Genomic DNA, 110,241 nt, shown 5'->3' with positions numbered 1-110,241 from the left:
AGACGGTCGCCTGCCAGAGCGTCTTTTGCGACACTGGCAGCCCGTGACCTTTCCAGACTCCTCCGCATCGTCGTTGCCTGTCCATTGGGCGGGCGAACTGCTGTATCTGCTGCCCGAGCGGGCGCTCTGGTGGCCCGATGCGCGCGTGCTGTTCGTGGCCGACCTGCATCTGGGCAAGGCCGCGACCTACCGCGCGCTCGGCCAGCCGGTGCCGGGCGGCACCACGCAGGAGAACCTGGCGCGGCTCGATGTGCTGATCGAACGGCATGCACCGCAGCGCATCGTGTTTCTCGGCGACTTCCTGCACGCGGCGCAGGCGCGCACCGTGCTCGCCACGGTGGAAGCATGGCGCACGCGCCATGCGGGCGTCGCGATGACGCTGGTGCGCGGCAACCACGACAGCCGCGCGGGCGATCCACCGGACACGCTCGGCATCGAGGTGGTCGACGAGCCTTTTCTGCTCGGGCCGTTCGCCTGCTGCCACCATCCGCAGTCGCATGCGACGCACTTCGTGCTGGCGGGGCACCTGCATCCCGTTTGCAGGCTCCACGGACCGGGGCGCGACAGCGTGCGGCTGCCTTGCTTCGTGAGCGATGCGCAGCAAGCCGTGCTGCCGGCTTTTGGCGAGTTCACGGGCGGGTGGTTGATGGAATCGGCGCCGGGGCGGCGCTTTCATGCGGTGGGTGGCGATGCCGTGTGGGCCTTGCCGCCGCAGGAAGGCTAGAGCACGACGGGCTCGTCCGGCAGCTCGTTCACGTCCACATCGCCCTCGCCCAGCGGAAAGTGTTCCACCAGCAGGGCCGAGATTTCTTCCAGCGCCTGTGTGAGTCCATCCTCGAAACGGCCTTCGCGAAAGGCCGCGCCCATGCGCTGCGCCATTGCGGCCCATTCGGCATCGTCTACGCGCGCATTGATGCCGCGGTCCGCCACGATCTCGATGGCGTGTTCGGCCAGCAGCAGGTAGATGAGCACGCCGTTGTTGTGCGCGGTGTCCCACACGCGCAGCTTGCCGAACAGCGTGACGGCACGCTCGCGCGGCGGCGCATGGCGCCACAGGTACGACATCGGCAGGCCGGCCTCGACGCAGATGCGGATCTCGCCGCTGTGGCGTCGCTCGCTCGCGGCCACGCGGCCTGCAAGGCGCTCCAGCGCGGCCGGTGGCAGTGCACGGCGAACCTCGGACTCGTCGATCCAGCGATGGCGCCAGATGCGGCTGAGCTTCGAGAAGAAGCTGGCGTCGGTTGGATTGGTCGTCGTCATCGTGTTCACCAGTCCCCCGACGCGCCGCCGCCGCCGAAATTGCCGCCGCCGCCGGAGCTGAAACCACCGCCGCCGCCGCCCCCACCACCGCCGCCGCCGCTCCAGCCTCCGCCTCCACCGGAGCTCCAGCCGCCACCCCCGCCCGGACGCCCGGCGCCCGCGACCAGCGAGACGATGAGCGCGACAAGCGCCGCGATCACCGCGATGGCGATGCTGGTGGTGATGAAGAAAACGACCACGCCCACACCGCCGCCCACGACCATCGTGCCCAGCTTCTTGCCGAGGACGGCGCGCGCGACCGGCGCACCGATGAAGACGCCGACGAACAGGAAGATCGCGAGGTTCTCCCAGTCGAAGCCACCACCGCCGCCGCCTCCGCTGCCCGTGTCGCGCGAAGGCTCCGGCAGCGGCTCGCCGTCGACCAGCCCGATGAGCCGGTCCACCGCCGCGTTCAGCCCGCCCGCGAAGTCGTTGTTGCGAAAGCGCGGCTTCATCTCCTCGTCGATGATGCGCACGGCCGCGAGGTCGGGCACCGCGCCTTCGAGCGCCTTGGCGGTGGCGATGCGCATCTTGCGATCGTCCTTGGCCACGACCACCAGCAGGCCGTCGCCGACATCCTTGCGGCCGATCTTCCAGGCGTCGCCCACGCGCTGCGTGTAGCTGGCGATGTCCTCGGGCGCGGTGGTCGGCACCATCAGCACCACGATCTGCGAGCCCTTGCGCTGCTCGAAGGCTGCGAGCTTGGTGTCCAGGCCGTTGCGCTGCGCGCTGTCCAGCGTGCCGGTCTGGTCGATCACCCGCGCGGTGAGCGCGGGCACCGGCAGCAGGCCCTGGGCCAGCGCGACCCCGGCCAGGGTCGCGAGAACGAGCGCGGCCAGTGCGCGACGGAGCAGTGCGGCAATGGCCATTGGTGCTGGCTTACTTCTTCGGAGCGCTGAAGTCGACAGTAGGCGGCGTGGAAATCTGCGCCTCGTTCTGCACCGAGAAGTTGGGCTTCGGCGCGTAGCTGAAGATCTTGGCCGTGATGTTGGTCGGGAAGCTGCGCGCGAGCACGTTGTACTCCTGCACGCTTTCGATGTAGCGGTTGCGCGCCACGGTGATGCGGTTCTCGGTGCCTTCCAGCGTCACGCGCAGGTCGCGGAAGGCCTGGTTGGCCTTGAGCTCGGGGTAGCGTTCCGACACCACCATCAGCCGCGACAGTGCCGACGAGAGCTCGCCTTGCGCCTGCTGGAACTTGTTGAAGGCTTCGGGGTTGTTCAGCGTCTCGGGCGTCACCTGGATCGAGGTGGCCTTGGCGCGCGCCTCGATCACCTTGGTGAGCGTGTCCTGCTCGAAGCTGGCCTCGCCCTTCACGGTGGCCACGATGTTGGGCACGAGGTCGGCGCGCCGCTGGTACTGGTTGAGCACCTCGCTCCAGGCCGATTTGCTGGCCTCGTCGAGGGACTGGAACTGGTTGTAGCCGCATCCGCTCAGGGACAAGACCGCCGCGAGAATCAAGAGCCAGCGCTTCATCATCATTTGCATTACCTCCGCAGAATTGCCGGAAGGTAGCATAGATGGCTCCATGTCCCTCGACCCTCTACAAGCCCTGCAGGCCGCCAACCGTGCGGTACTGCCCGTTGCTTCCGACGCTTTCGGCACGCTGCTGATCGCGGGCGCGACCGGTGCGCTGGGAGCGGAGCTGCTGCGGCGGCTGGCCGGCAGCCACCGGCATGCCCATACCCGCGTGCTGGCGCGCGAGCCCATTCGCGATGGGTTGCGCGGCGTGGAAACCTACCTGAGCCCGGCCCCGCCGATCGCGCAATGGCCGCTGACTTCGGCCCACACGGCCATCGTCGCCTTCGACCCGCCGCGGCTGTACCACGACCGCGAACGCGCGCTGTGGGTGCCCGAGCCTTCAGATTTGCCCGAACTGGCCCGATGGCTGCGCGCTTGCGGCGTGCAGACGCTGGCCATCGTGCAGCCGCACGACCAGGGCCGGCTGCCCGAGGCGCTCAAGCGGGGGCTCGCCAGTCTCGACGAGCAGGCGGTGGTGGCCTGCGGCTTCGAACGCGTGATCCTCGTGCGCTCGGCGCGCAAGCCGGTGAACGCGAAGTTCGCCAACCCGCTCGAGCGGCTGGCCGCGTGGATGCTGTCGGTCGTGCGCTTCATGGTGCCTAGCAGCGAGCAGCCGGTGCGCGCATCGAAGGTGGCGGAGCTGGTCGACGTGGCGCTGCGCATCGCGCCGCCGGGCGTGCACGTGGCCGCACCCGAAATGGTGTGGCAGGCCGCCCAGGGCGACATGCCCGGCGTGGCCGCACGCTGGCTTGGCGTATCGGGTTAATTCATCCGCGCCACTGGCGCAGCAGCTCCGCCGAATCGACCACCAGCCCGAGGTGCAGCGACACCATCGCCAGCGCCGCGCCCTCCAGGTGCGGGTCGGTGCCGCGCACGAGGTCGCGCAGCACGATCACTCGGTAGTTGCGGTTGTTGGCGTCGAAAGCCGTGTTGAGCACGCAGCAGTCGGTGAACCCGCCGTTGAGCACCACCGTCTCGATGCGCTGGTTGCGCAGCAGAAAGTCGAGGTCGGTCGGGTAGAAGGCCGACAGCCGGCGCTTGTTGTCCACGCGCATGTCGCCGGGCTCGACGCGCGTGACCCACTCGGTCCACTTCGAGCCTTCGATGGCGTGCGCGTCGGCATTCGGAATTTCGCCGACGTGCAGCGGAAAGGTGCGCCGCCATGCAGAAGGAATGCCGCGGATGTCGTCCACGCCATCGGGCCGCAGCACCGACTTGATGTGCACGATGCGCACACCCAGCGCGCGCACTTCGTCGTGGAAGCTGTCGATGGGCGTCACCACGTCGCGTGCGCGCGGTGCGGGGCAGGGGCAGTCGGGGCTGTCGTCGAGATGGCCCCGGTGCATGTCGATGGAGACGACCGCGGTGGTGGCGGGGTTCAGGTAGTCGGCGAATTGCGCCGCGTCGAGCTCGCGCTCTTCGTTGTAGACCCAGGCCTTCATCGGCGTTCTTCTCTCACGTAGGGTTGGCCCAGCGCGCCGGGCTCTTCATCGGCGCCGCGCCGCGAGAGCGCGACCCACACCATCACGCCGAGCGTCACCGCATACGGCGTCATCATCACGAAGTACTGCGGCAGCTGCACGCCGGCGGCAGCCAGCTGCGGAATCAGCGCCTCGATGCAGCCGAACAGCAGCGCGCCGACCAGCGCCTTCCACGGCGACCAGCGCGCGAAGATTACCAGGCCCACCGCGATCCAGCCGCGTCCGCCGGTCATGCCCGCGATCCACAGCTTGGTGCTGACCACCGAGATGTAGGCGCCCGCCAGCCCGACCAGCGCCGAGCCCGCGAGCACCGCCGCGAAGCGCCATGCCGTCACGCGGATGCCGGCCGCGTCGGCCGCCTGCGGGTTCTCGCCCACCGCGCGCAGCCGCAGGCCGGTGGAGGTGCGTGCAAAGAACCACGCCACCGCGCCGAAGATCGGCAGCGTGAGCCACACCATCGCGTTCTGCTCGAAGAGCCTGCCCACGACCGGCAGCAGCGACAACGGCCACAGCGCCATCGCGCCGATGCCTTCGGTGGCATGGTTGGTCCAGTCGGCCATCGAGCCGACCAGCGCCGTGAGCCCCTGGCAGAAGAACACCAGCGCGAGCCCGGCAATCACCTGGTTCACGCGCAGCCAGATCACCATTACCGCGAACAGCACCGACACCACGCTGGCCGCGAGCATCGCGAGCACCAGCGACACGGCCGGCTGCCCGATGACGATCTGCGCGCCGATGCCGGCGAGTGCGCCGACCAGCATCAGCCCTTCGGCGCCGAGCGCGAGCACGCCCGCGCGCTCGCAGATGATGAGGCCGAGTGCCGCGAGCGCATAAGGCACCGCGAAGTCCGGCGTGCTCGCGAGCCAGTTGAGCATGATGCTGCCGCTCATTGCGCAGCCTCCCCGCCCACGCGGCGCAGCCGGTGGCGAATGAAGAAGTCGCTCGACGCCACGCACACCACGATCACCGCCTGGATGAGCTGCACCATCGAGAACGGCACCTGGTAGAACACCTGCAGGCTGCGTCCGGTGACGAACAGCGCCGCCACCAGCAGCGCCACCACCGTGGCCGCGAGCGGGTTGTTGCGCGCGAGAAAGGCAATGAGGATGCCCGAGAAGCCATAGCCCTGATAGAAGGCCTGAGTGAGCCGGCCCTCCTGCCCCGCGACCACCGCGAAGCCCGCGAGCCCGGCCATCGCGCCCGACAGCAGCACCGCGCCGTAGATCGTGCGTCGCACCGGCACGCCGTTGGCATGCGCGACACGCGGGTTCGCATCGACGAAGCGCAGGTAGAGTCCCACGCGGCTCACGCTCACCAGCCACCACGCCAGCAGCGCGACCACGCCTGCCAGCAGGATCGAACTGCCGATGCCCGCACCCAGCTCGGGCAACCGCTCGAACACGCGAAACTGCGGCGAGTAGGGGAAGTTGTCCTTCGGGTCCTTCCAACTGCCGTAGACCAGGTGCAGCAGGAAGTTGGCCGCCATGTAGTTGAGCATCAGCGTCGAGATGATCTCGTTCACGCCCAGCTTCAGCTTGAGCCACGCGGGGCCCAGCACCCACAGCAGGCCGCAGCCGATGGCGGCCGCAAACATCAGCGGCAGGCGCAGGTTCTCGGGGCCGATCTGCCACATCGAGATGGTGGTCGCGCCGATGGCGCCCCAGATCATCTGGCCCTCGAGGCCGAGATTCCAGAAGCGCGCGCGGAATGCGATGGAGCCCGCCAGGCCGACGAGGATCATCGGCGCGGCCTGGAACAGCACGGCGCGGAAGTTCTGGCCGTCGAAGAAGGTCTGCATCACGAACTCGTTGGCGAGTTCATCGGCGGGCACGCCCGCGGCCACGAGGATCGCGGCGGAGATGGCGAAGCCCACGAGCAATGCGGCCGCGAGGATCAGCGCCTGCCAGCGCCAGGCCATGTGCTGGCGGATTTCGAGCGCGTAGCGGCGGCGCGCGAGCGGTTGTGTGTGCTGCTGCGAGTTCACCTGGGTCCTGGGCGCTTGTGCCGTGTCGACGGAGAGCGAGGCATCAGCCATGGTCCACCATCGCCTGTCCGATGGCCTGCCGGTCGGCGGGCTGCGCGAACTCGCCGGCGATGCGCCCGCGCGTCATCACGCCCACGCGGTCGGCCAGTTGCAGCACTTCGTCGAGGTCCTCGCTGATCAGCAGCACCGCCGCGCCGCTGTCGCGCGCGGCGCGCAGCCGCGCATGCACCTCGGCACTGGCGCGCACATCGAGCCCGCGGCTCGGGCTGTGGGCAAGCACCAGCGTGGGCGACTTGCCGAATTCGCGCGCGAGCACCAGCTTCTGCGCATTGCCGCCCGAGAGCAGCGCGGCCTTCTGCGCGACCGAGCGCACGCCCTGCACGTCGAAGGCGCGCACCGCTTCCTGCGTGTCGCTCTGGATGCGGCCGCGGCGCAGGCGCCACACGGGGCCGTAGCGGCCGGTGTGCACGCGGCCGATAGCGTAGTTCTCGGCCACCGAGAGGCCACCCGCGAGCGCGAGCCCGTATCGGTCGGCCGGAATGGCTGCAATGCCGATGCCGCGGCGTGCCGACGCGGCCATGGTCTTCAGGTCGCCGTGGCCTTCGAGCCGGATCTCGCCTTCGGTGGCTTCGCCCGGCAGGCCCATGATCGCGCCCGCCAGCTCGCCCTGGCCGTTGCCGCCGACACCGGCCAGGCCGTAGATTTCGCCCGCGTGAAGTTCGAGATCCACGCCGTCGAGCACGCGCCGGCCTTCGGGCGAGGCGGGTGTGCGCAACCCGCGCACCGAAAGGCGCACGGGGCCGCGCGATGCGGTCGAAGCCTGGAATCCTTGCGTGGCAATCGATTCACCCACCGTGAGCCTCACCAGCTCGGCGACCGATGCTTCGCCCGGCTTCAGCGTGGCCACTGTGCGCCCGCCGCGCATCACCGTCACGCGGTCGGCATACGTCTTCACGTCGGCCATCTTGTGCGTGACCAGCACCACGGCGGAACCGGCGCGCGCCAGGCCCTGCACCGTCTGCAGCAGGCGCGCGGCCTCCTGGTCGGTCAGCACGGCCGTGGGCTCGTCGAGGATCAGGATGCGCGCGCCCGCGAGCAGCACCTTGAGGATCTCCACGCGTTGCTGTTCGGCAATCGACAGCGCATCGATGCGCTTCGACGGATCGATGTCAAAGCCCAGCTCCGAGGCCTTGTTGCGAATGTCGCGCTCGATCTCGCGCAGCCGCTCGCCATGGCTTTGAAATTCGGCCGGCGGCGGCGCGGTGAGCAAGATGTTCTGCGCCACCGTGAAAGGCCGCACCAGCTTGAAATGCTGATGGACCATGCCGATGCGGTGCTTCGCCGCGTCACGCGGACCGGCGAAGCGCACCGCGTTGTCGTCCACCAGCAGCTGCCCGGCCTCGGGTGCATAGAGCCCGGCCGCGATGTTCATCAGCGAAGACTTGCCCGCGCCGTTCTCGCCCAGCAGTGCATGCACCTCGCCCCAGCGCGCAGCGAAGTGTGCGTCGGTCAGCGCCGCGAAGCCGTCGAAGGACTTGCGGATGCCGGTGAGTTCGAGCGCGTTGTTGGGCATGAAATTACTTCTGCGTGACCACGCCCTTGACGAACCAGTCCATCTTCCACAGATCCGCATCGGACAGCACCGCGCCCTTGGCCACGCGCTCCTTGCCGTCGCGGTCGGCGAGCGGGCCGGCGTAGATCTGCTTGCCCTTCATGATCGCGTCGCGCTCGGCGGTGATGACCGCGGCCTTGTCCTTGGGCACGGCGGGGCCGAAGCCGGCGATGTCGGTGCCGCCGTCCTTCATCTCGATGAAGGCGCCGTACTGCGCGGGCTTCCAGTTGCCGGCCATCACCTTCTTCAGCTCAGGCGTCAGGAAACGGTCCCACACCCACACCGAAGAGCACAGCGTGGCCTTGGGCGCGAACTGGCGCAGGTCGCGGTGGTGACCGGTGCCGTACACGCCGCGCTCCTGCGCGACGATCTGCGGCGTGGGGCTGTCGACGTGCTGGCCGATCACGTCGGCGCCCTGGTCGATGAGCGCGGCGGCTGCGGCGCGTTCCTTCACCGGGTCGTTCCAGGCGCCGGTGTAGATCACGTTGACCGTGGCGTTCGGGTTCATCTTCTGCGCGCCGAGCGCGAAGGCGTTGATGGTCCAGTTCACCACGCCGAAGGGGTTGGCTGCGACGAAGCCGAGCTTGCCGGTCTTCGATGCAGCGCCGGCGGCCATGCCGCAGAGGTACTGGCTTTCGTAGGTGCGGCCGTAGAACGATTCGAGGTTGCTGCCGTTGGTGGTGCCCGAGCCGTTGAGGAAGGCAACATCGGGGTACTTGGCGGCCAGGTCCTTGAAGCTGTCGGAATAACCGAAGGCCGTGCCAATCACGATGTTGGCGCCGCGCTGGATGAACTTCTCTGCAGCGGGCTTGATGGCCGATGCGTCTTCGGGCACGTTCTCGACGAACTGGATCTTCTGGCCGATTTCCTTTTCGATCTTCACGCGGGCCTCGTCAAAGGCCTGCGTCCAGCCGCCATCATTTTTCGGGCCGAAGTAGAGCATCGCGATCTTCGGCTTGTCCTTCAGCGTGAAGCCGTCGGCGGCCGCAGCGGGCAGCGTGGTGAAGAAGGCGCCGCTGGCCGCGACGGTCATCGCGAGGCCCAGGCCGGGAGTGAGGGTGCGCAACTGCATGGGACTACCTTTGGTGAGAGGCTTTGAAGAAAGGGAGGACGGAAAAAAGAGAACGAGCGCAGCGCACGTCACATCATGAAGTTGATGCGGAACACATTGCCCTCGGGATCGAGCAGCACCGACTGGTACCAGTTGTAGTAAGTGACGTATGGCGGCTTGATGAGCGTGGCGCCGGCTTCGAGCGCGACCGGCACCATGCGGTGGACGTCGGCCTGGCTGTCGACGTCGATGTTCAGCAGGAACTTGACGCCGCGTGTGTCTGAAAACTCGCTCAGGTGCAGCAGTTCGTAGGCATCGAGTGCGTTGAAGCCAAGGCTCGACTTGCCGGTGTCCAGGCCTCGGAAGATGGGTGAGCGGATCGCTTCGATCTCTTTGAAACCGAATACTCGCTGGTAGAAGCCGCTGAGTGCGACCACGTCTTTTGCGAAGACGTTGACGTAGGAGAGGTGGGCCATGTCAGTTGCTCATTGGGCGTTTGCTGTTGTTCTTGTTCGGGGGACATTCGCGGAGCAAGGTACCCCGTCAGCGTGATCGCACCCCGAAGAACAGCAGGCAGTCATTTCAAGCCATCGCCTTCGTGCCACCAAAGGTCGTCTGCTTGACGAACTTCGAGGTCAGGTGGTCCCCAGAAGAAATCGGCGCGTACTTCGCCGACTCCCCTGGCGCGAGACAGCTAGGCAGGCACTCGACCATCGCGTCGTAGTTCGGCTGATGGAAGAACACCAGCGATTGCCGGCGATTGGTGCTCGCGACCTCGAAGGGTGGGTTGATCACGCGGTGCAGCGTGGACACCCACTGGTCGTTGGTCCACTGCATCATGAGGTCGGCGATGTTGACCACCAGGCCACCCTCGACCTGCGGCACGTCCACCCACTGGCCGGCCTTGTTGAACACCTGCAGGCCCTTGTCGTCGGGCAGCACGATGGTGAGGCTGCCGTAGTCGCTGTGCGCGCCCGCACGCAACTGGCCGGGCAGTGGCTGTTCGCGCTGTGGCGGATAGCTCAGCACGCGGAACATGCTGATGTGCTTGTCGATTTTGTCGTCGAAGAAGGTCTCGGGCAGCGACAGGCCGAGCGCAAAGACACGCATCAGCGAGCGCGAGAGATCGCTCATCGCCTCGAAGTAGCCTTCGTAGGCTTCGCGGAAACCCTCGATGGGCGGCCAGCTGTTGGGCTCGAAGTGCGGGCCGGCGGCGGGGCCGCGGTGGTAGTCGTCTTGCGGCACGTTCGACGGGCCGATAGAGAAAGATTCCTTCAGGTCGCCGGGGGCCGCTTCTTCGAGGCTGTACGAGAGCCCTTCCTCGCCCACCGCGCTGTAGCCGCGCACCGCGTCTTCGCGCGGGCGATCGACCTTGCGCTTTTCACCCAACGGCATGTCGAAGAACTTGCGCGAGAGCGACGACACGCGCGAGATCAGCTCGGGCGCAATGCCGTGGTTCGTGATGACGAGAAAGCCGATGCTGCGGCAGGCCTCGTCGACCTTCTTCGCGACCTCGGCCTTGCCTTCGGCGGTGCCCGCGAAGTAGGGCGCTAGATCGATGATGGGGACGGACAGCAGGGTCATGGCAGGTTCCTCATGCTTGGCATGCCTTTCGCCATGCAACGTCTGTGCCAGTTGGACCAAATGGACAAAACGCATTCGTCGCGTCAGCATGGTGCGCAACGACGCGCTGCGAAGGCTGCTGCGGCGCAAGGCGATGCACCACGGCCTTACAGTGGTGCGCTGTGCTGTCTGCCGATTCACCAACGAACGAACAAGAGCGAGGGAAGATGCCGAAGACCAAAGCGCTGGCTGCCAGTGCCAGCAAAGAGAAGAGCCCGGCGCGCAAGCGCGCAAAACCCGCGGTGCGCAGTGCGTCCGCGGTGAGCCGCCGGCTGCGCCAGATCGAGGACAAGCGCAGCGCGATCCTCGGTGCGGCGCTGGGGTTGTTCTCCCGCTTCGGCCTGCACGGCACGTCGATCGACCAGGTGGCGGCACGCGCCGATGTATCGAAGAGCAACCTGCTCTACTACTTCGCGAACAAGGAAGAGCTCTACGTCAACGTGCTGCGCGATCTGCTCGCGCTGTGGCTCGAGCCACTGCGCGGCTTCAGTGCCGAGCAGGACCCGGGCGAGGCCATCGGCGACTACATCCGCCGCAAGCTGGTGGTTTCGCGAGACAGGCCCGATGCATCACGGCTCTTCTGTCTGGAAATGATCCAGGGCGCGCCGCTGCTGCGCGACGAACTCGACCGCGAACTGCGTACGCTGGTGGAGAAAAAGTCGGAGGTGATTCGCGTGTGGGTCGAAGCGGGCAAGCTGGCGCCCGTCGATCCGCATCACCTGATCTTCGCGCTGTGGGCGGTGACGCAGCACTACGCGGACTTCGGCGTGCAGGTGCAGGCGCTGTCGGGGCATACGCTGGACGATGAGGCGTTCTTCGAGAAGACCGTCGAGAACGTGCAGCGCATCTTTCTTCAAGGCATCACGCCGCGCTGATTCTGGTGGATTTCAGTGCGGTGGCGCCGCGATCTCGTGATAGCGCCGGTCGAAGTAGATCAAGCCCTGCGTCGCACCACCGATGGCAATGGCCACCGCTTCGCAGAACAGCACGTCGTGCGTGCCCGCGCTCGTCGCATGCACGACGCGGCAGTCGAAGGACACGGCCGCGTCGTCGAGCATCGGCGAACCGGTGGTCTTGCGGCTCCACTGGCCGGCGGCGAAGCGCTCGTCCATCGGCGTCTTGCCGCCGAACAATGCGGACAGCGACTGGTGCCCCGCGGCCAGCACGTTCACGCACAGCACGCCGTTGGTCTTGAATGCCGGGTACACCGAGGCCGAACGGTTCAGGCACACCAGCAGCGTCGGCGGCTCGTCGGTCACGCTGCACACGGCCGATGCCGTGAAGCCGGCGCGACCCGCGGGGCCGTCGGTGGTGATGATGTTCACCGCCGCGCCCAGCCGCGCCATCGCGTTGCGGTAGTCGGCCTTCGCCAGGCTCGGCAGCAGGCCGGCGGGGTTCGATGACGATGAAGCAGCGTGGGAGGCCATGGCATTCAGCAGCATGTGGTGAGTCCTTCAGGCCAGCACGCAGGCCTCGTCGAAGGGCAGCCGCGGCAGGCGGCCGAACACCTTCGACGCATCGCCGTGGCCCAGGTTGATGAGGAAGTTGACGGTCCAGTCGGTGCCTTCGAAGAAGGCCGCGTCGACCTTCGCCTTGTCGAAGCCCGACATCGGGCCTGCATCGAGGCCGACCGCGCGCGCTGCGAGCAGCAGGTAGCCCGCCTGCAGGCTGGCATTGCGAAAGGCGGTTTCGTGCGCGGCCTCGGGGCTGCCGGTGAACCAGCTGCGCGCATCGGCATGCGGGAACAGCGTGGGCAGCTTGTCGTAGAACTTGCGGTCCCACGCCGCGATGACCGTGACTGGCGCGGCCATGGTCTTGTCGAGGTTGCCCTTGGAGAGCGCCGGTGCGAGGCGTTGCTTGCCTTCGGGCGTGCGCACGAACACGAAGCGCGCGGGCGAGCAGTTGGCCGAGGTGGGGCCGAGACTCGCCAGCGCATAGATCTGCTGCAGCTGTGCGTCGGTGACGGGTTCGTCGGTCCAGCCGTTGTGGGTGCGCGCGCCGGTGAAGAGCAGCGACAGCGCGGCGGCGTCGAGTGTGGATGCAAGAGTTGTGGTCATGCTGGTACGGCGGATGCGCTGACCCGCGAGAGAAAGTCGAGCAGGCTGCGGTTGAAGGCTTCGGCCTCGGTCACGCTGTGGGCATGGCCACCGTGCGGCATGAAGTCGAGCGTGACGTCGCTCAGGCCATCGGCCAGGCGCTGCGAGCAGGTCCAGGGCACGAGCGTGTCGTCTTTCGCCGCGGCGATGAGTGTGGGCGCGGTGATGTCGGCGAGGCGAGCGTCGATGTCGAAGGCGCGCAGGGCAGCGATGCGCGCACGCATGTTGGCCTCGCCCGGAAAGTGCGCGAAGGCGTGATCGACTTCGTCGGTCACGCGCTGTGCGTGTTCGGCGGCCCAGGCTGCGGGGTACAGGAAGATCGGCTGCGCTTCCACGTACGCGCGCGGGCCGCAGGCGCCGAGCAACGCAAGTCGCGCATCGAAGCAGCGCGCCGAATGCGGGTTGGGCTTCGACCACGCGTTGATGAGCACGAGGCTCGCAATGCGCGAAGGCGCGTCGAGCGCTAGCTGCAGACCCACGAGGCCGCCGAGTGCATGGCCCGCGAAGTGGCACTGCGAAGTGTTCGTGGCGTCGAGGATTTCGAGCACGTCCTTCGCCATGTCTTCGATGGCATACGCCGCTGGCAATGCAGTAGGGCTGCGGCCGGTGCCGCGCTGGTCGTACGCAATGACGCGGTGCCCGGCGGCAACCAGCGCGCCGAGCTGCGGCTGCCAGAACCCGGCCGAGCCACCGAGGCCCGACGACAGCAGCACGGTGGCTGCGGCATCGGACGGCCCGTGCACTTCGTAGTGCAGCGACGGCATGTGCTTCAGCCCTTCTTGCCGACGTGCGCGATCGAGGCGATCTCGACCAGGGCATCGGGCTTCACCAGGCCGCACTGGATGCAGTAGCGCGCGGGCTTGGTGCCGGGAAAGAACTCGGCATACACCGTGTTGATCTTCCCGTAGTCGGCCCAGTCCTTGATCATGATCTGGTTGAAGGTCACGTCGTCCATGGTGCCGCCCGCTGCCTCGACCACGCCCTGGATGATGGTGAGCACGTGACGAGCCTGCGCGGCCGCGTCGCCCACGTGCACCACGTTGTTGTCCTTGTCGAAGGGCAGCGTGCCCGATACGTAGAGCACGCCGTCGGCGAGCGTGCCGGGAACATAGGGGGCGAGTGGCACGCCGGTGCCGGGCGGGATGATGGCTTGCTTGGGCATGAAGAGAGCTCCTTGAAAAGAATCAGACAGTGGCCGCTTCGGCCGGTGCGGGTTGGGTGATGGATGCGGGTGCGAAGGTGCTGCAGAAGTGCTCCACCGTGGAGACCCATCCGAAGAAGGTCTCGACGTTGTAGACAGATGCCTTCTGGATCGCGGGCCCGCCGAGTTCGTGCGTCGCGTCTTCGAGCATCACGGCGAAGTATTCGAGGTGGAAGGCGTCGCGCAGCGTCGATTCGACGCACACGTTGGTGGCGATGCCGGTGAACACCAGGTGGCGGATGCCGCGCGCGCGCAGCGTGCTGTCGAGCGTGCTGTTGAAGAAGCCGCTGTAGCGCGTCTTCGGCACGACGATGTCGCCGGGCTGCGGCTTCATCTCTTCGATGAGTTCGTAGTCCCAGCCGCCCTTGGCGAGGAAATTGCCCTGCAGCTCGGGCTTTGCACGCATGGTCTTGAGCGCGTTCGACTTGTGCCAGTTCGGCGAGCCGGGGCCGCCGGCCTCCACGTATGCCGCGTCCCAGCCGTTCTGCAGGAACACGACCAGCATGCCGGCCGCGCGCGCGGCCGCTATGGTGCGCGCGATGTTGGCGATGGTGCCTTGCGCGCCGGAGATGTCGAAGCCGGCCGAGTCGACGTATCCGCCGATGGATGCATAGGCGTTCTGCATGTCGACGACGATCAGCGCCGAGTCGCTCGCGTGCAGTGCCAGCGGCTCGGGGCGCGCGGGCAGCACCAGCGGCGCCGGGGCGCCCGGCAAGCGCGGTGCGCCAACGGGGGTGTTCGATGTGAGGGTGGTGTTGCGTGCGGGAGTGCTCACGTGACGCTCCTGCTCAGGCCGCGAGGCGTTCGGGTTCGACCCGCGACGGCACGGGGCTCTGCACGTGCGCGCGGCTCTTCATGTGCGGCTGGATGCGTTCGCCGAAGGCCTCGACGCCCTGCAGGAAATCGTCGAAGGTCAGCAGCACGCCTTCGGTGCCGGGCACCTCGGCCATTTCGTCGAGCATGCGCGCGACGTTTTCATACGAGCCCACGAGCGTGCCCATGTTGATGTTCACGGCCGAGGTTGGGTCGGCCATCTGGCGCACGTTGGTGTCGGCGCCCGACTTGGTGTCGGCCGCGCCCTGCTGGCCCAGCCATGCGATCGCTTCGTGATCGGCGCCGGCCTTGTAGTGCACCCACTTGGCGCGCGCGGCCTCGTCGGTCTCGTCTGCGATCACCATCATCAGCACGTAGGTGGTGACGTGGCGGCCGGTCTTCGTGGTGGCTTCGATGAGCTTCTCGGCCGCGGGCGCGAAGGCCTTGGGCGTGTTCACGCCCTTGCCGAAGCAGAAGTTGTAGTCGGCGTATTTGGCCGAGAACTCCATGCCCGCGTCGCTCTGGCCGGCGCAGATCACCTTCATGTCGGCCTGCGGCTGCGGGCTCAGGCGGCAGTCGTCCATCTTGAAATGGTCGCCCTTGAAGTCTGACTGGCCGGTGCCCCAGAGGTCGCGCAGCACCTGGATGTATTCGCTCAGGTACTGGTAGCGCGTGCCGAAGAACTGGTCGCCGGGCCACATGCCCATCTGCGAATACTCGGGCCGCTGCCAGCCGGTGACGAGGTTCAGGCCGAAGCGGCCGTTGGAGATCGAATCGATGGTGGACGTCATGCGCGCCACGATGGCCGGCGGCATGACCAGCGAGGCAGCGGTGGCAAAGAGCTTGATCTTGCTGGTGACGGCAGCGAGCCCGGCCATGAGCGTGAAGGACTCGAGGTTGTGGTCCCAGAACTCCGTCTTGCCGCCGAAGCCGCGCAGCTTGATCATGGACAGCGCGAAGTCGACGCCGTAGCGCTCGGCCTTCAGCGTGATCTGCTTGTTGAGTTCGAAGCTGGGCTTGTACTGCGGTGCGTTTTCGGAAAGCAGCCAGCCGTTGTTGCCGATGGGAATGAAGATGCCGACGTTCATGGAAGGGCTCCTGTTGCGAGGTCGCGAAGCTCCTTGCATGCGCCGTGCCAGTTGGATAAGTCATTTGAAATCAATGACTTATGGAAAATTGACATCTGCGTTTTGACCATTTGGTCCAAAGTGGAGCAGGCGTTCCAGCCGGATTGCGGCAGCACGGTGCAGCCAGGACCAAAGCGGTGCAGTGCCGCCGTCACGGACAGCGCGGCAAAATCGCGCAATGCCCAAGACCCCACTCCGCGCCGCCGCGGCCATCGGCGGTACTGCCGACGACGTCGAAGCGGCCTTCTATGAAGCGCTGCAACGCGGCGACATCGATGCGCTGATGGCCTGCTGGGCCGACGAGGACGAAGTGTTCTGCGTGCACCCCGGCGGCCCCCGGCTGGTGGGGACCGTGGCGATCCGCGCGGCCTTCGAGCAGATGTTCGGCAACGGCGCGATCCACGCCATGCCGGCGCGGGTGCGCAAGATCGAGTCGCTCGGCAGCGCCGTGCACAACGTGCTCGAGCGCATCGAGGTGCTCACGGCCGAAGGCCCGCGCCATGCCTTCGTGCTTGCCACCAACGTCTATCACAAGACTGCCCAGGGCTGGCGCATGGTGGCGCACCATGCGAGCCCGGGCAGCGCGCGCGAGCCGGACGACGCGAACGATCCGCCCCAGGCCCTGCATTGATGCCATCCTTCGCTGCTTCTTCTTCCGCTGCTTCTCCCACTGTTCTCCAGTCGATGGACTACGCGGCGCCGCGCTGGCTGCCCGGCGGCAACCTGCAGACCATCTGGGCTGCGCTCTACGCCCGGCGCTTCGACGGGCCGGCCCCGGTCTACCGGCGCGAACGCTGGCCTACGCCAGATGGCGACTTCATCGACGTCGACTTCGTCGATGCGCCAGCGCCAGGCCCGAAGCCGCTGCTGGTGCTGTTCCATGGGCTCGAAGGCTCGTCGCGCAGTCATTACGCCGAAGCCTTTGCTGCCTTTGCAGCGTCTCGCGGCATGGCTTTTGCGGTGCCGCATTTCCGCGGCTGCAGCGGCGAGCTGAACCTGGCGCCGCGCGCATACCACTCGGGCGACTTCGAGGAGATCGGCTGGATCCTGGCGCGCATGCGCGACCAGCATGCGCAAAAGGGCGGCGGGCCGGTGCTGGCTGCGGGTGTGTCGCTCGGCGGCAATGCGCTGATGCGATGGGCCTCGGAAGCGGGCGAGACCGCTTCGGGCGTGGTGGGCGCGGTGGCCTCGGTCTGCGCCCCGCTCGACCTCGCGGCGGGCGGCGAAGCCATTGGCCAGGGCTTCAACAAGCTGGTCTACACGCGCATGTTCCTCGCGACCATGAAGCCCAAGGCGCTGGCCAAGCTGGCGCAGTTTCCGGGCCTGTTCGACCGCGAGCGGCTGATGTCGTCGCGCAACCTCTACGACTTCGACAACGTCTTCACCGCGCCGCTGCACGGCTTTCGCGATGTCGACGACTACTGGTCGCGGGGCTCGGCCAAGCCGCACCTGGCTTCGATCCGCGTGCCTGCGCTGGTGGTGAATGCGCGCAACGATCCGTTCATTCCGGCGCGCAGCCTGCCGAAGCCCGGCGAGGTGGGGGCGCACGTCACGCTGTGGCAGCCCGCGCACGGTGGGCATGTCGGCTTTCCGATGGGGCTGCCGCCGGGGCATGTGCGCGGCATGCCGGAGCAGGTGGGCGGCTGGCTGCAGCTGCATGGCGGCGCTTCGGCTGACGGTAGGGGCTTGTCGCCAGGACGAGAATGACGCGATGGACGACATCGTCAAACAAGCATTGGCCAAGTGGCCCAACGTGCCGCACTGCTACGGCTGGCTCGGCCTCGACGCGCGCGGCAACTGGTACATGCGCGACGACCGCACACAGGCCATGGGCCCGTTCCGCGCGGCCAAGGGCTCGATGCTGCGGCACGACAAGCTGATCGACTTCATCCATCGCAACTACGAGCACGACGACGAAGGTCAATGGTTCTTCCAGAACGGGCCGCAGCGCGTGTATGTGGAGCTGGAGGCTTCGCCGCTGGTATGGCGGGTCGCCGAAGATGAGGGCGGCGGCTTCACCGTCACGGCCCATACGGGCAAGGCGACCGAGGTATCGGACTGCCTGCTCGACGAGGACGGCCGGCTCTATCTGGTTTCGCCTTTCGGGCTCGGGCTGGTGCACACGCAGGACGTGGGCATCGCTGCCGAGGCCGTCGAACGCGGGCTGTGGATACCGGAGGCGGTGCAGGCCAGCGAGCTGCCCGGCCGCTTCGGACACGTGCTGAGCCCGGCTGAGCGCCACGCCGACTCGGCCACACCAGCCCCTGTCGCACAGCCATGAAAAAAGCCGGCGCTGAGGCCGGCTTTCTTTCGTGACTAGGGAAAACGCTTACTTGGCAGCAGCGCTGGCCGCAGGGGCCGCACCCGAGGCACCTTCAGCAGGTGCAGCAGCAGCCGGACGATCCGGCACCGGGAACTTGGCGCCACCGGCGTTGGCCATGTAGACCACTGCACGACCCACTTCGAGGTCTTCGAAGTCGCCGCCGCCCTGCGGGGGCATGGCGCCCTTGCCCTTCAGGGCATGCTCGAGGAGCGTTGCATAGCCTTGGCCGATGCGGGGACCCCAAGCGGCCGCGTCCTGGAAGTGCGGGGCGCCGGGAATGCCGGGCGCTCCGTGGCAGGCGACGCACTGGGCCTTGAACACGACCTCGCCTGCAGCGAGCGGGCGGTTGGCGTCGCGGATCTCGATGGCGCCGACCTTCTTGAGGCGTTCGGCCACTTCGCGGTCGCGCGCTTCCTTGGTCACGCCGTAGAGCGACATGCTGTCGCCCTCCGCGATGCCTGCGGGCTTGGTGCCCGAGACCACGTAGGAGACAAGACCCACGATGATCAGGATCGGGGCTATGAAGGAGAAAAATACCGCGAGCAGCAGTTGCTTCGGGTTCTTGATCGGCCCGGTGTGGGCTTCTTCTGTGGCCTGGTAATGCGGGTCTGCGCTCATTGGCGTCCTCAATTATCGGGGGCTCGTCGGGGGGCTTGTCCTAACCAACCGGCGATTATAGAGAGGCCCCTTGCCCGAACGGACAAGGGACCACCCTTATCGGACGCCTTGGCGTCTCAGCCCTTGTCGCGTGTGGCCCAGCCGCCACCCAGCGTCCGGTACAGCGTGACCTGGTTCTGCAGCTGCAGCAGGCGCGTGGTCACGGCCGATTGCTGCGCCGTGAACAGCGAGCGTTGTGCGTCGAGCAGGTCGAGCGCGCTGGCGATGCCGTTGCGATAGCGCAGGTCGGAGAGCTTGAAGCGCACCGCCTCCGCATCGGCCTGCGCACGCTGTGCGCGCACCTGCTCGCCCAGCGTGGCGCGGCCCGCGAGGGCATCGGCCACTTCGCGGAACGCGGTCTGGATCGACTTCTCGTACTGCGCCACCGCGATTTCGCGCCCGGCCTTGGCCGAGTCGAGCGTGGCGATGTTGCTGCCGGCGTCGAAGATCGGCAGCGTCACCGTCGGCGCGAAGGACCAGGCCTTCGAACCGCGATCGAACAGGCCCGAGAACTCGCTGCTCGCGGTGCCGATGGAACTCGTCAGCGACACACGCGGGAAGAAGTTCGCGCGCGCCGCGCCGATGTTGGCGTTGGCCGCAATCAGCTGCTGCTCGGCCGAGCGGATGTCGGGCCGTTCGGCCAGCAGGTCGGAAGGCAGGCCGGCCGGCACGTCGGGCATCGGCTTGATGCCGTCCAGGCCCTTGATGCCGCCCGCCGTGGCGTCGGGCGGTACCGGCGCGCCCAGCAACAGGGCGAGGGCGTTCTCGTCCTGCATGCGCGCGCGCTGCTGCTCCGCATAGGATGCGCGCGCCGTTTCCAGCAGCGAGTTGGCGGCCTGGAAGTCGAGCTCCGACGACACGCCGTTGTCGAAGCGCATCTTCGTGAGGCGTACCGACTCTTCGCGCGTGACCATCGTCTGGCGCGTGATCTCGAGCAGCTCATCGTCCGCCAGCAGCGTGAGCCAGCCGTTGGCGACCGACGCGATCAGGCTGATCTGCACTGCCTTGCGCGTCTCGTCCGTGGCGAGGTACTGCGCCAGCGCCTGGTCCTTCAGCGCGCGGATGCGGCCGAAGAAGTCCAGCTCCCAGGCGTTGAAGCCCAGGTTGACGCTGTACGACGACGACACGCTGCCCACGCTGGAGTCGAAGGCCTGGTAGGGGTTCGGGCTCGAGCGCGAGCCCGAACCAGTGAGGCCCACAGCCGGGAACAGCGCCGAGCGCTGGATCTGGAACTGCGCGCGCGCCTGCTCGATGTTGAGCACCGATACCCGCAGGTCGCGGTTGTTCACGAGCGCGGTCTGGATCAGGCCCGCGAGCCGCGCGTCGGTGAAGAAGTCCTGCCAGGGCAGGTTGGCTGCGGCCTGGCCGGGCGGCTGCGCCGGGTCGCCCGGGTAGGTGGTGGGCACCGGCGCCGCCGGGCGCTCGTAGGTCGGAATCAGCGAGCAGCCGGCCAGCAGCATCGCGGCGGCCAGGGCTGTGGGAATCAGTTTCTTAGTCATGTTTTTCCTCCGCGATGCCGGCGGCTTCGGCGTGTCGCTTGTCGGCTTCATGCTGGCGCGCGCTGCCCTTGAACAGGGTGCGCACCACCACGAAGAACACCGGCACGAAGATCACGGCCAGTGCAGTGCCCGTCACCATGCCGCCGAGCACGCCGGTGCCGATGGCGCGCTGGCTGGCAGAGCCGGCGCCCGAGGCGATTGCGAGCGGCACCACCCCGAGGCCGAAGGCCAGCGAGGTCATGATGATCGGGCGGAACCGCAGGTGGGCGGCGGCCAGCGCCGATTCGATGACGCCCTTGCCCTGCGCCTGCAGGTCCTTGGCGAACTCGATGATCAGAATCGCGTTCTTCGCGGACAGGCCGATGATGGTGATCAGCCCCACCTGGAAGTACACGTCGTTCGAATAGGCGCGCAGCATCGTCGCCACCAGCACGCCCAGCACGCCCAGCGGCACCACCAGAATCACCGACAGCGGGATCGACCAGCTTTCGTACAGCGCGGCCAGGCAGAGGAACACCGCCAGGATCGCGAAGCCGTACAGCACGATGGCCTGCGAGCCCGCGAGCTTTTCTTCACGCGACTGGCCGGTCCACTCGAAGCCGAAGCCTTGCGGCAGCTGCGCGGCGAGCTTTTCCATCTCGGCCATCGCGGCGCCCGTGCTGTAGCCGGCGGCGGCGTCGCCGCTGATGCGGATCGCCGGGTAGCCGTTGTAGCGCACCGTCTGCGTGGCGCCCGTGACCCACTTGGTGGTCGCGAAGGCCGACAGCGGCACCGGCTGGCCCTGCGTGTTGCTGGCGTTGAGCTTGAGCAGGTCGTCGGGCTGCATCCGCGCTGGAGCGTCGGCTTGCACCACCACGCGCTGCAGGCGGCCGCGGTTCGGGAAGTCGTTGATGTAGCTCGAACCCAGGCCGGTCGACAGCGTCGCGTTGATCGCGTCGAAGCTCACGCCAAGCGCATTCGCCTTGTCGCGGTCGATGTCGATCTGCAGCTGCGGCGCGTCTTCCAGGCCGTCGGGGCGAACCTGCGCCAGGACCTTGCTCTGCGAGGCCATGCCCAGCAGCTGGTTGCGTGCGTTGATCAGCGCCTCGTGGCCTGCGCCCGAGCGGTCCTGCAGACGGAAGCTGAAGCCGCTGGCATTGCCCAGTTCAGGAATGGGCGGCGGGCTCAGCGGGTAGATGAAGGCGTCGCGGATGCCCGACAGCGCACCGAAGGCACGGCCGGCCAGCGCGCTGGCCGAGTGGGCCGGGTCCTTGCGCTCGTCCCAGTCCTTCAGCGTCACGAAGGCGAGGCCCGCGTTCTGGCCCTGGCCCGAGAAGCTGAAGCCCATCACGCCCACCATGCTCTGCACTTCGGGCTGCTTCAGAATGAAGCCCTCGACCTGCTGCATGACCGACAGCGCGCGCTCCTGTGTCGCACCAGGCGGCAACTGCACGTTCACGATGATGTTGCCCTGGTCTTCCTGCGGCAGGAACGAGCTCGGCAGGCGGGTGTAGGTGAACACCACCGCGCCGATGATGGCCAGGTAGATCACGAGGTAGCGGGCAGCGCGGCGCAGGATGCGAGCGACCACGCTCTCATAGCCCTTGGCCGTGCGCGCGAAGCCGCGATTGAACCAGCCGAAGAAGCCGGTCTTCTCGTGATGGTGGCCGGCCTCCACCGGCTTGAGCAGCGTGGCGCACAGCGCCGGCGTGAGCGACAGAGCCATGAATGCCGAGAAGGCGATCGAAGCCACCATCACCGCCGAGAACTGGCGGTAGATGTTGCCGGTCGAACCCGCGAAGAACGCGAGCGGAACGAACACCGAGATCAGCACCACCGTCACGCCGATGATGGCGCCGGAGATCTGCTTCATGGCCTTGCGCGTGGCTTCAAGAGGCGGCAGCCCCTCCTCGCTCATGATGCGCTCGACGTTCTCCACCACCACGATGGCGTCGTCCACCACGATACCGATCACCAGCACCATGCCGAACATGGTCAGCACGTTGATCGAGAAGCCGAGCGCCAGCAGCGAGGCAAAGGTGCCCAGCAGCGCGATCGGCACCACGATGGTCGGGATGATCGTGTAGCGCCAGTTCTGCAGGAACAGGAACATCACCACGAACACCAGCGCCACGGCTTCCAGCAGCGTCTTGACCACTTCGGTGATCGAGATCTGCACGAAGCGCGAGCTGTCGTACGGAATGTTCCACTTCACGCCCTGCGGGAAGTAGCGCTCGAGTTCGGCCATCTTGGCGCGGACCGCCTTGGCCGATTGCAGCGCGTTGCCGTTGGGCGTGGGCTGGACGCCGATACCGACCGCGGGCACGCCGTTCAGGCGGGCCGAGGTGGCATACGACTGGCCGCCGAGTTCGACGCGCGCCACGTCCTTCAGCCGCACGGTCGAGCCATCGGTGTTGGCGCGCAGCACGATGTTCTTGAACTGCTCAACGTTGACGAGCTGGCCATTCACGGTCACCGTGGCCGCGATGGCCTGGCCGGGGATGTTGGGCAGGTCGCCGAGCGTGCCCGAAGACACCTGGGCGTTCTGTGCACGGATGGCGTTGTTGACGTCGGTCGCCGACAGGTTGAAGCCCTGCAGCTTGGCCGGATCGATCCACACGCGCATCGCGTTTTCGGAGCCGAACAGCTGGGCCTGGCCCACGCCGACCACGCGCTGCAACTCGGGCACGACGTTGCGCGCGGTGTAGTCGCCGAGCGCCACCGGGTCGATGTTCGGGTTATCCGAGGACAGCATCACGAACATCAGGAAGTTGTTGCGCGACTTGTCCACGCGCACGCCCTGCTGCGTCACGGCAGCCGGCAGGCGCGGCGTCGCGCGCGACAGCCGGTTCTGCACGTCCACCTGTGCGAGGTCGTCGTTGGTGCCGGCCTCGAAGCTGATCGTGATGGAGCCGGTGCCGTCGGCCTGGGCCACCGATTCCATGTAGATCAGGCCTGGCGAGCCGTTCATTTCACGCTCGATGACGGACAGCACGCTGTCCTCGAGCGTCTGGGCCGAGGCGCCGGGGTAGGCGACGTTGATGACGATGGCGGGGGGCGCCACCGGCGGGTACTGCGAGATCGGCAGCTGGGTGATTGACACGCCGCCCACCACCAGGATGAACAGTGCGATCACCCAGGCGAAGATTGGTCGGTCGATAAAAAATTTGGCCATTTGCGGGCGCGCTCCTGATTACTTCTTCTCGGCCGCGGCCTTGTCGGCCGGGGCGGCAGGCGCCGCCGGTGCGGACCCCGCTGCGGCCGGCGTGGCCGCGGCGTTCGGGTTCGGCTTGGTCCAGGGGACCGCCTTCACCGGCGTGCCGGGCGGCATCATCTGCAGCTTCTGGAAGCCGTCGACCATCACCTGCTCGCCGGCCTTCAGGCCATCGAGCACCACCCACTGGTTGTCCTTGGCGGCGCTGATCTTCACGGTGCGCTTGCTGATCTTGCCGTCCTTGTCGACCACCGACACGGTGTCGCCCTGCTGGGTGCGCGTGACGGCCTGCTGCGGCAGCGTGATCGCGTTGGTGGCCTGTGCCTGTTCGAGCTTCACGCGAACGTACAGGCCGGGCAGCAGCTCGCCCTTGGGGTTGGGCACTTCGGCGCGCAGCGTGACCTGGCCGGTGGTGGAGTCGACCGTGAGGTCGGAGAACAGCAGCTTGCCTTCCAGCGGGTAGTCGGTGCCGTCCTCCAGCACCACGCGGATGGTTGCGGCTTCCTCGCCGCTCGCGCGCTTGTACTGGCCGGCGGCCACGGCGCGGCGCAGCTTCATCGCGTCGGAGGCCGACTGCGTGAAGTTCACGTACAGCGGGTTGATCTGCTGCACCACGGCGAGCTCGGTGGCGTCGCCCTGGCCCACCAGTGCGCCTTCGGTGACGAGGGCGCGGCCGATGCGGCCCGCGATGGGCGAGGTCACGTCGGCGTAGCCCTGGTTGATCTTGGCGGTCTGCAGCGCCGCGCGGCCCGAGGCCACGTCGGCTTCGGCCTGCTTGGCAGAGGCCACGGCGGTCGCGTATTCCTGCTTGCTGACCGCATTGGCTTCGACCAGCGGCTTGTAGCGGTCGGCGAGGGCCTTGGCCTGCACGGCATTGGCTTCGGCGCGGGCCAGCGTGGCCTGGGCGTTCTGCGTGGCGGCCACCAGCGGGGCGGGGTCGATGCGGAACAGCAGCTGGCCGGCCTTCACGTCGCTGCCTTCGCGGAATTCGCGCTTCAACAGGATGCCCGAGGCACGGGCGCGGACCTGGGCGACGCGGGAGGCCTCGAGGCGGCCGGGCAGTTCGGTGACGAGGCCGACATCGGTCGGCGCAGCCACCACCACGCCCACCTCGGGTGCAGGGGGATGGCCACCACCGCCAGCGCCGCCCGGACCGGCGGGCGCATCGCTCTTGCCGCAGCCCGCAAGGACCAGCAGGACGACGGCGGCCACGGTCGCGAGACGCGGCGAAAAGGACGAATGACGCGAAACATGCAGGAGAGGCATGCGATTCCTTTGAAGCGAAGACGGGAGATGGCGCGTTCGCGGAACAAACCGGAAACCTGTGTAGCCAGGTGGGCCATCGAGGAAACCGGCGAGTTTACATACATTCATGGATGTATAGTGACAACCACGAATGGCCCCACGATACATAGAGGGCGTTGTCTTTACAAATCAGGAGACTTGGTGGCACGTCGGACGAAAGAAGAAGCATTGGCCACGCGGCATCGGTTGCTCGATGCCGCGGAGCTGCTGTTTCAGGCGCAGGGCGTTTCGCAGACCACGCTGCAGCAGATCGCGCAGCAGGCCGGCGCGACGCGCGGCGCCATCTATTGGCATTTCAAGGACAAGGCCGACCTCTTCAACGCGATGATGGAGCGGGTCATCCTGCCGCTGGAAGCCGCGCCGAAGCCCGCCACCGCAGGCGTCACCGACGACCCCCTGGCCGAGATCGAGGAAGGCATGATCCACGCGCTCACCCTCATGGCCACCGACCCCCAGGTGCGCCGCGTATTCGATGTGGCGACCCACAAGGTCGAATACACCCACGACATGGCCTCGGTGCAGCAGCGCCACCTCGACGCCCGCAACGCCTGCGTGGGCGACTTCGAGAAGGCCCTGCGCCTGGCCGCGCGCCGCGGCCATATCAAGCTGCCGCTGCCGGGCAACGCGGCGGCGCAGGGGTTGCACGCACTCATCAGCGGGCTCATCCAGAACTGGCTGCTCGACCCCGAGGCCTTTGACCTGGTGCAGACTGGAAGGCGCACTTTCCGGGTCTATCTGGCGGGGCTCGGGTTCGCCCGGCCGCTGCCGGGCACCGCTGTTGCGGCTGAAGCCGAAACGGTCGCCGCCTGATAGGCGATAATGCGTGGCTCCGGTGCATGCCGGACCCCAATTCCTCGCTGTATTTCAACGGATAGAATTCGGCCCTCCGAAGGCTGAGATCCAGGTTCGATTCCTGGCGGCGGGACCAGATACAAGGCCGGAAGCTTTCAGAAGCTTCCGGCCTTTTCATTTTTCCTCGGAGAAATGCCTCTGCATGAAAACATTCACTCGCCATGACGCGGTGATCGTGGGGAAGATCCTGGCCGAAGTCGCGCGCGCCGAGATCATGCCGCGCTTCAATGGCTCGCTGGCCAGCAGCACGAGAGAAAAATCCTCTACCTTCGACGTGGTCACGGATGCAGACGAGGCTGCGGAACGCGAGATCGCGCAGCGGCTGCTTCAGCTCTATCCGGGCGCCCTCGTCATTGGCGAGGAGGCGGCTGGTCGCGACCCCGGCGTGCTGTCGCGGATCGCAACGGCCGACCTCGCGTTCATCATCGACCCCATCGACGGAACGAAGAACTTCTCTTGCGGCGTTCCTCTCTTTGGCGTCATGCTCGCGGCCACGGTGCGAGGCGAGGTTGTCATGGGCGTCATCCATGACCCTGTCTGCGACGACACGTCATTCGCAGTGCGCGGGGGCGGTGCCTGGCGGCAAGGGGTCGACATGATCGACAAGGAGATAAAGGTCGCTCTCCCTGTGCCGGTCAACCAGATGCACGTGGTGGCCGGCACGAACTTCCTTCCGCAGCCTATGCGCTCGACGGTGATCCGGAATTTGCCGAAGGTCGCCATGAACTTCTGGATGCGCTGTGCTGCGCATGAATACCGGATGGCGGCCGCGGGCCATTGCCACGCGCTGCTCTATTACAAGCTGATGCCCTGGGACCACGCTGCGGGCTGGCTCATTCATAAAGAGGCAGGCGGCTACAGCGCACATTTCGACGGGTCGCCGTACAAGCCGGACCATCTCACCGGCGGGTTGATCTGCGCGCCCGATCAGAGCTCTTGGGGTTTGTTGAGAGCCGCTCTTTTTTCGGATGCGCCCGAGGGCGATCCGACTACCGATTAGTAAACACTCGAAACCAACGTTCTTGCCGAAGCACGCAAGCCACTTTTGGCGCGTGTCTTCGTTCACGGATTCGCAGGCACTTCTCATTGCTGCCTGCCGGAAAGCTCCAGGCACTTACATACTCTGACAAAGCTTACCGCCGTTAGAGCGGAGCGATTTCAGGGAGGATCCATGTCCATCTTCGATGGCACGCGCTGGCGTATTCGCCCGGCGTGCGTCTTTGCGTCTTCGGCGGTGCAATGACCCGCCGCGTTACCATTCAAACGCCGTTGGAGCGGCGCTGCAATTCCATCGGCTCGCCGGTCGTGAGGCGCTGAGCCAGCTCTACGGATTCGAAATCGACCTGCTGGGCAGCAGCAATGGCATCGATCCGAAACTGCTGCTCGGAAAGCCCGCCACCGTGGCGGTGCAAACGGAAAGCGGCAGCACGCGCGACCTGGGCGGCGCCGCCGCAGGCTTCGGGCTTCAGCAGGAAGACGCCCGGCATTCTTTCTATCGCCTTCAGTTGCGGCCTTGGCTGTGGCTCGCGACGAGGCGCAGTGATTTCCGCGTATTCCAATCAAGGAGCGTTCCCGAAATCGTGATGGAAGTGCTGGAGCGCTACGGCTTTCCCTCCGAACAGAAGCTCAGCCGCAGCTACCGCACGTGGGATTACTGCACTCAATACGACGAGACCGATTTCGCCTTCATCTCGCGCCTGTGCGAACACGAAGGTATCTATTACTACTTCAGGCACGAGGCCTCGCAACAGGTGCTCGTGTTCGCGGACGACATTGCCACATCGCACGATCCGCTGCCCGGCGGCGAGACGGTGCGCTTCCATCCCCTGGAGAAGGCGGGCATGACCGGCGGAGGCCCGAGGCCGAACGAGCGCATCTACGAATGGAAGAGCGGCGAAGAAGTCCGCCCCGGCTTTCACTTCACCAATGAATACGACCCCCTCAAACCCAGGGCGGACCTCTCGAGTCAATTGCAAACGCACTCGGGTCATGCATTCGACGACTTCGAGTTGTACGCATGGCCCGGCGGCTACAAGCAGCACGACGACGGAGAGACCTACACGCGCATTCGAACCGAAGAGCAGTCGAGCGCGCGCTGTGTTGCGGGTGGGCGCTCCAACCGGCGCGAGCTCGCGCCAGGCGACACATTCGAGCTCGCCAGCCACCCAAGGGACGACCAGAACCAGAAGTACCTTCTGACCAGCGTCGAATACGAGCTGCAAGAAAACCTCCAGGCCAGCGAAGGTGCCAATGCCGGCGAGGGCTCCGTCCAGCGCTTTGCCTTCGAAGCGCAGCCAGTCAGCTACGCATGGCGACCGATGCGCACCACGCCAAAGCCTCGCACGCGCGGCTTGCAGACGGCCATCGTGGTCGGCTCGAAGAATGAAGAAATTTGGGCCGACCAATATGGTCGCGTCAAAGTCCAGTTCTACTGGGATCGCCTCGGCCAGCGCAACGAGAACTCCAACTGCTGGGTGCGCGTGTCCACGTCCTGGGCCGGCGACACCTTCGGCACAGCGGCCTTGCCACGCATCGGCCATGAAGTCATCGTCGATTTTCTGAGTGGCGATCCGGACTACCCCATCATCACCGGACGCGTGTTCAACGCAGAGAACATGCCGGCGTGGCGTTTGCCCGAACAGACGAGTCTCTCGGGCATTCGCAGCCGCGAGCTGAGCGCAAACGATGGTTCGGGCAGTACGGGCGGAGCACGCGGCAATCATCTGGCGCTGGACGACCACCCCGGAAAGATCCAGCCGCAACTCAAGAGCGACCACCTCAGCAGCAAGTGCAATGGACGGCCTGCCAGTTTACCGACTGTGTCTTTGACGGCTGCGGTTTCGGGGGCATCTCGACCACAGACTGCATCTTCGTAATTTGCGTCTTTCAGCACGCCGAATTCGGGCGAGGCACTCTCAGCGGTAGTTGCTTGATGCAGTGCCGGTTGAACGGAGTCAACTTCGATCAGGGCCGGAGGTCCGAAGTCAAGCTGCTCGAATGCACCGGCACGCAGGTCAAGGCCCTTGGATTGCGAGGCGAGGGCATCGACTTCACGGGCAGCAACTTCGAGCACTTGCAGTTCGAGGACACGATCCTCAACAGCGCGGCGTGACGGGGCGTTCTTCGCATGATGCTGCACAGCGCACGCACGGTTGCCATGGTCCCTGCACTCGTGACACCATGGCCGCATGCCCTACCAACTCCATTACTGGCCCACCATCCAGGGCCGCGGCGAATTCGTGCGACTCGCGCTCGAGGCGGCTGGCGCCGACTATGTCGACGTGGCGCGGCTACCTGAAGCCAAGGGCGGAGGCGAGTCTGCCCTCGGCGAGCGGCTGGACGACCCCAACAGTGCGCGCCCCGCGTTCGCGCCGCCCTTTCTCGTCGATGGCGACATCGTGGTCGGGCAGACCGCCGCGATCCTGCTGTACCTGGGGCCTCGGCTTGGCCTGTCTGGCGTGGGCGAGTCCGACGGGCTGTGGACACACCAGCTGCAGCTCACCATCGCCGACGTGGTAGCCGAGGCGCACGACACGCACCATCCGATCTCGGTTGACGCCTACTACGAAGACCAGCGCGACGCGGCGGTGCAGCGCGCTCAGGCCTTTCGTGACGAGCGCATCCCGAAGTTCCTGAACTGGTTCGAGCGGGTGCTCCAGCGCAACCCCGCGGGCAGCCTGCACCTGGTGAGTGATGTGCTGACCTATGCGGACTTGTCGCTGTTCCAGCTGGTGGACGGCCTGCACTACGCATTTCCGAAGGCCACGGCGAGGGCGCTGGCCGCAACGCCCGCGGTCGAGAAGCTGCATGCCAACGTCAGGCGCCGCCAGCGCGTGCATGACTACCTGCAGAGCCCGCGCCGCATTGCGTTCAACGAAGACGGCATCTTCAGGCGCTACGCCGAGCTGGACGGCTAGCCTCGGGGCATCAGTTGATGAGCGTTACCGCATCTTTCCACGACGGCAGCAGCACCAACCCCGCTACCGTCACTGGCTTGCGCTGCGGGCCGAACAGGTACCGGTTCGGCACGATGCCTTCCAGGTGACGCAGCACATCGGTGCGGTCGTCGATGAAGTGCGTGATGCACAACTCGCGGCAGTGATCGGCCTTCTGTGGCCTTTCGAGGCAGAAGCGCAGGTTCGTCGGCGCAATGCCGGTGCGCTCGAAGAAGCGGTGGTGCCGCAGCCACGCGCGGCTTTTGGCCTGCACGCTCGGCCCGCATTTCGACACCAGCCACACGCGGCCTCCGAATTTGTCGACCAGCGGCGCGACGGCGTTGAACATGCCTTCGTAGGGCGGCGTGCTCAGTGCATCTTCCAGTGAACCCCCAATGAAGGAGGTGTCTGCGCCATTGGCGCCTTCGGCCGCGATCAGCACGCGACCGATGTCGATGCCGAGCCGGGGGAGATGAGATGTGTTTTTCATTTCTTGTTCCTTTTGTTTTCGAAGCAATCGGATCGTAGAAATGAAGCCAATCATCAGGAACTACTGATATTTGATGTGCTATCCATAAAATGGATAGATGGAAATTCCACGCACCAACCTCGATGCGTTGCAGTCGTTTGCCGTGTTCGCCGATACGCTGAACTTCAGCGAGTCGGCGCGTCTGTTGCACATCAGCCAGCCGGCACTGCACGCCAAGGTGCGCAAGCTGTCCGAGCAGCTAGACGCAAAGCTCTATGTGCGGGTGGGCAGCGCGCTTGAGCTCACGGGTGCGGGCGAGCAGGTCGCGCGGCATGCGCGGGAGCTGCTCGCGTTCAACCAGCGCTTCGTGAAGGGGCTGGCCGCTGGGCAAGACACGCCGGTCGTTACGCTGGCGGCCGGCGAAGGCGCGTACCTCTACCTGCTGGGCAGGGCGCTGTCGCAGTTCTCGGGGCCGGGTGCGTCGCCGCATCTGCAACTGCTGACGCGCAACCGCGACGAGTCGATCCAGGCGGTGCGGGCGGGCCAGGCACAACTGGGCATCGCGCCGCTCGGCACGACGCCCTCGGACCTGGCTGCAGTGCGGCTGACCGCCGTAGGACAGGTGCTGGTCGTGCCGCGCGCGCATGCACTGGCCTCGCGCAGGTCGGTGCGCTTGCGGGACTTGAAGAACGCGCAATTGATCGTGCCACCGGCGGGGCGACCGCACCGCGAGTTGCTCGGGCGGCTGCTGCAGGCCGAGTCGGTGCTGTGGCAACCTTCGCTCGAAGCCAATGGCTGGGAGCTGATGCTGCGCTTCGCCCAGTTGGGTTTCGGGCTGACGGTGGTGAACGCATGCTGCCGCATCCCGAAGGGACTGGTGGCAATCCCGCTGCATGGCTATCCACCGCTCGAATACCACGTGTTCCACGCGGCCGACCGGCCACCGACGTCACATGAGCGGCGGCTGATGGACGCGCTGCTTGCGCACGGCGACCATTGGAAAACGCCATGACACCCGAAGACGCCAGCAAGTTCATCGCCTATGTGCTGCGGCATGCGCCGGAGTCCATCGGCCTGCGGCTCGATATGCAGGGCTGGGCCGGAATCGACGCGCTGGTGATGGGGGCCGTGGCCGGGGGGCGCGACCTGACGGCGGCTGATGTGCTGCGTGTGGTCGATTCAGGCTCGAAGAAACGTTACGAACTGTCGCCCGACGGGCAGCGCATCCGCGCGCTGCAAGGCCACTCCACGGCGCAGGTCAGCCGCAGCTTCGAGACGGTGGTGCCGCCAGCGCTGCTTTTTCACGGGACGGCCACGCGCTTTCTCAATGCCATTCGCGAGCAGGGTTTGCTGCCAGGCTCGCGGCAGCATGTGCACCTGTCCGCCGATGAAGCCACGGCGGTGCAAGTGGGACAGCGCCACGGCAGGGCGCATGTGCTCAAGGTCGATGCGGGCCGCATGCATGCGCTGGGCCATGCTTTTCATCGCGCCGAGAACGGGGTCTGGCTGACGGGAGCCGTGCCGCCGGAGTTCCTGTCGGGCTAGGCTTCTTCCGCGCCATTGCGAATGCGCAGCGCGGTTTCATACAGCGTATTGCGCGGCGCGCCGCTGATCTCGGCAGCCAGCTTCACCGCGGTCTTCACGGGCAGCTCGGCCAGCAGCAGGCGCAGCACGCGTTCACCTTCCGCGCCGCCGTCGCCGCTCACCGCCACGGGGTGCAGCACCAGCGCAAACTCGCCGCGCGTGCGGTCGCGGTCGGCGCTGAACCACTCGGGCAGGGCGCTGGCCGCGACGGTGGCGATTTCCTCGAACTGCTTGGTGAGCTCGCGGCCGACGGTGATGCGGCGCTCGCCCAGCGTGGCCAGTGCACGCGCCAGGCTCTCGATGCGGTGGGGCGCTTCGAGCAGCACCACGGCGCGCGGCTCTTGCGACAGCGCCTGCACGGCGGTGTCGCGCTCACCAGCCTTGCTCGGCAGAAAGCCGGCGAAGACGAAGGCGCTGCTGCTGGCATTGCCGTCGCTGCCGCCATCGGCCACGAGGCCCGCCGCGCCGATCAGCGTGGTCACGCTGCTGGCGCCCGGCAGCGGCAGCACGCGCTGCCCGGCCGCGCGCACGGCTGCGGCCAGTCGCGCGCCGGGGTCGCTTACGCCGGGTGTGCCGGCGTCGCTGACATAGGCGATGCGCTCGCCCTGCGCGAGCCGCGCGACCACGGTCTGCGCGGCCTCGGCTTCGTTGTGCTGGTGCACCGCCAGCAGCCGCGCGCCGGGGCGGTCGATGCCGTAGGCGCGCAGCATGCTCTGCGTGTGGCGCGTGTCTTCGCAGGCGATGGCGTCCACCAGCTGGAGCACATGAAGCGCGCGCAGCGTGATGTCGGCCAGGTTGCCGATGGGAGTGGCGACCACGTAGAGCGTGCCCTGCGGATAATGCTGCGCACCCGCGGCGTCGTGCGCGGCCGCGAGGGCGGCGCCGAAAGAAGCAGGGGCGAGTGAAGCCAAGAGGTTTCTCCGTCGGAACGAACAAAAAAGATTGCAGGCAGGGAGCCATGAAGACCACCACAACGAAGCATCGGGGCGATGCGGCGGAAGACGCCGCGCTCGACTACCTGCGGGACGCCGGCCTGTTGCTGCTCGCGCGCAATTATCGGACGCCCGGGCGCGGCGGCGGCGAGATCGACCTGATCATGCGCGATCCGCGCGGCTCCTCAGGCGGCACGCTGGTGTTCGTCGAGGTCCGCCAGCGCAGCGCCGGCACGCACGGCGGCGCGGGCGGCAGCATCACAGTGCTGAAGCAGCAGCGCATCGTGTTCGCCGCGCAGCACTACCTGAGCCGGCTGCGCGTGGTGCCGCCATGCCGTTTCGACGTGGTGCTGGTCGAGGAGAAAATCACCTGGCTTCAAGGCGCCTTCGATGCCGGCTGAAGCGCCCCGCATGGGGAACTGAAGCCCTGCCGAGGGCTCCACAACTCACACGTCTTGTTTCACAACCCCCAGTTATCATCCCGCCTCATGCTTGAGCAACGTATTCAGCAGCACTTCATCGATAGTGCCGACCTCAAATACCAGACCGGTCCGGTCCTCAGCAAACCCATCTCTCAAGCGATGCAGGCCATCCTGGCCTGCGTGACCAGCGGCGGCAAGGTGCTGGCTTGCGGTGCCGGCGTGTCTGGCCTGCTGGCGGCCCAGTTCGCCGCGCAGTTCGTGGGCCGCTTCGAACGCGAGCGGCCCGAGCTCGGTGCCATCGCGCTGCCCGGCGACACCACGGACCCCGAGGCCGACAGCGCCAGTGCTGCGGACTCCGATCGCTTTGCCCGACAGGTGCGTGCGCTCGGCCAGGCCGGCGACGTGCTGCTCGCACTGAGCGCCAGCGGGCAGTCTGCGTCGGTGCTGGCTGCGGTGGCGGCCGCGCACGAGCGCGACATGACCGTGGTCGCATTGCTGGGCAACGCCGTTTCGGGCGTGCCTTCGGCTCCGGGCGCGGGCAGCAGCGGCTCGGGCGGCGCCATTGGCCGCGCGCTGCGCGAAACCGACGTCCAGATCAGCGTGCCGCACGAGCGTGCGGCGCGCATCCACGAAATCCACCAGATCGCGCTGCATTGCCTGTGCGACGGCGTGGATGCCCAGTTACTCGGAGAACAGGAAGCTTCCTCATGACCATGACGACCATGAAGACGACATCGACCCAGCGTTTCGCCCTTGCCCTCACCCTGGGCGCCGCACTGGTTGCAGGCCTGTCCGCCTGCGTGCCGCTCGTCGTGGGCGGCGCGGCCGTGGTGGGCGTGGGCATGGTGGCCACCGACCGCCGCAGCTCGGGCGCGCAACTGGACGACCAGGGCATCGAACTGCGCGCCGCGGCCCGCGTGCGCGACATTGCCAACGACCAGATGTACGTGAGCGTCACCAGCTTCAACCGCCAGGTGCTGCTGACCGGCGCCGTGGGCAGCGATGCCGACCGCCGCCGCGTCGAGGACGAGGTGAGCCGCATCGTGAACGTGCGCTCGGTGGTGAACGAACTGACCATCGGCGCCTCGAGCACCTTCCAGGACCGCTCGAACGACCTCTACATCACCGGCAAGGTGAAGGCCTCGCTGCTCGATGCCAAGGACATCTTCGCCAATTCCTTCAAGGTGGTGACCGAGCGCGGCACGGTCTACCTGATGGGCATCGCCACGCGGCGCGAAACCGACCGTGCCACCGAAATCACGCGCGGCATCTCGGGCGTGGTGAAGGTGGTGCGGGTGGTCGAGATCGTGAGCGAGGCAGACCTGGCAGCCAGCCAGGCGGCGAACCAGGCTGCGGCGCAGCGCGGCGGTACGGGCCCGGCGCCGGTGACGTCGGCCTCGCCGTCCACGCCTTCGTCGTCTTCTTCCACCTCGCGCGTGCCGCTGCCGCCGATGGAGCCGCTGCCTGCGTCGGGCTCCACGTCCACGCAGCCTTCGGGCAACGCGACGACCTCGCCGGTGCGCTGACAAACAGGCAGCAGCGTCGCAATGAAAAAGCCCGCATCAGCGGGCTTTTTCATTTGAGTCGAATGATGAGGCTCGACGTGTCCCAGCGTCGCCCGCCGGCCTGCTGAACGTCGGCATAGAACTGGTCGACCAGCGCCGTCACCGGCACGCGCGCGCCGTTGCGCTTGGCCTCGTCGAGCACCAGGCCCAGGTCCTTGCGCATCCAGTCGACCGCGAAGCCGTAGTCGAACTTGCCTTCAATCATGGTCTTGCCGCGGTTCTCCATCTGCCAGCTCTGGGCCGCGCCCTTGCTGATGACGCCCAGCACAGCCTCCATGTCGAGCCCGGCGCGCTGGCCGAAGGCGATGGCTTCAGACAGGCCCTGCACCAGGCCCGCGATGGCGATCTGGTTCACCATCTTCGCGAGCTGGCCGGCACCGCTTTCGCCCAGCAGTGTGACCGCGCGCGAGAACGCCATGGCCACGGGCTTGATGCGCTCGAACGCCGCCGCGTCGCCGCCGCACATCACCGTGAGCGCGCCGTTCTGCGCGCCGGCCTGGCCGCCCGAGACCGGCGCGTCAATGAAGTACAGGCCCAGCGCCTGCGCGGCCTTGGAGAGTTCGCGCGCCACGTCGGCCGAGGCGGTCGTGTGGTCAACCAGCACCGCGCCTTTCTTCATGCCGGCGAAAGCGCCGTCGTCGCCCAGTACCACCGAGCGCAGGTCGTCGTCGTTGCCGACGCAGCAGAACACGATGTCGGCGTCGGCGGCTGCTTCGCGCGGGGTGGCGGCATGGCGCCCGGGCGGGCCGAACTCGGCGGCCCAGGCCTGTGCTTTGGCGGGTGTGCGGTTGTAGACCGTGACGCTGTGGCCGGCCTTGGCCAGGTGGCCTGCCATGGGGCCGCCCATGACGCCGAGGCCGAGGAAAGCCACTGTCTGCGCGGGGACGGATTCGTAGGTGCGGGTGTTGATGCTGCTCATGGGGCGACAGCTTAAAGCCATTCCGCGACAGGTGCGATGTCCTTAACCTGTACGTGAACGTACAGGTTCGAGTAAAATGCTCCGACCATGACCGACCCGAGCCCCGCCAAGACCATCACCGTGCGCGATGCCGCGGCCCGGCTCGACGTGACGCCGCGCACACTCAAGTACTACGAGGAGCTGGGCATCGTGGTGCCGGTGCGCAGCGAGGGCGGCTACCGCTTGTACGAGCAGGCTGACCTCGACAAGCTGGCGCGCGTGCTGCGCATGCGCTCGCTGGGTTTTTCGCTGACAGCCATCACCACGATGCTGCAGCAGCCGATGGAGGCGCCGGCCGAAGGCGGGCGCCCGCGGCTGTCGAATGCGTCACTCAAGACGCTGCGCGAAACGCTCACCGAGCAGTTGGGCACGCTCGATGCGCGCGTGGCGCAGGTCCGCAGGGAGCTCAAGGAGGCGGCTTCGCTACAGGTTCAATTGCGGCGCGACCTCGACTATGTGGAGCGTCGCCTGGCCGGCGAGCCGGTGGAAGAGGCGCTCGAACAGCGCCGCAAGGAACGGCCGGCGTCATGAACACTTCGGCTCTGGCGCGGCCTTCGCGCGGCAATGCCGCGGCCGCGCTGCTGCCCTGGGCCATCGGCCTCGTCACGGCCATCGACTATTTCGACAACGCGCTGTTCGCCTTCTTCGCCAGCTACATCGCCGGCGGCGTCAACGCCTCGCCCGACGAACTCGTGTGGGCTTCGAGCGCCTATGCGCTGGGCGCGGTGCTCGGCATCCTGCATCAGCATGCGTGGATCGAGCGGCTGGGTTACAGGCGCTACCTGGCCGTCTGCATGTTCGCCTTTGCCCTGGGCGGCGTGGGCGCGGCGCTGTGCGACAGCTCGATGCAGCTCACGCTCGCGCGCGCCGTGCAGGGCTACTTCGTCGGCCCGATGCTCGGCGCCTGCCGCATCCTGATCCAGATCGGCATTCCGCCCGCACGCCGCGCCAAGGCGCTGAAGGCGTTCATGGTGCTGATCGTCTTCGGCGGCGCTCTGGCGCCCATCGCGGGCGCCTTTCTCGTGACCAACTTCGATTGGCGCTGGCTGTTCGCGAGCACCGCGCCGGTTGCGGCGCTGATCGGGCTGCTCGTGCTCTGGACGCTGCCCGACATCGGCGACGTCGAGCCGCACGAGCGCACCGAGCCGCACTACGTCGCCTACGTGGTGTTCGCACTCGCGCAGGCTGCGCTGCAGGTGGTGCTGACGCGCTCGCACTTCGAGCTGTTCACCGGCTCGCCCGCGCTGATCGGCCTCACCATCGCCGGCGTGGCGGGGCTTGCATGGTTCGGCTGGCAGCAATGGCAACACCCCGCGCCGCTGGTGCGGCTGCATGCGCTGCGCAACGCGTCGTTTCGCGTGGGGCTGGCGCTCTACGTCGTCTACTACTACCTCTCGACGGGCTTCAGCTACCTGCTGCCACGGATGATGGAAGGCGGGCTCGGCTTCACCGTGGGCAACACCGGCTATTTCACGGGCGCGGCCTCGCTCGCGACCGGGTTGCTGGTGTTCGTCTACCTGAAATACTCGGCACGGCTGGCTCGCAAGAAGTGGCTCATCGTCACGGGCTTCGGTATTGCGGCGCTGGCGGCGTGGTGGCTGTCGCGGGTCACGCCGCAGGCGGGGCGCGAGGCCTTGCTGGTGCCGCTGCTGTTGCGCGGGCTGCTGATGCTGTTCGTCGTGCTGCCGGTGGCGAACCTCACCTTCAAGCCATTCGCGGCGGAAGAGTTCGCGCACGGCTATCGGCTGAAGAATCTTGTGCGCCAGCTGGCGATTTCATTCGCGACCTCGAGCGTGATCGCGCTGCAGCAGCACCGGCTGGCGCTGCATGAGGTGCGGCTCGGCGAATCGGCCAATCCCGCGAACGCGAGCTTCATGCAGGCGCTGGATTCGTTGACCCGTGGGTTCGCGGCGGCGGGCCACGCTGCCGGCGAGGCGCATGCCATGGCGCTGGGCACGCTGTACCGCACGCTGGAACAGCAGGCCACGTTCATGGCCTCGCTGGACGGGTTCACCGCGATGGCGGTGGTTGCGCTGGCGGCGGGAATCTTCGCTGCGTGGCAGCGAACGATCGACTGAGCGATTGCCGCTTAAACGATCGCGAAGTGCTCCGTGCCTGCAGCCAGGTCGGTGCTGCGCGCACGCTGGCTGTTCAGCTTGATCTGCAGCCGCAGGTCGTTTGCCGAGTCCGCGTTGCGGATGGCATCTTCGAAGGTGATCGAGTGGCTTTCGAACAGGTCGAACAGCGCCTGGTCGAAGGTCTGCATGCCCAGGTTGCGGCTCTTGCGCATGATCTCCTTGATTTCGCCGACCTCACCTTTGAAGATCAGGTCGGAAATCAGCGGCGTGTTCAGCAGCACTTCAACCGCGGCCACGCGGCCCTGGCCGTCTTCGGTTGGCACCAGCCGCTGCGAGACCAGCGAACGCAGGTTCAGCGACAGGTCCATCAGCAGTTGCGCGCGGCGCTCTTCGGGGAAGAAGTTGATGATCCGGTCCAGCGCCTGGTTGGCGCTGTTGGCGTGCAGCGTGGCCATGCAAAGGTGGCCGGTTTCGGCGAAGGCCACGGCATGCTCCATGGTCTCGCGGTCGCGGATTTCGCCCATAAGGATCACGTCCGGGGCCTGGCGCAGCGTGTTCTTGAGCGCGGCTTCCCAGCTGTCGGTGTCGATGCCCACTTCGCGCTGCGTCACCACGCAGTTCTTGTGCGGGTGCACGAACTCGACCGGGTCTTCCACCGTCACGATGTGGCCGTACGAATTTTCGTTGCGCCAGTCGATCATCGCGGCCAGCGTGGTCGACTTGCCCGAGCCCGTGGCGCCCACCATGATGGTGAGGCCGCGCTTGGTCATCGACACGTCTTTCAGAATCTGCGGCATGCCCAGGCCGTCGATGGTCGGCAGCTTGGCGGGAATGGTCCGCAGCACCATGCCGACCTTGCCCTGCTGCACGAAGGCGTTCACGCGAAAGCGGCCGATACCGGTCGGCGAGATCGCGAAGTTGCATTCCTTGGTGCGCTCGAACTCCGCCGTCTGGCGGTCGTTCATGATCGAGCGCGTGAGCGCCAGCGTGTGCGGCGCGCCCAGCGCCTGCTGCGACACCTTGGTGACCTTGCCGTCGACTTTGATGGCCGGCGGAAAGTCGGCGGTGATGAACAAGTCGCTGCCATTGCGGCTCACCATGAGCTTGAGCAGGTCGTTGATGAACTGGCTGGCTTGATCGCGTTCCATGATGTCAGTGCTCCTGGGGGCTGTGGATCAGCCGGGGAAATTCTCGGGAATCTTCGCCTTGCCGCGGGCTTCTGCAGCCGAGATGGTATTGCGGCGCACCAGCTCTGTCAGGTTCTGGTCGAGCGTCTGCATGCCCGAGCCCTGGCCGGTCTGGATGGTGGAGTACATCTGCGCCACCTTTGCCTCGCGGATCAGGTTGCGGATGGCGGGCGTGCCCAGCATGATCTCGTGCGCCGCCACGCGGCCCTGGCCGTCCTTGGTCTTGCACAGCGTCTGCGAGATCACGGCCTGCAATGACTCCGACAGCATCGCGCGGATCATTTCCTTTTCCTCGCCGGGGAACACGTCGATGATCCGGTCGATGGTCTTGGCAGCCGACGACGTGTGCAGCGTGCCGAACACCAAGTGGCCCGTTTCGGCCGCGGTCATTGCGAGGCGGATGGTTTCGAGGTCGCGCAGCTCGCCCACCAGGATGGCGTCCGGGTCTTCGCGCAGTGCGGAGCGCAGCGCGTTCGAGAACGACAGCGTCATCGGGCCCACTTCGCGCTGGTTGATCAGGCACTTCTTCGACTCGTGCACGAACTCGATCGGGTCTTCCACCGTGAGGATGTGGCCGTACTCGTTTTCGTTGAGGTAGTTGACCATCGCAGCCAGCGTGGTCGACTTGCCCGAGCCCGTGGGGCCCGTCACCAGCACCAGTCCGCGCGGCTTGAGCGCGAGTTCGCCGAAAATCTTTGGCGCGTTCAGCTGCTCCAGCGTCAGGATCTTCGAGGGAATGGTCCGGAACACCGCGGCCGCGCCGCGCGCCTGGTTGAAGGCATTCACACGGAAGCGCGCAAGGCCGTCGATCTCGAACGAGAAGTCGACCTCCAGGAACTCTTCGTAGTGCTTGCGGTGCGTGTCGCTCATGATGTCGTACACCATGGCGTGCACGCCCTTGTGATCGAGCGCGTCGACGTTGATGCGGCGCACGTCGCCGTTCACGCGGATCATGGGCGGCAGGCCTGCGGAAAGGTGCAGGTCGGAGGCTTTGTTCTTGACGCTGAACGCCAGCAATTGGGTGATGTCCACGGGGCTCCTCGGCTCGAGTTCGGTGACGTTTTGATACGATTTTGGACGATTATGACGATGATTGGCGACGACCTCCAGCAAGTAAACAGCCGGATCGCAAAGGCATGTGTAACGGCCGGCCGCGACCCGGGTGAGGTGCGGCTGCTGGCGGTGTCAAAGACCTTCGGGCCGGAGGCGGTGCGCGAGGCGCATGCGGCGGGCCAGTCGGCCTTCGGCGAGAACTACGTGCAGGAGGGTCTGGACAAGATCCAAGCCCTCGCCGATCTGCGCGCCACCCTCGAATGGCACTGCATCGGCCCTCTGCAAAGCAACAAGACGCGGCCCGTGGCCGAGCACTTCGACTGGGTCCACAGCATCGACCGGCTGAAGATTGCCGAGCGCCTGTCGGCCCAGCGGCCGACTCACCTGCCGCCGCTCAATGTATGCCTTCAGGTTAATGTGGACGGCGGCGCCAACAAGTCCGGCGTGCCGCCTGAAGAGGCACTGGCGCTGGCACGCGCTGTGGCGGCTTTGCCACAGCTGCGGCTGCGCGGGCTCATGGCGATCCCCGAACCGGCGGCGGACTTCGAGGCGCAGCGCGCGTTGTGCCTGCGCGCGCATGCGGTGTACCAGTCGATTCGCGACGCGGGCATCGAACTCGACACGCTGTCGCTCGGCATGAGCGCTGATCTTGAAGCGGCGATCAGCGCAGGCAGCACGATGGTGCGTGTCGGCACGGCGATCTTCGGTGGGCGGGCACGCAAGCCCGCCTGAGGTCAGCTGGCGCGCTCACACCCCCAGCGGGAGGCGCGCGCTGCTCTTCACTTCTTCCATCACCGCATAAGTCCGCGTTTCGCGCACGCCGGGCAATTGCCACAGCACGGTGCCCGCGAACTCACGATAGGCGGCCATGTCGGCCATGCGGGTCTTGAGCAAATAGTCGAAGCCGCCCGCGACCATGTGGCATTCCATGATCTCGTCGCGCACCTGCACGGCGGCCTTGAACTGGTCGAACACATTGGGCGTGGTGCGGTCGAGCAGCACCTCGACGAAGACGGTGAAGCCGCGGCCCAGCTTGTGCGGATCGAGGCGAGCCTCGTAGCCCAGGATGAAGCCGTCGCGCGTGAGCCGCTGCACCCGCGCCAGCACCGCGGTGGGTGAGAGCGCCACCGCCTCGGCCAGCTTGAGGTTGGTGATGCGGCCGTCCTCCTGAAGGATCTTCAGCAGCCGGAGATCGATGCGGTCCAGGTCGAGCATCAGAAGATTATCCGGCCCGAACGCTGATTGCTGGCGGAAGATGCGGCCTATGACCGCTGACCATAGGAGATAGAACCAAGGCGCTGGCGGTGGTCTACCCTGGCCTACCCAGGGCGCCGCCGTGCGCCGTCAGCTCTTTCGCGCGCTCTCAGCGAACCTGGGTCTGCGACTGCGCCGCCGCTTGCTGATTCTTGAGCTGGTCGACCAGTGCGCCGTAGGCGGGGCTCGCGCGCAGCTTGGTGTATTCGGCTGCCGCCTGGCGGTAGCCGGGCTTCGTCATATCGGCACCGGCTTCGCCGCTCTGCTGAGCCGCCAGGCCCGACTGGATCCACAGCCGCGTGTCGGCCGCCACCGCGGCGCGGGTGTTGGCCGAGACGGCGACTGCTCCCTGCTGATAGCCGCTGGTGTAGCCCTGCGTGGGCGCGGTCTTCAGCCACTGCACTGCGTCGGCGGTCACCGCGGAGCGCGTCGTCGACGAGGTCAGCGGCACGGGACGCGGATCGCCCTCGGCGTAGTTGCCGGCGAAGCTCGGCGCTGCGATCACGCCCAGCAGGGCGGCGAGGGTGGCGGTGCCGAGCAGTCGGGTGGTGGAAGCTTGCTTGTTCATTCGGGACTCCTTGAGGGTGGTTGGGTTGCCTTGGTTGGTGAAGCCAACTCTACGAAGCGCATCTGCAGGGTCGATAACCCGTAGATGACGTTTCTGTCAGGTACATCGATGCGATGTGCCGCCCGGGGCTGCGAAACCAAACCTCTCTTGCATAACCGCCAGCGCGGCGCGCATAAGCCATGGCGCGACGCGCGGGAGAGGTCTATCGTTGCGGCCACCCGTTTAAACCAAGGGATCTCTCATGAGCGAAAAACTCTCCTTCGTCAATCCGACCGCGAACAGCCCGTGGGGCACCTATCTCTCGCAGGTCGACCGCGTCGTGCCGTACCTCGGCCCGCTGGCCCGCTGGGTCGAAACCTTGAAGCGCCCCAAGCGCGCGCTGATCGTCGACGTGCCGATCGAGATGGACGACGGCACCATCGCCCACTTCGAGGGCTACCGCGTGCAGCACAACATGAGCCGCGGCCCGGGCAAGGGCGGCGTGCGCTTCCACCCCGACGTCACGCTCGAAGAAGTGATGGCCCTGTCGGCCTGGATGACCATCAAGACCGCGGCCGTCAACCTGCCGTACGGCGGCGCCAAGGGCGGCATCCGCGTCGACCCCAAGAAGCTGTCGCTGCAGGAGCTGGAAAAGATCACCCGCCGCTACACCAGCGAGATCGGCATCATCATCGGCCCGCACACCGACATCCCCGCGCCCGACGTCAACACCAACGGCCAGATCATGGCGTGGATGATGGACACCTACTCGATGAACGTCGGCGGCACCGCCACCGGCGTCGTTACCGGCAAGCCGCTGCACCTGGGCGGCTCGCTGGGCCGCGTCAAGGCCACGGGCCGCGGCGTGTTCGTCACCGGCCGTGAAGCCGCTCGCCGCCTGGGCATGGACCTGCGCGGTGCGCGCATCGCCGTGCAGGGCTTCGGCAACGTGGGCTCGGTCGCGGCTGAACTGTTTGCCGAAGCCGGTGCCAAGATCGTCGCGGTGCAGGACCACACCGGCACCATCGTCAACACCAACGGCCTCGACCTGGCCAAGTTGATCCCGGTGGCCAACAAGGACGGCGTGGTCGCCTTCAAGGCCGGCGGCGACATCGTGCCGAACGAAGACTTCTGGAACGTCGCCTGCGACATCCTGATCCCGGCTGCACTCGAAGGCCAGATCACCGCCGAGCGCGCACAGAAGACCACCGCCAAGCTGGTGCTCGAAGGCGCCAACGGCCCCACGGTGCCGACCGCCGACGACATCCTCGCCGAGCGCGGCGTGCTGGTCGTGCCCGACGTGATCTGCAACGCCGGCGGCGTGACGGTGAGCTACTTCGAATGGGTGCAGGATTTCTCGTCCTTCTTCTGGGACGAAGACGAGATCAACGTGCGCCTCGACCGCATCATGATGAACGCGCTCAACCAGATCTGGGACACGGCGGACAAGCACAAGATCACGCTGCGCACGGCGACGTATGCGGTGGCTTGCGAGCGCATCCTGATGGCTCGTCAAGAGCGCGGCCTGTACCCCTGATCGCACAGCGCCGCTCCTTGTATCCTGCGGACCCATGAGCGGTCCGCCTCTTCACCTCGATCCCGCGTTCGTCGCGGCGCCCGATGCCCTTTTCGAATGGCTCTGCGCCGCGGTGGCGTGGGATGAGCGCATGCGGGCGCGCAAGACGGCCAGCTTCGGCGTGCCCTACAACTATTCGCAGATTGCTTATGAGGCGGTGCCGATGCCTGTCGAGCTGGAAGCCCTGTGCGGCCAGATTGAAGCTCAACTCGGATTTCGCCCCAACAACTGCCTGCTGAACTTCTACGCCGACGGTGCGTCGTCGATGGGCTTCCACTCGGACTCCAGCGAGGCGTTGGCACCCGGCACGGGCGTTGCCATCGTGTCCGTCGGCAGCCCCCGATCCATTGCATACCGGAGCAAGGCCGATAGCACTGTCCGGTTCGACTACCTCTTGCCCCATGGATCGCTGCTCTACATGTCGGATGCCGTCCAGCAGGGCTGGCTGCATGCAATTCCCAAGGCTGAAGGCGCTGGTGTGCGCATCAGCCTGACGTTTCGCGCGATTCTGAAATGACGCCGTCGGCACGGCTGCGGCCGTTGGAGAGTTTCCCGGATGCCCTGTGGCTGGCGGTCAGAGCAGGGGCGACCGAGACACTCTGTGCGCTATCGTCGGCGGATGGCGGCGTCTTTCGTCGGGGCCGAAGGCATCCTTTCGGACTGGCTCAGCCGCCGCGAAGTCCTGCCTGAATGGCATCTCTCCTGAGGTCGTATCGATGAACACTGTTGGCGAAGCAGAAAACGCCCGCATTCACAGCTTGCTCGCCGATGGGCGACGCAAGCTGCTCGGCCTGGTGGGCGCACCGGGTGCCGGCAAATCCACCGTGGCCGAGGCGCTGCGGCAGTCGCTGGGCGACCGCGCCCAGGTCGTCCCCATGGACGGCTTTCACCTCGCCAACGTCGAGCTGCAACGGCTCGGCCGCTCCGGCCGCAAGGGCGCGCCCGACACCTTCGACAGCGCCGGCTATGTCGCGCTGCTGCAGCGCCTGCGCGAGCAGCGGCCCGATGGCGACATCGTTTACGCCCCCGAATTCCGCCGCGAGATCGAGGAGCCGATTGCCGGCGCCATTGCGGTGCTGCCGACGACTCAACTCGTCATCAGCGAAGGCAACTACCTGCTGCACGACGTCGGCCCATGGGCTGGCGCGGCGGCGATGTTCGACGAGGTCTGGTACGTGGACATCGACGATGCGGTGCGTGAGGAGCGCCTGGTGCGGCGCCACCAGCAGTTCGGCCGCAGCGCCGAGGAGGCGCGCGCCTGGGTGGCGAGCACCGACGCGCCCAATGCGCGGCTGATCGCGGCGACGCGGGCGCGCGCGCATCACGTGCTGCCCTGGTCCTGAAAATCTCGCGCGGCAGGGAACGCCGGCGCGCGGGCACGCTCGAAGCCTTGCCGGCAAGGCGCCGGTTAGCATTCGCCGCTCCATGCCGTCCATGCACCTCACTTCTTTCCCAGTTGTTCGCGCCCGGGTTCTCGTACTCGGCCTGTTGTCCGCCCTTGTACTTGCCGGCTGCGGCAGCACATCGCGCCGTGTGAACTACGAGCCCGAAGCCTTCGGCTCGACCACCACCCATACCCGCGACTACGAGGCCACCGAGGCCCAGACCTGCGAGGCCGCGCGCCGCGCGCTGCTGAGCCAGGGCTACATGATCACGGCCGCCAACGCCGACCTCGTGACCGGGCGCAAGAGCTTCCAGCCGGCGGCCGAGGTGCATGTCGAGGTCGAGTTTCGGGTGGTCTGCGCGCGCGAGAGCACAAGAAGCGGCAAGGCCAGCAAGAGCACCGTGGCTTTTGCGACGGCGCTGCAGGACCGCTACGGCATCAAGAAGGTGAACAACTCGGCCAGCCTGGGCGTGGGCGCGATCGGTTCGCTCTCGCTGCCGTTCTCGGGCAGCGACGACGCGATGGTGAAGGTCGCGAGCGAGACGCTGACCGACGAGCGCTTCTACGACCGCTTCTTCGCGCTGCTCGACCGTTTCCTCGAAGGCCCTGAAGGGGAGGACGAAGCCGGGACGCCCACGGAAACAACGCCGGTCGCCTCGCCACCCGCTCCCGCCGCTGCCCAGCCCGCCGTCACCTATCCGGTGAACTCGTCGCCGAACCGGGGCTGACGCCGGGGCTTCAAAGTACCAAGATTCGTCTTACAATCTGGGCATGGTTTCCACCATCCCGGATCCGGCGCAATGCGCCTGGCGCCTTCGCACCTCGGTGTCGCAGCTGACGCGCCAGTTGCGCAGCGGCAGCGCCGCACCCGACGGCCCCAGCGTGGCCAAGCTCAGCGTGCTCGGCCAGTTGCATCGGCATGGGCCGTGCACGCCCACCACGCTGGCAGGGCTCGAACGCGTCAAGCTCCAGTCGCTGACCCGGCTGCTGGCCGAGCTGGAAGCCGAAGGCTGGATCGGCCGCACGCCGCACCCGACCGATGGGCGCCAATGGCTGCTGTCTCTCACGGCCGAGGGCATACGCCGTCTGAAGGCGCTCATGCGTTCGCGCGAGGCGGCATTGGCCGAGGTGATCGGCGCCACGCTCGATGCCGATCAGCGCGCCTTGCTGCTGCAGGCCTGCGGGTTGATCGACGGCATCGCCGCTGCGCTGGAAGGCGGCGATCCACCGGGGCCAGGAGCATGAACGGTGCTCCAGCCCTGCAACGCCTGACTGGCCCCTGGCGCCACGGCCGCTGGCGTCCCGGCGTGCAACTGGCAGCGGCGGTGGCCATCGCCTGGGGCGTCGCCACCGCGTTGCACCTGCCCGAAAGTTTCTGGGCGGTGATGAGCGTGCTGATCGTCATGCGCCCGAGCGCCGGCTCCACGCTCGATGCCGGATGGAACCGCGTGAGCGGCACGGCCGCCGGCGCGCTGTGCGGCCTGGCCGGCGTCTATCTGCAGCACCACGGCGCGCCGATGCTGGCGACCACGCTTGCCGTCGTCATGTTGCTGGCGTTTGCCAGCGCGGCCGCGCCGGGCTTGCGCAGCGCACCGGTGGCCGCGTTGATCATCCTGTCGGCCGGCGGTATTCCCGGCCATTCGGCGCTGCAGGTTGCGCTGCTGCGCATGGCGCAGATCGGCATCGGCGTGGGAGTGGCGCTGGCGGTTTCGACGCTCGTGTCCGAGTACCACGCGGGCGCGCGTTTCGACGAGGGCTGCGCCGCGTTGCTGCACGGCATCGCGAAACGCATGGCCGCTGCGCGAAGGCCTGCCGGTGCCGAGGCGGAGCGCATTCACGCGGGCACGCGCGCGTCGCTGGGCCGGCTGGCCGTGCTGGCCGGTGGCGCTGACCTGGAGGCGCGGTGGTGGCGCCGCGGCACCGCCGGGGGGCACAGTGCCTATCGCGACAAGGCCCGGCTGGCGGCGCGCATCTTCCAGGACGCCGTGGTGCTGGATCGCGTGTTCCGGCAGATGCAGGGCGCGCAGGCCGACGCCGCATGGCGCGAAGCGGCGCAGGCTGCCGGTGCCGCAGTCGCCGGCATGGCCGATGCGCTCGCGGGCAAGGGCGCGCCACCGGACCTCGACGGGCTCGACCGCTGCGCGCAGGCGTCGCAAGGCTCCCTGTCGAATGCACTCCTGGCCGCACCCCTGAGCCTGCTCTTGGACGACCTGCGTACCCTGCAGAGTGCCCTTGTTCGCCCACTGCCGGAGCAGCCCACCCACTAGAATCTTCCGAAAATCAATCGTTTCGGAGAGGGACGGGCATGGAAGATCAGTCGCAGGACGCGCGCTACGCGCCTCCGCAATCCCATGTGGAGGACGTGCTGCAGCCGGGCCAGACGCAGCCCGGCGAACTCGCAACGCGCGGCACGCGGTTTCTGGCCGCGATGCTCGATGCCGGCATCTCCATCGCCGTGATATGGCTCCTGGCGAAGTTCACGCCCATCAACCTCTGGGAGGACGACGGCCTCGGACTCTGGGAGCCACGCATCTCCAGCGCGGCCTCCGGCATCGTTCTCTACCTCGTTCTGCACGGCTATCTGCTGGCCACTCGCGGCCAGACCATCGGCAAGGCGCTGTTCAAGATCCGCATTGCCCGCCCCGACGGTTCGCGGGCGCAGATCGGACGCATCCTGGCCCTGCGCGACGGCCCGGCGTTCTTCACGACCATCTGGCCGCTGCTCGGGCCGATCTACGTGCTGATCGACAGCCTCTTCATCTTCCGTGCGTCGCGCCGCTGCCTGCACGACCAGATCGCCGACACCGTCGTGTTGCAGGCCTGAGCGAGCGCTTCGCCAGTGCGCCTCGACACGCTCTACACCGCCGAGACCCCGGAAGGCATCGCGCTCTCGCTGCGCCCGGCCGGCCTGGTCGCGCGCGGGCTGGCGTATCTCATCGACTTCGCGATCCGGCTCGGCATCTTCACCGTGATCTCCATCGCCGTCGGCATGATGGGCAAGATGGGCTTCGGCATCCTGCTCATCAGCTACTTCTGCCTCGAGTGGCTCTACCCCGTGATCTTCGAGCTCACGCGCGCGGCGGCCACGCCCGGCAAGCGCGTGATGGGGCTGCGCGTGGTGATGGACTCGGGCCTGCCCGTGACGCCTGCCGCCGCGCTCACCCGCAACCTGCTGCGCGCGGCCGACTTCGTGCCGGCCTTCTACGGCGCGGGCATCGTGTCGATGCTGTGGCGGCGCGACAGCAAGCGGCTTGGTGACCTGGCCGCCGGCACGCTGGTGGTGTTCAGCGACCACGTGAGCCTGCACGGCGAGGTGCCCGCGGCCGAACCGCAGGCCCCCGCACGGCCGCTGTCGGCGCGCGAGCAGATGGCCATCGTCTCTTGGGCCGGACGCGCGACGCGCCTGACCCCTGAGCGCTTCGACGAACTCGCCCGCGTCGCCGAGCCGGTGCTGGGCCCCGACACTTCCGGCGCCTCCGCGTCGCAACGCCTGCTGGGCGTGGCGCAATGGGTGCTGGGCCGCCGCGCCGGCGCCGATGCGCGAGGAGGCGGGCGATGACGCCACTTGATTTCGAAGCCGCCTATGCGCCGCTGTGGACCGAACTCGAAGCCGTCATCCGCGTGGCCGAGACCAAGCGCAAGTTCGACGGCGCGCGGCTCGCCACGCTGTACCGCCGCGTGTGCGAGCACCTGGCGCTGGCGCAGGCGCGCGCCTACCCCATTCACCTCACCCAGCGGCTCGAAAGCCTGACCCAGAGCGCGCACCGGCTGATCTACCGGCAGCACGACTACGGCCTGGCACGCTTCGCCCGGCTCGCGCTGGTCGATTTTCCCGAGGCGGTGCGGGCGCACCGCGTCTACCTGCTGGTGTCCGCGCTGATGTTCGTGCTGCCCTTGCTGGCGGCGGGCTGGGCGGCCTACCGCGACCCGGGCTTCATCCTGCACCTGCTCGACGCCAGCGCCGTGCAGCAGTTCGATTCCATGTACAGCGACAGTGCCGAGTCGCTGGGCCGCACGCGCAGCGCAGGCGATGACTGGCAGATGTTCGGCTTCTACATCATGCACAACATCGGCATCGGCTTTCGCTGCTTCGCGGCCGGCATATTCGCCGGCGTGGGCAGTGCCGCGGTGGTGGTGTTCAACGGCGTGCAGATCGGCGCGGTCGGCGGCTACCTGATCGCGGCGGGGCATGCCGAGAACTTCTGTTCCTTCGTCATCACGCACTCGGCCTTCGAGCTCACGGCCATCGTGCTGGCGGGCGCGGCCGGCCTGCGGCTCGGCTATGCGTGGGTTGCGCCCGGCCGCTACACGCGGCTCGAATCGCTGCGGCTGGCCGCACGGCATGCCGTGGTGATCGTCTACGGCGTCATCGGGCTGCTGCTGGTCGCCGCCGCGATCGAGGCCTTCTGGTCGTCGGCGCGCTGGATCGCGCCGGCCGTGAAGTACGGCGTGGGCGGCGCCTGCTGGGTGCTGGTGCTGGCGTACCTGGGCTGGCAGGGCCGGCCGCGCGCCGCTGCTGCTACTGCAAAGGCTGAAGACCGTGCAGGTTGACGGCCTCGCCATCGCGCTGCGACCACGGCCCATGGCCGAGGCCGCGGATCTGGGCGCCCAGCTGGTGCGCAGCCATGCGCGCTCGGTGTGGCGCACCTTCCTGCCGGTGTACGTCGTGACCGTGCTGCTCGCCCTCTGCACGGTCGAGATCGCCGGCTGGCTGCCCAGCCTGCTGATCTTCTGGCTCAAGCCCTGGTTCGACCGCAGCCTGCTGTTCGTTCACTCGCGCGCGGTGTTCGGGCAGGAGACGCGCTGGTCCGACCTCTGGCAAAACCGCCGCGCGGTGTGGGGCGGGCAACTGCTGCGCACGCTGCTGTGGCGGCGGTTTTCGCCCTGGCGTTCATTCACCCAGGCAATCGACCAGCTCGAAGGCCAGCGCGGCAGCGCCCGGCGCAAGCGGCGCACCCAGTTGCTGCGCGGACGGCGCGGCGCGGCCACGGGCATGCAGATGGTGTTCGCCAACGTGGAGATGGCGCTTGATATCTGCCTGCTGTCGCTGCTGTTCTGGTTCGCGCCGGAGGGCAGCGCGAAGGATCTGTTCGGCTGGCTCACGCAGTCGGACGTTCCGCTGCAGAGCCTGCTGACGGCGGGGGCCTATGCGCTCGTCGTCGGCGTGCTGGAGCCGTTCTACGTGGCGGCCGGTTTTGCGATGTACCTCAACCGCCGGGTAGAGCTCGAAGCGTGGGACATCGAGCAGGAGTTCCGCCGTGGGTTCCGCTGACACCTCCAGGCTTCGCGCACTTCGTATCGCGGCGGCTGTGTTGGCTGTGTGCGCCATCGTCGCGATGACGCCGCCGGCAGTCGCCGCCGAGGCCCCGACCCGCGAACAGGTGAAGACCGCAGTCGACAAGGTGCGCGCCGATCCGAACATGCCCGGCACCAAGACCGAAAGAAAGCTGCGCTTCAAGGAACGCGACGACGAAGAGGAAGACGAACCCGAGAAGAAGACCGACAGCCTCGACTGGCTGCGCGATTTCATCAGGTCGGTGGCCGAGGGCGCGCGCTGGCTCATCTGGGGGCTGGGCGCGCTGGCGCTGGCCTGGCTGGTGGTTCGCCTGCGCCGCTGGATGCAGGTGCGTGCCGGCGGTGCGCGGCCCGGCAAGGAACTGCTGCCCAGCCATGTCGGCAGCCTCGACATCCGGCCCGAAAGCCTGCCCGACGACATCGGCAACGCCGCGGCCGCACTCTGGCAGCGCGGCCAGCACCGGCCCGCACTGTCGCTGCTGTACCGCGGCGCGCTGTCCCGCCTCGTGCACGCGCATGAAGTGCCGGTGCGAGCCGCGAGCACCGAGGGCGAATGCATGCTGCTCTCCGCGACCCGGCTGACGCCCGATGCGCAGGCCTTCTTCGTGCGACTGGTCGGGGTCTGGCAACTGGGGGCGTACGGCGGTCGGCTGCCTTCCACCGCGCAGGTGCTGGCGGTCTGCGGCGAGTTCGATCGGCATCTTTCCGCCGCCGCGCCAGCCGTCGCCGATCTGAAGGGCGCCGTCGCATGAACGCCTGGCTGGTTCGCATCGGCTCGGTGCTCGTGCTGGCGGCAATCGGCTTCTGGCTGGTCTCCGCCACCGAATGGGCCGACACCGAAATACCGACGCCCGCGAGCGGCGAGGCCAAGAAGAATTCGTTCTACGGCGCGCAGGTGATGCTGCGCGAGCTCGGCGTCCAGGTGGTCAAGCACGACAGCCTCGACACCATGCCCCCCGCGCAGGCACGGCTGGTGCTCGCCTCCAGCCACTGGGACATGTTCCCCGAGCGCGAACAGCGCCTGCGCCAGTGGGTCGAGCAGGGCGGGCACCTTGTGATGCCCAGCCACCTCGTCAACAGCGACCTGCTGGAAGGCTGGATCCCGCTGGTCCGCGAAAAGCCGCCCGCCGGGGACGAGAAGAAAGAGTCGAAAGAGCCATCCGGACCCAGGAAGCGACTGCCCAAGTCGCAGTTTGCCGAACCCGCCAAGGACGCGGATTGCCATGCGGTGACCGAGCCCGAAACCGTGCCCGCGAGCTTCGCCGGTGGCCGCAGCTTCCGCATCTGCACCTGGTGGTCGCCAGCGCGTTACCGGCCCGCCGACAAGCAGCCGCCGCCCCTGTGGACCGTGCTCGGCGCGAAAGGCACCGAAGCGATCCGCGTGCAGGTCGGCCGCGGCACCGTCACCGTGATGCCCTGGGGCCTGTGGCACAACGCGAGCCTGACGCGCGGCGACAACGCGCTGTTCGCCGTTGCCGCGGTACAGGCGCGCAGCGGCGCCGAAGTCTGGTTCGTTGCCGAGGAAACGCGCGAACCCTTCCTGCGCTGGATCTGGAACAAGGGCTGGGCGGCCCTGCTCGTGGGCCTGCTGGCGCTGGCTGTTGCGCTTTGGCGAGCGGCCGTGCGCTTCGGGCCGCTGGCGCCCTCGGCCGGCACGCATCGGCGTTCCATGGCCGAGCAGGTGCGCGGCACCGCCGGCTTTCTGCACATGCACGGCGCCGACGCGCTGCACGCCGCGCAGCTGCGCGCGCTGAACGAATCCGCCGGCCGCCAGCTGCGCGGCTATGCGCGCCGCGATGCCGCCGCGCGCGCCGCCGCAATCGCGCAGGCCACCGGGCTGGAGGCGGCCATGCTCGTTCGGGCGATGGGCGAGCGGGCTCGCCATGCCGGCGCCATGTCGGTCGACCTGGAGGTGCTGGAAACCGCGCGCCGGCGGCTCGACGCCCACGGGCCGTTCATGCCTTCACCTTCTTCTTCATCCACATCCTGAACCGAGAGACGCTCATGCAAGCCATCCAACCCGAAGAACTGACGCGTGCGGCCCAGTGGCTGCAGACGCTGCGCGCCGAGGTCGGCCAGGCCGTGGTCGGCCAGCTCGAGGCGGTCGACCAGACGCTGATTGCGCTGGTCGCTTCGGGCCACGTGCTGATCGAAGGCGTGCCGGGGCTCGGCAAGACCCTGCTTGCCCGGGCGCTGGCGCAGGCCATGACGCTGCGCTATGCGCGCGTGCAGTTCACCCCCGACCTGATGCCCTCGGACATCACGGGCCACGCGGTGCTCGACCTCGCCGCGCGCGGCGAGAGCAGCCTCGGCACGCTACGCGTGCACCAGGGCCCGGTGTTCACCAACCTGCTGCTGGCCGACGAAATCAACCGCGCGCCGGCCAAGACCCAGAGCGCGCTGCTCGAAGTCATGCAGGAGTACCAGGTCACGCTCGAAGGCACGGCCATGCCGCTGCCGCGCCCGTTCATGGTGATGGCCACGCAGAACCCGATCGACACCGAAGGCACCTACCCGCTTCCGGAGGCACAGCTCGACCGCTTCCTGCTGAAGATCGACATCGGCTTTCCGAGCCACAGCGAAGAGAACGCCATCGTGCAGCTGACCACGCGCCAGCGTGCCGGCAACCAGTTTCCGCTCGAGGCCGTGCGCCCCTGCCTCGACGAGGCGCAGGTGCTCGAACTGCAGCGGCTGGCCTGCCTGGTGCAGGCCGACGAGCGCGTGATCGACTACGCGGTGCGCATCGCGCGCGCCACGCGCGACTGGCCGGGGCTCTCGTCCGGCGCCGGGCCGCGCGGCACCATGGCCCTGGTGCGCGCCGCCCGCGCCGCCGCGCTGATGGCCGGGCGCGACTTCATCACGCCCGACGACGTGGCGCGCCAGGCGCTGCCCGCACTGCGGCACCGCGTGATGATCTCGCCCGACGCGCAGCTCGAAGGCCTGGGCGTCGACACCCTGCTGCGCGCCGCCCGCGACAGCGTAGAGGCACCAAGGCTCTAGGCCCGCGGATGCGCGCTGCTGTTCCGATCCCCGCGCGTGCGGCCGTGCTGGCGCTGGCCGGCCTGACCGTGGCCGCGTCCGTGGCGCTGTTGCTGGGCGTGCCGGTGGGCTACGTCGCCATCGCGGCGGGCGTGCTGCTTGCGCTGGGGCTCGTGCTGGCGGGCGTCGATCTCTGGCAGAGCCTGCGCCTGTGGCGCGCCGCGCCGCTGCGCATCGAGCGCAGCCTGCCCGGCGCGTTTTCGCTCGGCGTGCCCACGGTGCTCACGCTCACGCTGGTGAACGAAGGCGCGCAGGCCTGGCAGGTGTCGGTGTTCGACGAGCTCGACGCCCACTTCACCTTCGAGGGCCTGCCGCAGACCGTCGCCGTGCCGGCGCTCTCGCAGGTCGCGCTGCGCTACACCGCTACCGCAACGCAGCGCGGCGTCGCGCAATTCGGCGCCACCCAGCTGCGCTGGCGCACCCGCTTCGGCTGCTTCGACATGCGGCAGACGCTGGGCGAACCGCGTCGGCTGCGCGTGTATCCCAACTTCGCCGCGCTGGCGCGCTACGCGTGGCTGTCGGGCGACCGGCGGCTGGCGCAGATCGGCATCAAGACCTATGCGCAGCGTGGGCTCGGCACCGACTTTCGTCAACTTTCTGACTACAAGACCGGCGACTCGCTGCGCCACATCGACTGGAAAGCCACGCAGCGCCAGCGCCGACCGATCGTGCGCGAGTTCCAGGACGACCGCGACCAGTGCGTGCTGTTTCTGCTCGACTGCGGCCGCCGCATGCGCGCCGACGAGGGCGCGCTGGCGCTGAAGGCCAACAGCCACTTCGATGAGGCGCTCAATGCGCTGATGCTGCTGAGCTACGTGGCGCTGAAGGAAGGCGACGAGGTCGGCGCCATGACTTTCGGCTGCCCTGCCGAAGAGCGGCGCGACTTCGCCCCGCGCAAGGGCACGGCCACCCTCAACGCGCTGATGAACCGGCTGCACGACATCCAGCCCGGCGCCACCCATTCGGACTACCTCCTGGCCGCACAGGAAATGCTGCGCGTGCAGAAACGGCGCGCACTGGTCATCGTGCTGACCAACTTCCGCGACGAAGACGCGGCCGAGCTGCGCCCTGCAATCAAGCTGCTGCGCCGCAAGCACCTCGTGCTGGTCGCGAGCCTGCGCGAGCGCGTGCTCGGCCGCATCGCCAGCCAGCCGCTGGTGCATGCGCGCGACGCCGTCGATGTTGCGGCGGCGCATCTGTTCGAGCAGTCGCGCCGCGATGCTTTTGCGCGGGTGGTCGGCAACGATCCGCTCTCGGTAGACGTGGAGCCGGCCGACCTCGCGGTGGCGTTGGTGAACCGCTATCACGCCGTCAAAAGGGCTGGTCTTTTGTAAAGGTCTTTGCCCAAAATGTGAACTTCACAACAGAGGAGAGAGAAAAGCACATGACCGAGATGACCAATCCCTATGCCGCGCCCCGCGCCACGGTAGCCGATGTGTACGAGGGCGATGCGGGCGTCCAGCCCGTGAAGCTGTGGTCCGCCAAGGGCCGCATCGGGCGGGCGCGCTTCCTGGCGTACACGATGTTTTCGTACATCATCTTCATCGTCGCGGCCACCTTGCTGGGTTTCATTCTCGGCATCGCCGGCCTCGGGCGTTCCGAGGGGCTGATCGTGGCGCTGACCTTCCTGCTCGCGATTCCGTACTTCGTCTTCTACGTGCTCACGGGCATCCAGCGCTCGCACGACATGGACTGGTCGGGCTGGATGCTGTTCCTGGCGCTGATCCCGCTGGTCGCGCTGATCTGGATCTTCAAGTCGGGCACCAAGGGCAGCAACCGCTTCGGCGCGCCGCCGCCGCCCAACACCACTGGCGTGCTGATCGGCGCATGGCTGCTGCCCGTCATCGTGGGGCTCGGCATCGTCGCGGCCATCGCGCTGCCGGCCTACCAGGGCTACACGATGCGCGCCAAGGCCGCGCAGGTCGAGCGTCCCTGACCTGAAGAACTCCTAGCGCACCAGCGTCGACTTGCCGAAGAGGCTCTCGATGAGCTCGACAGCCACTTCCGCCGTCTGGTTGCGCACATCGAGCGCCGGGTTCAGCTCCACCACGTCGAGCGAGCCCAGCCGCCCGGTGTCCGCGATCATTTCCATGCACAGCTGCATCTCGCGGTAGGTCGGCCCGCCGCGCACTCCAGTGCCCACGCCGGGCGCGTCCGCCGGGTCGAGGCAGTCGAGGTCGAAGCTCACGTGCAGGTGCGTGTCTTCGTCCACGTCCTGCAGTGCCTCTGTCATGGTCGTGCGCATGCCGTGCTCGTCGATGTGGCGCATGTCGAACACGCTCAGGCCCAGCGTGCGAATGGCTTCCTTCTCGTCGCCGTCCACGCTGCGGATGCCGATGAAGCGGATGGCGTCGTGCTGCAGCGCCGCGCGCTCGCCGCTCCAGCCCGTGAGCACGGCCGGCCCGTGGCCCAGCAGGCATGACACCGGCATGCCGTGCAGGTTGCCGCTGGGGCTCGTGGTTTCGGTGTTGACGTCGGAGTGCGCGTCGAGCCACAGCACGCGCAGCTTCTTGCCGCGCTTGCGCGCATGCCACGCGACCGCGCTGATCGAGCCGATGGCCAGGCAATGGTCGCCGCCCAGCATCACCGGCACGTTGCTGGCACCCAGCGCGGTGTCGACGGCCGCGTAGACCGAGCGGTTCCAGGCGATCACTTCGTCGAGGTGGCGCAACCCGTTGGTCGGCGGCGCCCAGGGGGTGGCCGGGCCCGCGAGGTTGCCGCGGTCGATGACTGTGTAGCCCTGCCGCGCCAGTGCCTCGGGCAGGCCCGCAACGCGCAGCGCGTCGGGCCCCATGCCTGCGCCGCGCACGCTGGCGCCGATGTCGGTCGGCGCGCCGATCAGTTCGAGGGTGACGGGGGTGCTGCTGACGTTGCTCATCACGGCTTCTCCAGGTGTTGCCACAGGTACGCGTAGCCCAGTGCGTCCATGAAAGCGGATTCCTTGTTGTCCGTTGCAGCGCTGTGGCCGCCTTCCAGGTTCTCGTAGAAGCTGCTGTCGTACCCCAGCGCCACCATCTTTGCGTGCATCTTGCGCGCATGCACCGGGCCCACGCGGTCGTCGCGCGTGGAGGTGGTGAAGAGGGCGGGCGGGTATGCCTGGCCCGGCTTCGCGTTCTCGTAGGGCGAGAAGGTCTGGATGAATTCCCACTCGTCGGGCTGGTCGGGGTCGCCGTATTCCGCGATCCACGAGGCGCCCGCCGACAGGTGCGTGTAGCGCCGCATGTCGAGCAGCGCCACCTCGCTCACGACGGCGCCGTAGAGCTTCGGGTACAGCGTGAGCATGTTGCCCATCAGCAGGCCGCCGTTGCTGCCGCCCATCGCGCCCAGGTGCCCGGGCGAAGTGATCTTTCGGGCGAACAGGTCTTCGGACACGGCCGCGAAGTCTTCGCAGGTACGCAGCCGGTTCTCTTGCAGTGCGGCCTGGTGCCAGCGCGGGCCGTACTCGCCGCCGCCGCGGATGTTGGCGATGACGTACACGCCGCCCTTGTCGAGCCAGGCGCGGCCGATGCTGCCGCTGTAGCTCGGCTGCAATGAAATCTCGAAGCCGCCATACGCGTACTGCAGCGTGGGGTTCTTGCCGTTGGCCAGCAGGTCTTTGGCGGCGATCTCGAAGTAGGGCACGCGCGTGCCGTCTTTCGAGGTGGTGAAGTGCTGGCTCACGCGATAGCGCGAGGCGTCGAAGAAGGCGGGGCTGTCCTTCAGCACCTCGGGTTCGCCCTGGCCGATGGTGCCGATGTAGAGCGTGGTCGGCTGCAGGAAGCCGCTCACGGTGAGGAAGTAGTCGTCGTTCTCGTCCTCGTCGATGCCGCCCGCCGCGATGGTGGAGAGCGCGGGCGCGCCGCCGAGGCTTTCACGCGTCCACGCACCTTTGCCGTTCGATGGCGGCGTGAGCACTTCGAGGCGGTTCACCACGTCGTGCATCACGTTGACGATCAGGTGGTTGCGCGTCCACGAGTGGCTGTCGAGTGCGGTCGTGTCGTCGGGCTCGAACAGCACGGTGAGCTCGCGCCGGCCCGCCATGTAGTCGTCGAACTTCGCGGCCAGCAGCGAGCCCGACTTGAAGGTGGTGCCGCCCACGGTCCAGTCGGTGCGCGGCTCGATCAGCATCCACTCGCGCGTGATCTCGGCCAGCGAATCGTCGGGCACGTCGATCTTGGCGAGCTTGCCGTCGGCGCCGCGCAGCCAGGTTTCGCTTTCGTAGAAGTCGATCTGGCGCGAGACGAAGTCGCGTTCGAAGCCGGGCGTGTTGTCGCGGTAGGCGCTGACGGACATGTCCTCGTGCGCGCCTTCGTACACCGTCACCGCGCTGGCCAGCGGCATGCCGCGCTTCCATTCCTTCACGATGCGTGGATAGCTGGAGCTGGTCATCGAGCCGGGGCCGAAGTCGGTGGCCACATAGAGGTGATCGATGTCTTTCCAGCCCACGTGGTTCTTGGCCTCGGGCAGCGAGAAGCCGCCTGCGACGAACTGCTTGGTTTCGAGGTCGAACTCGCGCACCACGTCGGCATCGGCGCCGCCGCGCGACAGCGAGATCAGGCAGCGCCTGTAGTCGGGCTCCAGGCAGTCGGCGCCGTGCCAGACCCAGTTCTCCTTGTCGGCCGCGGCCAGCGCGTCGAGGTCGATCACCGTCTCCCACACGGGCTGCGGCTTGCGGTATTCATCCAGCGTGGTGCGGCGCCACAGGCCCTTGGTGTGATCCTTGTCGCGCCAGAAGTTGTAATAGAAGCGCGGGCCGATCTTGCGGACCATCGGAATGCGGTCGTCCGAGTCGAGCACCTCGAGGATGCCCTGCTGGAGCGCCTCGAACGCGGGCGACTGCGCATAGGCCTGCACGGTGAGCGCGTTCTGCGCGCGCGCCCAGTCGAGCTGCTTCTCGCCGTCGATGTCTTCGAGCCAGAGGTTGTCGTCCTGATGCTGCTGCGGGGAGGGGCTGGATGTCATGGCCGCAGTGTACGGAGCCTGTGTGAAACGGGCGATGTCAGCAGTTGTTGCCCTGCCCGCCGGGCACCTGGCACTTTTTCGCTACTTCGGGCAAACCCCTGTCGCGCTGGTGCCTTCCCCCGGTGGAAACACTGAAGAACCAGAGGCCCACGAACGCGATGCCCGCGCTATCCTGCCTAGCGGCGCATGCCCCACCAAGGAGACACAACACATGAAACACCTGAGCGGTCTTGATGCCACCTTCCTGCACCTGGAAACGCCGGAAATGCCGATGCACGTGGGCTCCCTGAACGTGCTCGACCTGCCCAAGGGCTACAAGGGCGACTTCTACGAAGACGCCAAGAACTTCATGGCCAGCCGCATCCACCTGGCCGACGTGTTCACGCGCAAGCTCGCGCTGATGCCCTTCGACATGACCAACCCGGTATGGGTCGAGGACGACGACATCGACCTCGACTATCACGTGCGCCACATCACGCTGCCCAAGCCCGGAACCAACCGGCAGTTGCAGCAATACGTGGCCCGGCTGCATTCCTCGCTGATCGACCGCAGCCGGCCGATGTGGGAGTTCTACATCATCGACGGCCTCAAGAGCGGCCAGGCGGCGCTCTACACCAAGGTGCACCATGCGGGCATCGACGGACAGGCCGGCGTGGAAGTGGGCAAGGCCATCTTCGACCTCGAGGCCACCGGCCGCGTGGTGAAGCCGCCGCGTTCGCGTCCGCGCAGCAGCGGCTACCAGCTGGGCATGGCCGAACTCGCCACCGCTGCGCTGCGCAACACCGCGCAGCAGTACGTGAAGCTCTTCAAGATGGCGCCCGCCATCGCGCGCGCCATCGGCGGCCTCGCCAAGCCCGACGAGAAGGCGGCCGAGAAGGACACGGCCGCCGCACCGAAGAAGTTCAACCTCTTCGCGCCGCGCACCTCGCTCAACGTGTCGATCACCAACCAGCGCACCTTTGCCGGCCGCACCATCTCGCTGGCCGAGACCAAGTACATCGCCAAGCACTTCGGCGTGTCGCTCAACGACGTGGTCATGGCCACGGTGGCCGGCGCGCTGCGCCACTACCTGGCCGACAACAACGAGCTGCCGGCCAAGCCGCTGGTGGCCGGCGTGCCGGTGAGCCTGCGCGAAGCGGGCGACCAGACAGCCAACAACCAGGCCAGCATGATCCTCGTGAGCCTGGCCACCGACATCACCGACCCGGTGCAGCGGCTGAAGGCGATCAACGCGTCGTCGACCTCGTCGAAGTCGACCATGAACCGCTTCAAGGCCGTGATCCTCGACGACTTCCCGACCTTCGCCGCGCCCTGGCTGGTGTCGGGCATCGCGTCGATGGTGGGGCGCTCTGGCATCGTCAACCTGCTGCCGCCGGCGGCCAACGTGGCTATCTCGAACGTGGCCGGCGCGCCGTTCCCGATGTACTTCGCGGGCGCGCTCGTCACCTGCTACTACCCGGTGTCGATCGCCAGCCACGGCACGGCGCTCAACGTCACGGTGCAGAGCTACAACGGCCGCATGGACTACGGCCTGATCGCCTGCCGCCGCGCCGTGCCCGACATCACCGAGATCGGCGACTACCTGCTGGCCGAGCACAAGCTGCTGATGGAGCTGACGCAGAAGCACCCGGCCGCAGCCGGTGCGGCGCCTGCGCCGGTGCCTGCGAAGACGATCGAGGAGCCGTCGGACGAGGCCGGGCACGCGCCCGTCGCCGCTGCAAAGAAGAAACCTGCCGCGCGCAAGAAGGCTCCAGTCAAGGTCGCAGCGAAGAAGGCACCCGTGAAAGCAGCTGCAAAGGCACCGGTCAGGACCGCGGCAAAGAAGGCCGCTCCCAAGCCGCCGGCCCGCAAGGCCGCGCCGGCCAAGCGCTCCGGCAGCCCCAGGGCCGCTGCGGCATGATCGGCGCACGGGCCCCGGCCTGCTGAAAGAAAATTGGGGCAGTTGGACTAGTTTTCCGACCGTTCTAGTTTTTCAGGCCTAGGCCCTGCAGAAGAAGATAGGCCCATCGCGAAAGACATACCGTTTCCTTCGCGAACCTTTCAACTTCAAGGAAATCACCATGTCCACGCAAACCACCATCGCTTCCGCAGCTGTTCACGTCGTCGGTCAATACAACGACGCTGGCAAGACCCTGGTCGGCGCTTACCGCACCGGTGTGCATCGCCTCCTGGGCGGCGCCGCTTCGCGCTACAGCAACTTCCTCGGCAGCCGCCAGATTCCGCTGGTGAGCGAGCAGGTCAAGGCCAACCTGATCGGCGCGCAAGAAAAGATCAACGGCTTCCTGGCCAACCGCCTGGACATCGACACCAGCCGCATCGTGAACGTGATGGACCGCGTTGCCGCCGGCACCACCAGCGGCATCGAATCGGTCGCCAGCCGCGTGGCTCGCGTCGAGTCGCCGGTCGCCACCTCGGTGATCAACGCCCTGGGCGCGCTGAACCAGCCGATCGCCACCGTCTCGGTGCAGATCGCCGACAAGATCGTCGCCGGCACCAAGCAGATCGAAGCCCGCGTGAGCGGCGCCGAAGAAGCCAAGCCGGTTCGCACGGTGAAGGCCAAGGCTGCCGCCGCCAAGAAGCCGGTTCGCCGCGCTGCTGCCCGCAAGGCGGCCTGACCCCCCGGGGCGCTTTGCGCCCCTTTTCTTTTTTCCGGTATCTGGAGCACTGCATGGCGACCCGTCCTGACGAAACTGCAAAGTTGAAGAAGAGGGCGGCGCCTGCGAAGAAGAAGACGCCGGCCGCGAAGAAGGCGCCCGCGGCAACCAGGAAGCCCGCGGAGCCCGGCAAGGCCGAAGTCCTGCTGCGCGCCGGCCTCAAGGCGCTGGACAACGTGCGCAACGACGTCGCCAAGCGCCAGGCCAACGTGATCGAAGGCCTGCTCGGCATCGGGCAGGGCAAGGTCCCCAGCCTCGACAGCTTCGGCATCCGCAAGTTCGAGGACGTGTTCGACCAGCGCGTCGCCACTGCCATGCAACGCCTGGGCATGCCCGGCCCCGCCGAAGTGCAGGCCCTGCGCGACGAGGTCGCGCAACTGCGAGAACGCGTGGCGCAACTCGAAGGCGAAGGCACCGGCGCCGCCACCTCCCGTGGCCGCAGCGCCAAACGCTGAGCGACAACCCGACAAGCCGGTTGTGGCCAGTTCCAACACCACACGCGACCGCATCCTGCAGGCCAGCCTCGCGCTGTTCAACGCGCAAGGCCTCGCGGCCGTGTCGACCCACAAGATCGCAGCCGAGCTCGGCATCAGCCCGGGCAACCTGCATTACCACTTCAAGGCCAAGCAGCTGATCGTCGAATGGCTGTTCCGGCGCTTCGAGCAACGGCTCGAGGCCCTGAACGGCTCGTCGGCATCGATCGCGGCCATCGACGACCTCTGGCTCGCGCTGCACCTGCGCTTCGAGGCCATCGACGAATACCGCTTCATCTACCGCGACATGGCCTTCCTGGCCAGCGAATACCCGGCGCTGGGCCAGCGTGCGCAGGCCCTCACCGCGCAGAACCTGCTGGCCGCGCAAACGCTGTGCGAAGGCCTGGTGGCCTCGGGCGTGATCGAGACCAGCGCGGAGCAGGCGCGCATCCTGGCGCTGCAGATGGTCTTCACCACCACCTGCTGGCTGTCGTTCGAGCGGCTCGTGCCGGGGCGCGACGCGCTGGCGCAGGCCGACCCCGGTCTGGCGGCTTTCTACACGCTCACGCTGGTTTCCCCGTATGTTTCCAGCGAATCGAGGGCTTACCTTGATTACCTGAGGGGCAAATACCTCGGATAAATGACGTTGTTGTCCGACGGGGCATTGATTCTTTCGGCCTCATGTTCGTCTTGAAGAAGATAAAAACCAAAAAGGATCCATCCATCATCATGACCACCGCCACCCACGCCAAGGAACCTGTCGCGCCGCCGTCGCGCCTGCTGCTGCTGGCCGAAGCCCGCGCACTCTGGGAAACCGGTGCCGGCATCGCCATGTGGCCGCTGCTGCAGCTCACGCCGCGCGGCGACGGACACCCGGTGCTCGTGCTGCCGGGCCTGGTGGCTGGCGACGGCTCCACGCTGCTGCTGCGCCGCTACCTGTGCAGCCGCGGCTACGACGCGCACGGCTGGGGCCTGGGCCGCAACTTCGGTCCGCGCGAAGGCGTGGAAGACGGCATGGTCGAGCTGCTGAAGACCCTGCACGACAACAGCGGCCAGAAGGTCAGCGTGATCGGCTGGAGCCTGGGCGGCGTGTATGCGCGGCTGCTGGCATCTTCCTATGCGCCCATGATCCGCAACGTCATCACGCTGGGCAGCCCGTTCTCCGGCAGCCCGCGCGCCACCAACGCATGGCGCGTGTACGAAGGCGTGAGCGGCCAGAGTTCGCACGACCCGCGCCGCATGAAGTTCGTGCAGCCCACGCCACCCGTGCCGACCACCTCGATCTTCAGCCGCACCGACGGTGTCGTCGCATGGCGCTGCAGCATCGAGAAGACCGGCCCGCAGTCGGAGAACATCGAAGTCATCGCCAGCCACCTGGGGCTGGGTGCGCACCCGGCAGTGCTCTATGCCGTGGCCGACCGGCTGGCGCAGCCGGAGGGTGAGTGGAAGCCCTTCAATCGTGGGGTGCTGGGGCCGCTGGTTTATCCGGACCCTGACCGCGACGCCTGAGTTGCGGGTTTCGAAGCAAAAAGCCGGCAATTGCCGGCTTTTTGATGCCGGCCCATGACTTCCGTCACTTGTGGTGCGGCCGGCCCGCCCAAAACAATAGCGGCGTCATGTACCCCGACCTGCCGCCCGTCTACCCCCGCATCAAGCACGTCGACTTCCTCGAGGCCGTGCAGCCGATGCTCGACCAGATCGAGGCGCGGGGCGGCAACCGCGAGGCGCAGACGCCCGTGGCCTATCCCTTCGCCGGCGAATCCGACCTGCTGATGACCTTCGCGGTCGACACGCCCACGCAGTTCGTCACGCTGACCCACGAAGGCATGGAGGAAACGGGGCTCGACCCGCAGTCGCTGTACGAACTCGCGATCGACAACATGCTCCGGCAGGTGGCGCACAACCTCGATACGCAGGACCTCGTCATGTACAAGGCGCTGGTGACGGGCGACGGCTTCGAGGCCTGCATGCTGCTGCTGCCGGACCTCTGGGAGCAGTTGTCACAAGGGTTCAAGGGCGAGTTGATAGCCGTGGTGCCGAGCCGCAGCGTCATCTACTTCATGGACAGCGGGGCGAGCTTCGAGGCCCGGGGGAAGTCGATCACGGCCGAGACCATGCTGGGCCTCATGTGCTCGGCTGCCGCCGAGGTCAAGGCCGAGGCAGGGCCGCACGGCCTCTCGGACAAGGTGATGGCGCTGACCCCGGACGGCTGGCACGTTCGCGGCACCTTCGAGGACCACGCGTCGGCACTGGAGGCCTGACGAGGCCTGCGCAGTCTTCCTTTCAGCTGCCGGCCCACACGTCCAGCACGTAGCGCTGGTCGGCAATCATCTTGTCCATCCACGCCGTGCTGTCTTGCCCGTGCTCGCGCGCAAGGTCGCTCAGCGTGCGGCGCACGTCGGGCTCCATGCGCGAGCCGTCGCCGCACACATAAACCACTGCGCCCGCTTCAAGAAGCTTCCACACTTCGGCCGCCTGCTCGCGGATCAGGTCCTGCACATAGACCTTGCGCTCGCCCGCGCGCGAGAACGCGGTGTGCAGCTTCATCACGCAGCGGTGCGCCCAGGCCTGGAGTTCGTCGGCATAGATGAAGTCCTGCTCGGGATGGCGGCAGCCGAAGAACAGCAGCGCCTCGCCGAGCGCATTGCCCGCCTCGATCTGCGCCGCGCGCTCCTGCAGGAACCCACGGAACGGCGCGAGGCCAGTGCCGGGGCCGACCATGATGATCGGCCGGCTCGCATCGTCCGGTAGCCGGAAGCCCTCGGCCGTGGTTTCGCGCACCACGCCGTGCACCGTGTCGCCGGCTTCCGCGCGCGCCAGGAAGTTGGAGCACACGCCCTCGAAGGTGCCGATGCCCGACTTGGCCGGGCCGCTCACCACACCCACCGTCACGCTGCACTTGCCCGGCGTCATCGTCGGCGACGAAGAGATCGAGTAGTAGCGCGGCGACAGCGGCGACAGCATTTCGAGAAACACCGCGAACGGCACCTGGCAGGCGCGGTGCTCTTCCAGCAGGTCGAGCAGCGACTTGCGCTTGTGGAGCACGTCGGCCTTGTATGTCGCCTGCGAAGCCTCGTCGCTGCCCGACAGCGCCGCGAGCCTGGGCTTGGTGAACGGGCACTCGGTATATGCCGCGAGCGTGGCGATCTGCTTGCGCGTGGCCACGTCCTGCAGCTCGACGTAGTCGCCCAGCAGGCGGTCGACCGCGATCACCTGCTCCACCGGCAGCGCTGCCTTGCGGCCCGCGCCTGCATGCAGGCGCACGTGGGCCGTGCGGTCGAAGCCGAAGCGTGCCATTGTGCGTTCGACCTGCGCCGGGCTGTTGCGCGGCACCACGCTCAGGTGGTCGCCGGCGCGGTAGATCAGGCCCTCGGGCAGCATCAGCTCGACGTGGCGGGTAGAGCGGCCGGCTTCTCCGTTGCCTCCGCTTTGCAGCTCGCGGTTCTCGATCACCCGCAGCGCCACCGCGCCCAGCGCATCGACGATCGCGTTCTTCTGCGGCGGCGGCAGTTCTTCGAGCGTGTAGAGCGGTTCGCTCTGCACGGGCGTGTCGGCGCCGGTCTTGATGTCGAAGGCCTTCACCAGCTCGGGCCAGAGCGCGTCGCTCCAGTCCTGGAAGGCGCCGTCCATGTCCTCGCGCGCATCGCCTTCGCCGCGCGAATGCACGCGCGTGGCGCCGAGCGCTTCGAGCCGTTCGTCGATGCGGCGCGGCACGGCCTGGTAGGTGGCGGCCCAGTCGGTGTTGCCGCAGCCGAACACGCTGAAGCGCACGCCGTTGAGCGAATCGTCGGCCTTGTCGAGCCAGCGATGGAACTCGGCCGCGTTGTCGGGCGCCACGCCGTTGTACGAGGCGCAGACGATGGCCACCGCGCCGTTGGCCGGAAGGCGCTCGGCATAGTCGTCGAGCGAGGCCAGCTGCGTCGAGAAGCCGCGCATCTCGCCGGCCTCGGCGAGTTGGCGCGCAAGGTCTTCGGCCGTGCCGAGGTTGGAGCCCTGCAGCACCAGCAGCGAGGTGCCGTGGCGTGCTGCCTGGGGTTTGCGCGCGGCAGCTTGCACGGGCTGCACGGGGGCTGCGGCTGCGTCGGTCATGTTGCCGCGCGGACGCGTGGCCGGGTCGCGCAGCAGCGCCTTGATCTTGAAGTTCTCCGGCTTGATCGTCAGCGCTTCCTTGATCTTCAGCTTGTAGCCCGTGTGATCCACGAGGTTGAAGCGCTGCAGGATCATGCCCAGCGTGAGCACCGCCTCCTGCAGGGCGAACTGCCGCCCGATGCAGGCGCGCTGCCCATTGCCGAAGGGCTTGAATGCGTTCACTGGCCGCTCGCGCTCGGCTTCGCGCGTGAAGTTGTCTGGGTTGAACTGGTCGGCATCCTCGCCCCAGATGCCCTTGTCACGATGCAGCGCCAGCGCATGCATGATGATCATGTTGTTCTTCTTGATCGTGTACTGGCCGCCGATCTTCGTGTCTTCCTTGGCGCGCATCGAGATCGCGGGCGCGGTCGGGTACAGGCGCAGCGACTCTTTCAGCACCTGCATCACGTACTGCAGGCGGTTGACCTGCGCGTAAGTGGGCTTCTGCGTGGTGTCGGGGCCGAACACGTTGTCGACCTCTGCCTGCGCCTTGGCCATGGCCTCGGGGTTGTTCAGCAGGAAGTAGATGGCAAAGGACAGCAGGCCGCTGGTGGTTTCATGCCCCGCGATGAGAAATTCGATGCACTCGTCGCGGATCATCTTGTCGGTGAGCTGCTCGCCGCTTTTCTTGTCCACGCCCGCGATCATGTAGCTCAGCAGGTCGGGCTTGGTGGCGATGTCGGCGCCGCTCGTGCGTCGCTCCTCGATGATGTCTTCCACCATCTTGTGCATGTAGCGGATGTCCTTGCGCTGCTGGGCCAGCTCCTTCTTGAGCATCAGCTCTTCGAGCGGCAGGCCGCGGCGGTTCTGCACCGTCTCCAGCGTGCGCACCATCGCATCGACGAAGGGATGAAAGCCCTCGCGGTAGAACGAGTTGAAGCGATAGCCGAAGCCGCACAGGCCGATGGTGTCGAGCGTGAGCGCTGTCATGTCGCGCACCACGTCCACCTCTTCGTCGAAGTTCAGGCGCTCCCACTTGGTGACAAGCTGCCCCGCGATGTCCAGCATCATCGGGTGATAGGCCTGCATCGCGCGCTGGCTGAAGTTGGCCAACAGGATGTTGTGCGGCTTCGACCAGGTCTCCTCGTGCGTGTCGGAGGTGAAGAGCCCGTGCGACGCGGCGCGCAGCCTACGCAATGCGCCACGCGTACTTTTGTCGAAGCGCAGCTCCTCGCAGAGCTCGTCGACCAGCGCGGGCGACGACACCACGATCACCGGCATGCCCGGCATGTCCAGCCAATAGATACCACCGAGGTCTTGCGCGATCTTCCACATGTCGAGCACGGGAGAGTCGGACCCGATCGACAGCAGGTTCCCGACGAAGGGTTTCTTCGCCGGATGCGGGATCGGGTAGAGCGAGTTTTTGCCTGCCATGGGTTGTTGTGCCTTTGGAATGGACCCGCTTCGGATATCCGGGATGTAACAACCGGAGTATCCCGACGGCACGGGGGGCAGGCAGGACGGGGTTTCCCTTAGGCTGGGGAGTTCATTCAGGGCGCGATCACGCCGACGAGGGACATTCGCGGAGGGGAGTACCCGGTGTCATTCGCACGCACCCCGGAACTCAGAGAGTCAGGGCCGAACCATCTTGCACTCAGTCCCCTGCGCCAGCTCGTTCCCGGTATAGACCGCGTCAGTACGAAAGCCGTAGTTAGTACCTTCCCAACCCGCCTTCACGGTCTTGCCGTCCACCGGCACGATGGTGTTGACCACCTGCGGCAGCAACAACTGGTGGTCTTCGGCACGCATGCGCACCGGCCCCACCACAGAGTCGAACGTCAGGTCTTCGAGCGCCCGCGCCACCTTGACGGTGTCGGCGCTGCCGGCCTTGTTGATGGCCGCGGCCAGCAGGCGAGGCGTCATGTCGATGCGCGGCGCGAGAAAGTCCTTGCCCGTCTTGGCCTTGTAGGCCTTGGCCAGAGCGTCGACCTTCGGCGTATCGGCCTCGCCAGGGTGCCATTCGGCCACCCAGGTCAACTGCCCCAGTTTCGCCTGCGACACCGCAGTGACCGTGCCCGGCACCGAGCCCGCACTGTGGTTGAAGTAGCGCAGGTTGTAGCCCGCGTCGCCCGCTGCCTTCAGCAGCAGCGTCATGTCCTGGCCCCAGTTGCCGGTGATGACCGAATCGGCCCCGCTCTGCTTCACGTTGGCGATGTACGGCGCGAAGTCTTTCACGCGGCCGATGGGGTGCAGCGCCTCGCCGACGAACTGGATGTCGGGCCGCGCCAGGCCTACCAGCTGGCGGCCGTAGCTGGCCCACTGCTTGCCGTGCGCGTAGTCCTGGTTCAGCAGGTAGACCTTCTTCACATCCGGCGTCTTCTTGATGTAGTTGGCCAGCGCCTTCATCTTCATCGCCGTGTTGGCCTCGGTCTGGAAGTGCCAGAAGCTGCAGCCCTTGCCCGTCATCTCGGGGTCGATGGAAGAGTGATTCAGAACGATCAGCTCCTTGCCCGGGTTGCGCTGGTTCCAGCGCGCCACCGACTGCACCAGCGCCGTGACCACCGACGAGCCCGAACCACCGGTGACGATCGCCTTCGCGCCCTGGTCGATGGCCGCCTGCAGCGCGCTCTGACTCTCCTGCGCCGAGAGCTTGCTGTCGAACTGCAGCAACTGCAACTTCGTTCCACCCAGCACGCCGCCCTTGGCGTTGATGTCTTCGATGGCGTACTGCGTGTGCATCAGCATCAGTTCGCCGACGTTGGCAAAGGGGCCGGAGAGCGGATCGATGTAGGCGATCTTGTAGGTCTGCTGTGCTTGCGCGTGCGCGGCGCCGGCAGCGGCCAGCAGGCAGGCAAGGGCGATCCGCGCCAATGGCGCCTTCTTGAACTTCATGGTTTGTCTCCGGGGTGGTTGTCTTGTCAGTTCTTCGCTTGCAGCCCGATCACGCGGCTCGCGAGCTTCGTGAGCTCGGCAACCACCTCGTCGGGCGACAGGCGTCCACCCGGGCGGTACCAGCTGTACAGGAAGCCGGGCAGGCTGCAGGCCGCGAGCGCGGTGATCTTGGTTTCCGCAAAGTCGAGGTCGCCGTCGCGCCGCGCTTCTTCGAGCAGCGGGCACAGCAGGTCGTAGAAGTGGTGCGCGAGCTTCTTCTGCGCCGCGATGTACTCCGGCCGGTACACCTGCGGCTCGCGGTAGGGGAAGAAGGCGACGGGGTGGTGCGTGATGGTCGCGCGAATCAACCGCTCTATGCCTTCGAGCACCTTCTCGCTCGCGCGGCGCGGGTCGGTGGCCGCGAAGTCGAGCGCGGTGAAGCAGTCGACCGCCGGGCGCCACGACAGCGTCTCGAAGATCTCCTGCTTGTCGCGGAAGTAGTAGTACACGAAGGGCTTGGTCACGCCCAGCGCGCGCACGATCTGCGCCATGGTCGTGTTGGCGTAGCCCTGCGCGGCGAAGAGCTGCGCGGCCGCCTGCAGGATGCGCTCGCGCTGCAGGTCGGTGCCCTGCGTGGCCGCGCGCTGGCGGCCCGTGCCCTGGGGCATGTGCGGCTGCGCCGTCGTGTCGCTCTGGTCTCCAGAGGGTTTGTGCCGTGTCGCGGAAGTTATACCCATGGGTAGGATTGTTCGTGCACCATGCACCATTGGCAAGCGCCTGCCCGGTGCAGGCGGCTATCGATAACCCTGAGAAAGTGACGCCATGGAGACATTGCCCGACCGCCCGCAGCAGCCGCTGCACGAGTACCTGCGCACCCACGCACGCGAGCGTGGCGGCAGCACCGCCTGCCTCTGGTACGGCCATGCGATGAGCTGGGCCGAACTCGACCGCGCCAGCGACGCCTTCGCGGCGCGCTTGCAGGCGCTGGGCGTGAAGAAGGGCGAGCCCGTGGTGCTCTTTCTCAACAACTGTCCGCAGTACCTGGTCGCGCACTTCGGCATCCAGAAGATCGGCGCCATCGTCTGTCCGAGCGGCCCGCTCAACAAGGAGCACGAGCTGGCCTACCAGGTCAACGACCTGAAGGCGCGAGTGATCGTCGCGGCCGCGCCGCTGCTGCCGGTGGTGCGCAAGGTGCAGCCGGAGAGCTCGATCGAACACGTGTTCGTGGTGCACTACGCCGACCTGCTGCCCGACCCGTCGTCGCTCGACCTGCCGGCCGAACTGGCCGCAGAGCGCAAGGCCGAACGCAGCGTGCCTGAAGACTGCGAAGACTTCCTGGCCGTGATGCGCGGCAACGCCAAGCCGCAGCCCGTGGTCATCGACATGGACGACGTGGCGCTCATGACCTACACATCGGGCACCACGGGCCTGCCCAAGGGCGCGATGCTGAGCTACGGCAACGCGCTCTTCAAGACGCGCGCCGCGGCCGACTGCAACGGCGTGGGGCCGGGCGACGTGCTGCTGTCCATCGCGCCGCTGTATCACATCGCGGGCATGCTGATGGGTGTCAACGTGCCGGTGCTGACCGGTGCGGCATCGGTGCTCTTGCACCGCTTCGACCCGCGCGCCGTGCTGCAGGCCATTGCCGCCTACAAGGTGAGCTGGTGGTACAGCATCGCGCCGATGAACGTGGCTTGCATGCAGGTAAGCGACATCGACAGCTTCGACCTGCGCAGCCTGAAGATGAATCCTGTCACGAGCTTCGGCATCACCTTCACCGAGCCGCTGGCGCAGCAATGGCGCACGCACGCACAGAACTGCACTTCGTTCGAGGCGGCCTACGGACTGAGCGAAACCCACACCTGCGACACCTACACGCCGCACCATGCGCCGCGCTGGGGCACGCAGGGCATCGCGGTGCCGGGCGTGACCATCCGCATCATCGACACGGACACGCAGGCCGACATGCCGGTGGGCGAAGTCGGCGAGATCGTGCTCACCAGCCCAGGCACCTTCAAGGGCTACTGGAACAAGCCCGAAGCCACCGCTGCCACGCTGCGCAACGGCTGGGTGCACACCGGCGACATGGGCAAGCTCGATGCCGATGGCTATCTCACCTTCATCGGCCGCTTCAAGGAAATGATCAAGGTCTCGGGCTACAGCGTGTTCCCCGAAGAGGTCGAAACCATCCTCATCAAGCACCCGGCAGTGGCGCAGGCGGCCGTCATCGCTCAGCCCGATGCAGAGAAGGGCGAGGTCGTGAAGGCATTCATCGTGCGCAAGCCAGGTGCCGGGCTCGATGCCGACGCTCTCATCGCCTGGGCGCGCGACAACATGGCGAGCTACAAGGCGCCGCGCGCCGTGAGTTTCATCGACGCATTGCCGACGACCGGCGCGGGCAAGGTGCTGCGCCGCTTGCTCAAAGACAAAAGCTGAGAGGTTCCGTTTGCTGTTCTCCAAAGTTCTGATTGCCAACCGCGGCGAGATCGCCGTGCGTCTGGTGCGCGCGCTGCGCGACCTGGGTATTGCCAGCGTGGCAGTGCATGCGCGCGACGATGCGGCGGCGCTGCATGTGCAGCTGGCCGACACAGCAATCGCGCTCGATGCGACCGGGCCTTCGGCGTACCTCGATGTCGCGGCGCTCATCGCGGTGGCCAAGGCGCAGGGCTGCGATGCGGTGCACCCCGGCTATGGCTTTCTCAGTGAGCGTGCCGATTTCGCACAGGCCTGCGCGGACGCCGGCCTTGTCTTCATCGGCCCCACGCCGGAGCAGCTCGGCCTGTTCGGCGACAAGGCCCGCGCACGCGCACTGGCCACGCAATGCGACGTGCCCGTGATGCCTGGCAGCGCCGGCGCAGTGACGCTCGCACAGGCGCAGGCCTTCTTCGCCGAGCAGCATGCGCAGGGCGCGGGCGTGATGGTCAAGGCCATCGGCGGCGGTGGCGGGCGCGGCATGCGCGCGGTGCTGAACGCTGAAGAACTGCCCGAGGCGCATGCGCGCTGCATGTCCGAAGCCAAGGCCGCATTCGGCATCGAAGGCGTGTATGTCGAGCGGCTGATGCGCAATGCGCGGCACATCGAAGTGCAGGTGCTGGGCGACGGCCACGCCGTGGCCAGCCTCGGCGAGCGCGAGTGCACGCTGCAGCGGCGCTTTCAGAAACTGGTGGAGATCGCGCCGAGCCCTTCGCTGCCCGAGGCCTTGCGCGCGCAGGTCACGCAGGCTGCGTTGCGCATGGCGAAGACGGTGGGCTATCGCGGCCTCGGCACCTTCGAATTTCTGGTCGATGCGGCATCGACGACGCTGCCCTTCGTCTTCATCGAGGCCAACCCGCGCCTGCAGGTCGAGCACACGGTGACGGAAGCAGTGACGGGGCTGGATCTCGTGCAGTTGCAGATCGCCGTGGCAGCGGGGCAGTCGCTGGGCGAACTTGGTGTTGAACCCGATCGCACCGCACCGCAGCGCGGCTTTGCTGTGCAGTGGCGCATCAACGCGGAGACGCTGGATGCGCAAGGCAACGCGCGGCCTTCGGGCGGCACGCTCGCGCGCTTCGATCTGCCGGCAGGCCCCGGCGTGCGCGTTGACACGCACGGCTACGCGGGCCTTGCGCCTTCGCCGCACTACGACACGCTGCTCGCCAAGCTCATCGTGCATTCGCCGTCGCCGCGTTTCGAAGACGCGCTGCGCCGATCGCTGCGCGCGCTGGACGAATGCCATATCGACGGCATCGCCACGAACCTGTCGCTGCTGCGCGCCATCGCGGCGCGGCCCGAGTTTGCGACGCAGGCGGTGCATACGCGTTTCGTGGAGGCGCATCTGGGCGATCTGCTCGGGGCTGCGGCGGCGCTTGAAAAGCATTCAAAGAAGACGGTGGCGGTGCCCGCAGCACAAGCCGTTGTCACCGATGACGAATCGGACGAGCTGACCGTCAAGGCCCCGATGCCGGCCCGCCTCGTGCAGTTCGAAGTCGCCGTCGGCGACGTGCTGCCCGCCGGCGCGCAACTCGGCGTGCTCGAGGCCATGAAGATGGAACACCTGCTGCACGCACCGGTGGCCGGCCGCGTGGTCGCGCTGCTGGCCGAGCCCGGTGACTACCTGGTCGAAGGCCAGTCGCTGCTGCAGCTGGAAGCCGTCGATGCGCAGGCCGTCGAGGTCGAGGCTCGCGCCGAGCACGACCTGGACGCGATCCGCCCTGATCTGCAGAAGGTCATCGACCGCCACGCGCCCACGCTCGACGCCAACCGCAAGGCCGCCGTCGACAAGCGCCACGCACAGGGCGGCCGCACTGCGCGCGAGAACATCGCCGACCTGTGCGACACCGCAGCCGACCCCGGCAACTTCATCGAATACGGCGCGCTCGCCATCGCCGCGCAGACGCGGCGACGCACGCTCGAAGACCTGATCGCCAACACGCCCGCGGACGGCATGGTCACGGGCCTGGGCAGCATCAACGCGAAGCAGTTCGGCCCCGAGGTGTCGCGCTGCGCCGTGCTGGCCTACGACTACACCGTGCTGGCCGGCACGCAGGGCATGCGCAATCACCACAAGACCGACCGCCTGCTGGCGGTGGCGCATCAGCTCAAGCTGCCTGTCGTGCTGTTCGCCGAGGGCGGCGGTGGTCGTCCCGGCGACACCGACATGCCGATCGTCGCGGGCCTGAACAACCACACCTTCAGCCAGTTCGCGGCGCTGTCGGGCAAGGTGCCCGTGGTGGGCATCGTGCATGGGCGCTGCTTCGCGGGCAATGCGGCGCTGCTGGGGTGTGCCGACGTGATCATCGCCACCAAGGGCAGCAACATCGGCATGAGCGGCCCCGCGATGATCGAGGGCGGCGGGCTCGGCACCTTCGCGCCCGAGCAGATCGGGCCCAGCAGCGTGCAGTCGCGCAACGGCGTGATCGACATCCTGGTGGAAGACGAAGCTGCTGCCGTCGCTGCTGCGAAGCAATACCTGTCGTACTTCCAGGGCCCAACCACCGACTGGCACTGCGCCGACCCGCGCACGCTGCGCCATGTGGTGCCCGAGAACCGCCTGCGCGTGTACGACGTGCGCGCCGCGATGCGCGGCGTGGCCGACACCGGCTCGCTGCTCGAACTGCGCGCGGGTTTCGGCGCGGGCATCGTCACTGCGCTTGCGCGCATCGAGGGCAGGCCGGTCGGGCTGATGGCCAACAACCCGCACCACCTCGGCGGCGCGATCGATGTGGAAGCGGCCGACAAATCTGCGCGATTCATGCAGCTTTGCAATGCGCACGACCTTCCAATTGTTTCGTTGTGCGACACGCCCGGCTTCATGGTCGGGCCCGAAATCGAGGCGCAGGCACAGGTGCGTCATGTGTGCCGCATGTTCATGGTGGCTTCGCATCTGCGCGTGCCGTTCTTCGCCGTGGTGCTTCGCAAGGGCTACGGACTGGGCGCGCAGGCGATGACTGCGGGCGGCTTTGACGCACCGGTTTTCACCGTGGCCTGGCCCACCGGCGAATTCGGCGCGATGGGGCTGGAGGGTGCTGTGCGGTTGGGTTTTCGCAAGGAACTGGCCGCTGCACCCGAGGGTGCGGAGCGCGATGCGCTGTTCAAGAAACTCGTCGCGCAGCAGTATGCGAATGGCGAAGCGATCCACATGGCGCAAACGCTGGAAATCGACGCGGTGATCGATCCGGCCGAGACGCGCACCTGGTTGGTGCGTGGCTTGTCTTCTGCCACGAAGGGCTCGAGCGTTGCTGCTCCCTACGTAGACACTTGGTAACCCGGCCTTAGACCTCGTCACGCGCGGGGGAACAGTGGCTCCGTACACTGCGACGCTTTGCGCGCATGAAACTGGTTTCCATTTGGGCAGAGCGCCTGCGCGACGTGACCGTCGCGCACTGGGTGGCAGCCCTTTGCCTCGCAGTGCTGGCCGTCGGCGTGCAGGCTGTGACGCCCGACGACCATCCGCGGCAGCCCGCCGAGGCGCATTGGGTTGCGAGCTGGGCCGTGGCACCGGTCGATTTCACGGAGATGGCCGCAGCCCCCGGTGGTGCGAACTATTCGTCGCCTGCCGGCAATGACCTGCGCGGGCAGACACTGCGCCAGAAGGTTGAACTGTCGCTCGACGGCGAGCGCATCCGCATCCGCTTCTCGAACCGCTTCGGCAAGACACCGCTGCGCATTGCCGCCGCGAGCGCAGCACGCGGCACCGGCGCCGATGCGTTCTCGCCGGCCACGCTGCGCGTGCTGCGCTTCGGCGGCCGCACCACCATGACCGTTGCGCCCGGCGCGGACGCCTGGAGCGATGGCATCGACCTGCCGGTGCAGGCGGGCCAAACGGTGGTCGTGAGCGCCTTCTTCGACCGCACCACGCCGTTTGCCACTGTCTCCATGCTGGAGCCGGGCGCGACATGGGTAGCGCCCGGCAACGCAGTGATGGCACCGAAGCTGAAGAACCCCTCGCCGCTGGTGCTGAACCAGATCGTGACCGGGCTCGACGTGCTCACCACCAAGTCCGTGCGCACCGTCGTGGCCTTCGGCGACTCGATCACGATGGGCACCTCGGAGGGCAACTTCGGGGCCTACCCCGACATGTTGGCCACTCGCTTGCGTGATACGCAGCGCGAAGGGCAAGACGTTGCGGTGCTCAATGCCGGCATTGGCGGCAATCGCCTGCTGGCCAACGGACTGGGGCCCAGCGGCCTCTCCCGGTTCGAGCTCGATGCGCTGCGGCAGAGCAGCGTGACGCACGCGATCATCCTTATGGGCACCAATGACATCGGCCGCACCCTGTTCGCCAAGGTGCCGGGCGCCGAGCTGAAGCCGCGCGACATGCCGACGGCCGAGCGCATCACCGAGGGGTTGGAGCAACTGGTCAAGCAGGCCCGCGCCAAGGGCGTGAAGGTGCTGCTCGGCACCGTGCCGCCATTCAGGAACACGCCTTACTGGAGCGAGGGCAACGAGGCCATGCGCGAAGCCGTCAACCGCTGGATCCGCGGCCAGCAGGACATCGACGGCGTCGTCGATTTCGATGCGGCATTGCGCGACCCTGCGGACCCGAAGGCGCTGAATCCGCTGTTCGATTCGGGCGACCACCTGCACCCCAACAAGGCCGGCCATGCGGCGATGGCCACGGCCATCGATCTGCGCGAATTGCAGGAGTGAGCGCTCGCCGGGGCGCTCGAAGGCGCTCAAAGGCGAGTCACAGCTTTACACAAGACTCCGTGCATTGCTTACAGGCGGTTCACATGGGCTGGGCAGCATGAAGGCTCCTCCAACAACTCATGAGGAGTCCTTCATGAAAAAACTCGCATTGGCTCTTTCCGTCGGCGCTGCATCGCTTCTGTCGGTGGGCGCATTGACTGTTCCCACGGCCGCGCAGGCGCAACCCGTGGTCATACAGGTGGCGCCGCCCCCTCCGCGCTCCGAACGCGTGCCCCCGCCGCGCCGCGGCTATGTGTGGGCGCCGGGGCACTATGAGTGGCGCGGTGGGCGCCATGTATGGACCCGCGGCGTCTGGGTGCGTGCCCGTCCGGGCTATGCCTACCGTGCGCCGGAGTGGCGCGAGGAAGGCGGACGCTGGCAGTACAACGCAGGCCGCTGGGACCGTGACGGCGACGGCGTGCCGAACCGCTACGACCGTCGGCCGAACAACCCTAATCGCAACTGACGCTGAGCGGGATGCATGCCTCCAAAGTGGAGGCATGCTTTTTTCGGAGGCCTAGCGGAACACCACCGTGCGGTGCCCGTTCAGCAGCACGCGGTGCTCGCTGTGCCACTTCACTGCACGCGCCAGCACCTGGCTCTCGGTGTCGCGGCCGCGGGCCGTTAGGTCTTCCACGGTGTCGGTGTGGTCGGCGCGGGCCACGTCCTGCTCGATGATCGGGCCTTCGTCGAGGTCGGCCGTCACGTAGTGGGCGGTGGCACCGATCAGCTTCACGCCGCGGTCGTGTGCCTGGTAGTAGGGCTTGGCGCCCTTGAAGCTGGGCAGGAACGAGTGGTGGATGTTGATCGCGCGGCCGGCCAGGTTGCGGCACAGGTTGTCGCTCAGGATCTGCATGTAGCGCGCGAGCACCACGAGTTCGGCGCCTTCGGCCTCGATGATTTCAAGCTCCTTCGCCTCGGCCTGTGCCTTGGTCGCGGCCGTCATCGGGATGTGGTGGAAGGGCACGTTGTAGCTGGCGGCCAGCTGGTAGAAGTCGCGGTGGTTCGAGATGATGGCGCGCACGTCGATGGCGAGCAGGCCGCTCTTCCAGCGGAACAGCAGGTCGTTGAGGCAGTGGCCTTCCTTGCTGACGAGGATGACCGTCTTCATCGGCTCGGCGGCGGCGTGCAGTTGCAGCGTCATGCCGAAGCCGGCGGCGAAGGTCTTCAGCTCTTCGCGCAGCGTGGCTTCGCTGTGGTCGCCGCAGGCGAAGCGGACCCGCATGAAGAAAAGACCCGTGTCGTGGTCGTTGTACTGGGCGGCCTCTTCGATGTTGGCGCCGCGCTCGAGCAGGAAGCCCGACACGGCGTGCACGATGCCCGTCCGGTCGGGGCAGGAGAGGTTCAGGATATAGGCGGGCGAGGTAGGCGTAGAGGTCGTCATCAGGGCGTGATTGTCGCAGGGGTGCCAGAATCGCGATTTTCCTCGACCACATAACCGCAGGAGACACGCATGGCCTTCCAGGACTTCAACATGGACAACCAGTGGTTGCCCTTCACCCCCAACCGTCACTTCAAGAAAGACCCGCGGGTGTTCGTCGCGGCCGACGGCATGGAGTTCACCACGCACGACGGCAAGAAGGTGATCGACGGCATCTCGTCGCTGTGGTGCGTGGGTGCGGGCCATAACCGCAAGCCCATCAACGAGGCGATCAAGAAGCAGCTCGACACGCTCGACTACGCCACCGCCTTCCAGGTCAGCAACGACAAGGCCTTCAAGGCGGCCGAGATGATCGCCTCGCTTGCGCCCGGCGATCTCAACAAGGTGCTGTTCTGCAACTCGGGCTCCGAAGCTGCCGACACTTCGATGAAGGTGGCCCTGGCCTATCACCGCGCGCGCGGCGAAGGCCACCGCAACGTGTTCATCGGCCGCGAGAAGGGCTACCACGGCGTGGGCTTCGGCGGCATGTCGGTGGGCGGCATTCCGGGCAACCGCAAGGTGTTCGGCTCGGCCTTTTTGCCGCGCGTGGACCACATGCGCTTCATCCATGACCCGGTGAACCACGCCTACATCCACAACGAGGAGCCGGTGTGGGCCGAAGACCCGCTGGTCGAGCTCGAAACCCGCATCCTGCCGCTGCACGACCCGAGCAACATCGCCGCGATCATCGTGGAGCCCGTGGCCGGTTCGGCCGGCTGGTACCTGCCGCCCAAGGGCTACCTGAAGCGCCTGCGCGAGATCTGCGACAAGCACGGCATCCTGCTGATCTTCGACGAGGTCATCACGGGCTTCGGCCGCATGGGCACCAACTTCGCGTCCGACTACTTCGGCGTGGTGCCCGACATGCTGAACTTCGCCAAGTGCGTGACCAACGGCGTCATTCCGCTGGGCGGCGTGATCTGCCGCGACAAGCTCTACGACGCGATGATGAAGACCGACGCGCCCGAGCACGTGGTCGAGTTCTTCCACGGCTACACCTACTCGGGCCACCCGGTGGCCTGCGCAGCGGCCATTGCCACGCTCGATCTCTTCAAGGGAGAAAACCTGTTCGCGCGCGCCGGTGAAATGGGCAAGGTGCTGGGCAATGCCTTCCACAGCGCCTTCAAGGGCCTGCCCAACGTCATCAGCATCCGCAGCCTCGGCCTTGCCGCGGCGGTGGAGCTCGCGCCCATCGCGGGCACGCCGGGCAAGCGCGCTTATGAAATCTTCCTCGACTGCTTCCACAAGGGCGCGCTGGTGCGGCCAGCGGGCGACGTGCTGGTGATTGCGCCGCCGTACATCGTGGAGAAGTCGCACATCGACACGCTGGTGAACACGCTGGCGGATTCGATCAAGGCACACGCCTGAGCGGGAAGGCAGCGCCGGCGTGAGCCGGAGATCGATGTCCGGATACGGCGAGTGAAGGCGGCAGGGAACGCGCAACATGTGAATGTTCGCGGCCCTGCCGCCTTCTCTTTTGTGAGGACACGATCATGAAGCTGCAACTGAGCCATCTGGCTTCGCCGATGGGCGAACTTCTGCTGGTCACCGACGCTGCCGGTGCCATTCATGCGCTGGATTTCGCGGACCATCGCGCCCGCCTGCATCGCCTCCTGCGGGAACTTCACGACAAGGTGGAGCTGACCGAAGGCGCCGCGCCGCAAACGGTGGCCGATGCCCTCGATCGCTACTTCAACGGCGATCTCACGGCCATCGAAACGCTGCCCGTCGCAAGGCTGGGCAACGCGTTGCAGCAGCAGGTCTGGGAGGCGCTTCGCCGCATTCCTGCAGGCCGCACGACCAGCTATGGTGAACTGGCGAAGCAGCTCGGCTTCGACGATCCGCGCGCGGCCATCGATGTCGGTGCCGCCAACGGGTCGAATCCGATCAGCATCGTCGTGCCGTGCCACCGTGTGATCGGCAAGAACGCAGACCTCAAGGGCTACGCCGGCGGTGTCTTCCGCAAGCGGCATTTGCTGCAGCACGAAGGCGCGCTGCCGGCTTCCGACGCGAAGCCCCGAGGCGAAACCGTGGTGCCCGAGACGATTCAACTCGCGTTCTGAACCACGGCGCCGCACGCCGTCGGGATCGACCCGGGCCCGGGTTGGCCCTTTTTCATTTCTACCGGTTCCCGGGATACCTCCTACCGGTTCCCGGGATACCGGCCGTGGCCGTCGATCCCTAGCATCCCCTCCCGAAACGTAGCACTTATGAGTTCATCAAGTGCGTCTTCCAGAGAGGGACCGTCATGCAACGCGTATTTCTTATGGCACTGGTGTGTGCGCCTTTGGCTGCGCTCGCCAACAACGTCGGCGAGAACGCCGCATGGCAGTTCCAGACCAGCACCGACAAGGTGAACCAGGCCGCGATCCAGGACATGATCCGCAAGCAGAAGAGTGGCTACTACTCGGCGCCGGTCTACAACACGACCAACAACATCGGTCGCCAGTACAACTGCAACGTCTCCGCGACCTCCACGGGCAACGACGGCAACAACAGCACGGTCGCGAATTCGCCTTCCACTTCGGGCGCGACTTCGAATGCCTCGGGCAATGACAGCCGCACCGCGGTAGGCACCCTCGGCGGCGCGACGGTAGGCACCACGCAAGCCAACTCCGGCGCGGTCGGCTCGGCCATCGTGGGCGGCACCAGCACGCAGGTGCAGGGCGCGGCCAACCAGGCCCTGAACTCGAATCAGAGCAACTCGGGTGCGCAGACCGCGAGCGTCGGCGGCAGCTCGGCGTGCGCGTTCGGCGTGCTCAATTGAACGGGGCAAGCGACATGCAATACCCCATCACCCGCACCTTCGCGCTCGCAGCCATCGCCACGGTGGCGCTCGCCGGTTGCGTCTCCGCTCCGCAGCAACGCTTTGCGCCCAACGAGGCACCCGTGGTGCTCGGCCCCTCGGTGCGCGACAACATCACGCCGATGGAGGCGGTGCTCGCCTGCTACGCCGACCACATCGCGGCCACGCGGCGTCCGCCCATCGTCATCGGCGTGGGCGACGTGAAGGACTACACCGGCAAGTACAGCATCAACGAAGGCAACGCGATCACGCAGGGCGGCGCGCTGATGGTGTATTCGGCACTCGGCAAGCTCGGCGGCGCGGTGAGCATCGCCGAGCGCTTCGACCCGGTGATCGCCGAGCGCGAGCTCGCGTACGCCGACCGCCGCCAGCTCGGTGACGGCCGCACGCACCAGGTCGGCGGACCCAACGGCGGCCAGGCGGTGCCGTGGCTGCCGTACTTCGGCGGCACGATCAACAAGTCCGATTACTTCATCGTTGGCGGCATCACCGAGCTCAACTACAACATCAACTCGGGCGGCGCGGAGTTCGCGGTGAACCAGGTGGGCGTGAAGGCGCGCACCTTCAGCCAGTCGGTGAGCGTGGACCTGCGCATCGTCGACACCAAGTCGCTGATGGTGGTGCGCACGGTGAGTCTCACCAAGCAGTTCAATGGCTACGAAGTGGGCCTGAACGTGTTCCGCTTCTTCGGCAGCAAGCTGTACGACGTGGACATCGGCGCCAAGGGCCAGGAGCCGGTGCAGATGGGCGTGCGCGCGGCGCTCGAAGAAGGCGTGGTGCGGCTCATGGCGGCCGTCACGCAGGTCGACCACCGGCCTTGCATGACGATGCGCCCGGGCGCCGGCGAGCAGATTCCGGTCGTGCCCGCGGCCGACCTGCGCAAGGTCGACAACCCGGGCGATGCCACCGTGGGCGGCGCGGCCGTGACCTCGCCCGTGGTGCAGAGCGGCGTGGCCGTCAATGCCGCGGGGCAGGGCGGCGCGCGCCTCACGGGCACGGCGACGCAGGTGTCCTTCGACTTCGGCGCGACCACGCTCGGCGGCAGCTCGCTTGCGCTGATCGACCAGATCGCTGGCCTGGCCAAGAAGGGCTCGACCGACATCGTGCTGGTGGCGCGCGACACCGAGAACTGGGACGCCCGCAAGCGCGACGAGCTCACCGACCAGCGCATCGCTGCCGTCACCTCGGCCCTTGCCAACCGCGGCGTGGCGCCGGGCGCCATCAGCCTCACGTGGCGGCCCGATGCCGCCGACACGTCGATCCACCGCGACGGCCCGGGCCTGCAGGAGATCGCCAAGCTGCGCATCGGCAGCGCGGTGGTCGGCGGCGCGGCGCCTGCTTCTTCCCCTTCTGCCTCTTCTTCCGACAGCGCCGTCAAGGGCGACTGAGCTGCCGTTCCGCGCGCATCGCGCATCCACTTTCCGACCCAGACCGCTTCCACAACATCCGAGGAGTCACGCCATGAACGCACGCAAGATCCAGAGCCGGGCCGCACGCGCGCCCATGTTCAGCCGCAGCAGCATCGGCACGGCCGTCGCGATGGCGCTGATTGCAGCAGCCTCCGGCGCACAAGCCGCGGAGACCTCGGTCGACGCTGCCTACAACGGCATCGCCACCGGCACGCCGACGGTGAACTCGGACATCAACAACACCGGGGCCGTCAACGCCACCATCACCGGCGCCACCGTGGGCACGACCTCCACCGGCACGCCGCTGAATCCCAACCCGGTGGCGATGAGCACCAGCGGCAACCTGGTCGGCGCGAGCGCCACCGGCAACAGCTTTGCCAACAGCATCCAGCCGGCGCCCGGCACGCCGGTGAACAACGCCGCCACGCTGGGCGTGGCGACCAACACCGGCGTGATCAACAGCGCAGTGAGCAGCAGCAAGCTGGCAGTGGAATCGAGCACGTTGCAGACCGGCAGCGTGGTCAACGCGGACAACACCATCTCGGCCACCACCACGCTCAACAGCGGCAGCTCGATGGTCTCGGGCGCCGCCGCGGTCGGCGCCTCGCCGCAGGCCGGCACCTCGGTGCTGACCTATCCGGCGGGCGCACCGCTGTTCGATGCCAAGGGCAACATCGTGGTGACCTCGCTGCAGTCGGCCACGGGCGCGAGCTCCAGCGCGCAGGTGCTGGGCAACACGGTCGACCTGATGCTGACGGCGAGCCCGGGCATCACGCTGACCACCGCTGCCGTGCTCGAACGCAATTCGATCTCGGCGGTGCTCAAGGCCAACAGCGCCACCAGCTCGGCCGAAATCCAGTCGGGCGGCGCGCCGGCTTTCGCGGGCTCGGCGGTGGTCGCGAACCTGCAGGCGAACGGCAACGGCATCCTCGCCGCCACGCACAGCGCAACCAATACGGGCTCGGTGATCACGGGCCTCGTGAGCGGCGTGCCTGCCGGCGGCTCCAACGTGCTGCAGGGCTCGCTGTCGGTGCAGGGCAATTCGATCTCCAGCGCGGCCACGGGCAACGAGGCGCTGGGCGCCACCGCCGGCACGGCGGGCAACCGCATCCTGATCGACGACGTGACGATTGCGGGCACCGGCACGGCAGCCACCGCGGCCAACAACAGCATCCACAACGGCGTGGGCGTGACCAGCAACGTCAACAGCGACCTGGCCATCGTCAACAGCCAGGGCAACATCGGCGTGACCACCTTCGCCCAGACCGCGGGCGCACAGATCCTGGCCGGCGTGCAGTCGAGCAAGAACAGCCAGATCACGCTCGCGGACAACAGCATCACGGCGGACGCCACCGGCAACACGGCGTCGAGCGCGATCGCCAGCGGCAAGAACGCGGCTTCGTTCACCGGCACGGCGGCGGTGTCGAACCAGCAGGCCAACTCGGCGGCGCCGCTGACGGCGTTCCTGCTCCCGTCGGTCATCTCGGCGAAGACGGGCGAGTCGCCCGGCACGGGGCAGACCAGCGGCAGTTCGGTCACCGTGTCCGGCAACACATCGGCGGCCACCGCGCAGGGCAACCAGATCACGCAGAGCCTGGCGATCCAGGCAGCCACGGTGGCGCTGGGCAACGGCAACGCCGTGCTCACGGGCGGCACCAACTCCGACGGGCGCGTGTCCGCCAGCGGCGCGGCGACGCTCACCAACCTGCAGGGCAACTACAACGGCAGTGGCCCCGCGGCGCTCAACTTCGGCTCGCAGATCCTGCTGACCGCCAGCGGCGGCGGCGCACCGGTCGCGAACAACACGCTGGCGCTGACCGACAACCGGCAGGAAGCCGTGGCGCTCGGCAGCGGGGCCACCAACACGCTCACGCTCAGCGGCAACTCGGTCGGCACGGGCGCGGGCATCGCGAGCGTGCAGATGTCCGATGCGACTTCCGGTGCCGGCGCGGCGCTGTTCGCTCCTGAAGCGCGCATCACGGTGAACGGCAACCTCACGGGCGGCTCGGTCGCGCTCACCGACAACCTGCAGCGCGCCATTGCCTACGGCAACTCGGCGACGAACACGCTGGGCGTGAGCACGGGCAACCTGGCCGCGGCGCCAGGCCCGTTCCTGGGTACGCCGGCCTCGACCGTCACGGTCGATGTGCTCAGCGGACTGCCGTTCAGCAACGCGGCCGGCGCCCTGCCGACGGTGACTGCGGCCTACGGCATCCTGAACGACCAGTCGGTGCAGGGGAACATCGGCAGCTCGGCGACCGGCTCCAACACCTTTGCGGCGAACGTCAACGGCAATGTCTCGGGCGCCAGCGTCGCGAACAGCGACAACGCCTTCGTCGCAGCCACCTACGGCAACGACGCAGCCAGCGGCGTGACGCTGGGCCTGAACAACGTGAGCGGCTCGAATGCCTCGATCGCCAACGTCACCAACACGCAGGCTGTGGCGGGCACCAACACCGTCATCTCTGCCATCGCGGCCGGCGGCATCGTGGCGCGCACCACGGTCACGGGCACGCTGAGCAACGGCTCGGTGTCCAGTTCGGACAACGCGGCGCAGGCGCTGGCCTACGGCAGCCGCGCCACCGGCAACACGGTGAAGCTGACGGGCAACAACATCGACACCTCCGGCCTCTCGCTGGCGGGTGCGACGCTGACGGGCAACGTGCTCGCCACCACCGCCGCCTTCAGCGTGCAGAACGCGCAGTCGGGCCAGGGCACGGTGTCGGCGCAGCGCAGCGGCGGGCCTGAAGTGCAGACCACCGTCACCGGCGCCATCAGCAACTCGAAGGTGGACGCCAGCGGCAACACCACGCTGGCCGGCGCGACCAGCAACAGCGCCGTCAACGGCGTGAGCGTGGATGCGGTCGGCGTCTCGACCACCACTGCAGTGCAGAACCTTCAGCTCACCAGCGCCGTGGTCAGTTCGCTGACCGGGCAGGAAGGCGCGCTGCTCAACAACAAGGACGGCGTGCAGTTGGTGCTGGGCGGCGCGAGTATCCAGAACTCGCAGGTCGCTGTCGACGGCAACGCCGCCGGCGGTTCGGCCACGGGCAACGCTGCCGTCAATCGCATCGACGTGAAGGGCAACACCATCGCCGTGGGCGACGGCTTGCCGCTTGCCGGTGCGACCAGCCTCGCGGGCCTGGCAGGTGCGGTCGGCGACCATGCGCTGTCGAGCATCCAGCTGGTGACGAGCCCGACGATCTCTTCCAAGGTGGCGGCCGCCTTCGGTGTCGACACGGCGGTCGGCGCGGTGATCACCGGATCGACGCTGAGTGCCTCCGGCAACACGCAAAGCGCGAAGACCGTGGCCAACACGGGCAGCAACGCCATCACGCTCGCGGCCACCGATGTGTCGGCCCGCTCCGCGCTGCTGTCTGCACAGGGCAGCACGGCGGCGGTGGAGTCGCGCTCGTTCATGCAGGCCTTTGCGCCGGCCTCGGTGACGGGCTCGTCGGTGAAGCTCTCGAACAACAGCAACTCGGCGCTGAGCGTGATCAACGACGTGGACAACAAGGTCGCCGTTGCGGGCGGCTCGTCTGTCGCATCCCTCGTTCCCGCGATCATTCTTCAGGGGGCGTTGCCCGGCAACACCGCGGCGCTGGGCGACCAGGTGCTGGTGAACCGCCAGTCGGCCGGAACCTCGGCCACCAGCACCGCCGACACCGCGATCTACAACGAAGACAGCCTGGTGCCCGCCAACGCAGGCCTGGTCAACAGCAGCTTCACCGCCTCGGGCAACTCGACGTCCTCGGAAGCAGCGGCCAACCGCGCTACCAACGCTGCCTCGCTGACCGGCGGCGCATCGCAGTCGGCCAAGACTGCGGTGCTGAATGCGCAGGACAGCAACGCAACCGTGGCAGCCAACGCCAACAACGTGACCAGGCTCACGTTGACCGGCCCCAACGCGCTCACCGGCAGCAGCGCCACGCTCGACGGCAACATCACCAGCGCAGCCGCCACCGGCAGCGCTGCCACCAACAGCATCGACGTGAAGAGCAGCACCATCGCCGGCAGCACGCCGCTGCCGGCCGTGGCTGCAGCCGGCCCGGCGCTGTTGGTGACAGTGACGGCCGACCACGCACTGGCCAACGTGCAGATGGGCACCGGGCCCGTGTCGGCCACCGCGACGGGCATCGTGGGCATCGACACGGCACCGGCATCCATCGTCGGTACCTCGACGCTGGGCGTGACGAACAACGGCCAGAGCGCGAAGGCCGTGGCCAACACGGCGCTCAACAGCGTGACGCTCGCGGGCTCCAACGTTGGCGCGCGCTCGGCGCTGCAGTCGACGCAGTCGGGCACCGCTGCGGTGACGGCAACGTCCACGCTGGAGCTGTTTGCACCGGCCGCATCCACCGCCTCGACAGTGCGTCTCTCGGGCAACAGCAATACGGCGCTGGGCGTGATGAACGATGCGACCAACACGCTGAGCGTGAGCGCGGTCAACACCCTGCCGCCGGGCGCGACGGGTTCTGCCACGCTGAACGAGACCGGCAGCGCCGACAACGTGGTGGCCACCGGCGACCACGTGCTGTCGAACCGCCAGTCGGCCGCATCGACCGTCAGCAGCACGGCCAATACGTCGATCCACAACGACGACAACGCCGCACCCACGCCGGGGCTGATCAACGGCGCGCTCACCATCTCGGGCAACAGCACCTTTGCAGAGGCTTCGGCCAACCGCGCGACCAACACCGCCACGGTGGCGAGCAGCGCGACGCAGGGGGCCAGCGTCGGCATCGTCAATGTGCAGGGCAGCACGGCCGGCGTGACGGCGACGGCCAGCACGGTGGCGAATGCGACGCTGGCGGGCGCGGTGCCGCTCAACGGCAGCAGCGTCTCGCTCGACGGCAACACCACCGTTGCCCTGGCGCGCGGCAATGCGGCGACCAACGTGCTCGAATCCAGCGGCGGCAGCAGCTACGGCGGCGCGGCGACGGTGGGTTCGTCGAGCCTGGTCGGCACGCCGCTGGCGCTGAACGTCGGTGCGAGCGCGGCCATCCTCAACAGCCAAAACAACTCGGGCGCGGTGTCGGCAACCAGCGTGGGCACGAGCTACCAGGTGGCGCTCAACAGCACCGGGGCTGGCGTGTCGAGCGGCTCGGTCGGCGTCACGGGCAACGCGCTGGCGGCGCAGGCTGTCGGCAACAGCGCAACCAACCGCTTGACGCAGACGGCGCTGAACACCGGCGCGCCGAGCGCGGCCATCGGCAACTACCAGGTCAACACCGGCGCAGTGACGGCCACGGTGACGAGCGTGAACTTCGGGGTCGGCGTGTCGGGCGCTGTGGGCAACAGCACGCTGCGCACCACGGGCAACCAGATCACGGCATCGGCCACGGGCAACTCGGCGGTGTCGGCGATTACCTCGCGCTGAGCTGCTGCGTACCGAAAGAAAAAGCCGCGGGCCTTTGGGCTCGCGGCTTTTTTCTTGTCGATGGGGCGCTCAGGCTTTCGGTTGCGGTCTTGCCTGCCGCTTGAACTCTGCGCAGTAGTCTTTTTCGGGCAGGGGCGGTGTCCGCCATGTGCGGTCGTAGTCGCCCGCCACCGCTTCGGGCGAAGGAGCAGCCGGCGCGGCCATCAACCGCACCGTGGCGATCTTGACGTCGTCGGGCAGGTGCTGCGGCACGCCGAGCGTGCGCACGACGTGGCCGGCTCCGGCGATCAGCAGCACCGTCTGGCCCGGTCGTTTCGCCTTGACGATGGCCTGCGCCATCGCGCGGTCGCGGCCCACCTGGATGCGCGTCATCGGGACGATCTGCGACTCTGGGAGCATCCTGCAGTGGCCATCGCGCACGGCGTCCTGCTGCGCGGTGTAGGCCTCGCCGTTGAGCTGCACGTCGAGCGAGACGTCGGCCATGGCGTCTTTCATGCGGACGCGCGGCAGGTTGGCGCCGACCACGGGCACGCCCGCGCGCACGGCGGCCATCACGGCGGGGCCGTAGCTGGCCCAGGGCCAGGCCTTGTCGCTCCAGTCGAGGGCGGCCTGCACCTGGGCCTCGGTGGCGGTGGGCGTGAGCTGCGCGGTGCTACGGCCTTCCTCGGCCATCTCGAGCGCCAGCGCGGCGAGGTGGCCGCGCGCGACCAGCGCCTCGACGGTTTCGCGTTCGATGACATGGTGCTCGGGCGCGTCGTGCTGCTCGCCGAGCAGCAGGGCATCGATCGGCTGGAGCGCTGCGACGCGGCGTGCGATGGGCGCGTCGGGCGCATCGGCGCCGGAAGAGGACAGCGCCGAACAGCCCGTGAACGCGGTGGCGGCGAGCAGGGGGAACAGCAGGAATCGGGAGGCCCGGGTGGGCCAGTTTGGAGGAGGCATCGCGCCATCGTATGCCCTCGGCACACGCGCGCAGTGCCGTCCATTTCCTCCTGTGCCTGTCGTCCGCGCGCTGGCCGCGCGGACGCCGCCGAAGTTTCGGTGGATTTACCGCTGCACACCTCTGAAACTTTTAACTGACAGCCTGCTAATTTTTTACTAAGTCTTTGGGTTTACTCGGCCCGTCGCGAACAAGTCATACCAAAGGCCACATGTGACTCGCGATACGGGCCGGATATCCATCTATCCGGGAGTTCAATTTCCGACACTTACGGGGTAGATATGAATAACTTGAGACTCGGTGGCGCCATTGCCACGGCCCTGGTGGCGCTTGCCGTGCTGCCGCTCCAGTCCGCACACGCCACGACTGCCACCACGACCTTCAAGGTGACGGCCACGGTGCTCAGTTCCTGCGCCATGGCCACGCCCGACACGCTCGCGTTCGGAAGCTTCACCCCGGGCACTGCGCTCACCGGCGCGACCTCGTTCACCGTGCAGTGCACCTACGGCACCACCTACTCGCTGGGCATGAGCGCAGGCACCAGCGGCTCGGTGACGGCCCGGACCATGACGAGCGCCACGGCGACGAGCGGCTACAACAGCCTGTCGTACGGTCTCTACAAGGACTCCTCGTATGCGACCAACTGGAGCAACAGCACGACGGGGTCGGACTACACCGGCACAGGTTCGGCCGTGACCCATACGGTCTACGGCAAGGTCCCGGCCGCCCAGTACGCAGTGGCGCCCGCAACGGACTACACCGACACGATCACCCTGACGCTCACCTACTGAGCGTTCACGGTCCATGTCCCTCGATTGGGCTATGCGTCAGCTCCTGGCGCGCGCGGCGATCATCCTCGGTTCGGCGGCGGCGATGGCCATCTCGGCCGTTCCTGTCGACGTTCGGGCCGCGAGCATCCAGATCGCGCCGGTCCGCGTCGTGCTGCAGCCCAACCGGCCGGTCGCTTCGCTGGTCGTGACCAACGACGGTGCCAGCGAGATCTCGATGCAGGCCGAGGTCATGAGCTGGGCGCAGAAGGATCAGCAGGATGTCTATGCGCCTACGCGCGAGGTGCTGGTCAATCCGGCGATCTTCCGGATTCCGGCCAATGGCCGGCAGATCGTGCGCCTCGGCCTGCAGGTGCCCGCGCTGGCCGATGAGCGCAGCTACCGCATCTTCCTGAGGCAGCTGCCGCGCGACAAGGCGCTGCCAACGGGGACCGAGGGGGCGGGCGCTGAATTGCAGACGCTGCTGCAACTGGTCTTGCCGATCTTCGTGCCTCCTTCGTCCCCTGCGGGAGCGCCTTCGGTTGCGTGGCATCTGAGCGCGTCGGCGCTGACCATCGACAACCTGGGGCGCGAGCACATCCAGATCACGCAAGTCACCGTGCGCCATGCGGATGGCAGCGAACTCTTGCGTCAGCGGATGTCGGTCTACGTGCTGCCGCAGCAAAGCGCAAGGCTGCCGGTCGTGCTGCCTTCGCTGCCGCCGGGCGCCAGACTCCAGCTCGAGGCGCAGGCGGACTCCGAAGTGCCGCTGCCCCCCGTCTTCCTGCAAGTTCCCGGTGCGACGGCTGCAGCAGCTCAGTAGCCTGGTCGCTTTCGCTTGCTGGCTGCCGGTGGCACACATGGCGCAGGCCCAAGTGATCGCGGACGACCGGGTGTTCACCCCGGTGATCATCGACGTCGAAGTCAATGGCACGGCAGAGGGGCCTGCACGCTCTGCGCTCCGGCACGGGGGCAAGCTCCTGTTCAGCCGTGCCGACCTGCAGGCGTGGCGCGTCATCGTTCCCGCCCAGGCGACGGCCGTGGTCGAGGGGGCCGATTACTACGACCCCGCTGCGTTGCCCAATGGCAGCGTGGCGCTGGAAGAAAGCACGCAGACGGCGCAAGTGCGCTTGCCCGTGACGGCATTCGTGGCCAGTGCACTCACCGGCAAGGCCGCGAACCGGCCGTCGCTCACGCCTTCCGTCAATGCCGCCTTCGTCAACTACAACATGGCGTTGCAGCACGACAGCAACGGCACTGCCGCATCGGGACTGCTCGACAGCACGGTTTCGGGCCAATGGGGATTGCTGGCGAACAGCGTGCTCGTCGGCCAGTCGGCCTATCAGAATGCAACGGGCCTTTCGTCGTTGAGCAAGATGGTCCGGCTCGACAGCTACTACCGCTACGACGACCCGGATCGCCTGACGCGGCTGACGGTTGGCGACGCCATCACGCAGAACGCCGCGTGGTCCACGCCGTCGCGCTTTGCCGGGGTGCAGTTCGGCACGCAGTTCGGCCTGAGCCCCGGGTACATCAGCTATCCGGTGCCGTCGCTCACGGGCGGATCGGCCGTCGCGTCGACGCTCGAAGCCTATGTGAACAACACGCTGCACTATCAGGGGCAGGTCGATTCGGGCCCGTTTTCGTTGAGCAACGTGCCGGTGCTCAGCGGCGCGGGTGAGATGAGCTTCTCGGTGTCCGACGCGCTGGGCGTGCGGCGCACCGTCACGACGCCTTACTACGTGAGCACGAATCTGCTGCGCGCGGGCTTGTCGGACTACTCGGTCAACGTGGGGTGGAGCCGCCTCAACTATGGCCTTCAGAGCAATGACTACGGCAGCCCGTTCGCTGCCGGCAACTGGCGCCGCGGACTCAGCGAGACGGCCACCATGGAGCTGCATGGCGAGGCCGGCGCGCAGGTTCAGGTTGCCGGCGCCGGCCTGACCTGGGTGTGGGCGCCGCTGGGGGAGTTCGGACTGCACGGCGCGGCCAGCCGCTCGCAGGACGCGGGCAACGGAACGCTCGGGCGCGTCTCGTTTGCGCACATCGCTCCTGAGTGGAGCTTCTCGGCAAGCCGGCAATCCGCCAGCGCGGGCTTCATGCAGGTTGCATGGCTGGACAGCCAGACGCACACGACCGGGCAGACCCAACTGTTCCTGGGGCGCTCCCTTGGCCGCCGCTATGGCAGCCTGGGCCTGGCCTACACGGCATTGCGCTACAGCGGCGGCGACGAGGCCAAGGTGCTTTCGCTCAACCATTCCATTCAGCTCGGTGCCGTGTTCCTGAACACCTATGTGGCGCGCACCGACTCGGGCGCCACGGCGAATCGCCAGCGCGTCGCATCGGTCGGCTTGAGCCTGACCCTTCCGCTGGGCGACCGGCAGACCGCATCGGCCACGACCAACCGGCAGAACGGGAAGACCACCACCACGGTCGACGTCAGCCAGGCGACGCCGAGCGATGAGGGGCTGGGCTGGCGCGTCGCGGCCTCGAATGGCGAGACAAAGCGCGCCCAGGCCGAGGCAACCTGGCGGACCCCCTATGCGAGCTTCAACGCGCAGGTCGTCGACCTCAACAAGGAGACCAGCGCCAGGGTGCTTGCCGAGGGTTCACTGGGCTATACGTCGGGCATGTTCTTCGCGGCGCAATCGTCCAGCGACGGCTTTGCGCTGGTGACGGTGCCTGGCGCGGCCGGCATCAAGATCTACCGGGAGAACAACCTGGCGACGACGACCGACGGCGAGGGGCATGCCCTCGTGACCGGGCTGCGTGCCCATGAGCTGAACAAGATCAGCGTGGACAACGGCGATCTGCCGATTTCGGCGCAGGTGCACTCCGACGTGCTGCAGGTCGTGCCGTCGTACAAGGGCGTTGCGGCGGCCACCTTCGACATCTCGCGCGACCTGAGCGCCACCATGCAGATCCGGCTGCCCGACGGGTCGCCGCTGCCGGCTGGCATCGACGTTGTCGGCGAAGGCCGTCCGTCTCCATTGATCACCGGCTACGGCGGCACGCTGCAGCTCGATCGCCCCCGTGCGGGCGAACGCTTCGAGGCGAATTGGCGCACTGGCCATTGCAGTTTCACGGTCGGCCCCATTCCGACCACCGGCACGCTGCCACAAATCGGGCCCTACACATGCGAAACGATGCTTCCAACTACAGCGCGCTGATCTGGGTTGCCGGACTGATTGGCGCGCTGGCTGCCGCGTCGGCACATGCGTCATGCACGTCGACGGGGCTCGGGACGCCGACCTGCTCTGCCAGCATCAGCGCGACGGCCCTGAGCTTCGGAAACTACAGCGCGTCCACGACGAGTGCCACCACAAGTACCGGCACCATCACGGTGGCGGCCACGTTCTCAGGAAGTGTCTTCGGAACCAGCACCTTGAGCTATACGGTCAGCCTCAGTGCGGGGAATTCGGGAACGACCACGAGCCGCTATATGAGCTATGGCAGCTACACCCTGAACTACAACCTGTACACCAGTTCGACCTACGGGACGGTCTGGGCGACCAGCACTGTGTCGGGCAGCGCGTCCACCTCAGGTGGGTTCGGGAGCAGGACGGCAAGCACCACGCACACCGTCTACGGTCGCCTGCCTGCCGGCCAGTACACGGCTGCGCCGGGCAGCTATACCGACACCATCACGGTGACTGTGACCTACTGAGTTGTTGTTTCCGGGGTTTTCGGCTCAGTGCACCAACACGGGGGTGTGGGCCAGCTCGGCGTAGCCTTCGAGCGTGTCTTCGACCTCTTCCTGGGTGGGAGTGTTGAGCTGCCAGGCGGCGATCTGCTGCTGGAACAGTTCGGCCCAGGAGCCGTCGAGGTACACCTCCTTGCCCGAACGCTTGTCCACGATCTCGAAGCCATGGCGCTCCAGAACCGGCACATTCGGCTGCGCGGGCTCCTCGCCTTCATTGGGCTGCACGTGTACGACGACGAAAGACTCCGAGTCATAAAGCATGTTCATGGCGGGCCCTGTGAGTATGTCGATGGCGTTCATGGGGTTTAGATAGCAATCAACGCGCCAGTTTCAAGATAGGTTGTCTATTTGTAAAACCAACAGGCTAATCGGCATATCTCCAGGACCTTTTGCTTCGATAGTGTGACTTTCTCCTCAATTCGAGGGGCCCGCGGGTAGGGGTTTGCGCAATTGGGCGTCAGCGAAGTCGCCGTTTGCTTCCGTCTGCCTGATGCGCACGGGCAGATAACCGTACGCTGGCGCAAGCCAGAGCTCCAGTTTTCTGTCGAAATCCCGGCGCGGGTTGCGGGTGAGCTTGCGCGCGGTGTATTCGCCGGCCGGGAGGGCCATCTTTTCCTCTTCGCCGACCACGAAGACCCAGACGTCGGCATCGCGCGGCCCCACGGTCTGGACCGAGATCCGGGTGCCCGCCGGATAGCGATCCGGGCTGGCCGCCAGCAGGCCGCCGAGCTGCATCATGACGCTCATGCGGTCCTGCGCGCCGGCCAGCAGGGGCACAGGGGGCGTGTTGTTGCTGAACACGATCTGCCCCTGGTCGCGCACGAAATGCGACGCCACCTCGGCCTTGCGGCTTTCGGAGTACCGCTCGGGCTCTAGGCCGGAGGGGCCGATGCGGCCGGTGCTGTGCCAGTTGAGCAGGGTGAAGAACACCGCCTTGAGCGTCAGCCGCCCGTCGTAGCGGGAGCCATCCTGCAGCCAGACGAGCTCACCGAACACGCCCCGCTGCGGGGAGGCCCCCACTTGGCCCGTGGCTTCGAAATCGAGCGTGACCGAACCAGGGATCCTCAGCGCCTGGGTGCCGGCGATGGTTCCCGAGGCTTCGCTGCCGCCGGCCGTCTTGGTGCCGCTGCCCGTGCCACCGGCAGGGGAAGACGCACCAGCCGGGGCGCTGGCGGCTGCTTCGGGCGGTGCTGCTCCTGAATCGGGAGCAGCCTGGGCCGTCAGGTCGGGTGTTTCCGGAGCAGGGGGCACGGAAGCGTCTGGCTCCGGCGCTGGCGTAACGGCCGCAGGAGCCGGCTTCGGACGGGGCGCCGACGGCTCGCGGGGCCGGCGCGGCTTGGGCGGCGGTGCTGGCTTGGCTTCCGCCGGGGCGGCAGCCGGCGCAGCGGGCTTTTCAGAAGCCGGCGGCGCGATCACGATCGTCCGCGTGCTGAACTTGCTCGCCAGTGGCGAGGGTTCCGGCCCGATGGCCACCGGCGCCAGCCCGAGCACCAGCAGGTGGATCAGCGCCACCAGCAGCGTCAGACCGATCAGCACCCGCCACGACGGACGCCCGGGCAGGCCGGGAGGCAGCAAGGAAGAAGGAGGGGCGACGAGCGTCGGCATCAGTGTGTGGAGTGAGGCGCCGGCCCGGAGGTTCACGAAGACCACCTCGGTACACTGCCGCCCGTTCAACCAGTTTAAGTGGGAGCGGCGCCCGGCCTCGTGCACGCGCCGTGTCCCGCGCCATCACGCACGCACCGCATCATGAAACTCGCCACCCTGAAGGACGGCTCGCGCGACGGCCAGCTCGTCGTTGTCTCGCGCGACCTCACGCTCGCCCACTACGCCACCGGCATCGCGAGCCGGCTGCAGCAGGTGCTGGACGACTGGGGCTTCATGAGCCCGCAGCTGCAGGACCTGTACGACTCCCTCAACACCGGCCGCGCGCGCCACGCCTTCCCCTTCGATCCGTCGATGTGCATGGCCCCGCTGCCGCGCGCCTACCAGTGGGCGGATGGCTCGGCCTACATCAACCACGTCGAGCTGGTGCGCAAGGCGCGCAACGCCGAAGTGCCCGAGAGCTTCTACTCCGACCCGCTGATGTACCAGGGCGGCAGCGACGACTTCCTCGGCCCGACCGACGACGTGATCGTGCCCAGCGAAGCCATGGGCATCGACTTCGAGGCCGAGATCGCCGTCATCACCGGCGACGTGCGCATGGGCTCCACGCCCGACCAGGCACTCGACGGCATCCGCCTCGTGATGCTGGCCAACGACGTGAGCCTGCGCAACCTGATTCCGGCCGAGCTGGCCAAGGGCTTTGGCTTCTTCCAGAGCAAGCCCGCCACCGCCTTCAGCCCCGTGGCCGTGACGCTCGACGAGATCGGCGAGGCCTGGCAGGACGGCCGCGTGCACCTGGCGCTGCAAAGCAGCTGGAACGGCCGCAAGGTCGGCATGTGCGACGCCGGCCCGGAGATGACCTTCCACTTCGGCCAGCTCATCGCCCACATCGCCAAGACACGCAACGTGCGCGCCGGCAGCATCGTGGGCAGCGGCACCGTGAGCAACAAGGGCGTGGAGAAAAACGGCCAGATGGACTGGCCCAAGGGCTATTCGTGCATCGCCGAGAAGCGCTGCATCGAGACCATCCAGACCGGCCAGCCCTATACCGACTTCATGAAGTTCGGCGACACGATCCGCATCGAGATGAAGGGGCTGGACGGGCGTTCGCTGTTCGGTGCGATCGACCAGGAGATCGTGTCGACGGCCGGGCGGCCGAAGGAGGCGCCGGTGTCGCTGGTGAAGCCGCAGGGCGGTCTGGAAGAAGCAGCTGAAGATTGAGCGGCTTGACCTTTCAAGGTCAATACTTCTGTCTGGCCGCGTTTGATTCGAGATTTGGACCCTTCTGGGTCAAAAATCGATATCGCTTCAAATTGACCCTATAAAGACAAATAAGATTGATTTGATCAAGCGTTAAGTAATAATGCTCTTATCAGGTCAATTCATGTACCTCACTCCCGACAATCTTTCTGAACTGGCCATGCGACTCACGGCCGAGCGCAAGCGCCAGGGTTTGTCGCGCGCGCAAGCCGCTTCGGTGTGCGGCGTCAGCCCCTCGTTCATCCGCGACGCGGAAAGCGATCCGGGGCGCTGTTCCTTGGTGAAATTGCTGCTCCTCGCGACCGGACTGGGACTCAAAGCCAGCCTTGGCGGTTGGCAGGGCGACCCCGAGGCGAGCGCCGAATGATCCGGCTGCGCATCTGGGCCAACGCCCGTCCGATGGGGTGGTTCGGCCATGTTGCCGCTGACTACTTCTTCGAGTACGACCCTCAATGGCTGGAACAGCCAGGGCACTACGTGCTGGCACCGCAATTTCCGCTGGTGGCCGGGCGCTACACCGGGCACCTGGTCCGGTCTTTTTTCGAGAATCTGCTCCCTGAAGGCGAGGCGCTCGACGACATCGTCAGCGCCATTCATTTGCGCGGCGCTTCATCCTTCGAGTTGCTGGGCCGCCTGGGCGCGGAGCTTCCCGGTGTGCTCTCGCTGCTGCCGCCCGAGGCGCGGCCAGTGCCGGCGCAGGAATACCGTCCGCTACCGTTCGAGGAGCTGAGTCGACGGCTGGCCGGCCGCGACCGCACGCCGCTGTTGCTGTCCAACACCCAGGCGACCATGTCGCTGGCCGGCGCGCAGGACAAGATCGGCCTGCGCTTCGACCCGGCAGGCCAGCGCCTGAGCGACAGCATTGGCCAGTCACCCACCACGCACATCCTCAAGCCTGACACGCGCCAAGCGCGCTACCACCCCAGCGCAGTCAACGAATTTGCCTGCATGAAGCTGGCACGAGCGCTTCGGTTGCCGGTGCCGGAGGTTTGGCTGCTTCGCATTCCCGAGGCGGCTTACGTGGTCGAACGCTACGACCGGCTGCTGGCGGCGGGCAACATCGTGAGCCTTCATCAAGTCGACGGCTGCCAGTTGCTGGGACACGGCGCGGACTGGAAATATCAGCGTTCGGGCGGGCTGGTCAGCATTCCCTTGCTGGTCAAGGTCTTGCGCGGGCTGGGCGTGCGCGCCATCGACCTGCTGCAGTTCCAGCGTTGGGTGATGTTCAACTACCTGATCGGCAATTCGGATGCGCACGCCAAGAACGTGTCGGTGCTGGTCGATGACAAGGGCTTCAGGCTCGCGCCGTTCTACGACCTGCTGTGCGTGCGCGCGTACGGGGACACTGGTCTGGCGCTGTTCATCGGGGACGAGGAAACCTTCGATTCGGTGGGCCGCCATTCCTGGGAGGCCCTGTGCGAAGACTGCGGCTTTCGCCTGCCTGAAACGTTGGCCGAGTTCGGCAAGATGGCGCGTGCCTTGTTGCCGGCATGGCACAAGGTCCGCGCGTCACTGGACAAATCGCACGACCCGAACGATGCCGAAGTGCATGTGCTGGAAAGAATGACGCACGTGTTCGAGCTTCATGCTCGAAACGCGTTGTCGATGATTGGCGGCTGATCGCGAGGACGGCGCAATTAACGGCCTTAACAGGCTGGACTACAGACTCGCACCGCGCAGCAGTTCTTTCTGCGACCGTATCCCCAGCCGCCGGAACGCCCGGTACTGATGCGTGCGCACAGTCGTCAGCTCCACGCCGATCTCGCGCGCCGCTTCTTTCGCCGTCTTCCCAGCCATCAGGTGGCCGATGACCTCGCGTTCGCGCAGGCTCAGCCTCAGCAGCCGCGAGGCCAGCGTGGGCTCCACCGCCTCCCTTACGGCCACAGCGCTGCGGCCATGCGCCGCGGTGGCGTCGGCCAGTAGCGTGGCGTGCGCCTCGATGCGCGCGAAGTCCTCCACACCGAACTCCGGCTGCGCAAGGCTGCGGTAGAAGCTCACCGCCACGCGCTGCCCCGTGGGCAGCAGCAACAGCACCGACGCTCGTTCGCGGATGCCGACGTCGCCATAGCAGGCGGCGCGGTAGGCCGGGTCGGCCACTTCGTCGGCGTGCTGGTGGCCCAGCCATAGCTGCGCGCGCTTCGGCAGCTTGCGAGCAGCGAGCCAGGCCATGTTCGGGTCGAGCAGGTCGAAGCGCTGCGCCACATAGCGTTCGGTGGTGCGCTCTGCCGTGCTGCCGTAGCTGCTGGCGGCAGACACCGCCTCGATGCGGCCGGTGGCATCGACCACGAACACGGTGCAGAAAGTCACCGGCATCACGCGCTGCATCGCCTTGAGATAGCTGGTCGCCAGGTGCGGCGTGCCCACGCCGGAGAGCACGTCGCCGACGACGGCTGCGGCCAGCGCGGTGTCGGTGGGGTGGATGCGCCAGCGTCTCATGCGTGAAGAAAAAGAAGAGCAGTTCGGGTAAGTACCTCGTACGAAGTTATGACATTGACGGTCCCCGCGCATCGGGACAATCCCGTCGGATGACGAACTCTCCCGATGCCGCCAGCGGCCCCGTGCCTCCGCCGGCCAGCGCCACTGAACTGCCGCCGTCGGTCGGCGCCTTCCACTACACGCGTTACAAGCCCTGGACGCCGCCGCTCGAAGAAGGCGGTATCGAACCCGGCCGCCATCCAGTGGTGATCGCGGGCGGTGGGCCGGTCGGCATGGCGCTCGCGCTGGGGCTCGCGAACCACGGCGTGCGCAGCGTGATCCTCGAAGCCGACGACACGGTGTGCGTGGGCAGCCGCGCGGCCTGCATCTCGCGGCGCAGCCTTGAAATCATGGAGCGGCTCGGCGTACTGCCCGGCTTCATGACCAAGGGCCTGCCGTGGACTGGCGGTCGCAGCTTCTACAAGACGGCCGAGGTGTTCCGCTTCGAGATGCCGCACGACGCGCAGCAAAAACTGCCGCCGATGATCAACCTCGAGCAGTACTACGCCGAGCACTATCTGCTGGAAGAAATCTTCCGCCGCAACGAGCAGACACCGGGGCTCATCGACATCCGCTGGGGCACCGAGCTCACCGGTCTCGCGCAAAGCGATGAGGGCGTGACGCTCGACGTGCGCAACGTCGAAGGCGCCTACCGGCTGCACGGACAGTGGCTCGCGGCCTGCGACGGCGGCCAGAGCTTCGTGCGCAAGGCGATGGGGCTCACGCTCGAGGGCACGGGCTACGAAGGCCGCTACGTGATCATTGACATCGAGTTGCACAGCGGCCACCCGACCGAGCGCCGCGCGTGGTTCGACCCGCCGTGGAACCCCGGCTCGACCGTGCTGATGCACCGCCAGCCCGACGACATCTGGCGCATCGACTACCAGCTGCGCTCCGGCCAGAGCACCGAAGAAGCGCTGCAGCCGCCGGCCGTGGCCGAGTTCGTGCAGCGCCACCTCGACGCCATCGGCGAAGGCCACCTGCCGTGGAAGACGGTGTGGACCTCGGTCTACCGCGCCGGCGCGATGACGCTCGACAGCTATCGCCACGGCCGCGTCGTGTTCGCGGGCAACGCGGCGCATGCAATGCCGATCTTCGGCGTGCGTGGGCTCAACTCGGGCTTCGACGATGCGGACAACCTCGCGTGGAAGCTGGCGTTCGTGGCCAGGGGCTTGTCAGATGCGGCGCTGCTCGACTCGTACTCGCAGGAGCGCATCGCGGCCTTCCACGTGAACGCCGAGAACGCGATGCGCAGCACCGAGTTCATGTCGCCGCCGTCGCGCGGTTTCGACCTGCTGCGCGAGGCGGCGCTGTCGCTGTCGGAAGCGCATCGCGGCATTGCGCAGCTCATCAATCCGCGCCAGACGCAGGCCGTGCGCTATGCCGATTCGCCACTGTCTAGCGAGGGTGACGAACTGCCGAGGGGTCCGCTGCCGGGCGAGGTGATGCCCGAGCAACAACTTGCGCAAGGCCACCTCACCGACTGGATCGCGCCGACTTTCACGCTGCTGGTGCTGCGGCCCGATGTGGCCCCGCTGCCTGCAGCCGACATTGCGCAGGCACTGCAGGGCGCGCTGCCCTTCGTCGTGCGCAGCATCGCGGCCCCGGGCATCGACGGCGCCGACGTGCATGCATCTCCCGTCGTCTTCGAAGCGCTCGGCGCGCAAGACGGCGCGGTCTATCTGCTGCGTCCCGATGGCCACGTGGCCGCGCGCTGGCATCGCCTGCCGCCCGGCGCCCTGCAACCTGCACTGGCCCGCGCGGCCCAGGAGCTCCTCGCATGACCACGACACCGCTGAACCCCGACGCCCGCGACCGCCTCTATGCCGAGTGCGCACGCGCCATCACCGAGGCGGGCGCCGAGCGCGAATCGCTGTTCCTCGCGCGGCTCGCGCTGCTGCTGTTCGAGCAGGTCGGAGACGAGGCGCGCTGCCGCGCCGCGCTGGCCGATGCGCTGCGCGCGCTGCCCGTACCATCGCTGTCCGCTTCCTGATTTCCAAACCAATTACAAACGACTGGAGACTGATCCATGGATCGCCGCACCCTTCTCGCCACGCTCGCTTCCGGCGCCGCCTTGGCCGCCACGCCCTTCGCCCATGCGCAGGAATACCCCGCGCAGCTCATCAAGTGGGTCGTGCCCTATCCGGCGGGCGGCGGCACCGACGTGATCGCGCGCGTGCTGGCCGAATCGATGCGCCAGACGCTGGGCCAGCAGATCGTGGTCGACAACCGCCCCGGCGCCTCGACCAACATCGGCGCCGACCTCGTCGCCAAGAGCAAGCCCGACGGCTACACGATCCTCTCGGCCGACAACGCCGTGCTGGCCTTCAACGAGCACCTGTTCAGCAAGCTGCCCTTCAACCCCGAAAGAGACTTCACCTACATCGGCGCGATCGGCAAGTTTCCGCTCGCGCTGGTGGTGCATCCGGACTTCCCGGCGAAGAATTTCAAGGAGTTCCTGGCCTACGTGAAGGCCAATCCCGGCAAGGTCAACTACGCCTCGCCCGGCAACGGCTCGCCGCACCACCTGGCAATGGAAATGTTCAAGGTGCGCACCGGCACCTTCATCACCCACATTCCGTACCGCGGCGCGGCGCCGGCCATGGCCGACGTGATGGGCGGGCAGGTGCCCTGCATGTTCCTCGACCTGGCCTCGGGCCTGTCGATCATGCAGAGCAACAAGGTGCGGGTGCTGGCCATCGGCTCGGGCGCGCGCAGCAAGCTGCTGCCCAACGTGCCGACGCTGGCCGAAGTGGGCGTGCCCAACACCGAAGTGTTCGCGTTCCAGGGCATCCTCGGCCCGGCCGGCCTGCCGCCCGCGGTGGTGAACAGGCTCAACGGCGACCTGAACAAGGCATTCGGCACGCCGGCCGTGCAGAAGCGTTTCGAAGACTTCGGCATGGAAGCGATGCCGGGCTCGCCGGCGCAGTTCGCGGCGCTGTCGCGCGCGGAGTCGAAGCGCTGGGGCCCGATCATCAAGCAGGCCGGCATCAAGCTGGACTGATGCCGGCAACCGGCGTTTGCCCTAGCGGGTGAACGCCTTTCGCGAGCCGTCTTCGAGGACTTCGTCGTCGCGCTGCAATTCGCCGCTTTCGTCCCAGGTGCGCTCGCGCGTCACGCGGCCCTTGGCGTCGAAGCTCGACTCGGCCAGCAGCGTGCCCTTCTCGCTGAAGCGCTGGTGGGTGCCGACCGGAATCTGCCGGTTGCGGCCCGCGATCTCGTAGCGGCCCTGCGCGGCGCGCTGGCCGCTGTCGTAGAACTCGGTGATCTCGACCGCACGCGCGTCGCCGCTGCCGCTGTATGCCGACTTGCTGCGCGGCTGGCCGTTGAGGTAGTAGCCGTCGTCGACGATCGGCTCGCCCGCGCTGTTCCAGCGCTGGTCGCGCACCAGCGTGCCCTTTTCGGAGAAGGCCTGCTCGCGCACGCGGATGCTCGCGCGCTCGACCAGCAGGTACACCGTCTCGCGGCGCTTGATGCCTTCGGACGAGTAGTTCTGCTCGGTGCGCTGGTTGCCCACGGTTTCGTCCAGCGATGCCGTCTTGCCGTTGTCGTAGAAGCTCTGCGAGCGAACCCGCTTGCCCGACACGAAAGAAAGCCGCGAACGCAGGCTGCCGCGCGCGTCGAACAGGTCGACCTGCGACGGGCCGGTGCCCGTGAAGCCGCAGAGCTTGGCGTCGTCCGCCACCGGCGCGAGCGTGGGCGCGTCCGCGCAGCGCAGGGCCGAAAGCTGGCCGTTCTCGGTGAATTCGACCGACGCGCGTTCGCTGCCGCTGCCGGTGTCGGGATAGAAGATGGCGCGCCGCAGCTTGCCGTCGGGGTAGAAGTTGCGCACCAGCCCGCGCTCCTGGCCATCGTCGTAGGTGGCGTCGCGCAGCACGCGGCCCGTGGGCGAGAACTCGCGGGCGCGGCCGTGCAGGTTGCCCTTGGCGTTGAGGCTGTGCTCCTTGGCGAGCTTGCCCTTCTCGTAGATGCGCACCAGGCCCATCGACACGCCGTTCTGGATCTGCTCTTCGCGCTGCAGCTCGCCGGTTGCGTGGTCCTTGCAGCGCAGCAGGCCGGTCTTGCCGGCGGTGCTGCTGCCGTTGGCCGGGTTCACGCTGCGGCCGTTGAGCTCGCAGTCGAGCTGCGCATGCGCCGCCGTGGCACAGAGGAGTGCGAAGAGTGCGGCGGCGCCGCGAGGGGCGATCCGGCGCGGGGTCATTTCACTTGTCGTACAGCGTTTCGAGGGAGCGCAAGCCCTTGATCTCGATCGGGTTGCCGAACGGGTCGAAGAAGAACATCGTCCATTGCTCGCCCGGCTGGCCTTCGAAGCGCACCTGCGGCTTCAGCACGAACTCGGTGCCGGCGGCTTCGAGCCGCGCGGCCATTGCCTGCCAGTCGGACAGGGCCAGCGCGAGGCCGAAGTGCGGCATCGGCACCATCACGTCGCCGACGCGGCCGGTGCGGGCGGTGGCGAAGGGCTCGCCGAGGTGAAGGGAAATCTGGTGGCCGAAGAAGTCGAAGTCGACCCAGGTGTCGGTGCTGCGGCCTTCGGCGCAGCCGAGCACGTCGCCATAGAAGCGGCGGGCGCCGTCGAGGTCGCGAACGTTGAAGGCAAGGTGGAAGATGCTCTGCATGGTTTCGGATTATGGGCAGCGGTGCTGTGAGAATGCCGGACTTTCTTTCATCGTGGAGCAAGCCTTGCGGATACTCCGGGTCCTCGTTGCGCGGATGCGCGACATCCTCTCTCTTCTTCCTTCGGCGCCGGATTTCCGGCGCATGCCGCGCCAGATCCTGGCTGGCGCGTGCTGTGTGTTCAGCTTCGCGGCGGCGCATGCCGCCTGCCCGCCATCGGCCATCGCCAGCCTCGAGAAGCCGGGCATGGGCGTGCGCAACGGCGTCGACCGCGGGGTGCTCTGGCGCATCGAGCGCGACGGGCGCACCTCGTGGCTCTACGGCACCATCCACGTCGGCCGCGGCGACTGGGTGCGGCCCGGCCCGACCATCCAGAAGGCGCTGACGCAGAGCGACACCCTCGCGCTGGAACTCGACCTGCGCGACGAGGCCACCGCCCGCGGCATGGCCCGGCCGGCCGACCCGGAGCTGCTGGCGCGCATGCTCAGCGGCGAGCGCGCCCGCCGGCTGGAGCGCCAGAACTCTGAAGCTTGCGTGCCGCCGGGAACGCTGTCGAAGCTGCAGCCGATCCTGCAGGTCACGGCGCTGGCCGGCCTGGCGGGGCGTGCCGATGGGCTGTACCCGGAATTCGGCGTGGACGAGACGCTGGCGGTCTCCGCCCGCAACAGCAGCAAGCCGATCGTCGCGCTCGAAAACGCGGCTGAACAGATCAAGGTGCTGACGGGCGAGTCCGAAGCCGAAGAAGCCGAGCAGGTCGATGCGGCACTCGACGAGCTGGAGTCCGGCAAGCTGCGCGGCCAGCTCAAGGAACTGGCCGATGTCTGGGCGCGCAGCGACGCGGCCAAACTGGCTAGCTATCCCGAGTGGTGCGACTGCCTCAAGACGCCTGCCGAGCAGCGTCTGATGAAGCGCCTGCTCGACGACCGCAACCCGAACCTGGCCGATGGCATCGAGCGCCTGCACGCCGGCGGCAAGGGCGTCTTCGCGGCGGTCGGGGCGTTGCACATGATCGGCCCGCAGGGGTTGCCCACGCTGATGGCTGCGCGTGGCTTCACCGTGACGCCGGTGCTGACCAACGCACAGGCGCAGACGGCGCAGCCGATGCCCGCGCTCGCGGCGCCATCGCCCGCGCCAAGGGCCGTGCGCGGCGGCAAGGCCGTGAAGGGCCAGCGCGGGCAGGCGGTGCAGAAGGGCGGCAAATCGACGAAGGCGGCACCCGCTGCCAGGGGCGCCAAGGCCCCCGCCAAAGCGCCAGCCAAGGCCGCGGCCCCTGCCGCCAAGGGCAAAGTGCGCAGATAATCGCCCGCCATGCACGCGTTGCGAACCCACACCCGCTTCCTCGGCCTCGTCGGCCGCTGGGTGCTGCTGTGGTTCGTGATGTCGCTGGGCGTGGCGGTGGCGTCGCCGCTGGTGAATCCGCAGTCGATGGAGCTTGTGTGCTCCAGCGCCGGCTCGATCAAGGTGGTAGTCCATACCGAAGACGGCGCGCAGGAAATGGGCGCCTCGCACATGGACTGCCCGCTGTGCGTGCTGACCGGCGCGCCGCCGCCGGCCATGGCGGTTCCGGTTTTCGATCTTCCCTTGCCGCTGGGCCGCGTGGTCCAGTCCATTCCCGCCGCGCGCCTGGCCGCGGCCACCGCGGCACCGCTGCCGGCGCGCGGGCCCCCGACTTTCTCCTGACGCTCTCAAAACCATAGCTGCATACGCACGACCGAGTGCGTGTGCGGCCTGTCTGGCTTGAAGTTTCGTGGAGAAGGTTCCTCTTGAAAAAGCATTCCCGCGCCCTGGCGATCGCCATGGCATTTCCTCTTGGCGCGCCTGCGCTGGCGCAGCAGCAGCCCGCCGAAGCGCCTGAAAGCGGCACCGGTGGCCGTTCGCTCAGCACCGTCACCGTGAGCGGCGGCCGGCCGACCTCGCTGCCGGCGCAGATCCCCACCACCATCGAAGGCGTGACGCACGACCAGATCGTCGAGACCGTCAACGCCACCGACAGCGAAGACGCGCTCAAGTACCTGCCGAGCCTGGTCGTGCGCAAGCGCTACATCGGCGACTTCAACCATGCCGTGCTCGCCACCCGCGCTTCAGGCACGGGCAACAGCGCGCGCTCGCTGGTCTACGCCGACGGCATCATGCTGTCGAACCCGCTGGGCAACGGCGCCACCTACGCGCCGCGCTGGGGCATGGTGTCGCCCGAAGAAATCGAGCGGGTCGACGTGCTCTACGGGCCGTTTTCGGCTGCGTACCCCGGCAACTCGGTGGGCGCGGTGGTCGACTACGTGACGCGCATGCCCACGCAGCTGGAGGCGCACATCAAGCTCAGCGGCTTCGTGTCGAACTTCGACCTGTACAACAGCCATTCCTCCCCGGCCGGCCAGCAGCTCGACCTGTCGCTGGGCAGCCGCAGCGGCGACTGGTCGTGGTGGCTCAGCGCCTCGCGCACCCACAGCAAAGGACAAGCGCTGGTGTTTGGCAACCGGCTGGTGAGTGCGGGCACGGTCGGCAGCGCAGGCACACCCGTGACCGGCGCGGTGCTGGGGCTGAACCCGTCGAACCAGCCCTGGTGGCTGGTGGGCGGCTCCACCATCTACGACACCACGCAGGAGCAGGCCAAGCTCAAGGTGGCGTACGACTTCTCGCCCACCGTGCGCGCCACCTACACGCTGGGCGCGTGGAACAACACCACGCACGGCGGCGTCGATACCTGGCTGCGCGATGCGCTCGGGCGGCCGGTGTACGGCGGCCGCGTGAACATCGGCGGGCGCACCTACAACCTCGATTCACCGAGCGCCGCGCTCGCACCGACCGAGACCGCGCTCACGCACTACATGCACGGCCTCTCGGTGAAGAGTCACACCGGCGGCGTGTTCGACTGGGAGGTGGCGGCGAGCCTGTTCGACTATTCGAGCGACACCTCGCGCACGCCCACCACGCCGCTGCCGGGCGCCTTCAGCGGCGGGCCGGGCCGCACCACCGACATGGGCGGCTCCGGCTGGAACACCTTCAAGGCGGCAGGCACCTGGCGGCCTACCGGCTCGGCTGAGGGCGTGGGCGCGCACGTGGTCGACTTCGGCTTCCAGCAGGACACGGCGCGCCTGCGCACCAGCGTCGGCAACACGCTCGACTGGATCAGCGGATCGCCCGTCACGCCGTTCTCGGCCTTCAACGGCAACACCCGGCTGCAGTCGCTCTACGTGCAGGACACCTGGCGCTTCGCGAAGGACTGGAAGACCACGCTCGGCCTGCGCCACGAGCGCTGGGAAGCCTACGGCGGCCAGCTCGGCAGCGCGGCCACGCTGCTGAACTTTGCGCCGCGCAAGAACAGCTACGACTCGCCCAAGGCCGCCATCGCCTGGCAGGCCACGTCCGACTGGCTCCTCAAGGCCTCGACCGGCCGCGCGGTGCGCATGCCGACGGTGAGCGAGCTCTACCAGGGCTCGATCAGCGGAAACCAGATCATCAACACCAATCCGAACCTGCGCCCCGAACGCTCGTGGACCACCGAGCTCAGCGCCGAGCGCGACCTGAAGGGCTGGGGGCTCGACGGCGTGCTGCGCACCACGCTGTTCTTCGAGAACACGAAGGACGCGCTCTACACGCAGGCCCTCACCAACCTCGTGAGCACGGTGCAGAACGTCGATGCCATCCGCACGCGCGGGCTCGAAGTGGCGATGAATGCGGTCGACGTGGGCGTGCGGGGGCTCGACCTCGGCGGCAGCCTCACGCTGACCCGCTCGAAGATCACCGCCAACAGCGGCTTTCCCGCCAGTGTCGGCCACGACCAGCCGCGCGTGCCGAAGGTGCGCGCCACGCTGCTCGCCACCTACCGGCCGGACGCCAACTGGAGCTACACCGTCGGCGCGCGCTACAGCGGCAAGCAGTACGGCACGCTCGACAACAGCGACCCCAACGGCTTCGCGTACATGGGTTTCTCGAAGTTCTTCGTGGTCGACGCGCGCATACGCTACCGGATCGACAAGCAATGGAGCGCGTCCTTCGGCATCGACAACCTGAACAACGACAAGTACTGGGCCTTCCACCCGTACCCGCAGCGCACCTACGTGGCCGAACTCAAGTTCGACCTTTGACTCTTTCACTCCAACTGCAAGGACACGATATGAACAAGACTTCGATGACCGCCCTCAAGACCGCCGCTGCCTGCGCCATGCTGGCGGGCATGGGCGCCGCCGTGGCGCACGTCACCCTGCCGCCGGGCAGTGCCACCGTCGGTAGCGACTACAACGCCGCCTTCCGCGTCGGCCACGCCTGCGAAGGCGCCAAGGCCACCACCGGCCTCGCCGTGCGCCTGCCCAATGGCTTTGTGCTGAGCGATGCGCAGGAGCGCAAGGGCTGGAAGCTCGACGTGCAGAAGAGCGGTGATGGCGAAGTGCGCTGGACGGCAGAAAAGCCCGAGAACGCGCTGCCCGGCAGCGAACGCGCCGAGTTCGTGCTGCGCGGCAAGGTGCCCGCGACGCCCGGCACGCTGTGGTTCAAGGTGCTGCAGACCTGCGACACCGGCGTGGCCGACTGGGCCGAGGTGCCGGCCTCGGGCAACTCGACCGCCGGCCTGAAGAGCCCGGCCGCCAAGTTGAACGTGGTGGCGCAGGGCGTGGCCACGGTCGACGTACGCGACGGCTGGGTGCGCCAGTCGGTGCCGGGCCAGAGCGGCACCGGTGCCTTCATGAAGCTCACTGCGCCCACCGGCACGAAGCTGGTGAGCATCTCCACCCCGGCCGCCGGCATTGCCGAAGTGCACGAGATGAAGATGGAAGGCGACACCATGAAGATGCGCGAACTGACCGGCGGCCTCGACCTGCCCGCGGGCCAGACCGTCGAGCTCAAGCCCGGCGGCTATCACGTGATGATGATGGACCTGAAGGGCGCGCTGGCCAAGGGCGCGACCGTGCCGATGACGCTGAAGTTCGAGGACGCCAAGGGCGTGAAGACCGCGCTGGACGTGACGCTGCCGGTGGGGGCGCCCGAAGGTGCCGATGCAGCCGGTTCGGCGCACCAGCACAAGCACTGACGGCGTCTACAGAAGCTGGTCGGGCGCCAGCGGCCCGAAGAGCTTGAGCAGCAGCCGCAGCGTGGCGCTGGCATCGGGCTCGGTGGTGGTGTCCTTCAGGCCGCTGCCTTCGGGCGCGCGCCACAACAGCGAGCCGTCGACCAGCTCGACATGCCATGAGCGCTCGCGCATGCCGCGCTCGATCTGCTCGGACGCGGCGCGCGAGAGTTCGTTGCTGCGGATCAGCAGCGCGATCTCGGTGTTCTGCAGTTGCGAGCGCAGGTCGAGGTTCATCGAGCCGACCACCAGCAGACGGCCATCCATCACCAGCACCTTGGAGTGCAGCATCGCGCGCGATTCGCCGGTAGCGCTGCTGCCGCCCGAGGAGCCGAAGACGTTGCCGAAGCCCGCCTGTTCGCTGCGCAGTTCGTAGAGCTCGATGCCCATTCCGAGCAACTCCTCGCGGTGGCGTGCGTAGCCCACGTGCGCCACCGGCGCGTCGTTCGAGGCCAGCGAGTTGGTCAGCACGCGGATGCGCACGCCCCGGGTGCGGGCTGCGGAAAAGGCTTGCAGCATGTCTTTTCCGGGCACGAAGTAGGGCGAGATGATGAGCAGGTCGGCGCGCGCCTGGCCGATCAGCTGCAGCAGGCCTTCGACCACGGTGTCGCCGCTGGCGGCCAGATCGGACGCGGCTTCCAGCGAGGCCGCACCGGGCGAGGTGCCGGCCTTGTCGCCGGGCCGGCTGACCACGAGGCCCGGCGCCTTCGCGCTTTCGGGGCCCGAGTCGGCGGGGATCTTGCCGGGCTTGTCCGCCAACATCGCGGCCGGCGCCCAGACGAAGGTGGCGGTGCGCAGGTCCAGCGGCTTCTCGTCCCATGCGCGGGCGCGCTGTTCGGCGGTGGGAGGGGCGTTGTCCGAGGCTTTCTGCTGGCTGGCAGATTCTTCGGCCAGCTCCTGGTCAGCCTTGCGCGCGCGGTCGCGCATGGCCTGCAGTTCCTCGCGCGTGACCAGCGATTGCACCGGGTAGGCGCGCTCGTTGTTCCAGTAGCTGTCGAAGCTGCGCGAGAGGTCTTGCACGATGGGGCCGGCCGCCAGCACGTCGACATCGACGAAGTTGCCGTTTGTCGCGTTGCCGAAATACGCATCGCCGAGGTTGCGCCCGCCCGTGACGCCGAGCACGTTGTCGGCCAGGAACAGCTTGTTGTGCATGCGCTGCTGGATGCGCGAGGCGTCGTCGATCGAGTTGAGCAGGCGGCTGAAGGTGGAGTCGCGCGAGCCGGCCAGCGGGTTGAACAGGCGCATCTCGATGTTCGGGATGAAGGCCAGGCCCAGTACCAATGCGTCGCGGCCGGTGGTGTGGAAGTCGTCGAGCAGCACGCGCACCCGCACGCCGCGCTCGGCCGCCGAGCGCAGGCCGCGCAGCAGGCGGCCGGTGCTGGCATCGGCGTGGATCGCGTAGTACTGCAGGTCCAGCGTCTTCTGGGCACCCTCGATCAGCGCGAGCCGGCTGCCGTAGGCGGCCTGCGGACCGCCCAGGAGCAGGAAGCCGGATTCGTAGCGGGCCTTGTCGGTCTGCCGGCGCTGCTGCACCAGATCGGCCATCGCGGTGCCGGCGGCTGGCGAGGCGAGAGCGGTCGAGACGGGCCGGTCGACGTTCTGGGGCAGCTGTGCGCAGGCACCGAGGATCAGCAGCGCGAGAAGCGCAGTGGATCGGCGCAAGAACGTCTGGAAGGAAGAAGGCATGCGGCTTTCCCGGGGCTTGGAAGGGTGAGCCGCATATATAGCCTAGTCGGCGCCCGCCCGGCGTCGGACGGGCGGACGATCGGCGCCGACGGGTGTCAGCGTCCGGCGGTGAGCTCTTCCTGGCGCTCCAGGGCGGAGAGCAGTTCGTCGTCGATCCTGGCGTGGCGCTCGGCCAGTTCGGCGGCGCGCGACGCGTCGCTGGCGTAGATGGCGCCGCCGTCGAGTTCGAGCATTTCGGTGATGCGGGTCTGCTCGGCTTCGAGGGCTGCGATCTGGGCGGGGAGGGTGTCGAGTTCGCGCTGCTCTTTATAGGAGAGCTTCTTGCGGGCGCCTGCTGCCTTGGGGGCGGAGGCTTCCGCGGCGGCCGGGGCGGGTGCGGGGGCTGGCGTCGGGGCGGGTGCCGCGGCCGCGCGCTGCTCGGCGATCTCGCGGGCGCGCTTGGACTGGATCAGCCAGTCCTGCACGCTGCCTTCGTACTCGCGCCAGCTGCCGTCGCCTTCGTAGGCGATGGTGCTGGTGACCACGTTGTCGAGGAAGGTCCGGTCGTGGCTCACGAGGAACACGGTGCCGTCGTAGTCCTGCAGCAGGTTTTCGAGCAACTCCAGGGTGTCGATGTCGAGGTCGTTGGTCGGCTCATCGAGCACCAGCACGTTGGCCGGTCGCGCGAACAGGCGGGCCAGCAGCAGGCGGTTGCGCTCGCCGCCGCTGAGCGAGCGCACGGGGGAGTTGGCGCGCGCGGGGGAGAAGAGGAAGTCCGAGAGGTAGCTCTTGACGTGCTTCTTCTGCGAGCCGATCTCGATCCACTCGCTGCCGGGGCTGATGAAGTCTTCCAGGGTGGCGTCGAGGTCGAGCTTGTCGCGCATCTGGTCGAAGTACGCCACCTGCAGGTTGGTGCCCCGGCGGATCTTGCCGTTGTCTGGTTCGAGCTCGCCCAGGATCAGCTTCAGCAGGGTCGTCTTACCCGCGCCGTTGGGGCCGAGCAGCCCGACCTTGTCGCCGCGCAGGATGGTGCCGCTGAACTTGCGGATGACGGTCTTTTCGCCGAAGGATTTGGTGGCCTCGGTGAGCTCGGCCACGATCTTGCCGCTGGACTGGCCGGAGGCGACGTCCATGTTGACGCTGCCTTGCACTTCCCGGCGGGCGACGCGGCTGGCGCGCAGTTCCTGCAGGCGGGTGATGCGGCTCTGGCTGCGGGTGCGGCGGGCTTCCACGCCCTTGCGGATCCAGATTTCTTCCTGGGCCAGGAGCTTGTCGGCCTTGGCGCTGATGACGGCCTCCTGGGCGAGCTGCTCTTCCTTCTGCAGCAGGTATTGCTCGAAGTTGCCGGGGTAGGAGCCCAGCTTGCCTCGGTCCAGCTCCACGATGCGGGTGGCGACGCGGTTCAGGAAGCTGCGGTCATGGGTGACGGTAACGACGCTGCCCTTGAAGTCGATCAGCAGCTGTTCGAGCCATTCGATGGAGTCGAGGTCCAGGTGGTTGGTGGGCTCGTCGAGAAGAAGGACGTCTGGCGCGGCCACCAGAGCCTGCGCCAGGGCGACACGCTTGCGGGTGCCTCCGGAGAGAGAGCCGACGCGGGCATCGCGATCGAGGTGCAGGCGGTGCAGCGTTTCCTCCACGCGCTGCTCCCAGTTCCAGGCGTCGAAGGCTTCGATTTGAGACTGGAGGGCATCCAGGTCGAGGCCGTCCGCGCCGGAGAGATAGAGATCGCGGATGGCAATGACGGGGGCCAGGCCCTGGCTGGCTGCGGTGAAGACGTCCGCATCCATATCCAGAAGAGGTTCCTGGGCCACATAGGCTACCCGGAGGTTCTGCTGCAACTGGAGGTTGCCGTCGTCGGTTTTTTCCAGGCCGCCCAGTATCTTGAGCAGGGAAGACTTGCCAGCGCCATTGCGGCCGATCAGGCCGATGCGCTCTGATTCAAGAAGAGAAAAGTCCGCATGATCCAGCAGCGGGACGTGACCGAACGCCAGTTGGGCGTCGAGGAGTGTGATGAGTGCCATGTGGCGCGGATTATCGGAGGAGCCAATGTCAGGGCTT

104 protein-coding genes and 1 tRNA gene are annotated in these 110,241 nt (G+C 67.3%); 64 read left to right on the top strand and 41 right to left on the bottom strand.

The window, feature by feature from the left end; translation table 11 throughout:
• Positions 1–43 precede the first annotated feature (43 nt).
• The gene (gene pdeM / locus ACTG4X_RS32120; protein WP_440532857.1) at positions 44–724 is read left to right on the top strand and encodes a ligase-associated DNA damage response endonuclease PdeM; all 681 of its coding nucleotides are present in this window, start codon (positions 44–46) and stop codon (positions 722–724) included.
• On the opposite strand, the gene ACTG4X_RS32115 is transcribed toward pdeM, so the two are convergent.
• The 3 genes from ACTG4X_RS32115 to ACTG4X_RS32105 are packed head-to-tail and all read right to left on the bottom strand — an operon-like array spanning position 721 to position 2,778.
• The gene (locus ACTG4X_RS32115) at positions 721–1,260 is read right to left on the bottom strand and encodes a TPM domain-containing protein (protein ID WP_440532856.1); all 540 of its coding nucleotides are present in this window, start codon (positions 1,258–1,260) and stop codon (positions 721–723) included. The genes pdeM and ACTG4X_RS32115 overlap by 4 nt on opposite strands.
• A gap of 5 nt (positions 1,261–1,265) precedes the next feature.
• On the bottom strand, positions 1,266–2,168 hold the full coding sequence (locus ACTG4X_RS32110; RefSeq protein WP_440532855.1) for a TPM domain-containing protein: 903 nt from the start codon (positions 2,166–2,168) through the stop codon (positions 1,266–1,268).
• A gap of 10 nt (positions 2,169–2,178) precedes the next feature.
• Complete coding sequence (locus ACTG4X_RS32105) at positions 2,179–2,778, bottom strand: LemA family protein (protein ID WP_371127398.1); 600 nt, start codon at positions 2,776–2,778, stop codon at positions 2,179–2,181.
• Between the two features lie 46 nt (positions 2,779–2,824).
• On the opposite strand from ACTG4X_RS32105, the gene ACTG4X_RS32100 reads away from it, so the two are divergent.
• Positions 2,825–3,583, top strand: coding sequence for a hypothetical protein (locus ACTG4X_RS32100; RefSeq protein WP_093057717.1), 759 nt, complete (start codon positions 2,825–2,827; stop codon positions 3,581–3,583).
• A gap of 1 nt (position 3,584) precedes the next feature.
• Here ACTG4X_RS32100 and ACTG4X_RS32095 read toward each other — a convergent pair whose 3' ends face one another.
• The 7 genes from ACTG4X_RS32095 to ACTG4X_RS32065 all read right to left on the bottom strand — a co-directional run bounded on the left by ACTG4X_RS32095 (position 3,585) and on the right by ACTG4X_RS32065 (position 10,529).
• The gene (locus ACTG4X_RS32095) at positions 3,585–4,259 is read right to left on the bottom strand and encodes a cysteine hydrolase family protein (protein WP_440532854.1); all 675 of its coding nucleotides are present in this window, start codon (positions 4,257–4,259) and stop codon (positions 3,585–3,587) included.
• Entirely contained in the window at positions 4,256–5,188 is a 933-nt protein-coding gene (locus ACTG4X_RS32090) for an ABC transporter permease (protein ID WP_440532853.1), read from the bottom strand. Before ACTG4X_RS32090 ends, ACTG4X_RS32095 begins: the two co-directional genes overlap by 4 nt.
• The gene (locus tag ACTG4X_RS32085; protein WP_440532852.1) at positions 5,185–6,333 is read right to left on the bottom strand and encodes an ABC transporter permease; all 1,149 of its coding nucleotides are present in this window, start codon (positions 6,331–6,333) and stop codon (positions 5,185–5,187) included. Before ACTG4X_RS32085 ends, ACTG4X_RS32090 begins: the two co-directional genes overlap by 4 nt.
• Positions 6,326–7,855, bottom strand: a complete 1,530-nt coding sequence (locus ACTG4X_RS32080; protein WP_440532851.1) for an ABC transporter ATP-binding protein — start codon at positions 7,853–7,855, stop codon at positions 6,326–6,328. The genes ACTG4X_RS32085 and ACTG4X_RS32080 overlap by 8 nt, the downstream gene beginning before the upstream one ends.
• 4 nt (positions 7,856–7,859) lie before the next feature.
• Entirely contained in the window at positions 7,860–8,966 is a 1,107-nt protein-coding gene (locus ACTG4X_RS32075; RefSeq protein ID WP_440532850.1) for a BMP family ABC transporter substrate-binding protein, read from the bottom strand.
• Between the two features lie 68 nt (positions 8,967–9,034).
• The gene (locus tag ACTG4X_RS32070) at positions 9,035–9,421 is read right to left on the bottom strand and encodes a VOC family protein (RefSeq protein ID WP_440532849.1); all 387 of its coding nucleotides are present in this window, start codon (positions 9,419–9,421) and stop codon (positions 9,035–9,037) included.
• A 106-nt stretch (positions 9,422–9,527) separates the two neighbouring features.
• On the bottom strand, positions 9,528–10,529 hold the full coding sequence (locus tag ACTG4X_RS32065) for an isopenicillin N synthase family dioxygenase (protein WP_440532848.1): 1,002 nt from the start codon (positions 10,527–10,529) through the stop codon (positions 9,528–9,530).
• Between the two features lie 206 nt (positions 10,530–10,735).
• Here ACTG4X_RS32065 and rutR point away from each other — a divergent pair, with 206 nt between their 5' ends.
• Positions 10,736–11,443: an HTH-type transcriptional regulator RutR gene (gene rutR / locus ACTG4X_RS32060; protein ID WP_440532847.1), complete on the top strand. Its 708-nt coding sequence runs from the start codon at positions 10,736–10,738 to the stop codon at positions 11,441–11,443.
• A gap of 12 nt (positions 11,444–11,455) precedes the next feature.
• On the opposite strand, the gene rutF is transcribed toward rutR, so the two are convergent.
• The 6 genes from rutF to rutA are packed head-to-tail and all read right to left on the bottom strand — an operon-like array spanning position 11,456 to position 15,766.
• The gene (gene rutF, locus ACTG4X_RS32055; protein ID WP_440532846.1) at positions 11,456–12,010 is read right to left on the bottom strand and encodes an NADH-dependent FMN reductase RutF; all 555 of its coding nucleotides are present in this window, start codon (positions 12,008–12,010) and stop codon (positions 11,456–11,458) included.
• A 12-nt stretch (positions 12,011–12,022) separates the two neighbouring features.
• Complete coding sequence (locus ACTG4X_RS32050; protein WP_440532845.1) at positions 12,023–12,625, bottom strand: malonic semialdehyde reductase; 603 nt, start codon at positions 12,623–12,625, stop codon at positions 12,023–12,025.
• Positions 12,622–13,428 (bottom strand): pyrimidine utilization protein D, encoded by an 807-nt coding sequence (gene rutD / locus ACTG4X_RS32045; RefSeq protein ID WP_097197823.1) that lies wholly within the window; start codon positions 13,426–13,428, stop codon positions 12,622–12,624. The genes ACTG4X_RS32050 and rutD overlap by 4 nt, the downstream gene beginning before the upstream one ends.
• A 5-nt stretch (positions 13,429–13,433) precedes the next feature.
• A complete protein-coding gene (gene rutC, locus ACTG4X_RS32040) occupies positions 13,434–13,826 on the bottom strand; it encodes a pyrimidine utilization protein C (protein ID WP_093057706.1) in 393 nt (130 codons plus the stop codon).
• Between the two features lie 22 nt (positions 13,827–13,848).
• Positions 13,849–14,640, bottom strand: coding sequence for a pyrimidine utilization protein B (gene rutB / locus ACTG4X_RS32035; RefSeq protein WP_440532844.1), 792 nt, complete (start codon positions 14,638–14,640; stop codon positions 13,849–13,851).
• Between the two features lie 13 nt (positions 14,641–14,653).
• Positions 14,654–15,766: a pyrimidine utilization protein A gene (gene rutA / locus ACTG4X_RS32030; RefSeq protein ID WP_440532843.1), complete on the bottom strand. Its 1,113-nt coding sequence runs from the start codon at positions 15,764–15,766 to the stop codon at positions 14,654–14,656.
• Positions 15,767–15,983: 217 nt separating this feature from the next.
• Between rutA and ACTG4X_RS32025 the strand changes: the two genes are divergently transcribed.
• From ACTG4X_RS32025 to ACTG4X_RS32015, 3 genes are read left to right on the top strand one after another with little or no spacing between them, the layout of a single operon-like run.
• Positions 15,984–16,436, top strand: coding sequence for a YybH family protein (locus ACTG4X_RS32025; protein WP_440532842.1), 453 nt, complete (start codon positions 15,984–15,986; stop codon positions 16,434–16,436).
• A 53-nt stretch (positions 16,437–16,489) separates the two neighbouring features.
• A complete protein-coding gene (locus ACTG4X_RS32020; protein ID WP_093178489.1) occupies positions 16,490–17,512 on the top strand; it encodes a YheT family hydrolase in 1,023 nt (340 codons plus the stop codon).
• Between the two features lie 4 nt (positions 17,513–17,516).
• Complete coding sequence (locus tag ACTG4X_RS32015) at positions 17,517–18,086, top strand: DUF2946 family protein (RefSeq protein WP_093057702.1); 570 nt, start codon at positions 17,517–17,519, stop codon at positions 18,084–18,086.
• Positions 18,087–18,134: 48 nt separating this feature from the next.
• On the opposite strand, the gene ACTG4X_RS32010 is transcribed toward ACTG4X_RS32015, so the two are convergent.
• From ACTG4X_RS32010 to ACTG4X_RS31995, 4 genes are all read right to left on the bottom strand, one after another.
• Positions 18,135–18,746, bottom strand: a complete 612-nt coding sequence (locus tag ACTG4X_RS32010) for a c-type cytochrome (RefSeq protein ID WP_258352659.1) — start codon at positions 18,744–18,746, stop codon at positions 18,135–18,137.
• Positions 18,747–18,862: 116 nt separating this feature from the next.
• Positions 18,863–20,284, bottom strand: a complete 1,422-nt coding sequence (locus ACTG4X_RS32005; protein WP_093057700.1) for an efflux transporter outer membrane subunit — start codon at positions 20,282–20,284, stop codon at positions 18,863–18,865.
• Positions 20,277–23,438, bottom strand: coding sequence for an efflux RND transporter permease subunit (locus ACTG4X_RS32000; RefSeq protein WP_093079004.1), 3,162 nt, complete (start codon positions 23,436–23,438; stop codon positions 20,277–20,279). The genes ACTG4X_RS32005 and ACTG4X_RS32000 overlap by 8 nt, the downstream gene beginning before the upstream one ends.
• Before the next feature lie 18 nt (positions 23,439–23,456).
• Positions 23,457–24,743: an efflux RND transporter periplasmic adaptor subunit gene (locus tag ACTG4X_RS31995; RefSeq protein WP_093057698.1), complete on the bottom strand. Its 1,287-nt coding sequence runs from the start codon at positions 24,741–24,743 to the stop codon at positions 23,457–23,459.
• Between the two features lie 177 nt (positions 24,744–24,920).
• Between ACTG4X_RS31995 and ACTG4X_RS31990 the strand changes: the two genes are divergently transcribed.
• The 6 genes from ACTG4X_RS31990 (at position 24,921) to ACTG4X_RS31965 (ending at position 29,551) form a co-directional block, all read left to right on the top strand.
• Positions 24,921–25,592: a TetR family transcriptional regulator gene (locus ACTG4X_RS31990; protein WP_093057697.1), complete on the top strand. Its 672-nt coding sequence runs from the start codon at positions 24,921–24,923 to the stop codon at positions 25,590–25,592.
• 43 nt (positions 25,593–25,635) lie between these two features.
• Positions 25,636–25,710, top strand: a tRNA-Arg gene (locus tag ACTG4X_RS31985).
• A gap of 66 nt (positions 25,711–25,776) precedes the next feature.
• Positions 25,777–26,634: an inositol monophosphatase family protein gene (locus ACTG4X_RS31980; protein WP_440532841.1), complete on the top strand. Its 858-nt coding sequence runs from the start codon at positions 25,777–25,779 to the stop codon at positions 26,632–26,634.
• A 184-nt stretch (positions 26,635–26,818) separates the two neighbouring features.
• The gene (locus ACTG4X_RS31975) at positions 26,819–28,510 is read left to right on the top strand and encodes a type VI secretion system Vgr family protein (RefSeq protein ID WP_440532840.1); all 1,692 of its coding nucleotides are present in this window, start codon (positions 26,819–26,821) and stop codon (positions 28,508–28,510) included.
• 68 nt (positions 28,511–28,578) lie between these two features.
• A complete protein-coding gene (locus ACTG4X_RS31970; protein ID WP_440532839.1) occupies positions 28,579–28,746 on the top strand; it encodes a hypothetical protein in 168 nt (55 codons plus the stop codon).
• Positions 28,747–28,822: 76 nt separating this feature from the next.
• The gene (locus ACTG4X_RS31965) at positions 28,823–29,551 is read left to right on the top strand and encodes a glutathione S-transferase (protein WP_097197827.1); all 729 of its coding nucleotides are present in this window, start codon (positions 28,823–28,825) and stop codon (positions 29,549–29,551) included.
• Between the two features lie 10 nt (positions 29,552–29,561).
• Here the strand turns inward: ACTG4X_RS31965 and ACTG4X_RS31960 are convergent, their stop codons facing one another.
• A complete protein-coding gene (locus tag ACTG4X_RS31960; protein WP_097197828.1) occupies positions 29,562–30,059 on the bottom strand; it encodes a hypothetical protein in 498 nt (165 codons plus the stop codon).
• Positions 30,060–30,156: 97 nt separating this feature from the next.
• Here ACTG4X_RS31960 and ACTG4X_RS31955 point away from each other — a divergent pair, with 97 nt between their 5' ends.
• Together ACTG4X_RS31955 and ACTG4X_RS31950 are read left to right on the top strand one after the other, a co-directional pair.
• Positions 30,157–31,050, top strand: a complete 894-nt coding sequence (locus tag ACTG4X_RS31955) for a LysR family transcriptional regulator (RefSeq protein ID WP_097197829.1) — start codon at positions 30,157–30,159, stop codon at positions 31,048–31,050.
• Entirely contained in the window at positions 31,047–31,583 is a 537-nt protein-coding gene (locus tag ACTG4X_RS31950; protein WP_097197830.1) for an RNA 2'-phosphotransferase, read from the top strand. The genes ACTG4X_RS31955 and ACTG4X_RS31950 overlap by 4 nt, the downstream gene beginning before the upstream one ends.
• Here the strand turns inward: ACTG4X_RS31950 and rsmI are convergent.
• Positions 31,580–32,533, bottom strand: coding sequence for a 16S rRNA (cytidine(1402)-2'-O)-methyltransferase (rsmI, locus tag ACTG4X_RS31945; protein ID WP_440532838.1), 954 nt, complete (start codon positions 32,531–32,533; stop codon positions 31,580–31,582). The two genes, ACTG4X_RS31950 and rsmI, sit on opposite strands and share 4 nt — an antisense overlap.
• Positions 32,534–32,580: 47 nt before the next feature.
• Here rsmI and ACTG4X_RS31940 point away from each other — a divergent pair, with 47 nt between their 5' ends.
• From ACTG4X_RS31940 to ACTG4X_RS31930, 3 genes are all read left to right on the top strand, one after another.
• Positions 32,581–32,955 (top strand): YraN family protein, encoded by a 375-nt coding sequence (locus tag ACTG4X_RS31940; RefSeq protein WP_440532837.1) that lies wholly within the window; start codon positions 32,581–32,583, stop codon positions 32,953–32,955.
• A gap of 87 nt (positions 32,956–33,042) precedes the next feature.
• A complete protein-coding gene (locus tag ACTG4X_RS31935) occupies positions 33,043–33,687 on the top strand; it encodes an SIS domain-containing protein (protein ID WP_093057690.1) in 645 nt (214 codons plus the stop codon).
• Positions 33,684–34,502 (top strand): BON domain-containing protein, encoded by an 819-nt coding sequence (locus ACTG4X_RS31930; RefSeq protein WP_179830367.1) that lies wholly within the window; start codon positions 33,684–33,686, stop codon positions 34,500–34,502. The genes ACTG4X_RS31935 and ACTG4X_RS31930 overlap by 4 nt, the downstream gene beginning before the upstream one ends.
• A gap of 49 nt (positions 34,503–34,551) precedes the next feature.
• Here the strand turns inward: ACTG4X_RS31930 and ACTG4X_RS31925 are convergent, their stop codons facing one another.
• Positions 34,552–35,460, bottom strand: coding sequence for an NAD(P)-dependent oxidoreductase (locus ACTG4X_RS31925; RefSeq protein WP_097197833.1), 909 nt, complete (start codon positions 35,458–35,460; stop codon positions 34,552–34,554).
• Positions 35,461–35,547: 87 nt separating this feature from the next.
• Between ACTG4X_RS31925 and ACTG4X_RS31920 the strand changes: the two genes are divergently transcribed.
• Both ACTG4X_RS31920 and ACTG4X_RS31915 read left to right on the top strand, forming a co-directional pair.
• On the top strand, positions 35,548–36,030 hold the full coding sequence (locus ACTG4X_RS31920) for a MerR family transcriptional regulator (RefSeq protein WP_093057688.1): 483 nt from the start codon (positions 35,548–35,550) through the stop codon (positions 36,028–36,030).
• Positions 36,027–37,577 (top strand): MFS transporter, encoded by a 1,551-nt coding sequence (locus ACTG4X_RS31915; protein ID WP_440532836.1) that lies wholly within the window; start codon positions 36,027–36,029, stop codon positions 37,575–37,577. Before ACTG4X_RS31920 ends, ACTG4X_RS31915 begins: the two co-directional genes overlap by 4 nt.
• A gap of 11 nt (positions 37,578–37,588) precedes the next feature.
• Here the strand turns inward: ACTG4X_RS31915 and ACTG4X_RS31910 are convergent, their stop codons facing one another.
• Positions 37,589–38,725 carry a PilT/PilU family type 4a pilus ATPase gene (locus ACTG4X_RS31910; RefSeq protein ID WP_097197835.1) on the bottom strand — a complete coding sequence of 379 codons (1,137 nt, stop codon included), beginning with the start codon at positions 38,723–38,725 and terminating at the stop codon, positions 37,589–37,591.
• 27 nt (positions 38,726–38,752) lie between these two features.
• Complete coding sequence (locus tag ACTG4X_RS31905) at positions 38,753–39,796, bottom strand: type IV pilus twitching motility protein PilT (RefSeq protein WP_007833310.1); 1,044 nt, start codon at positions 39,794–39,796, stop codon at positions 38,753–38,755.
• A 51-nt stretch (positions 39,797–39,847) separates the two neighbouring features.
• On the opposite strand from ACTG4X_RS31905, the gene ACTG4X_RS31900 reads away from it, so the two are divergent.
• Positions 39,848–40,549: a YggS family pyridoxal phosphate-dependent enzyme gene (locus tag ACTG4X_RS31900; protein WP_440534448.1), complete on the top strand. Its 702-nt coding sequence runs from the start codon at positions 39,848–39,850 to the stop codon at positions 40,547–40,549.
• Positions 40,550–40,564: 15 nt separating this feature from the next.
• Here ACTG4X_RS31900 and ACTG4X_RS31895 read toward each other — a convergent pair whose 3' ends face one another.
• Positions 40,565–41,032: an Lrp/AsnC ligand binding domain-containing protein gene (locus tag ACTG4X_RS31895; protein WP_093057684.1), complete on the bottom strand. Its 468-nt coding sequence runs from the start codon at positions 41,030–41,032 to the stop codon at positions 40,565–40,567.
• Between the two features lie 148 nt (positions 41,033–41,180).
• Positions 41,181–41,639, bottom strand: a complete 459-nt coding sequence (locus ACTG4X_RS31890; protein ID WP_440532835.1) for a hypothetical protein — start codon at positions 41,637–41,639, stop codon at positions 41,181–41,183.
• 241 nt (positions 41,640–41,880) lie between these two features.
• Here ACTG4X_RS31890 and ACTG4X_RS31885 point away from each other — a divergent pair, with 241 nt between their 5' ends.
• The 15 genes from ACTG4X_RS31885 (at position 41,881) to ACTG4X_RS31815 (ending at position 54,848) form a co-directional block, all read left to right on the top strand.
• Positions 41,881–43,155 (top strand): Glu/Leu/Phe/Val family dehydrogenase, encoded by a 1,275-nt coding sequence (locus tag ACTG4X_RS31885; RefSeq protein ID WP_093057682.1) that lies wholly within the window; start codon positions 41,881–41,883, stop codon positions 43,153–43,155.
• Positions 43,156–43,189: 34 nt separating this feature from the next.
• Positions 43,190–43,711: an alpha-ketoglutarate-dependent dioxygenase AlkB family protein gene (locus ACTG4X_RS31880; protein ID WP_097197838.1), complete on the top strand. Its 522-nt coding sequence runs from the start codon at positions 43,190–43,192 to the stop codon at positions 43,709–43,711.
• Positions 43,712–43,910: 199 nt separating this feature from the next.
• Complete coding sequence (locus ACTG4X_RS31875) at positions 43,911–44,537, top strand: nucleoside/nucleotide kinase family protein (RefSeq protein WP_097197839.1); 627 nt, start codon at positions 43,911–43,913, stop codon at positions 44,535–44,537.
• Positions 44,538–44,682: 145 nt separating this feature from the next.
• Positions 44,683–45,306, top strand: a complete 624-nt coding sequence (locus ACTG4X_RS31870) for a DUF2242 domain-containing protein (RefSeq protein WP_440532834.1) — start codon at positions 44,683–44,685, stop codon at positions 45,304–45,306.
• 43 nt (positions 45,307–45,349) lie between these two features.
• Positions 45,350–45,823, top strand: coding sequence for a MarR family winged helix-turn-helix transcriptional regulator (locus ACTG4X_RS31865; RefSeq protein ID WP_097197841.1), 474 nt, complete (start codon positions 45,350–45,352; stop codon positions 45,821–45,823).
• Positions 45,820–46,845, top strand: a complete 1,026-nt coding sequence (locus ACTG4X_RS31860; RefSeq protein WP_097197842.1) for an FUSC family protein — start codon at positions 45,820–45,822, stop codon at positions 46,843–46,845. Before ACTG4X_RS31865 ends, ACTG4X_RS31860 begins: the two co-directional genes overlap by 4 nt.
• 38 nt (positions 46,846–46,883) lie before the next feature.
• Positions 46,884–47,402: an RDD family protein gene (locus tag ACTG4X_RS31855; protein ID WP_093057677.1), complete on the top strand. Its 519-nt coding sequence runs from the start codon at positions 46,884–46,886 to the stop codon at positions 47,400–47,402.
• Positions 47,403–47,417: 15 nt separating this feature from the next.
• Positions 47,418–48,137, top strand: coding sequence for an RDD family protein (locus ACTG4X_RS31850; RefSeq protein ID WP_093057676.1), 720 nt, complete (start codon positions 47,418–47,420; stop codon positions 48,135–48,137).
• Positions 48,134–49,129 (top strand): stage II sporulation protein M, encoded by a 996-nt coding sequence (locus tag ACTG4X_RS31845; RefSeq protein ID WP_440532833.1) that lies wholly within the window; start codon positions 48,134–48,136, stop codon positions 49,127–49,129. Before ACTG4X_RS31850 ends, ACTG4X_RS31845 begins: the two co-directional genes overlap by 4 nt.
• Positions 49,119–49,850, top strand: coding sequence for a hypothetical protein (locus tag ACTG4X_RS31840; RefSeq protein ID WP_093078972.1), 732 nt, complete (start codon positions 49,119–49,121; stop codon positions 49,848–49,850). The genes ACTG4X_RS31845 and ACTG4X_RS31840 overlap by 11 nt, the downstream gene beginning before the upstream one ends.
• Entirely contained in the window at positions 49,837–50,625 is a 789-nt protein-coding gene (locus tag ACTG4X_RS31835) for a DUF4129 domain-containing protein (RefSeq protein WP_440532832.1), read from the top strand. The genes ACTG4X_RS31840 and ACTG4X_RS31835 overlap by 14 nt, the downstream gene beginning before the upstream one ends.
• Positions 50,622–51,863, top strand: a complete 1,242-nt coding sequence (locus ACTG4X_RS31830; RefSeq protein WP_440532831.1) for a DUF4350 domain-containing protein — start codon at positions 50,622–50,624, stop codon at positions 51,861–51,863. Before ACTG4X_RS31835 ends, ACTG4X_RS31830 begins: the two co-directional genes overlap by 4 nt.
• Positions 51,864–51,877: 14 nt before the next feature.
• Positions 51,878–52,873 carry an AAA family ATPase gene (locus ACTG4X_RS31825; protein ID WP_093078969.1) on the top strand — a complete coding sequence of 332 codons (996 nt, stop codon included), beginning with the start codon at positions 51,878–51,880 and terminating at the stop codon, positions 52,871–52,873.
• Between the two features lie 8 nt (positions 52,874–52,881).
• On the top strand, positions 52,882–54,246 hold the full coding sequence (locus tag ACTG4X_RS31820) for a DUF58 domain-containing protein (protein WP_093078967.1): 1,365 nt from the start codon (positions 52,882–52,884) through the stop codon (positions 54,244–54,246).
• Positions 54,247–54,296: 50 nt separating this feature from the next.
• Positions 54,297–54,848, top strand: a complete 552-nt coding sequence (locus ACTG4X_RS31815) for a DUF805 domain-containing protein (RefSeq protein WP_440532830.1) — start codon at positions 54,297–54,299, stop codon at positions 54,846–54,848.
• Between the two features lie 12 nt (positions 54,849–54,860).
• On the opposite strand, the gene rocF is transcribed toward ACTG4X_RS31815, so the two are convergent.
• Both rocF and ACTG4X_RS31805 read right to left on the bottom strand, forming a co-directional pair.
• Complete coding sequence (rocF, locus tag ACTG4X_RS31810) at positions 54,861–55,790, bottom strand: arginase (RefSeq protein WP_093178439.1); 930 nt, start codon at positions 55,788–55,790, stop codon at positions 54,861–54,863.
• Entirely contained in the window at positions 55,790–57,853 is a 2,064-nt protein-coding gene (locus ACTG4X_RS31805; RefSeq protein WP_440532829.1) for a prolyl oligopeptidase family serine peptidase, read from the bottom strand. Before ACTG4X_RS31805 ends, rocF begins: the two co-directional genes overlap by 1 nt.
• A gap of 211 nt (positions 57,854–58,064) precedes the next feature.
• Between ACTG4X_RS31805 and ACTG4X_RS31800 the strand changes: the two genes are divergently transcribed.
• From ACTG4X_RS31800 to ACTG4X_RS31775, 6 genes are all read left to right on the top strand, one after another.
• Positions 58,065–59,753: a WS/DGAT/MGAT family O-acyltransferase gene (locus ACTG4X_RS31800; RefSeq protein ID WP_440532828.1), complete on the top strand. Its 1,689-nt coding sequence runs from the start codon at positions 58,065–58,067 to the stop codon at positions 59,751–59,753.
• A 160-nt stretch (positions 59,754–59,913) separates the two neighbouring features.
• A complete protein-coding gene (locus tag ACTG4X_RS31795; RefSeq protein ID WP_093057666.1) occupies positions 59,914–60,468 on the top strand; it encodes a hypothetical protein in 555 nt (184 codons plus the stop codon).
• A 53-nt stretch (positions 60,469–60,521) separates the two neighbouring features.
• Entirely contained in the window at positions 60,522–60,962 is a 441-nt protein-coding gene (locus ACTG4X_RS31790) for a phasin family protein (protein ID WP_093057665.1), read from the top strand.
• 22 nt (positions 60,963–60,984) lie between these two features.
• Positions 60,985–61,620: a TetR/AcrR family transcriptional regulator gene (locus ACTG4X_RS31785; RefSeq protein WP_093057664.1), complete on the top strand. Its 636-nt coding sequence runs from the start codon at positions 60,985–60,987 to the stop codon at positions 61,618–61,620.
• An 89-nt stretch (positions 61,621–61,709) separates the two neighbouring features.
• Positions 61,710–62,489 carry an esterase/lipase family protein gene (locus ACTG4X_RS31780; protein WP_093057779.1) on the top strand — a complete coding sequence of 260 codons (780 nt, stop codon included), beginning with the start codon at positions 61,710–61,712 and terminating at the stop codon, positions 62,487–62,489.
• Positions 62,490–62,596: 107 nt separating this feature from the next.
• Positions 62,597–63,241, top strand: coding sequence for a hypothetical protein (locus ACTG4X_RS31775; protein ID WP_440532827.1), 645 nt, complete (start codon positions 62,597–62,599; stop codon positions 63,239–63,241).
• A gap of 22 nt (positions 63,242–63,263) precedes the next feature.
• Here ACTG4X_RS31775 and ACTG4X_RS31770 read toward each other — a convergent pair whose 3' ends face one another.
• The 3 genes from ACTG4X_RS31770 to ACTG4X_RS31760 all read right to left on the bottom strand — a co-directional run bounded on the left by ACTG4X_RS31770 (position 63,264) and on the right by ACTG4X_RS31760 (position 68,656).
• Positions 63,264–66,482: a bifunctional cytochrome P450/NADPH--P450 reductase gene (locus ACTG4X_RS31770; RefSeq protein WP_440532826.1), complete on the bottom strand. Its 3,219-nt coding sequence runs from the start codon at positions 66,480–66,482 to the stop codon at positions 63,264–63,266.
• 198 nt (positions 66,483–66,680) lie between these two features.
• Entirely contained in the window at positions 66,681–67,940 is a 1,260-nt protein-coding gene (locus ACTG4X_RS31765) for a branched-chain amino acid ABC transporter substrate-binding protein (protein WP_093057661.1), read from the bottom strand.
• Between the two features lie 26 nt (positions 67,941–67,966).
• Positions 67,967–68,656 carry a TetR/AcrR family transcriptional regulator gene (locus ACTG4X_RS31760; protein WP_093057660.1) on the bottom strand — a complete coding sequence of 230 codons (690 nt, stop codon included), beginning with the start codon at positions 68,654–68,656 and terminating at the stop codon, positions 67,967–67,969.
• A gap of 85 nt (positions 68,657–68,741) precedes the next feature.
• On the opposite strand from ACTG4X_RS31760, the gene ACTG4X_RS31755 reads away from it, so the two are divergent.
• The 4 genes from ACTG4X_RS31755 to ACTG4X_RS31740 all read left to right on the top strand — a co-directional run bounded on the left by ACTG4X_RS31755 (position 68,742) and on the right by ACTG4X_RS31740 (position 75,552).
• Positions 68,742–70,355, top strand: a complete 1,614-nt coding sequence (locus ACTG4X_RS31755) for an AMP-binding protein (RefSeq protein ID WP_097197853.1) — start codon at positions 68,742–68,744, stop codon at positions 70,353–70,355.
• 13 nt (positions 70,356–70,368) lie between these two features.
• Positions 70,369–73,662: a carboxyl transferase domain-containing protein gene (locus tag ACTG4X_RS31750; RefSeq protein ID WP_440534447.1), complete on the top strand. Its 3,294-nt coding sequence runs from the start codon at positions 70,369–70,371 to the stop codon at positions 73,660–73,662.
• Between the two features lie 65 nt (positions 73,663–73,727).
• Entirely contained in the window at positions 73,728–75,047 is a 1,320-nt protein-coding gene (locus tag ACTG4X_RS31745; RefSeq protein WP_354339396.1) for an SGNH/GDSL hydrolase family protein, read from the top strand.
• Positions 75,048–75,180: 133 nt separating this feature from the next.
• Positions 75,181–75,552 carry a YXWGXW repeat-containing protein gene (locus ACTG4X_RS31740; protein WP_093057657.1) on the top strand — a complete coding sequence of 124 codons (372 nt, stop codon included), beginning with the start codon at positions 75,181–75,183 and terminating at the stop codon, positions 75,550–75,552.
• A gap of 51 nt (positions 75,553–75,603) precedes the next feature.
• On the opposite strand, the gene purU is transcribed toward ACTG4X_RS31740, so the two are convergent.
• Positions 75,604–76,470 (bottom strand): formyltetrahydrofolate deformylase, encoded by an 867-nt coding sequence (gene purU, locus ACTG4X_RS31735; protein WP_093057656.1) that lies wholly within the window; start codon positions 76,468–76,470, stop codon positions 75,604–75,606.
• Positions 76,471–76,539: 69 nt separating this feature from the next.
• Between purU and ACTG4X_RS31730 the strand changes: the two genes are divergently transcribed.
• From ACTG4X_RS31730 to ACTG4X_RS31710, 5 genes are all read left to right on the top strand, one after another.
• Positions 76,540–77,874, top strand: coding sequence for an aminotransferase class III-fold pyridoxal phosphate-dependent enzyme (locus tag ACTG4X_RS31730; protein WP_440532825.1), 1,335 nt, complete (start codon positions 76,540–76,542; stop codon positions 77,872–77,874).
• A 125-nt stretch (positions 77,875–77,999) separates the two neighbouring features.
• Positions 78,000–78,569, top strand: a complete 570-nt coding sequence (locus ACTG4X_RS31725; RefSeq protein WP_440532824.1) for a methylated-DNA--[protein]-cysteine S-methyltransferase — start codon at positions 78,000–78,002, stop codon at positions 78,567–78,569.
• 185 nt (positions 78,570–78,754) lie between these two features.
• Positions 78,755–79,273: a hypothetical protein gene (locus tag ACTG4X_RS31720; protein ID WP_256216883.1), complete on the top strand. Its 519-nt coding sequence runs from the start codon at positions 78,755–78,757 to the stop codon at positions 79,271–79,273.
• Between the two features lie 14 nt (positions 79,274–79,287).
• Positions 79,288–80,700, top strand: a complete 1,413-nt coding sequence (locus tag ACTG4X_RS31715; RefSeq protein ID WP_440532823.1) for a CsgG/HfaB family protein — start codon at positions 79,288–79,290, stop codon at positions 80,698–80,700.
• Between the two features lie 73 nt (positions 80,701–80,773).
• Positions 80,774–86,101 (top strand): beta strand repeat-containing protein, encoded by a 5,328-nt coding sequence (locus ACTG4X_RS31710; RefSeq protein WP_440532822.1) that lies wholly within the window; start codon positions 80,774–80,776, stop codon positions 86,099–86,101.
• 69 nt (positions 86,102–86,170) lie between these two features.
• On the opposite strand, the gene ACTG4X_RS31705 is transcribed toward ACTG4X_RS31710, so the two are convergent.
• On the bottom strand, positions 86,171–87,040 hold the full coding sequence (locus ACTG4X_RS31705; protein WP_440532821.1) for a ChaN family lipoprotein: 870 nt from the start codon (positions 87,038–87,040) through the stop codon (positions 86,171–86,173).
• Between the two features lie 279 nt (positions 87,041–87,319).
• Between ACTG4X_RS31705 and ACTG4X_RS31700 the strand changes: the two genes are divergently transcribed.
• From ACTG4X_RS31700 to ACTG4X_RS31685, 4 genes are read left to right on the top strand one after another with little or no spacing between them, the layout of a single operon-like run.
• Positions 87,320–87,829 carry a Csu type fimbrial protein gene (locus tag ACTG4X_RS31700; RefSeq protein ID WP_093059963.1) on the top strand — a complete coding sequence of 170 codons (510 nt, stop codon included), beginning with the start codon at positions 87,320–87,322 and terminating at the stop codon, positions 87,827–87,829.
• A gap of 31 nt (positions 87,830–87,860) precedes the next feature.
• The gene (locus ACTG4X_RS31695; protein ID WP_440532820.1) at positions 87,861–88,628 is read left to right on the top strand and encodes a fimbrial biogenesis chaperone; all 768 of its coding nucleotides are present in this window, start codon (positions 87,861–87,863) and stop codon (positions 88,626–88,628) included.
• A gap of 37 nt (positions 88,629–88,665) precedes the next feature.
• On the top strand, positions 88,666–90,975 hold the full coding sequence (locus ACTG4X_RS31690) for a fimbria/pilus outer membrane usher protein (RefSeq protein ID WP_440532819.1): 2,310 nt from the start codon (positions 88,666–88,668) through the stop codon (positions 90,973–90,975).
• Complete coding sequence (locus tag ACTG4X_RS31685; protein WP_440532818.1) at positions 90,942–91,472, top strand: spore coat protein U domain-containing protein; 531 nt, start codon at positions 90,942–90,944, stop codon at positions 91,470–91,472. Before ACTG4X_RS31690 ends, ACTG4X_RS31685 begins: the two co-directional genes overlap by 34 nt.
• 24 nt (positions 91,473–91,496) lie before the next feature.
• On the opposite strand, the gene ACTG4X_RS31680 is transcribed toward ACTG4X_RS31685, so the two are convergent.
• Complete coding sequence (locus tag ACTG4X_RS31680; RefSeq protein ID WP_176929076.1) at positions 91,497–91,775, bottom strand: BTH_I0359 family protein; 279 nt, start codon at positions 91,773–91,775, stop codon at positions 91,497–91,499.
• Positions 91,776–91,922: 147 nt separating this feature from the next.
• Positions 91,923–93,044, bottom strand: coding sequence for a DUF3108 domain-containing protein (locus ACTG4X_RS31675; RefSeq protein ID WP_440532817.1), 1,122 nt, complete (start codon positions 93,042–93,044; stop codon positions 91,923–91,925).
• Between the two features lie 210 nt (positions 93,045–93,254).
• On the opposite strand from ACTG4X_RS31675, the gene ACTG4X_RS31670 reads away from it, so the two are divergent.
• The 3 genes from ACTG4X_RS31670 to ACTG4X_RS31660 all read left to right on the top strand — a co-directional run bounded on the left by ACTG4X_RS31670 (position 93,255) and on the right by ACTG4X_RS31660 (position 95,990).
• Positions 93,255–94,331 carry a fumarylacetoacetate hydrolase family protein gene (locus tag ACTG4X_RS31670; protein ID WP_097197863.1) on the top strand — a complete coding sequence of 359 codons (1,077 nt, stop codon included), beginning with the start codon at positions 93,255–93,257 and terminating at the stop codon, positions 94,329–94,331.
• Positions 94,332–94,494: 163 nt separating this feature from the next.
• Complete coding sequence (locus tag ACTG4X_RS31665) at positions 94,495–94,737, top strand: helix-turn-helix domain-containing protein (RefSeq protein ID WP_093178412.1); 243 nt, start codon at positions 94,495–94,497, stop codon at positions 94,735–94,737.
• Positions 94,734–95,990: a HipA domain-containing protein gene (locus ACTG4X_RS31660; protein ID WP_097197864.1), complete on the top strand. Its 1,257-nt coding sequence runs from the start codon at positions 94,734–94,736 to the stop codon at positions 95,988–95,990. Before ACTG4X_RS31665 ends, ACTG4X_RS31660 begins: the two co-directional genes overlap by 4 nt.
• Positions 95,991–96,029: 39 nt before the next feature.
• Here ACTG4X_RS31660 and ACTG4X_RS31655 read toward each other — a convergent pair whose 3' ends face one another.
• Positions 96,030–96,806 carry a helix-turn-helix transcriptional regulator gene (locus ACTG4X_RS31655; protein ID WP_307617595.1) on the bottom strand — a complete coding sequence of 259 codons (777 nt, stop codon included), beginning with the start codon at positions 96,804–96,806 and terminating at the stop codon, positions 96,030–96,032.
• A gap of 89 nt (positions 96,807–96,895) precedes the next feature.
• Between ACTG4X_RS31655 and ACTG4X_RS31650 the strand changes: the two genes are divergently transcribed.
• From ACTG4X_RS31650 to ACTG4X_RS31640, 3 genes are read left to right on the top strand one after another with little or no spacing between them, the layout of a single operon-like run.
• Positions 96,896–98,629 (top strand): FAD-dependent monooxygenase, encoded by a 1,734-nt coding sequence (locus tag ACTG4X_RS31650; RefSeq protein WP_097197866.1) that lies wholly within the window; start codon positions 96,896–96,898, stop codon positions 98,627–98,629.
• Positions 98,626–98,838: a DUF2783 domain-containing protein gene (locus tag ACTG4X_RS31645; protein WP_093178406.1), complete on the top strand. Its 213-nt coding sequence runs from the start codon at positions 98,626–98,628 to the stop codon at positions 98,836–98,838. The genes ACTG4X_RS31650 and ACTG4X_RS31645 overlap by 4 nt, the downstream gene beginning before the upstream one ends.
• Before the next feature lie 36 nt (positions 98,839–98,874).
• The gene (locus ACTG4X_RS31640) at positions 98,875–99,849 is read left to right on the top strand and encodes a Bug family tripartite tricarboxylate transporter substrate binding protein (RefSeq protein WP_097197867.1); all 975 of its coding nucleotides are present in this window, start codon (positions 98,875–98,877) and stop codon (positions 99,847–99,849) included.
• 21 nt (positions 99,850–99,870) lie between these two features.
• Here the strand turns inward: ACTG4X_RS31640 and ACTG4X_RS31635 are convergent, their stop codons facing one another.
• Positions 99,871–101,046 carry a toxin-antitoxin system YwqK family antitoxin gene (locus tag ACTG4X_RS31635; RefSeq protein WP_093178404.1) on the bottom strand — a complete coding sequence of 392 codons (1,176 nt, stop codon included), beginning with the start codon at positions 101,044–101,046 and terminating at the stop codon, positions 99,871–99,873.
• Position 101,047: 1 nt separating this feature from the next.
• The gene (locus ACTG4X_RS31630; protein ID WP_097197868.1) at positions 101,048–101,461 is read right to left on the bottom strand and encodes a VOC family protein; all 414 of its coding nucleotides are present in this window, start codon (positions 101,459–101,461) and stop codon (positions 101,048–101,050) included.
• A gap of 142 nt (positions 101,462–101,603) precedes the next feature.
• Between ACTG4X_RS31630 and ACTG4X_RS31625 the strand changes: the two genes are divergently transcribed.
• The 4 genes from ACTG4X_RS31625 (at position 101,604) to ACTG4X_RS31610 (ending at position 106,482) form a co-directional block, all read left to right on the top strand.
• Positions 101,604–102,758, top strand: coding sequence for a TraB/GumN family protein (locus ACTG4X_RS31625; protein WP_179830369.1), 1,155 nt, complete (start codon positions 101,604–101,606; stop codon positions 102,756–102,758).
• Positions 102,759–102,767: 9 nt separating this feature from the next.
• Entirely contained in the window at positions 102,768–103,139 is a 372-nt protein-coding gene (locus ACTG4X_RS31620; RefSeq protein ID WP_093079084.1) for a DUF2946 family protein, read from the top strand.
• 116 nt (positions 103,140–103,255) lie between these two features.
• Positions 103,256–105,544, top strand: a complete 2,289-nt coding sequence (locus ACTG4X_RS31615; RefSeq protein WP_097197870.1) for a TonB-dependent receptor — start codon at positions 103,256–103,258, stop codon at positions 105,542–105,544.
• Positions 105,545–105,573: 29 nt separating this feature from the next.
• The gene (locus ACTG4X_RS31610; RefSeq protein ID WP_257014516.1) at positions 105,574–106,482 is read left to right on the top strand and encodes a copper chaperone PCu(A)C; all 909 of its coding nucleotides are present in this window, start codon (positions 105,574–105,576) and stop codon (positions 106,480–106,482) included.
• 6 nt (positions 106,483–106,488) lie between these two features.
• Here ACTG4X_RS31610 and ACTG4X_RS31605 read toward each other — a convergent pair whose 3' ends face one another.
• Together ACTG4X_RS31605 and ACTG4X_RS31600 are read right to left on the bottom strand one after the other, a co-directional pair.
• The gene (locus ACTG4X_RS31605; protein WP_097197871.1) at positions 106,489–108,204 is read right to left on the bottom strand and encodes a phospholipase D family protein; all 1,716 of its coding nucleotides are present in this window, start codon (positions 108,202–108,204) and stop codon (positions 106,489–106,491) included.
• 95 nt (positions 108,205–108,299) lie between these two features.
• Positions 108,300–110,204, bottom strand: coding sequence for an ATP-binding cassette domain-containing protein (locus tag ACTG4X_RS31600; RefSeq protein ID WP_097197872.1), 1,905 nt, complete (start codon positions 110,202–110,204; stop codon positions 108,300–108,302).
• Positions 110,205–110,241: the final 37 nt, after the last annotated feature.

The sequence above is a fragment of the Variovorax sp. YR566 genome (assembly GCF_051992195.1).
Taxonomy (GTDB): Bacteria; Pseudomonadota; Gammaproteobacteria; order Burkholderiales; family Burkholderiaceae_C; genus Variovorax.
Note: the sequence above shows the minus strand (reverse complement) of the source record. Positions and strands in the feature narration are given on the sequence as shown.

Excerpts from the sequence above, each read along its gene's own strand:
- ACTG4X_RS32115 (WP_440532856.1), bottom strand. The coding sequence starts at position 1,260 with ATGACGACGACCAATCCAACCGACGCCAGCTTCTTCTCGAAGCTCAGC.
- ACTG4X_RS32110 (WP_440532855.1), bottom strand. The coding sequence starts at position 2,168 with ATGGCCATTGCCGCACTGCTCCGTCGCGCACTGGCCGCGCTCGTTCTC.
- ACTG4X_RS32105 (WP_371127398.1), bottom strand. The coding sequence starts at position 2,778 with ATGATGATGAAGCGCTGGCTCTTGATTCTCGCGGCGGTCTTGTCCCTG.
- ACTG4X_RS32100 (WP_093057717.1), top strand. The coding sequence starts at position 2,825 with ATGTCCCTCGACCCTCTACAAGCCCTGCAGGCCGCCAACCGTGCGGTA.
- ACTG4X_RS32095 (WP_440532854.1), bottom strand. The coding sequence starts at position 4,259 with ATGAAGGCCTGGGTCTACAACGAAGAGCGCGAGCTCGACGCGGCGCAA.
- ACTG4X_RS32090 (WP_440532853.1), bottom strand. The coding sequence starts at position 5,188 with ATGAGCGGCAGCATCATGCTCAACTGGCTCGCGAGCACGCCGGACTTC.
- ACTG4X_RS32085 (WP_440532852.1), bottom strand. The coding sequence starts at position 6,333 with ATGGCTGATGCCTCGCTCTCCGTCGACACGGCACAAGCGCCCAGGACC.
- ACTG4X_RS32080 (WP_440532851.1), bottom strand. The coding sequence starts at position 7,855 with ATGCCCAACAACGCGCTCGAACTCACCGGCATCCGCAAGTCCTTCGAC.
- ACTG4X_RS32075 (WP_440532850.1), bottom strand. The coding sequence starts at position 8,966 with ATGCAGTTGCGCACCCTCACTCCCGGCCTGGGCCTCGCGATGACCGTC.
- ACTG4X_RS32070 (WP_440532849.1), bottom strand. The coding sequence starts at position 9,421 with ATGGCCCACCTCTCCTACGTCAACGTCTTCGCAAAAGACGTGGTCGCA.
- ACTG4X_RS32065 (WP_440532848.1), bottom strand. The coding sequence starts at position 10,529 with ATGACCCTGCTGTCCGTCCCCATCATCGATCTAGCGCCCTACTTCGCG.
- rutR (WP_440532847.1), top strand. The coding sequence starts at position 10,736 with ATGCCGAAGACCAAAGCGCTGGCTGCCAGTGCCAGCAAAGAGAAGAGC.
- rutF (WP_440532846.1), bottom strand. The coding sequence starts at position 12,010 with ATGCTGCTGAATGCCATGGCCTCCCACGCTGCTTCATCGTCATCGAAC.
- ACTG4X_RS32050 (WP_440532845.1), bottom strand. The coding sequence starts at position 12,625 with ATGACCACAACTCTTGCATCCACACTCGACGCCGCCGCGCTGTCGCTG.
- rutD (WP_097197823.1), bottom strand. The coding sequence starts at position 13,428 with ATGCCGTCGCTGCACTACGAAGTGCACGGGCCGTCCGATGCCGCAGCC.
- rutC (WP_093057706.1), bottom strand. The coding sequence starts at position 13,826 with ATGCCCAAGCAAGCCATCATCCCGCCCGGCACCGGCGTGCCACTCGCC.
- rutA (WP_440532843.1), bottom strand. The coding sequence starts at position 15,766 with ATGAACGTCGGCATCTTCATTCCCATCGGCAACAACGGCTGGCTGCTT.
- ACTG4X_RS32025 (WP_440532842.1), top strand. The coding sequence starts at position 15,984 with ATGCCCAAGACCCCACTCCGCGCCGCCGCGGCCATCGGCGGTACTGCC.
- ACTG4X_RS32020 (WP_093178489.1), top strand. The coding sequence starts at position 16,490 with ATGGACTACGCGGCGCCGCGCTGGCTGCCCGGCGGCAACCTGCAGACC.
- ACTG4X_RS32015 (WP_093057702.1), top strand. The coding sequence starts at position 17,517 with ATGGACGACATCGTCAAACAAGCATTGGCCAAGTGGCCCAACGTGCCG.
- ACTG4X_RS32010 (WP_258352659.1), bottom strand. The coding sequence starts at position 18,746 with ATGAGCGCAGACCCGCATTACCAGGCCACAGAAGAAGCCCACACCGGG.
- ACTG4X_RS32005 (WP_093057700.1), bottom strand. The coding sequence starts at position 20,284 with ATGACTAAGAAACTGATTCCCACAGCCCTGGCCGCCGCGATGCTGCTG.
- ACTG4X_RS32000 (WP_093079004.1), bottom strand. The coding sequence starts at position 23,438 with ATGGCCAAATTTTTTATCGACCGACCAATCTTCGCCTGGGTGATCGCA.
- ACTG4X_RS31995 (WP_093057698.1), bottom strand. The coding sequence starts at position 24,743 with ATGCCTCTCCTGCATGTTTCGCGTCATTCGTCCTTTTCGCCGCGTCTC.
- ACTG4X_RS31980 (WP_440532841.1), top strand. The coding sequence starts at position 25,777 with ATGAAAACATTCACTCGCCATGACGCGGTGATCGTGGGGAAGATCCTG.
- ACTG4X_RS31975 (WP_440532840.1), top strand. The coding sequence starts at position 26,819 with ATGGCACGCGCTGGCGTATTCGCCCGGCGTGCGTCTTTGCGTCTTCGG.
- ACTG4X_RS31965 (WP_097197827.1), top strand. The coding sequence starts at position 28,823 with ATGCCCTACCAACTCCATTACTGGCCCACCATCCAGGGCCGCGGCGAA.
- ACTG4X_RS31960 (WP_097197828.1), bottom strand. The coding sequence starts at position 30,059 with ATGAAAAACACATCTCATCTCCCCCGGCTCGGCATCGACATCGGTCGC.
- ACTG4X_RS31955 (WP_097197829.1), top strand. The coding sequence starts at position 30,157 with ATGGAAATTCCACGCACCAACCTCGATGCGTTGCAGTCGTTTGCCGTG.
- ACTG4X_RS31950 (WP_097197830.1), top strand. The coding sequence starts at position 31,047 with ATGACACCCGAAGACGCCAGCAAGTTCATCGCCTATGTGCTGCGGCAT.
- ACTG4X_RS31940 (WP_440532837.1), top strand. The coding sequence starts at position 32,581 with ATGAAGACCACCACAACGAAGCATCGGGGCGATGCGGCGGAAGACGCC.
- ACTG4X_RS31935 (WP_093057690.1), top strand. The coding sequence starts at position 33,043 with ATGCTTGAGCAACGTATTCAGCAGCACTTCATCGATAGTGCCGACCTC.
- ACTG4X_RS31930 (WP_179830367.1), top strand. The coding sequence starts at position 33,684 with ATGACCATGACGACCATGAAGACGACATCGACCCAGCGTTTCGCCCTT.
- ACTG4X_RS31925 (WP_097197833.1), bottom strand. The coding sequence starts at position 35,460 with ATGAGCAGCATCAACACCCGCACCTACGAATCCGTCCCCGCGCAGACA.
- ACTG4X_RS31920 (WP_093057688.1), top strand. The coding sequence starts at position 35,548 with ATGACCGACCCGAGCCCCGCCAAGACCATCACCGTGCGCGATGCCGCG.
- ACTG4X_RS31915 (WP_440532836.1), top strand. The coding sequence starts at position 36,027 with ATGAACACTTCGGCTCTGGCGCGGCCTTCGCGCGGCAATGCCGCGGCC.
- ACTG4X_RS31910 (WP_097197835.1), bottom strand. The coding sequence starts at position 38,725 with ATGGAACGCGATCAAGCCAGCCAGTTCATCAACGACCTGCTCAAGCTC.
- ACTG4X_RS31900 (WP_440534448.1), top strand. The coding sequence starts at position 39,848 with ATGACGATGATTGGCGACGACCTCCAGCAAGTAAACAGCCGGATCGCA.
- ACTG4X_RS31895 (WP_093057684.1), bottom strand. The coding sequence starts at position 41,032 with ATGCTCGACCTGGACCGCATCGATCTCCGGCTGCTGAAGATCCTTCAG.
- ACTG4X_RS31890 (WP_440532835.1), bottom strand. The coding sequence starts at position 41,639 with ATGAACAAGCAAGCTTCCACCACCCGACTGCTCGGCACCGCCACCCTC.
- ACTG4X_RS31885 (WP_093057682.1), top strand. The coding sequence starts at position 41,881 with ATGAGCGAAAAACTCTCCTTCGTCAATCCGACCGCGAACAGCCCGTGG.
- ACTG4X_RS31880 (WP_097197838.1), top strand. The coding sequence starts at position 43,190 with ATGAGCGGTCCGCCTCTTCACCTCGATCCCGCGTTCGTCGCGGCGCCC.
- ACTG4X_RS31875 (WP_097197839.1), top strand. The coding sequence starts at position 43,911 with ATGAACACTGTTGGCGAAGCAGAAAACGCCCGCATTCACAGCTTGCTC.
- ACTG4X_RS31865 (WP_097197841.1), top strand. The coding sequence starts at position 45,350 with ATGGTTTCCACCATCCCGGATCCGGCGCAATGCGCCTGGCGCCTTCGC.
- ACTG4X_RS31860 (WP_097197842.1), top strand. The coding sequence starts at position 45,820 with ATGAACGGTGCTCCAGCCCTGCAACGCCTGACTGGCCCCTGGCGCCAC.
- ACTG4X_RS31855 (WP_093057677.1), top strand. The coding sequence starts at position 46,884 with ATGGAAGATCAGTCGCAGGACGCGCGCTACGCGCCTCCGCAATCCCAT.
- ACTG4X_RS31845 (WP_440532833.1), top strand. The coding sequence starts at position 48,134 with ATGACGCCACTTGATTTCGAAGCCGCCTATGCGCCGCTGTGGACCGAA.
- ACTG4X_RS31830 (WP_440532831.1), top strand. The coding sequence starts at position 50,622 with ATGAACGCCTGGCTGGTTCGCATCGGCTCGGTGCTCGTGCTGGCGGCA.
- ACTG4X_RS31825 (WP_093078969.1), top strand. The coding sequence starts at position 51,878 with ATGCAAGCCATCCAACCCGAAGAACTGACGCGTGCGGCCCAGTGGCTG.
- ACTG4X_RS31820 (WP_093078967.1), top strand. The coding sequence starts at position 52,882 with ATGCGCGCTGCTGTTCCGATCCCCGCGCGTGCGGCCGTGCTGGCGCTG.
- ACTG4X_RS31815 (WP_440532830.1), top strand. The coding sequence starts at position 54,297 with ATGACCGAGATGACCAATCCCTATGCCGCGCCCCGCGCCACGGTAGCC.
- rocF (WP_093178439.1), bottom strand. The coding sequence starts at position 55,790 with ATGAGCAACGTCAGCAGCACCCCCGTCACCCTCGAACTGATCGGCGCG.
- ACTG4X_RS31805 (WP_440532829.1), bottom strand. The coding sequence starts at position 57,853 with ATGACATCCAGCCCCTCCCCGCAGCAGCATCAGGACGACAACCTCTGG.
- ACTG4X_RS31800 (WP_440532828.1), top strand. The coding sequence starts at position 58,065 with ATGAAACACCTGAGCGGTCTTGATGCCACCTTCCTGCACCTGGAAACG.
- ACTG4X_RS31795 (WP_093057666.1), top strand. The coding sequence starts at position 59,914 with ATGTCCACGCAAACCACCATCGCTTCCGCAGCTGTTCACGTCGTCGGT.
- ACTG4X_RS31790 (WP_093057665.1), top strand. The coding sequence starts at position 60,522 with ATGGCGACCCGTCCTGACGAAACTGCAAAGTTGAAGAAGAGGGCGGCG.
- ACTG4X_RS31780 (WP_093057779.1), top strand. The coding sequence starts at position 61,710 with ATGACCACCGCCACCCACGCCAAGGAACCTGTCGCGCCGCCGTCGCGC.
- ACTG4X_RS31775 (WP_440532827.1), top strand. The coding sequence starts at position 62,597 with ATGTACCCCGACCTGCCGCCCGTCTACCCCCGCATCAAGCACGTCGAC.
- ACTG4X_RS31770 (WP_440532826.1), bottom strand. The coding sequence starts at position 66,482 with ATGGCAGGCAAAAACTCGCTCTACCCGATCCCGCATCCGGCGAAGAAA.
- ACTG4X_RS31765 (WP_093057661.1), bottom strand. The coding sequence starts at position 67,940 with ATGAAGTTCAAGAAGGCGCCATTGGCGCGGATCGCCCTTGCCTGCCTG.
- ACTG4X_RS31760 (WP_093057660.1), bottom strand. The coding sequence starts at position 68,656 with ATGGGTATAACTTCCGCGACACGGCACAAACCCTCTGGAGACCAGAGC.
- ACTG4X_RS31755 (WP_097197853.1), top strand. The coding sequence starts at position 68,742 with ATGGAGACATTGCCCGACCGCCCGCAGCAGCCGCTGCACGAGTACCTG.
- ACTG4X_RS31745 (WP_354339396.1), top strand. The coding sequence starts at position 73,728 with ATGAAACTGGTTTCCATTTGGGCAGAGCGCCTGCGCGACGTGACCGTC.
- ACTG4X_RS31740 (WP_093057657.1), top strand. The coding sequence starts at position 75,181 with ATGAAAAAACTCGCATTGGCTCTTTCCGTCGGCGCTGCATCGCTTCTG.
- purU (WP_093057656.1), bottom strand. The coding sequence starts at position 76,470 with ATGACGACCTCTACGCCTACCTCGCCCGCCTATATCCTGAACCTCTCC.
- ACTG4X_RS31730 (WP_440532825.1), top strand. The coding sequence starts at position 76,540 with ATGGCCTTCCAGGACTTCAACATGGACAACCAGTGGTTGCCCTTCACC.
- ACTG4X_RS31725 (WP_440532824.1), top strand. The coding sequence starts at position 78,000 with ATGAAGCTGCAACTGAGCCATCTGGCTTCGCCGATGGGCGAACTTCTG.
- ACTG4X_RS31720 (WP_256216883.1), top strand. The coding sequence starts at position 78,755 with ATGCAACGCGTATTTCTTATGGCACTGGTGTGTGCGCCTTTGGCTGCG.
- ACTG4X_RS31715 (WP_440532823.1), top strand. The coding sequence starts at position 79,288 with ATGCAATACCCCATCACCCGCACCTTCGCGCTCGCAGCCATCGCCACG.
- ACTG4X_RS31710 (WP_440532822.1), top strand. The coding sequence starts at position 80,774 with ATGAACGCACGCAAGATCCAGAGCCGGGCCGCACGCGCGCCCATGTTC.
- ACTG4X_RS31705 (WP_440532821.1), bottom strand. The coding sequence starts at position 87,040 with ATGCCTCCTCCAAACTGGCCCACCCGGGCCTCCCGATTCCTGCTGTTC.
- ACTG4X_RS31700 (WP_093059963.1), top strand. The coding sequence starts at position 87,320 with ATGAATAACTTGAGACTCGGTGGCGCCATTGCCACGGCCCTGGTGGCG.
- ACTG4X_RS31695 (WP_440532820.1), top strand. The coding sequence starts at position 87,861 with ATGCGTCAGCTCCTGGCGCGCGCGGCGATCATCCTCGGTTCGGCGGCG.
- ACTG4X_RS31690 (WP_440532819.1), top strand. The coding sequence starts at position 88,666 with ATGGCGCAGGCCCAAGTGATCGCGGACGACCGGGTGTTCACCCCGGTG.
- ACTG4X_RS31685 (WP_440532818.1), top strand. The coding sequence starts at position 90,942 with ATGCGAAACGATGCTTCCAACTACAGCGCGCTGATCTGGGTTGCCGGA.
- ACTG4X_RS31680 (WP_176929076.1), bottom strand. The coding sequence starts at position 91,775 with ATGAACATGCTTTATGACTCGGAGTCTTTCGTCGTCGTACACGTGCAG.
- ACTG4X_RS31670 (WP_097197863.1), top strand. The coding sequence starts at position 93,255 with ATGAAACTCGCCACCCTGAAGGACGGCTCGCGCGACGGCCAGCTCGTC.
- ACTG4X_RS31665 (WP_093178412.1), top strand. The coding sequence starts at position 94,495 with ATGTACCTCACTCCCGACAATCTTTCTGAACTGGCCATGCGACTCACG.
- ACTG4X_RS31660 (WP_097197864.1), top strand. The coding sequence starts at position 94,734 with ATGATCCGGCTGCGCATCTGGGCCAACGCCCGTCCGATGGGGTGGTTC.
- ACTG4X_RS31655 (WP_307617595.1), bottom strand. The coding sequence starts at position 96,806 with ATGAGACGCTGGCGCATCCACCCCACCGACACCGCGCTGGCCGCAGCC.
- ACTG4X_RS31650 (WP_097197866.1), top strand. The coding sequence starts at position 96,896 with ATGACGAACTCTCCCGATGCCGCCAGCGGCCCCGTGCCTCCGCCGGCC.
- ACTG4X_RS31645 (WP_093178406.1), top strand. The coding sequence starts at position 98,626 with ATGACCACGACACCGCTGAACCCCGACGCCCGCGACCGCCTCTATGCC.
- ACTG4X_RS31640 (WP_097197867.1), top strand. The coding sequence starts at position 98,875 with ATGGATCGCCGCACCCTTCTCGCCACGCTCGCTTCCGGCGCCGCCTTG.
- ACTG4X_RS31635 (WP_093178404.1), bottom strand. The coding sequence starts at position 101,046 with ATGACCCCGCGCCGGATCGCCCCTCGCGGCGCCGCCGCACTCTTCGCA.
- ACTG4X_RS31630 (WP_097197868.1), bottom strand. The coding sequence starts at position 101,461 with ATGCAGAGCATCTTCCACCTTGCCTTCAACGTTCGCGACCTCGACGGC.
- ACTG4X_RS31625 (WP_179830369.1), top strand. The coding sequence starts at position 101,604 with ATGCCGCGCCAGATCCTGGCTGGCGCGTGCTGTGTGTTCAGCTTCGCG.
- ACTG4X_RS31620 (WP_093079084.1), top strand. The coding sequence starts at position 102,768 with ATGCACGCGTTGCGAACCCACACCCGCTTCCTCGGCCTCGTCGGCCGC.
- ACTG4X_RS31615 (WP_097197870.1), top strand. The coding sequence starts at position 103,256 with ATGGCATTTCCTCTTGGCGCGCCTGCGCTGGCGCAGCAGCAGCCCGCC.
- ACTG4X_RS31610 (WP_257014516.1), top strand. The coding sequence starts at position 105,574 with ATGAACAAGACTTCGATGACCGCCCTCAAGACCGCCGCTGCCTGCGCC.
- ACTG4X_RS31605 (WP_097197871.1), bottom strand. The coding sequence starts at position 108,204 with ATGCCTTCTTCCTTCCAGACGTTCTTGCGCCGATCCACTGCGCTTCTC.
- ACTG4X_RS31600 (WP_097197872.1), bottom strand. The coding sequence starts at position 110,204 with ATGGCACTCATCACACTCCTCGACGCCCAACTGGCGTTCGGTCACGTC.